This is a genomic window from Mycoplasmoides pirum ATCC 25960 (assembly GCF_000685905.1).
Lineage (GTDB): Bacteria > Bacillota_I > Bacilli_A > Mycoplasmatales > Mycoplasmoidaceae > Mycoplasmoides > Mycoplasmoides pirum.
Map to the genome: position 1 here is coordinate 461,370 of NZ_JMKZ01000001.1, position 115,343 is coordinate 576,712.

The following is a 115,343-nucleotide window of genomic DNA, read 5'->3' on the forward strand; positions in this document are numbered from 1 at the left end:
TAAATGTTTAGCTAAATCATTAAATTTATGTTTAAAAAACGATTTAATTATTTTAGGAAATTTAAAGTCAAGATTAAGAACAATTAGCTTATATGCTTTAGCACAAAAGTATAATTACCTAGTTTGTGGAACTAGCAATTATGATGAGTGAATTACTGGTTATTTTACAAAATATGGTGATTCAGCTTGCGATCTTGCACCTTTACGAAATTGTTTAAAATCTGATGTATATGAATTAGCTGATTACTATAAAGTACCTAAAATAATTGTTAATCGCCAACCATCCGCAAGTTTATTACCTAACCAAACGGATGAAAAAGATTTAGGTTTTAAATATAAAGAACTTGATAAACATTTACTTAATAAAGAAAAATTATCAAGTCAACAAGAAAAACGTTTAAATAATTTAATTATTATGTCAGAACATAAAAGAAAACTACCAATTGCTCCAAAAAGTAAACGGAAATTATTAAAATAGTTTATTTAAATAATCAAAATTTAAATTTGTTTTTTATATTAATAACACTTATTATTATCGTAATATATAATAAAATTCATTTTTGTTAAAATTAGAAAAATTATTTTTTGATTTATCAAATTGTAAAAAAGTTATATTTTGAATAACAAAAGCTAATGAATATTTATTTTTAAGATTAATATTAAATTTTGAAATGTCATTTATTTTAGCAATAATATAATATTTGTTGTATGTATTAATAAATTTCAATTCATTGTTGGATAAATAAAAATTATTTGATTTTTTGTTAATAGATGATTTTACGTCTATAAAATAACTTGATTTATTTTTATTTGTATATATTTCAAAATCATATTCTTTAAAAAATTCATTATTTTCATTTAGTCAAAAATAATTTTTTATAAGAATATTTTTATTAAGTTCTATTAAAATTTTTTGTTCCACAATATTTCTTAAATTTATATCATTTAATATATTATTAAAAATTTTTTCTCCATATTTTCCAATTTCATTTATTTGATATTTTAATTTGTTAAATTTTTTAAATTTTTTAACAAGATTAAATATTGATAAATTATCAATATTGTTTTTGATATAAAATATAACTTTATTAGAATTTTCTAAACTTGTTTCAGCTTCAAATCGAAAGTTAAATTTTAAATTTGATGTATTAAAATTATTTCAGTAATTTATTGATTGAATATGAAAAAAATGTTTTTTTGTTCTAGTTCATAAGACATTAATTCTATTTTCATTAAATTCAAAATTATTTATATTTTTTTTAGGTTTATCATTAACATTTGAAAAATATATAAAATCACATCCTATACCTTGCAATGAATCAATTGTTCCAGATTTAATTGAGTTTAAAAAAAATCGAATTAATTTTTCTTTTTTAAAAAAATTTAATTTAATTTTATTGTTAATTTGATCAATTATTTTATTTTCTTCAATAGATACTAATTTTTCATTATCATTAGATAAAATTTTCAATATTTTACTAATAGAATTAGCTTGATTTCTATACAAAGATACAAAAGCAACATTTTTGGATAAATATTCAATTGATTTTTCATTTAATTCATCATAATTAGCATGTTTTATCATAATATCTAGATTATCAATAATTAAATTTATTCCAATTGATATTTCTTTATAATTTATATTCTTAAAAATATTGTTATTGTCGTAGTCATATGCAATTTGAATAAATGAAGATTCATTGCATGTTAAATATTTTTGTATTTCATTAGAAATTAAGCAAGTTTTTTCTTCTACAGATGAAGAAAAAATAAGAGTTTTATTATAAAAATATTTATTGATCATATCAAATATCCTTTTAGGACATCTAAAATGTTCTAACAAATATAAACCCTTATATTTGTTTTGATTTATTTTAGATATAAAATTTGTTTTTAAATTAATCATTTTTAAAATTGAATTGTCTATTAAATCAATATTATTATTATTAAATTTGAAAACATTTAATTTTTCTGAAACAATATCTAAAAAATAATTAAATTCATTTTTAGATAATTTTTCTTTTATTTTGTTTATTTTTTCAATAAAAAATTTATTGTTTTTGTTATCAATAATAGGTACTAATTGTTTTTCATCTCCAATTACTATAATTTTTTTTGTTAATGCAAGCAAATATAAAAAATATTTAGAATTAACTTGGCCTGATTCATCTACAAAAATATAATCAAATTCATTAATAAAATAACCAATTTTTTTAATATTTTTTGAATTATATTTTTGAATATTAGAACATAAAATAGGTTTTAAAATATTTATTTTTTTTGTTTCAATAAAAATTCATTCATGAATGTGCTGCAATAAAAAAATATTTTCATGTCTAATTTTTTTATCGATTATTTTTTGAATTAAATTAAAATTAATTTTAACAATATTTAAAATATTCATTAATTTAATTTTTTCATTTTTTAAATTTTCAATATCATAAATTTTTATATCAAATTTTGGTAAATTTGTATAATTCATATTCATTTCTTTTATTTCTTCTTCATTTGAATATTTTTTAATGAGATCTACTAGTGATTTAATTAAGTTAATGTATGTTTTTATTTGTTTTTCTATTAAATTTTCCACTTGTTCAAAATTGGATATATTTTTTAACCAAATTTTTTTTAATATTTTTTTATTAGAATTGACTAATATTTGAAATTTATTTAAATTTGACTTATTTATATTTGATATGTTTAGTTCCAATTCTTTTATCAATTGATTTGAAAAAAAACCTAATTTATCTTTAAAAATATCTTTTATTTTGTTTGTTCAAATTATTAAATATTCTTTTATTTTTTTATAATAATTAATTTTTTTTATTTTTTTATTTGATATTTTTTGTATTTGTTCATTAATTTCTTGCGTAACTTTTTTTATTGATAAAATAATAGAAGAATATTCAAATAAATTATCTGATAATTTTGAATTTTCTTTTTCAATCAAAGTTTTTATAATAGCATTAATATTTTTTATTAAAGAAATATTTTCTTTTATTTTTTTTAAAATTTTAAATGGGATATTATCTCAATTTATTTTTTCTTTAAAATAATTATTTGCACTCAAACAATAATTATTTTTTATTTTGAAAATTTCATTATTAATTAAATTATTTTGTGATTCTCATTGATCTTTTCAAGATTGTCCTTTTCCGCTCATTGTAAATGAAATATACGAGAAAAAATTGTTTATATTTAAATTTTCGTGATTTATTCAATTATCTAAATTTGAAAAATTAATTTTACATGTTTCAGGTATATTTTCAACAGAAATTTGAGTAAGACCGCTTACAAGAATTTTTGGACATTTATATAAATTTTTTAAAAAATAGTTAAATTGATAACTATCAATATCAAAATTATTGTTTAATGAATTAAGAAAATTATCAAAAATAATATTAGAAAACAAATAATTTAATAAAGTTGATTTCCCTGTACCAGCAGCACCATTTATAGAAATAAAGTTGTTTTTATCATCTTTACAAAAATTTAATAAGGCATCTAATGTTTTTAATTGACTTTTTTCTAATCCATCAGTTTTCGAATAAGATGATGCAAAATAATTAATACCATATTTGCTATTTATTAGTTCTTTAAAATATTCATCTTCTATTGTGTCGTAATTAAAAATTATTTGTGAATCATTATAAAAAGATAGTTTTTTTTCTATTTTTTCTATATTCTTTTCATTTTTTATAATATTTTCATTGAAATAATTGAAAATATTTATATCATATGAACAATTATTTTCAAATTCTGCAAATTCTGCAGTGATGTTTTGATTATTATTCAAATTATTTTCATCAAAATTAGAATTAAAAAGAAAATCATTTATAAATTCTCAAATTCTTTTTTTTGAATAATCAGAATAATTCATAATGTTATAATTTTGGTTTCTAAAAACTAATTTTTATTATTTTTATATCAGAATTAATTTAAAAAATGATATAAAATTTAAAGTATTTTTTTTATTTTGCTTGGAAGCATATTTGTTACAGTGGTTATCAAATTATTATTTTTTAAAACAATGGCATATAAATTTTTAGTTTCAGGAATTTTATAATATTCATAACCATCTTTTTGATATGTAGGTTTTAAACCAGACAATTTTTCATTAATAATTACATCTATTTCTAAATCATTAAAATTTATATCTAGTTTCAATCTTTCCTTGATTCTTAATCTTGCATGATTTGAAACAACAAATTTCGATTTAGAATAATAACTCATATTTTTATTTTGAATTTTTAAAGAAATTAATAATAGCATTGCTAATTGTTCTCATAGCAATATCATTAATTGTGTATCAAGGAATAATCAAATTTGCTGTCGCTTTTTGTTTTTCAACATATTCACGATACATAGGTCTAACGTATTCACGTCATTGTTTTAAAACACTTTCAATTGAACGACCCCGTTGTAAAGTATCTCGTTCTATTCTTCTAGCTAATCTTTCATCATTTGGAGTATCAACATATATTTTTAAATATGCCATTTTTTCAATTTCTTTATTTAGATAAGATGTTAATCCTTCCAAAATAATAACATTGACATTTTTTATAATTGTTGTTTTTTTGCCACGAGTATATTTTACATAGTCATATGTAGGAACATTAATAGGTTTATTATTTAGTAGATCTTTAAGATGTTTAATAAGTAAATTTCAATCAAAAGAATCAGGATGATCAAAATTAATTTTTTTACGTTGATTTATAGATTTGTCTGAAAAAGGTAAATAATAATTATCTTGGCAAATAATTTTAGTTTTTAAATTTTTAGGTAAATTTTTGTAAATTGAATTAGCAATAGTTGTTTTACCAGAACCACTACCACCACTTACACATATCAAAATAGATTTTTTGTTTATATCCATATATTCAAAACATAAAGCATTTTAAACTTTATACTTAGTATATTATACATACTTGTTTTTATCGATACATTTTTTATTTTCTTTATTTCAAATATAATAACTAAAATTTAATATTTTTTAACAACAAAATTAGTTAATAAAAATTGACTTTTTTTTTTTTTTTTAGAATAGCCTTTTAAATTGTAGATTATGAATCATATGAATAGTCAAAATAATTATTCTATTAAAAATATTTTAGGTTTACAAAAGCGTGAAAATAATGAGTTTTATACTCCCAAAGAAACTGTAGAAAATATTGTTAATTTAGTTATTAAAAAATTAAAAAATAAAGTTGTTTGGTGTCCTTTTGATACACAAGATAGTAATTTTGTTAAGGTACTAAAAGAAAAAAATATAAGTGTAATCAACACACACATAAACATTAAAAATGGTGATTTTTATAAAAATAAAACTATTCCAAAAAAATGAGATTTAATTTTGTCAAATCCACCTTTTTCTAAAAAAAGAGAATTAATTGAAAGATGTTTAAGTTTTAATAAAGATTTTTGTTTGCTTTATGGTGCAACAATTTTTTCTCAATCTATGGGAAATACCTTGAATAAATGTGATTTTTGATTTATTCAGCGAGATGTAAGATTTACAACAGACATAGAGGGAAAAATTAAAAAATTTCAATGTGCTTGGGTTGCTAACAAAAATTTTTTTAAAAATGTTAAATAATTTGAGATTTTATATTATGAAAAAACCGACAATAAAAACAATTTCTATTTTTAATTTAATAAATAGTAAAGATGATTATAATCCAAATAGTTGATATCAGCGAAATGAAGCGTGAAAAAATAAAAATAAACAATCTTTAATCAATTCTATAATTAATGATTTTTATATTCCGCCAATATTAGTTGCTTCTAAACAAATTGTCGATGGAAAACAAAGATTTTTAGCATTAAAAGATTTTATTGACGGAAAATTTTCCATTCCATTAGAAAATATAAATAATCAAGATTTTAAAAATGAATTAGATAAAGAATTATCAAATGAAGAATTATTAAAATTTAAAAAAAATACAATTTCATATTCCGAAATGCCACCAAAAATTAGGAGAAAGTGAATTGAAGATAAAGAAATATTTATTGTGGATTTGGGTTCGGTTAATGAGGATGATATTATTGACTTATTTAAAAGAATAAATAAAAACTCAATAAAATTAAACGCTTATGAAGAATTAATGTCATCAATTCCAAAAAAAATTAATGATATGTTAAAGCAAATAATTAAAAATTCTAAAATAAATGAATTATCAAATAGTAAAACTCTAAAGGAAAGATTTGGTGCAGAATATTTAATTTCTAGATGTATAACAATTTTAAATATGCCTGCAACAAAAAAAGATGTTCGAAAACAAATAAAAGATGTTATTAATAAATATCCATTAAATAAAATTGAAGAAGAAATTAAAAAATGTTCTGAAACAATAGATTTGATGTATTCTTTGTTGGATAACGATACATTAGGTAGAAATGCATTTAAAACAAATTTTGAAACAATTTTTTGTTCATTATATGAAAACTTAAAATCTAAAAACTGTTTTATAAAAAATAAATATGAAATAAAAAGTAAAATAAATTTAATAATTGATGAATTACGTAATGATCAAATGGGCGGTGGAACTAAATATGATAGTATTGAATTTGTTAAATCGAGAATCAAAAAAATTGATAAAATTTTAAATGATTATTTAGTAGATAATAAACGTACATTTAATTATGATGTTAGATTAGAAATTTGAAAAAAATCAGACAAAAAATGTAATATATGTAAACGAAATATTTTAAATTTTAATGAATGCGAAATTGATCATATTATCCCATTTGCTAAAGGTGGAAAAACTGAATTACACAATATGCAAATTCTTTGCATATTGTGTAATAGAAAAAAATCTTTAAATTAGTTTACCTAAAAAAATAGTTTTGTTATTGAATTTATTTAATTTTATAATAATGAGGTAGTTTAATGCGTCGGTAGCTCAGTGGATAGAGCACACGCCTTCTAAGCGTGCGGTCGCGGGTTCGACTCCCTCTCGACGCGCCATTTTAAAATAAAAAAGCTTTCATTTTTTACATGAAAGCTTTTTTATTTTAGACTAAAAATTAAAATGTGACATTGCAAAAATGAATATAATGAAGCAAATTTGTAAGTATTTGTAAAATTTATTTTTTATTGTTTGTTATATTTTTATTTAATTTGTAGTTTATACAACACATAGCAAAAAACACATTTGTGCAAATGAATATGTTTTTTGTTTAATTTATTAAAAATTTTAAAATTAAAATTTTGACTAAATAGTTTTTTGCATATTTTATATGTATATAGGACAATTTTTAAGTTAAATGATAATTTAGTACACAAAATTATTTTGTTAATCTAAAAATTTAAAATAAATAGACAAAAAAGTTTATGTTGTGCATGCACGCAATACAAAATAAATAAAAAATACGTTTGACAAAAATCTTATTTAGAATTAAAAACTTCACTAACAATAACTATTGAAGATGTTAATAAATATTTGAATTTTGACTAAAGTCAAAAAAGTTCATTAATTAATTTTTATTTAAAAAACATTTAAAACTAATTTAAAAATAAAAAAATTTTTTATTTGACATTTTATGTGCTAACATTTATTAGTAAAATTTAACTAAACATTTTTTGTTTATATATAAAGATTAAAATTTTTACTTAGTGCAAAAATTTATTAAAAAATTTTTAATTTGTTAAATTTTTACACGGAAAATATAAAAAATAAAAATTATATTAATTTTAAATATAAATAAATTTATTATTATTATTATTTATGATAATTTATATTTTATTAATAATTAAAAAAACGCATTGGTAGCTCAGTGGATAGAGCACACGCTTAGAAAGCGTGTGCGGTAGCGGGTTCAACTCTCTCTCTCTCTCTCTCGACGTGCCATTTAATTTATTATTTGCGTTCTTTAAAACACTATAAAACCTATATATATTTGTTTTTTCTTACATGTTATCACATATGAAAATTTTGGATATTTGTGAATTTTTTTAACACTATAAAGACAAATTTATGTGCTACAATTTAAACATTGGTTAAAAACCGTTTCATATGCATGTGAAATATGTGAAATTTACATTATTAATATTCAGAGATTTGTATGCTTTGATATTAATTTAATTTGTTTGGAAATTTATGTGGACAATTAATAATGATAAACAATAAAAAAATCAAAAAAGAAAATATAGAAGTTAATAGAATTTATAACAAAAATTGTTTAGACATTATAAATAGTATGATTAAACAAAATTTTATAGTGGATGCAATAATAACAGATCCGCCATATAATGTTTCAAAAAAAAATAATTTTAAAACAATCGGTAGATTGGGTGTTGATTTCGGAAAATGAGATAAGAATTTTAATCAAACGTTATGATTAAATAACATTGGAAAAATATTAAAACCAGGTGGATCTATTATTATTTTTAATGACTGAAAAAATTTAGGAATAATTTCACAAGAACTTGTAAAAGAAAATTTTGAAATTAAGGATTTATTAAGATGAATTAAACCGAATCCAATGCCAAGAAACGTTGATAGAAGATATGTTCCTGATTATGAATTTGCATTATGAGCTATTAAGAAAAAAGGTTCTTGAACTTTTAATAAAAAATTAGATAAATTTTATTTAAAACCCGAATTTATTTGCCCATCTGTTTCTAGTAAAAAAAGAATTCATCCTACTGAAAAACCATTAATTTTAATGGAGGAAATTATAAAAATTCATACAAATGAAGGCGATATTGTTTTCGATCCTTTTTCTGGGTCTGGATCTACGTTAGTGGCAGCAAATAAATTAAATAGATTTTATATTGGTAGTGAAATATTAAAATCATATTACAATAAATCAATAAAAAGAATAAAAGAATCATATATTAAACCTACTTTTAACCATTTAGGTAATAAGTTTAGAATGATTGAGGACTTAATTAGAAATTTTCCAAAAAATAATGTTGATTATTTTGTTGATGTATTTGCTGGTAGTGGTGTTGTATCTTTAAATTATCAAACTCCAAAAAAAATATTTTTAAATGATAAAGATAAATGATTAACAGCGATATTAAATTATTTAATGAATACAGATGTAAACCTTGTTATTCAAAAAACAGAAAACATTATAAAACAATATAAATTACCCGTTGATAAATTAAATGACAAATATACTTCTCAATACAATAAATTAAAAAAAGATTTTAATCGCAATAAGAATGTGGAAAAATTACTTGTTTTAATACTTTTTGGTTTTAATCAACAAATTAGATTCAATTCAAAAGATGAATGAAATATTCCTGCAGGAAAATTTCGATGAAGCTTGTATCAAAAAAATAAACTTATTGAATTTTGCGAAAAAGCAAAAGAAAAAAATTATTCAATTCATTCTAAAGAATTTGATATTTTTGTATATGAAATATTAAAAGAAATAGATAAGAAAAAAACACTTTTTTATTTTGATCCCCCATATCTAATTTCAGATGCAACATATAATAATTCTTGAACAGAATTAGAAGAGCAAAAATTAATTGATATATTAAATTTTTTAACAAAAAATGGTTATAGGTGATGTTTATCAAATCTTCTTTATTCTAAAGGAAAAGAAAATACAAAACTAAATAATTTTATTTCTATTAATAAAAAAAATATAAAAGTCGACATCATAAAAAATATTTCATATAAAAATTCTAATTATCAAAGAAAAAAAAATTTTTTGATTGATCAAGAAATTTTAATAAGAGGAAATTATGAATAAATTTGACAATTGAAATAGATTTGGAGATACTTCTTTTAGAATATCTAATCAAGTCAATTTTTATACGCAAATATTTACTTACATATTAGAAAAACTAAAAGCAAAAAATTCAAAAAATTATAAATTATATATTTCTGATGTTTTAGAATATGTAATTCAAGAACAAATTGTTTTTTATAAAATAGAAAATAAAGATTTTACAAGAAAAAATAGAAGTCATTTATTAGTAAGGCAATTAAAAGAATTTAATTTAATCTTAATTAAAAATGATAATTCAATACAATTAACTAATTTTGGAACACAAATTGGAAAAATATTAGAAGATAATAAAATAGCTTCAAATTTAATTCCAATTATTTGATTTTTTCTAATGCTACATAAAGATTCGAAAAGATCTAATATATTTAAAGGATTTGTTAAAAATTGTTTAGAAATAGGGTATAGTGATAAATTGTTAATTTCTTTTATTACTTCTAAAAATAAATTTGATATTAATTCAAAATTAGAAAAAAATAAATTGAGCAAAGAAGACATAGCAAAAATTTTGAAAGAAAAAGATATACAAGTTGTTTGTAAAAGAAAAAAACCTTTAAAAATTTCTAAAATTTTACCTCAATTAATTAATGCAATTTTAGAGAAAAATTTTTTATTAATAAACAATTTATTAGATGATGTTGGTTCTAAATTAAAAAATTTTTTAAAAAAAATGTATAAATTGTGAAATAATGAATTTACTAATAAAAAAATAACAGATAACCAAATACAAAAATACATTTTATCAAGAAAAGAAAATTTATTAAATGATATTTTAAATTTAGTAGATTATCAAACAGTTTACAAAGATTATAAAGATATAAATATAAGATGATTAGTCGATACCTTATTTTTAATTAAATTAAATGATAAATATGTTTTGAATAATAAGTACATTAATATATATAAAAATCTAATTGAATTAGATCCTAATGATTTTGATAAATTTTATTCTTTTTTAACAAACTTAAAATTACCTACTAATTTTTATGAAAAGTTACCTTATAACCGAAATGAAGTAATTAAAATGCTAGAACTTGTTAATGATAATAAATGAAATGAACTTAAAAAAAATTTTAATTTAACTAATATATCTAATTCAACTATTTTTGAATACTTAATAAATTTATCATTTTCTATATCTTATAACAATAATGCTTCTATTTTTAAGGAATGGTGTAATACTAAATTGGATAATAATTTAAAACCCATAATTCACGCATCTAGTGGCAGCCCAGATGGAATAATTATAGATAATTCTTATTTTTCTACTGTTGAATCTACTTTAATAAATGATTTAGAAAAACTAATAAAACAAGAACGAATTCCCATTAAAAGGCATGTATACAATATTTATAAAAATAAAAAACATTTTAATTTATTAAAATTTAATAATAATCCAACTGTAGTTTTTGTTGTAAAAGAAAAATTAACTCCTCAATTAATTTATCAGTTTGTGTCTGAACATAATAGTCAATACCATATTGATTTAACTAAAATAAGTATAATCACTTTATCAACTTTTGAAGTATTAACATTTTTGAAAGATAAAAATTTACAAGATTTACTTGTCAAGATGAAGGATGAATTACCTATGAAATCAATATCAATAGATGCACCTGATGATAATAAAAAACAATTAGATGATTTTTTTAATCTATATATGAATAAATTGATGAAAAAATAATAAATTTTAATGCAAAACAAATAAAATTTAAAATTTTACTTTTTTTAAAGAATTATGCATTTTTAAGGTATAAATAATTAAAAAATTTTTAATTAGTTTGTTTTTGATAACTTGTAATATTATTAATATTAGTAAAGAAAACATTTTATTAATTTTTTTAATAAAATTTAAATGTTTTTTATTGTTGTCACTTGTTTTTAAAGACAATTTAATATCAATATAAAAATCAGAAAATTTTTTTATAATTAAATTGTTATAAGTTACATTTTTTATTGAAATTAGAAAGATTTCAACAAAGTATGATTAAAAACAAAGTAATTAAAAAAATTGCTATTTTAACCTCAGGCGGTGATTGCCCAGGAATGAATACAGCAATTTATTCTTTAGTAGAACAATCTTTATACTTCGGTTATAAACCTTATTTAGTTTATGAAGGATATAAAGGTTTGGTTGAAGATAATATTAAGTTAGCAAATCTAAGTGAAACGAAAAAGAATTCAATTTTAGGCGGAACATTCATATATTCAGCACGTTTACCTGAATTTAAAGAATTAAATGTTCGACAAAAAGCAGCTAACAATTTAATTAAAAGAGGTATTGATACATTATTTGTTATTGGTGGAGATGGTAGTTATCAAGGTGCTAGATTATTATCTAAACTAAAAATTAATTGTATAGGTTTACCAGGAACTATTGATAATGATATTAGTTCTACAGATTTTACAATTGGTTTTTATACAGCATTAGATTCAATTGATCAAGCTCTTATAAAAAACAATCATACAGCAATCTCGCATGATCGTGTAACAATTCTTGAGGCAATGGGTCGTTATTGTGCTGATTTAAGTTTTTATAGTGGAATTGCAAATAATGCTGATTTAATAATCACACACGAAAATCCAATGAGCGCTGAAACTATTGCTAAAAAAGTAAAAGAAGCATATAAAAAAGATAAAAATCGTCGTACTTATCTAATAGTTGTTAGTGAACGTTTATATGGAACAAATAAATATCAATCATTAGAAGAGATTGGACAAACTATTTTAAAAGAAACTAATAAAATTGTTAATATTAATCGTTTGGGTTATTTACAACGTGGCGGTAATCCAAATGCAATGGATCGAATTTTAGCGATGCAACTAGGTCATTATGCTGTTAATTTAATTCATAAAAATAAAAAGAATCGCGTTGTTGGAATTAAAGATAATAAAATTGTTGATTATGATTTTGATTATGCTTTAAGTATGAAAAATCAAAATCGTAAAAAAGAAATTTTGCAATTTAATTTAATTAAAGAAGAGGTTTAATGAATATGAATCACTTGAAACGAACTAAAATAGTTGCAACTTGCGGACCATCATTAACTCAAAAAATATGAACATTAGGTGATTTAAAAGATCCTAAAAACAAAGAATTAGTTAAAAAAGCATATGAAAACATTGAAAATGTAATCCGCAATGGAGTTACAACAATTCGTTTAAACTTTAGTCATGGTTCTCAAGAAGAACAATTAATAAGAATTCAAATTGTTCGCGAAGTTTCTAAAAAATTACAAATACCTGTTTCAATTATGTTAGATACTCAAGGACCAGAAATACGTGTTGGTAAAATTGTTGATGAAGGATGTAAAATTAATGCTAAAGATTTAGTTGAAATTTATACATCAAAAGTTATTGTTGGATCTAAAAATAAATTTTATGCAAGTGATTCAACTGGCAAATATAACATGATTAATGATCTTAAAGTTGGATCTACAATTTTAGTTGATGATGGCAAATTGAATTTAACAGTTAAAAAATTAGATAAAAAACTAAACATTATTACATGTGAAGCTAAAAATACTCACACAATTACTTCTCGTAAACGAATTAATTTACCTAATGCTCATTATTCAATTCCTTTTTTATCTCAAAAAGATGAAAATGATATTTTGTTTGGAATTAAAAACAATGTTGATTATTTAGCATTATCTTTTGTTAATACTGTTAAAGATATTAAACAAGTTAAAGAAATCTTAAAAAAGAATAATGCTGAACACATTAAGATAATTTCTAAAATTGAATCAACTCATGCAATCAATAATTTAGATGCAATTATTGATGCTTCAGATGCAATTATGGTTGCTCGTGGTGATTTATCTTTAGAAATTCCTTATTATGTTGTTCCATATTGACAACGTTATATTATTAAAGCTTGTCGTGATAAAAATAAACAAGTTATTGTTGCGACACAAATGTTAGATTCTTTAGAAAAAAATATTCATCCAACAAGAGCTGAAGTTACAGATGTATATTTTGCTGTTGATCGTGGAACTGATGCAACTATGTTATCTGGTGAAACTGCTAATGGTTTATATCCATTAGTTGCAGTTGAAGTTATGAATTTAATTGATAAACAATCTGAAATTTCATTTGATTATGAAAGAGCAATTAATTATTATTTTCCTAAAACTAAATTATCAAAAACTAAATTTGGTAAATTGGTTTTAGATGTTGCTAAAAAAGTTTGTCCTAAACGTAATGTAAGCAATGCTGATTTTAAATATGATTTTATTGTTCATTTCACAAACGATTTAAATGAAATTAAAACTTTATCAAATATTCGTCCAGCTGCAGGTGTTATTATTATTACTGACAATGATCAAATTTACACTGGTCATGGAATTGATTATGGTATTTTTACATATAAAGTAGAAAACTTGAAAAATGCTAAAAAAGATTGAAAAGAAGTAAGTCTAGCAGCTATAAATAAATATAAAAAATTTGGTATAATTAAGTCTAAATTACCTAATTTAGTTTTGGTAAATAACAAAATTGTTAATTTGAAAGGATAATCATAAATGATTAAGCCGTTACATGATAATGTTTTAATAGAGCCTTTAAATGATGAAATTGTTTCTAAAAAAGGAATTATTTTAACTACAAATTCAGAAGAAAACACTAATACAACAAAAGGTGTTGTTGTTGCATTAGGCGATGGTCAAATTTATAAAAGTGATTCAAAATGTAATTTTGAAATTCAAGTTGGAGATGTTGTATTTTTTAAAGAATATAGTGGAACTAATATTGTTAGTGAAGATGGTAAAAATCTTAAAATTTTAAGTTACGAAGATATCGTTGCTGTTCAAAAATAAGATTTGCAAGGAGAAATACTTATTATGTCAAAAGAACTAACATTTTCAAAAGCTGCAAGAAATCGTCTAAATTTAGGTTTAAATAAATTAGCAGATGCAGTAAGAATTACTGCAGGTCCAAAAGGTCGAAATGCTTTAATTGAAAAAAAATATGGTGCGCCTTTAATTGCTAATGATGGTGTAACTATTGCTAAAGAAATTGAATTAGCTGATCCAATTGAAAACATGGGCGCTAAATTGATTGCTGAAGCAGCTATTAGTACAAATGATATTGCTGGTGACGGAACAACTACTGCAACAATTTTGACACAAGAAATGGTAAATAAAGCAATTGATGCTATTAATGGTGGTGCTAATCCAGTAAATATTCGTCGTGGTATTGAAGAAGCTTCTCAAGTTATTATTCAAAATTTAGCTAAAGTTTCAAAATCAATTACTACTTCAGATGAAATTGCTCAAGTTGGTGCAATTTCATCAGGTTCTAAACAAATTGGTGAATTGATTGCTAAAGCAATGCAAATTGTTGGTAAAAAAGGTGTTATTACAATTGATGACGCTAAAACTTTAACAACAACTTTAGATACAACTGAAGGTTTAGAATTTAAAGGTGGTTATGGTTCACCTTATATGGTTACTGATCATGAAAAAATGGTTGCTGTACTAGAAGAACCTAGAATATTAGTTAGTGCTAACAAAATTAACAATATTAAGGAATTAATTCCATTACTTGAGTCTTGCATGGAATCAAATATTTCTTTAGTTATTGTTGCTAATGAATTTAGTGATGAAGTTGTTACAACATTAGCTGTTAATAAATTACGTGGAACATTAAATGTTATTACAATTAAATGTAATGAATATGGCGAACGCCAAAAAGCTGTATTAGAAGATTTAGCGATTACAGTTGGTGCAAATCTAATTGATTCAGCGTTAGGTTTAGAATTAAAAAATGTAACAATTGATGATTTAGGTACAGCAGGTAAAATAACTGTAGGAAAAGAAAAAACAACAGTTATTGACGGTAAAGGTAATCAAGAAAAAATTCATAATCACGTTAAGACATTAGAAGGTAAATTAAATGCACTTAATGATGATAAGTATAATGCTGAAATTTTACGTGAAAGAATTGCTTCAATGTCTCAAGGAGTTGCGGTAATCCGTGTTGGTGGTGCAACTGAAATTGCTCAAAAAGAATTGAAATTAAGAATTGAAGATGCACTAAATTCAACTAAAGCTGCTGTTGAAGAAGGTATTGTATCAGGTGGTGGTATTGCTTTAATTAATAGTATTTCATCAATTGCTTATTTAACTTCAAGTGACCGTGAAGTTGCAATTGGTTATGATATTGTTCGTGAAGCGTTGAAAGCTCCTGCTCGTCAAATTATTGAAAATGCTGGATTTAATAGTTCTAAAACAATTAACTATATTTTAAATCAAGGTGTTGGTATTGGATTTAATGCCGAAACTGGTGAATATGTTGATATGATTCGTAGTGGAATTATTGATCCAACTAAAGTTACAAAAACAGCATTAGAAAAAGCTGCTAGTGTAGCAGGATTAATGATTACTACTGAAGTTGCAATCAATGATATTAAAGAAAAAGATAGTAACAAAAACAACATTTTTGGTGAATAAATTTTATTAAGGATATAAATCAATGCAAATCAATGTATCAAGTAAAACTGTTGTAAAAAAAATTATTGCAAAAGCTGCTAAAAATGAATATGGTGTTAATTTAAAATTAGATTTACCAGGTCAAGTTGAATTTAAAGTTGCTTTACCTTTTAGTAGCGATACTTTTTTTACAAAATTTCGTCAATATTTAAGTCGTCAATATGATACTAATGAAATTGATGTTGATAGTTTTATTAACGTAATTGGTGATGATAAAGCTGAACAAGTTGTGCATTTAATTGTTAATGCAGTTGAATTTGTTGAAGCAACACCTTATTCTAAAAAAACTAAAAAAGTTGAAAAACCTAAATTTGTTTTAAAAGTTAATAAAAAATTTGAAAAAACAATTTCTAGTGCTACAAATATTGCCAAAGCAATGACATTAGTAAGAGAATTACAAGATACACCTTCAGATGTTTTATATCCTGAAACGTTTGTTGCAAGATTTCAAAAAGAATTTAAAGGTATTCCTAACATTAAAATTAGTGTTTTAAACAAAAAACAAATTATTGCTAAAAAAATGGGAATGCTTTTAGGAGTTAATAAAGGTTCAGTTCGTGAAGCTCGTTTGCTAGTTGTTGAATATTTAAATAACCCTAAATCTAAAAATCGTTTTGCATATGTTGGTAAAGGAATTACATATGATTCAGGAGGAATGAATTTAAAACCTGGATCTCATATGCGAACTATGAAATATGATATGTCAGGTGCAGCTATTGTAACTGCAACAGTTTTAGCTTTAGCAAAAAACAAAGTTAAAACAAATGTAATAGCTGTTGCTCCTTTAACTGAAAACTTACCAAGCCCAACTGCACAACGCCCTGATGATGTGGTTATTGCATATAATGGAATGAGTGTAGAAATTGATAATACTGATGCTGAAGGTCGTTTGGTGTTAGGTGATGCAATTTCTTATGCAGCTAAAGATTTAAAAGCAACAAGAATTTTTGACGTTGCAACTTTAACCGGTGCAATGCTTTATTCATTAGGAAATACATACAGCGGTGTTTGAGCAACTAATGATAAACATTGAAAACAAATTTATTCTGCTAGTCAATATGCTGGTGAACCAATTTGACGTTTACCATTACACGAAGATTATTTAAGAACATTAGATTCAGCTGTTGCTGATATTGTTAATTGTGCTTCTAAACCAGGTGCTGGTTCAAGTAGTGCTGCAATGTTTTTAACACAATTTAGAGAAAATGTAGATTTAGTTCATATTGATATTGCAGGAACAGCGGATATTAATGGATTAGGACAAGCAGTAATTTTAAGAACTTTATACTGACAAGCTGTAAATCAAGATGAATAATAACAATAATCTTGAAACAGAATTAGTTGTTGTTTCCAAAAAGTTTGATGAAAATTCTTTAACTAGTCAAGTCGATAATAAAGATTATAAGATTGTTAAAGACGTTTATAATTATCAAAGTAAATCTAAATTAGATGAATTACCGTTATGAGCAAAAATTTTAATTGCTTGTGTTTTAATTTTAATTGCGATTGGTGCTATTGTTGGCGGCGCTTTTGCAATTAATGCTGTAAGTAATCTTGTTCCACAAGAACCAGTTAATAAAATTTTTGAAACAATTGTTGTTATTTAAAAATATTTTTTATAAATGTAAATTTTAATTTACATTTATATTTATTATTTATGTATAGTGATCAATAATAATGTCAAATAAAATTGATTTTGCTTCTTTACCAATTAACCCAATTCAATCATTTTCTGATAAGATTTTTGCCAATCTAGAAAGAGCTATTGATGAAGTTATTGATTATGAATTTAGTCAATCAAAAATTAATCAAAAAGAAATTGATAATTTAACTAATCAAATAAATAAATCACAAAAAGAAATAATAGATCAAAAAAAATTATTAAAAATTAATGCTAAAAAAATAGCAAATGTTTTTATTATCATTAGTTTTGTTTTATTAATAGGTTTAGCTTTTATTCCGATTTTTAATAAAAACAAAAAAATAATTAAAGAATTTAATCAATTTAAACAACTAAAAGAAAACGAAATTTTAAAAGATAGAAATTTGCGTTTTAATTTAATGTTATCTGGTTTTTCTGCAACAAGTATTCACGAATTAATTATTAATGTATTTCAAAAATTTGATATTCAGATTTCTGAATATTTTGATTCACAAGAAGTTTTAAATCTTTTAAAAAATTCTTTTAATGTTTTAGATATTTATTCAGGAATTAAAGGAATTTTAAAAAATTCACCTTTTTATGATTTAATGCTTCGTGAACATAATATAAGAAATGTTGCTACATCTAATTCAATGAGTTTTCCATATACAACTATTGAATATGATAGTGAAAATCGTCCTCACACAGTAATTAGATATGAAACGTTAACTGCAATTCATAATGAACCAACACCATTTTTAGATGAAACTAATTTATTAATTTATAAAACTAATTTTTTACCTGATTTTTCATTTAATGTGACAAAAGGTAAATCTAATAAAAGTGTAATGTTAGAAAATAGTACATTTTTAAAATATTTCAACATTGAAATTGATCCAAATCAACAATTATACTTAAATCAATTTTTTACAATTAAATCACAAGAAGATTTTGTTAATTGATATCAACACGAATCATCAAATATTTACGAATTTACTAAATACTTAGATTCCTTATATATTTTCGGTAATAATGAATCATTAAATTTTATGAATATTTTAAATCGTCTAGTAACTAATGCGCAAATTTTACAAAATGATAAAAATTTTGAATTAACCGATGCAATAAATTTAGTTAAAAAAATTATTTATGCATATTGTTCTAAAATTGTAAAAATGCTTCAAATTCCTTTGCTAGTTCCTGGAATTTCTCGTGAATGATATAAAAAAGATAAAACATATTTAATTGCTAATAATTCAAATTTATCAATTCCAAGTTTAACTCAAAACGAAAATGTTGATTTTAATATTCTTTTGTTGCCGATGCTTGCAAACAACTTAATTTCTTTTAATAAATTTTCAGAATTCCTTAAAAGAAAACCTTGATTAGAAATTATTAATTACCAAAAGATATTTTTGGATATTTTTAAAGCTAATTTAAAAATTAAATCATATTTTTCAGAAACAAAAGTTGATTTAGTAACAGTTTATGGGATGGAAGTGGGGATGAAAACAATTCCTGTAACTTATGAAAAATTTCATCCCATTGATGAAGATAAATATGCTATTTTTATAAATCATCCAACAAATACAAACAATATTATTTTAGTTAGTTCTAAAATTAAAAATAATTTATTTGATGGTGTATATGAAAACAAAGAATTTGCTAATAAAATGTTACAAAACTACATTTGAACAAATAATCCATCATCACTTGAAAATTCAAAAAATAAAGAAAAATTAATTGAATATGTTCAAGAAATTAACCAGTTAAATGAAAAAATGCAATTAGATTTAATTTTTAAAATTGATAATAAAGGAATTAGTATTTTAATTAATAATCTAGATAATTTAAATGAAGTTATTGAACAAAAAATTATTAGGATTTTAACTAATATAAAAAATGATAATTTTGTAATATAATATTAGGAATAAAATTTTTAATTAAATACTGATTTAATTATAAAAATATTAGGAGAAGTTTAATGGTAATTAATCCAAGTAAAGAAAATAATACTCCACAAGGATTTAATCCTAATGTTGATAATACAACCGTTTTTGCTAAACCTACTAGTTCACAAAAAAATGGTTATTTAATTCTTTTATTTTTATCTTGAATAACTATTATTCCCGGAATAGCTTGATTAATTATTAGAATTAAACGTAAAAATGAATGAATTGATTTACAAATGAAGATTAATAATGCATCAAGTTCAATTGATATAAGCTTAACTAGAAGAAGTGAAACATTGAAAAAATTACTTGATCAAGCAAAAGGATATTTAAAACACGAACGTGAAACTTTAGAAAAAATTACAAGTATGCGTTCAAACAAAACTCCTAATGGAATTATTGATGCAGATAAAGCTTTAAATGATTTATCAAGAAATATTCAAATAGCAATTGAAAATTATCCAGATTTAAAAGCTAATTCAATTATAGGCGAACTTATGAGTAGTTCGCAATATATTGAATCTGAAATTGCTGCTTCACGTAGATTATATAATCAATATGTTCAACGTTTTAATGCTGACATATTAATGTTTCCAAATGTTTGTTATGCAGCAAAACAAAAAATGAGCACATTGCCATTATTTATTGCAAGCGAAACTCAAAAACAAGATATAGACATGAGTTCTTTAAGTGATTTTTAATTTTGTATAAATGAAATTAGTTAGTACTCTTGATTAATAAATATTATTTATAGAAATTAAATCAACATAAAATATGTTGATTTTTTCTTTTTTGTCATTTCTAGTTCATTTAATATCATTAATCTTAAAAGATGAATTTTTATTTATTAGTACTTGATTATCTGTGTTTGCTACTCCCATAAATTTAAAATTACCTAAATAGACTGCTCCAATAATATCTTTTGGAATATTTATTACAAACAAAACTTGTTCTTTTAATGGCAAAACTTTTTTATTATCTATTCAATTTGAACCATCACAATATCTTAATGCTTCTACACGATCTAATGAAGTTGATATAAATCCATAAGAAGTAATAATTTTGCCAATACATTCTGAATAATCATATCTATCATTAATAAGTTTAATATATGGTTTTAATTGTTCTCAAAATTCAATTTCTTGATATTCAACACCATGATATACTTTGTAATTTTCATATGGTCATCTTGCATATAAATTATTTAAAGCAGAAACAACATATTGATAATCAGAACCACGAATCTCCAAAGGATTGTTTAATCCTCCAAAATTTAAATTTACTTTTTGATTAGGAGGAATTTTATTTTTATGTAAATATTCATTTCAATAATAACCTCTTTGATTAGCATACATAAAAATTGCTTGTTGTTCTGAATAACAATAATAATTTTTTAATTTTCCATTTTCATCGTAATTTCAATCAGCTATTGTTAAATTATTGTATCATTCATGAAAATTAGATTGAAGATTGTAGTCAATAATACCTTCCTCTCTCTCTCTCTCTCTCATTTAATATAATTTTCATCTATATCATATTCTGAACAAGAAATAATTCCTATTGCAAATGTTGTTATTATTCAAAGAATACTAAATATAAAAACTAAGTTTAAAAATATTCTTTTTTTCATAATCTTAAATCTCTATTTAAATACATGCTTGAATGTATACCTATGCAATTATAAATAATTTAATATTTATAAACCTAGTAAAACTAATTACTAGAAATAACAAAACAATAATATTTTTTTACAACAGCAATTTATATAAATAAATTTCAATAGTTTTACACAACAAAACATTAATTTAAAAAACTTTATTTTTTTAACAATCTACGAAAAAATTAATTTTTAAAAATTTAGTTTAATTATTTATCAAATAACCATTAAAAAAATTTTTTTAAATAAAATAAACAATTTTATTTTTTTTATTGTATGATATTAAGTGTCATAAAGTGGGAGTAAATGGTACAAAATGTTTTTAGGCACATTCGAACATTCCTTAGATGCGAAAAACAGAATAAGTCTTCCAAGTCGTTTACGATCCAAAATTTCATCTGCTGTTGTGGTTAGCAAAGGTTTTGATGGATGTTTGGAAGTAAGAACTCCTGAAGACTTTGAAAATTATGCCCAATCATTAAACAAATTATCAAACACCCACAAAGACAGTCGTATTATTGTTAGACAAATTTTTGCTAACTCTACAGACATTGAATTAGATGCTTCAAATCGTATTTTGATTCCAGCTAATTTGTTAAAAGAAGCTAATCTTAAAAAAGACATAGTTATCATTGGTGCTGGTAAAAAAATGGAAATTTGAGATAAACAAGCATATGAAAAATTCAAATCTGAAAGCGACGAAAAATTTGAAGAAGTAGCTGAACGTTTAAATAATTTTGAAAATGAACAATAATATTCATAAACCTGTCTTATTAGATGAAGTTATTAATTATTTAAATATTCAACCTAATGGAATATATTGCGATTTTACAATAGGATATGGCGGACACACTTCTCAAATTTTAAAAAAGTTGAAAGAAGGTAAACTAATTGGTTTTGATCAAGATCCCCAAGCAATTGATTGATGCGCAAATCATTTAAATGACAATAAAATAGTTTTGATTAATGATAATTTTGTTAATTTCAAAAAACACTTAAATGATTTAAGCATTAAAAAAATACAAGGCGCTTTATTAGATCTTGGTGTATCTAGCTTGCAATTTGATTTAGCTGATCGAGGTTTTAGTTATCAAAATAACGGACCTTTGGATATGAGAATGAATCAATCTAAAGGCTTAACTGCTGAAGAATATATTCGCAAAAATAATTTGCAACATTTGATAAATGTTTTTAAAAAATATGGTGAAATAAAAAATCCTGTTCATATTTCAAAATTAATCAAAGAATATGTTGATCACAATAAAAATGTTTCGACTTGAGAAATTGAAAATTTAATAAAACAAAATTTACCAATTAAATTGTTGCATCAAAAAAAACATCCAGCTAGATTATATTTTCAAGCTTTACGCATTGCGGTTAATGATGAATTAAATGTTTTAAAAATTTTTTTAAATGAAATTCCTAAATTTATAGATATTAATGGAATACTTGCAATTATTACATTTCATTCATTAGAAGAAAAAATCGTTTTAAAAAAAATTAATGAATTGTGTACGCCACCTATTTTGCCTGGTGTCCCTATTAACAATAGTGAGTTAGTAGAATTTAATAAAGTTACAAAATCTCCAATTAAACCTTCTGAAATAGAAATTAAAAATAACCATCGTTCAAGATCTGCAAAATTATTCATCATTAAAAGGACTAAAATATGTACAATTTAAAAACAGTTTGTGTTGGAATATCAATTGACATAAATGAAATTAAATTAATTGTTAGTGATAATGCTAATAATAACTTTAATTTATTATATAGTACTTCGATTGATAACAAGTCGCTTTATGATGAAAAACAAATTTTAGATATTAAAAAACTTAAACATGCTATATATGAATTAATTAATGATGCTCAAAAATATACTGAACTTAAAATAGAAAAAGTTTTGATATCTTTTGATGATGGTATAGTTAAAGAGTTTAATATTAATCAAATTAAAACTGATTTTTTTACATATAAAAGTCCTCAAAAAGTTTTTGAAAGAATTAATAATGCAATCAATGTTTGAAATAAAAATATTAATTCTGAAATTTTATGATGAGAAGTATATAGTTGAATTGATGAACAAACTAAACAAAAAATTCAAACAAATGAAATTGTAATCGGTTCTAGATATTTAGCAAAAATTAATGTTTATACAACTAATAATTTGTTAGTTAATCAATTTATCAATTTAATAAATGATTTAAATATCAAAGTTCTTAATACAACAATATGTTCATTAAATGCATCTGTTATCACAAATAATGAAGAATCAATTGTTTTAGAAATTTATAACGATTACAGTCAATTGTTATATTTGAAAAATGGTATTTTAGAAAATAAAAAACACTTTAGTTTTAGTAACAATGAATTTTACAAATATGTTGCAAATCAAATTGATACTAATTTAATTGATTCGCATAAAATTAAAAATTTGTTAAATGATAATTTAAATACTTTTTTTGAAAATAATATTAATTTAGCTTTCTCTATTGGGGATAATTTTTTAGATTCAAATTATGTTAAATCAACAATTTTAACGAATTTAGTTAATAATTATGCATCTGAAATTATTCAAATTCTTGAAAAAGAAATATCTTTTAAAAAGATTAATAAATTTTTAATTTTATGTAAATCAAAACCATTAGTAAATAGTTTAATAGATAAACTTTATAAAATTACAAATCCGCCAAATCAAATAATTTATTCTAATAATAATTTATTGTTGCTTGATAACAAATATTATTCATTAGCTTTAGGTATTATTCAATTCTATAGAAAACATAGTATTTATAAAATTGATAATTCGTGCGTTCAACCTTATTATTCAAATACATATGATAAAAAAATTGAAATTAAATTAGCTACTATGGCTATCAACAATAATATAACCAAAACAGTTCAAAAAATTATCAAATAAAAGAGGATCTAAAAATGAAAAAATATAATCAAATGCAAGAAGTTTTATCAAATTTTGATTTTGAGCAAACTGAAAAAATTAAAGTTAATTTATCAAAATCTTTCGATAGTTGTTTAAAAACTGACGAATTATTTCAAGATAATACAAAAACTATTGAACAAAATTTAAATACTAAAGATTTAAGTTTAGAAAGCAATTTAAATTCTAATGAAATAAAAACACAATTTTTTACAAAAGAAGAAATCACTAATGAATCACGTGAATTTTTTGATGTTAATTTAGATATTAAAAAACCATCAATTAAAGTTATAGGAATAGGTGGTGCTGGAAATAATATTGTTGATTATATTTCAAATAATAATATCCTTTCTTCAAATGTAACTTTTTATCAATTAAATACAGATTCTCAACATCTACAACATTTAAAATCTAAAACTAATAAAGTATTAATTGAATCTAAAATTACAAAAGGAATGGGATCAGGTGGTGACCCGGAATGTGGTCGATTAGCAACTGAAGATTTTGAATCTGAGATACGTAATATTTTATCAGGTGCTGATGTTTGTATTTTAATTGCAGGATTAGGAAAAGGAACAGGCACAGGCGGTAGTCCTGTAATTGGAAAAATTGCTAAATCAATGGATATTTTGACATTGGCTTTTGCAACTATGCCAAGTCTTGGGGAAGGAAAAACTGCACTAAATAAAGCATTATTAGGTTTAAAAGAATTAAAAGAATCAGTTGATGCAATTACAACAATTAGTAATGAAAAAGCTTTATTTAATTCAGAATCAAATAATAGTATTTTTGATGCTTATAAAAAATCAAATTTAGAAATAGGAAATGCTATTAAATCAATTACAGATATTATTTTATTACCTTCATATCAAAATATTGATTTAGCTGATGTAAAAAATTTCTTTTCAAGTAAAAATAGTGTTAATTATTTTTTAGCAATTAGAGAACGTTTCACTTCTAATGAGGTTAAAGATATTAATCGCATTATTAATCGTAAATTAAATGAATTAGCTTTTGAACAAAGCATATTAAATGCAAAATCAACTTTAATTTTATTTTATGCGAATAAAGAAGTAGGAACGCAATTGTACACAAATACTACATCAATTTTAAAAGAATTATCAATGAACAAAGATTTAAACATAGTTTATGGAATTGTTGAAACTGATAATCCAATGATTGGATTTGATATTATCGCTCTTAATAATGAACCAACTGTACTAACAACAAATATTTCACCATTAACTCAAAAAATAGATGTTGGTATTTTTGACAATAAAATTACAACTAATAAAATTCAAAACACTAATAATTTATTAAGTCGAAAATTCAATCGAATAAATGAAAAATCATCATTAAATTCTTCTTGAAGCAAAACTGCAAATAAATTAGAAGATGATTTCAATGATTTAATTGAGACAAAGAAATTAACAACTGATCAAATGTCTAAAATTTTAAATCGTTCCATGGAAACTTATTTTGATAAAAAATCTAATAATTTAATGGATGATTTTACTGAATATGATGATCTAAATTTATTTAAAAGTTAAGTAGAACTATTAAAAAATAGGTTGTGATATATAGTATAATTATTTAGATATATTTTATCCAAACTATGAAACATTATTGGTTCAGAATATCATTTGTCTATTTAAAATTCTAAATTATGTTTTTAAAAATAACATTTAACGCGGTTTATTAAAATGTCTAATAAAAAAGATTATTATGAAGTTCTTGGTGTTGATCGTGAAGCTGATGAACGTGAAATAAAAAAAGCATTTAGAAAATTAGCTCAAAAATACCACCCTGATCGTAATAAAACTCCAGAAGCTGAAGAAAAATTTAAAGAAATCAATGAAGCTTACGAAGTTTTAAATGATCCAACAAAACGTTCAAATTATGATAAATACGGACATGATGGTATAGACGGCGATCCTGGTGGATTTGATGCAACTGAAGCATTTTCATCTTTTTTTGAAACTATTAGAAATGATACAACTTTTTTTGAAAGTGATTTTGATACAAGTAAAAAGAAAAAAAAGAAAAAAGGTTTTTCTGCTGTAGAAGATGATTTAGATGAATATATTAGACAACAAGAAGAATTAGAAAAAAGCGAAAGAAGAAAAGCTAAAGAAGAAAAAAAAGCAGCTAAAAAAGCAGCTAAAGAAGCTAAACGAAAAGAAAAACTTGCTAAAAAAGGAATTGTTGAAGAAAACATTGATGATGTTCTTGATTTTTCAGTTGATTCAAAACCAAACGATGAGTCAAATGATAATTCAATAAATAAAACAAGTAATAACGATAATTTAGATTTTGGAAATCCATTTGCTGATGAACCAGAACAAAAAGTTGAAACAAATTCAGTTGATAAAGAACCAACTGAAGAATTTTGAACTAAATTTGTTGGCAACCCTGATTATGGATATTATGATTCTAATAATGATTGACAATGAAGTGGATATTTTGATGAAAACCAAAATTGATTCCCAGAACCTAATGAGGAACAAAAATTAGCAGAACAAAAAGCTAAAGAAGAAGCTGAACGTAAAGCTAAAGAAGAGCAAGAAGCTAAAGAAGAAGCTGAACGTAAGGCTAAAGAAGCTGCTGAACGTAAGGCTAAAGAAGAGCAAGAAGCTAAAGAAGCTGCTGAACGTAAGGCTAAAGAAGAACAAGAAGCTAAAGAAGCTGCTGAACGTAAGGCTAAAGAAGAACAAGAAGTTAAAGAAACAACAGAAGTTAAAAAAGAACAAGAATCCAAAGAAGATAGTTCATCAACTTCAATGTTTAATTTCACTTCAAGTAAAACATTTGATTTGTCATTTTTAAATAAAAAGAAAAATAATTCAAATAATTCAGAAGAAAAAAATGTTGAAGAATTAGTAAATCCTGATAATTCTAATTCAATATCAACAGACGACTCTAACAAAACATTTGATTTATCATTCTTAAATAAGAAAAAAATAGAAGATGATAATAAATCAAATGAAAATAAAGTAGAAGAACCGACTAATAAAACTAATGATAGTGCAATTAATAATAAAGATGCTAAAGAAGATTTACCATTCAAAATTAAGAGTGTAGATGAATTAAGTAAACAAGAATCACAATCTAATGAGTTTCCAACTACAATTGTTGAAGAATCATTTGATTTTGAAAATTTTGATTCTTCATCGTTTAATAACATGAAAGAAGCAGAACCTATTCCAACATCTATGATTAATATGGATATAGGTACTTATACAACTACAGTAATAAATGAAGAAAATTTATTAACTAAAATTAAAAGTGAATTTAATTTTGATAAAAAAGAATTTGATTTACCAGATATTGATTTAGCAGCCTTGAATGCCAAAGCGACCGAAAAATCTAATGGTCCTATTTCTTTATTCCAAATTAACAAGCGCAAAGAATTAAATATTGAATATCATATAAAATTAGATCAAATTTTGTTATTTAATAATAGTGTAAAACATATTAATTACTATCGTGAAATACCTTGTAATATATGTGATGGTTCAGGTGGAGATCCTGAAATAAAAGATTCAGTTTATCGTTGTTTTGATTGTAAACAATTACCTAATTTAATGTGAAATTGTGCTACATGTAATGGATATGGTCGTTTAATTGCAAAACCATGTTCTCAATGTAAGGGTAAAACATATTGCAAAGAATTAATCAATTTAGATCTAAGTTTACCAATAACTAATAAATTAAAATTCGAAAATGTTTATCCCGGATTTGGTCATATCCATAACGCCTTGATTAAAGGTGATTTAAAAATAATTTATGAAATTGTTGAAAGTAAATTCTTTAAAACACAAAACAATGATGTTGTTACAGTGGCTTTAATAGATCCTTTAGTTTCAGCTGTTGGTGGTTATATTTTAATACCTACATTAAATGATATAGTTAAATTAAAAATTAAAAGTGGCTTAATGAATAATGATGTAATTTTAGTCAATGGTTATGGATTGCCAGAACATATAAATATGGACACTAACAAAAAAGAAAATGCCGGCGATTTAATCATTAAAGTTAAATATGCAAATGTAACTAAGTTGGATAAAGAAACTAAATTAGTTGATATTTCGTTGCATCAAAATGAAAATGTTAATAAATATATTAAATCATTAGCATCAGAATTGCAAATTGTTTGGGAATCTGAAAATAAACATAAACGTGATTTTAATAATTTAAATAAAATTAAATTTGATGAATTGCCTTCTTCACGAGCAATTGTTATTGAAAATGATTTAATTTTTGAAAAAGAAGAAGATGATATGGATGATTTGAAAGACATTAAAGTTAAAAAAAATAAAAAGTAGAAATGATTAGGAGTTAATTATGATGAACAAAGAACAAGAACAACAAGAACAAATTGAAACTACAGAAGTTGAAAAAAAAGATGAACTTTCTGAAATTTTAACACCGAGTTTTGAAACAAAGATCGAAGAATTTAAAGAATTTTTTGAAAATAATTCAAGTTCAAAAATTAAATCTATTTCAAATAAAATTGACAATTTAATTAATGAATTAGTAGAAATTCACAAAATTAAACTTGAAGAAGTATCTACCAATAGTTCAAAAACAAATGATGAAATTTTAAAAAAAGTTAAAGATTTAGAAGAAAAAGCTAGTAAAGAAATTTCAGAAAAAATTGCTGAAATGGATGCGAGAAAATCTCAAGAAATAGAAGATGCTAAAAAATTTGCTATGGAAAAAGCAGCAGCAGGTGCAATTAATGTAGTTGATGTTTTAGAAATAGCAATAAATTTAGCCATTAAAGATCCCGCGGTTAAAAATTATGTTTCAGGTTTTAAAATGGCCTTAGATCAATTTATTAAATGATTAGAACAATTAAATATTAAACAAATGGTTATTAACCCAGGCGAACCATTTAATGAACAAAAAATGAGTGCTATTGAGCAAGTTAAATCTAACTTAGCAAAAAATGCTGTTGTTGAAGTTAAAAAATCAGGTTATGTTATGCATGACAAAGTCATTAGACATGCTGCTGTATCTGTAAGTGATGGTTCTTTAGCTCCAGCAAATGCAAATACACAGCAACAAGTTCAAAACAAAACACAACAAGTAAAATTACAACAACAAATTAATCAAAATCAACAACAAATGAGCATGCAAAACAAAACACAGCAAATTAATCAACAACATCATCAGCAACATATTCAACATCAACAACAAAAACAAATTAATCAAAATCAACAACAAGTTCAAAACAAAACACAACAAATTAATCATCAAAATAATAAGTAAAAAATTGTTTTTAGTGACTAATAAGTATTACAATTAAATCAACTATTAACAATTTAAAAGTTTTAAAACAATATGTCAAATAACTCTAAGAAAATAAAAATTGAAATTGAAATTGATGAAGAAGTAAAAAAATCTTTAGAAGAAAGTTTAAATAAAATTATTAAACTAAATCAATTACCAGAAAACACAAGTGTTGAACAATTTATAGTATTAGTTTTAAAGAACTATATACAAAGTTCTAAAGCAATGGAAAACATGAGTGGAGATTTCATTAATGAACTAAAAGAAAAATTAGAAGGAATTTTTAATCCAGAAGATATTGGTAGTGAAGATTTTTACAAAAAAATGATGAACAATTTTAAAGATTTTTTAAATCCTGATGCTAAAAAATCTGATAAAAAAAATGATGATGATAAAAAAACAGATAATGATAAGAAAAAATCGTAGTTAACAAGGAAGATTAACAATTATGGAAAATAAATCAAAAAACAATGTTAAAGCTAAACCATTAAAAAAGCAAATTAGAATTGCTGCAATGGTGGCAACAGGAATTGAAGATATGGAATTAATTGTTCCTGTTGATATTTGACGTCGTAGTCATTTTGTTGTTGATTTGATTTCGATTGAGAAAAAAAATAGCGTTTTATTACAAAGAGGTGTCTCAATTAAATGTACACAAACTATTGATAAGACTAATCTAAAGCAATATAATGCAATTTTTTTACCCGGCGGAAAAGGTTATGAAAAATTTTTGTTAGAACCAAAATTGATAGAACATCTAAACAAATTTAATGAAACAAAAAAATGACTATTAGGAATTTGTTCTTCACCGATTGTTTTTTCAGAATTAAAACTTTTAGGTTCAGCAAAAGTTGCTTGTTTTCCAGAAGATGCTAAAAAAATTAAAGATAATTATTCAAAAGAACCAATTGTTGTAAGTCAAAATTTTATTACTGCTATGTCAGCAGGTCATGTTTTTGATTTTGCATTACAAGTTGTGCAAACTTTAGCTTCAAAATCTGATGCAACTGAAGTAGCAAAAAGTATATACTACAATAAAAAAGGAAAATAATTTTTTATGTTTTCAATTAGATGAAAAGATACAAAATCTTCACCATCAGTAAAAGAATACTTTGAATCTAAATTGTCTAAAATTTATCGATTTAAAAATGTTGATAAAGAATCTATAAAAGCTGAAATAGTTTATTACTCTAGAGAAAATGAATTTTCTGTTCGTTTAAATGTTAATATAATCAAATCTCATACAATTAGATCTGAGCACAAAGCTCCAGATGTTTTAACAGCGATTAATAAAGTAGTTGATCATTGTTTGGATCAAATTCGTCGAATTAAAACTAAAAAAGATGTTAAAAGAAAATAAATTTTAATTTTTCGCAAAAAATCAAATGTTGTTTTTTACAATTTTTTTATTTTTTGGGAATTGTGTTTTTAATTTATAATTTTTAAGCATATGATAAAAAAACACACTTTAAAAACAAAATTTTTATTAACAAAAATTAAAGAATTTTTTTTAACTAACAACACTAAAAAAATAATTTTAATCAAAATTATTATTTTTTTAATTTCATTATGTTTAATTTTAGGAATAATTTTTGGGTTAAGAAATCGTTTTTATTTGTTTGTTAATAAAGGAATAATTGAAAATACAGGTTTTATTAATATTAATGTAATAACTAATTCCGGAATCGGTTTTGGACAATTGCAAGATTCAGTAGCTTTAGTATATTTTTTACAAAGTTTTATAATGGTATTAGTTTTTATAGGTTTTATATTTAATAAAAAAATTGATATTTTAATTCCCTTAGCAATGATTATTGCAGGTTCCTTAGGTAATATTTTAGATCGAGCAACATCTTATTTAATTCCATACTCAAATTCTGTATCTAATGTTGTTTTGGATTATTTTCAATTTTGATTTGGTGGTGCAATTTTTAATTTTGCAGATTCATCTATTATTTGTGGTTTTATAGCTTTATTTATTACTTTAATTATTAGAACAATAATTGAATGAAAAAAAGAACATAAAGAACATAAAAAAATAAATGAAGCAAAAAAAGAAACATTTGAAGATAAAATAAAAAAATAATTAATTTATGGAAAATTCTTATAAATTTGAAGTATTAGCTAATGAAAAAAGATTAGATGTTTTTTTATCAAAACATTTAAATTTATCACGTACTAAGGTCTCATTTTTAATACTTAATTCATGTGTTAAAATAAATAATAAAATAATCTTAAAAAATAATATTCCATTAAAAGTTAATGATTTAGTAGAAGCAAAATTTAATTCAAATATTTTTCAATCAACAACTAATGAATTAAAACCTTATAATTTAAAATTAGATGTTGTTTATGAAGATGAAGATTTAATTATTATCAACAAACCAAAAAATTTAATTACGCATCCAACTACCCACAACAACGAAACTACTTTAGTTAATGCACTTATAAATCATTTAAATAAATTTAGTAGTAAAAAAGAAAATAATCATATTTATATGGTTCATCGTTTGGATAAAAACACAACAGGCTTAATTATTGCAGCTAAAAATTTTAAAGCATTGTCAAATCTTCAAGAACAAATAAAATCAAGAGAAATGAAAAGATTTTATTTAGCTATAGTAAATTATCCATTTAATGAATTAATGGGAACAATAGATGCTCCAATTGGCAGAATAAATGGTAGTGATTCAATAAAATTTACAGTTATTAACGCAAAAAATCCTAAAAAATCAATTACAAAATTTTATGTTTTAGATCAAACAAATCGTTATGCTTTAATTAAGTGTGAATTATTAACAGGAAGAACTCATCAAATTAGAGTTCACATGAGTTTCATAGAACATTGAATTTTAAATGATCCTTTATATGGAATAAAAGGTCAAAATTTAAATAATGAATATAATCAATATTTACATGCATATCAATTAGAATTTATTCATCCTACTTTAAATAAAAAGTTGTTTTTTGAATGTAATTTAGATCAAGAATTTAATAAAAAACTAAAAGAATTAAATTTAAGTATTGATAAATCAATAAATGATATAGAATATATAGAATAATTAAAAAGAAATTATTATGAAAAAATACAAATTATTTTTTGATTGTTGTTTTAACAAATTAAATCTAATATTATTGGATAAATTAAATAAGGTAATTAATTTTTTTTCAATTCCTACAAATAATAATTTAACTGATATATCTATTGAATATTTAAATGAATTTTTAAACAATAATCATATTAAAGCTCATCAAATTGAAAAATTTTATTTAACAATCGGGCCCGGAAGTTTTACGGGTGTTAGAATAGGATGTATAATTGGAAAAACTTGATGTACATTAAATGAAAATTGTAAATTATATGTAATAAATTCTTTAAGATTACAAGTTCCACATGAAAATGGAATTAGCGTTATTGACGCACGCGGTGATAAAGAATATTATGCTTTATATAAAAATAACATTGGAAAAGTTGAATTGATTACAAATGAAAAGTTTGAAATCATTTGCAAAGATAATCCAGATTTACCTTTATATAAAAACTATGAAAATGTAGATATTGTTGAGTGTTTAATTAATAACTTAAATAATTTTCAAGAAATTAGTAATGTTTCAGAATTAGAACCAATTTATATTAAAGATCCTTGTTAATTAAAATCGTAAAATTCAATCTTAATATTTTGAATTTTATTATCAACAACTTCAAATGTTGCATAAGTGGGTAATAATTCAGCATTTCTAGGCAATTCTAGTGAACCAGGATTAATTGTTACAATGCCATCAACACTATCAATATCTTGAATATGTGAATGGCCATAAATCATAGCATCAACATTATGCTTTTTTGCAATATCAACCAAATTTTGTTTTCATTTTTTTAAATTAAATCTTGCTGCTTGATGACCGTGAAACAAAATAAATTTAACATTTTCTAATTTAAATAACTCAATTTCATTGCCGATATAATCATTATTACCAGCAACTCAAAAATCAGCATATTTATTCATAATTTCTTCTTCAGTGCAATGATCACCGCAATGAAGAACAATATTAGGTTTTATTTTGTTAATTAATTCAATTCAACGTTGATTGCGACCGTGAGTATCTGAAATACATAAAACTTTAATCATTTTTTAACACTTCATTTTTTAATTTATTTTGAATTTCAATTGCAACATTTTTGGGAATAATCTGCATTAATTCTTCTATTGTTGCATTTTTAATATTAGTTATATTACCAAAAATAGATAATAATTTTTCTTTTCTTATTTTACCTAAATTTTTAATGTTGTCTAATATTGAAGAAATTGCTGATTTTTGATTTGTTTTTCTAAAATAAGTTATGGCAAATTTATGAACTTCTTCTTGCATATTAAATAAATAAAAATAGAGATTTGATTTTTTATCTAAATGAATTTTTGTATTATTTGATAATTGTATATAATCTGTTTTATGTTTATTATCTTTTACTAAACCTATAAGATTTATTTTGTCAGCAATGAACAATTCTTTTAAAGCTTTTAATGCTGCATTAATTTGAATTTTTCCACCATCAACTACAATCAAATCAGGAAATTTTTTCTTTTCTTTCAAAAGTCTTAAAAATCTTCGGTAAATAATTTCATACATGTATTCATAATCACTTTTAGCTTTAAGATTTTGAATTTTGTATTTGCGATATTCTTTTTTGTTAGGAATTCCATTTTCATATACAACCATAGCAGCAACTTTATCAACGTTAAAAATATTTGAATTATCAAAAATTTCAATTCTATTTAATTCTTTAATATTAAGTTTTTCAGCTAACTCTTGGTTTGCTAATATATTTCTATTTTCTTTTAGAATTAAAGAATTTAACTTAAAATTAAGTTCTAAATTAGCATTTTTTATAGCAGTTTCTAATATTTCTTGTATTTTTCCTTTTCCTGGATTAAAAATTGTTATATTTAAATTCTTTTTTAGTAAATTTATTGTTTGTTGATTTAGTGACACATATAATTTTGATGGCTTTAGATTAACAGAATAATATTGGTATAAATAACTAGCAACTTCATCATCAATATCACCTACATATTTGGATATTAACAAATTTTTGTTTAACAATTTGCCATTTAAATAAGAAAAAATAATAATTGAAATATAATTTTCTTTAATTGCGAATCCAACAACATCAATATTATTTTTTGAATTTAAATTAATAATTTGATTTTCTGAAAATAATTTAATAGCTTTTTGTAAATCTAAATAATTATTAGCTTGTTCAAAATCCAATCTTTTAACAGCATCTAATTCTTTTTTCTTTAATTCATTAATTATTTCATTATTACCTTTAGTAAAGAAATTATCAATTTTAGCTTTAACTAAATCATATTTTTCTTTTGTATCTTCATTCAAACATGCACCCATACACATATTCAAATCATAATAAAAACATTTTTTATTTTTAACTGAATTACATTTGCGCAAAGGAAAAAGTTTTAATAATAAATTATATATTTCATATGCTTTCATGTTTGAATTAGCAAATGGACCATAATATTTTCCTTTTTTAGGATCATAATTATGAACATATAAAAATCTTGGTTTAGATTCATTAGTTACTAAAAAATATGGATATCCATTATTATTTTTTAATAAAATATTATATTTAGGTTTGTATTTTTTTATTAAATTGGATTCTAAAATTAAAGCTTCATTTTCATTTTTTACAACAATAAAATCAACATCACTTATTTCTTGAACTAATTTAGCTGTTTTATTATCATTTGGTCTTAAAAAATATTGATGAGTTCTTTTGAAAATATTTTTTGCTTTGCCTACATATATAATTTCATTATATTTGTTTTTTCAAATATAACATCCAAATGTTTTTGGAGCATTTTTTAATTTATTTTTTAATGTGTCATTCATTTTGCTATAACTTAATTAATATACTTATATAATTAAAATGTACAAATTAATTTTTAATATATAAAATGATTATTAATATATTTATATATTAAAAAACAAAATTTCTTTAAAAATAACAATGAAATTATCCAAAAGACAAAATAAATTATTAAAAATAATTGTAGATGAATATACTGCAACAGCTACACCTGTTAGTAGTAAGAATTTAATTAAAAAATATTTTAAAGATTTATCTAGTGCAACAATACGCAATGAAATGTATTTTTTAGAAAAAATGAATTTAGTTGAAAAAATGCATACTTCATCAGGAAGAATGCCTTCTCTTGAAGGATATAGATATTATGAAGAAAATTTGTTAGAAACTACAGATGACTTTGATATTAGACATCGCTTACGAAAAATTTTAAATTCTCGTTCTAAATCAATTGATGAAGTAATCGAAATGTCTGTTAATTTTATAAATGAAATAACAAAACTTCCTTCTATTGTAACTCATATAAAAAGTGATGATAGATTATGTAGAATTGATTTAATTAGATTGAATAGTAATTTAGCCCTTGTTTTAGTAGTTTCTTCATCAGGAAATATTGTTAAAAAAACTATTAAGTTTAATGATCAAAAACAATATGATGATGTTGCTACATGTGTAAAAGTTTTTAATGATCGTTTAATAGATACTAAATTTTCTGAAATTGAATCAAAATTAGATAGTTTGCGCAAAATTATTAAAAAAATGGTAATTGAATACGAATATATTATTCAAGAAATTGTTAATAAAATATTTGATTTTAATACAAGATGTACAAGTGATATATATGGAACTAAAAATTTAATTAAAAATGGTGAATTTTTAGATCGTGACAAATTAATAAAAATTATTGATTTGCTTGAAAATACTTCGATATGAGAACAGATTGCTTATAATCATCAAAATACCGGAAAAACAACTATAACTTTTGGGGATCAAATAGGATTCGAAGGCGTTTCGGTTGCATCAACAGTTTTTAATGATTCAGAAGGCGCAAAACATCAAATTTCAGTTGTCGGACCTACAAGAATGGATTATGCTAAAGTTAAAGGTTTATTAAATATTTTTAAAGAAGAAATAGAAAAAATAGGTTCTATAAACAATGAAAAAAATAAAAATTAATATAAAGCCATTAGCTACTCATGTTAAAAAAGTAAAGAAAAATTTAGTTAATTATGAGTTAAATTTCAAAAAAAAATATAAAGTTTTTAAAAACCAATCTATTTTTACAAACTTATTAGCATTAATTTGTTTTTTTTGAATAGTGAGAAATCAAAACATTTTAGAAACATTAATTAACAATAAACAAATTAAAAAAGCACCTATTAATGAATCGACAGAATTGATTTCAATATTTAATGAAATTATTAATTTTAGTCAGGAAATAGCTTCTAAAAATTTTGATAAAAAGTATTATTTTGAAAATGAAATGATGTTTCAAAATAAATCAAAAGAATATACAAATCAATTAATTAATATTTATATTAACAATTCAATAAACAACACATTAGAAATTGAAGCTATTGAAAAATGTTTAAATAATTTAATAAATTTTAATTTCATTGATTTATTTACAACAAAATTAGAAGTGTTGAATCAAAATGATGATACTAATAAATATGATGATTTAATACTTCTAATTGAAAAACAAATGAAATATTTAAATGATTCTTATATTGTTTTCAAAAATGCTAATTCACCAAATTTTAATTTTGTTTTTAAAGTAATTTTAACTTTTAGAAAAAAAATATATTAATGATAAATTATGAATAATGAATATCCAATTTTAAATACAATAAATAATTATGATGATTTTTTAAAAATCGATAATAAAAATTTAGATAAATTAGCTTCTGAAATTCGTAATTTTATTATTCAATTAAGCAAAGAAAAAAGTATACATCTTAGTAGCAATTTAGGAATTATTGAAACTACACTTGCATTAAGTAAAGAATTTAATTTAAATAAAGATTTTTTATTTTATGATACAGGACATCAATCATATATACATAAAATAATTACAGGTCGTAAAAATTTAATTTATACAATTCGAGATACTGATGGTTTATCAGGAATGCAAAATATGAATGAATCAAAATATGATTATTATTCTGGTGGACATTCTGGTAATTCATTATCAATTTGTGCTGGATTTTTAGAAGCAATTAAATATGAACAAAATTGCTTAAAATTAAAATGAGAAAATGTATTAAATGATTTGATTTGTTTTGAAAATAATCCAAAAAAAGTTAAGAAAATTAATCGAATAAAAAAACAATTTAAAATTAATGAAAAATATGTTGTTCCAGTAATTGGAGATAGTGCTATTGCCAATGGGGTTGCTTTAGAAGCACTAAATGATATTAGTTTTAGAAATATTAAACCTATAATAGTTTTAAATGATAAAGGAATGTCTATTTCAAAAGCTGTTGGTTCTATTCCATTAATGATTTCAAAAATTAAGACAAATAAATTATTAAGTTTTATAGAAAAATTTTTATATTTAGTTCTTTGAAATACTAATTTTGGAAAAAAAATATATAAATTCATTTATAAAATTTTTCACGGTATAGGTAAAAGACTATCTGGAAGTAATTTATTTACATCATTAGGTTATCAATATATAGGTCCAATTAATGGTCATAACATTAAAGAAATATTAATTGCAGCAAAAAAAGCTAAATGGTATCAAAAGTTTCAACCTGTAATATTACATATAAAAACAGAAAAAGGAAAAGGTTTAGATAATTACACAAAAGATAAAATAGGTGTTAATCATTCTTCAAGTGTTAATGAATCAACTGCTAAATTAACAGGATTATATCTTAGTGAACATTTATCTGCATGAGTAGCTTCAGATAAAAAAATAAACATTATTAATCCTGCAATGACATATAATTCTGGATTTTTAAATTTTACAAAAAGTAATTCAGATAATTATTTTGATGTAGGAATTTCAGAAGAGCATGCAATTAGTATGGCTAGTGGTATGGCAATAAGAGGTCTAAAACCTATTGTAGTAATTTATTCTTCTTTCTTGCAAAGATCATACGATCAATTATTACATGATTTTTCTCGTTTAAATTTACCACTATTACTTTTAATAGATCGAGCAGAAATTTCTGGTGGAGATGGAGATTCTCATCATGGAATTTTTGATATAGGATTTTTAAAATCATTTCCTAATACAATTATTACTGCTCCATCAAATATTATTGAAGCAAAATTATTAATAGATCATGCTATTACCAATAACAAAAATAAAATTTTTGCTATTAGATATCCTAAAAAGTTACCCTACCTTAATTTAGATGAAGCTCAAATAAATGAAATTAAAAATGCTATAGAAAATTTAGAATGATTAGTTTATAAAAACAACAAAAAAAATAAAAATGTTGTTATAACATATGGAAATTGAGTAAATATTTTTAAAAATCAAATTAAAGAATTAAATTTAAATGTAGACATAATAAACGCGATAAATATTAATAATTATGATTTTAGACAAATTGAAAAAATATTTAATTCATATAAAAATATTTGCATTTTTGAAGAAACATATAAAAATCTTGGTTTAGCTAATGATTTTTTACAATATAGACAAAAATCTAAAAATAATTTATTAATTAGAAACTTTACAAAGTTTCCTGGTGGTGGAAATAATAAAGATATTTATTTAAGAAATAATATGGATGTTAAGCAAGTTTTACAAGAATTAATTGAAATATCATAAATATTTATTTTTTATTTTTATAGAAAGAAATAATTTGATTATGTAATTTATAAAATGCTTTATCAATGTTTTGCAATGCTATTTTTCTTATTTCTTTAATATCATAATATTTGCTATATTTTTTTATTTCTCTTCCGGGTTCACATTTATCAGCAACATAAAGAATTTTTACTATTTTTGATATTTTGTGAAAATTAGGTTCAGTGTGATTGTAAACAGCATTTAAAATATTTTTGTTTTTAAACATATAAAAGTATTTCATAAAATAGTAAGCTACATATGGATGTAATGTTTCAATTGAAGTAAATTTTTTTATATTTAATAAATTTGAATAATACAATAGTTCTTTTTTTCTAAATTCCTTTGCTAAATCATGAAAAATTCCGGCAATATATGCTTCTTTTGGGTTTTCATAATTATTTTTTATAGCTAATTTTTTTGCATATTTAGCTGTTCTTTTGCAATGCTCTCAACGAGATATAGATAAAAAAGATTTTACCCTTTCCTGAGTATACAAACAATTATTATTAATGTAATCAACAACTTTATTATTAATAAATTTATTGTTAATTTTTTTTCTCAACTCGGTTGATGAAATATTTTTATTTACATTTCCTATAAGTTTCATATTAAATTTTTTAATATTATTTTTATTTAATTTGTAGTTGTATCTAGAAACATAAATAATATTTACTAATTTCGAAATTTTTTTAGCATCTTTCCAATTATGAAAATTATTAACTTGATCACCACCAATTAATAAAAAAAGATTTTGATTTGAATATTTGGTTAAAAAATGTTTAATTAAATTAATAGTATATAAATTTTTATTATTTATATCTCATTTTGAAATTTTATATTTTTGATTTTTAGGAATAGCAAGTTTAAGCATTTTAATTCTATGCATGCTAGGTGATGAATTAATATTTTTAAGAATGCTTGAATAAGTGGGAACAAAGAATAATAAATCTGCATTAAGTTTTTTTAAACTTAATTTTGCACTTTCAATATGACCCGAATGAATAGGATCAAAACTTCCGCCAAAAATAATAATTTTTTTCATTTTATAATTTTTCATTTTCAAAAAGTATTGGTTTTGAAAGCTTTTTGTCTAAATATAAAATGATTTTTGATACATTTTTCAAAACAATAAATCCTAAATTATTTAAAACTAATAAATTGTAATTAAAATTTAAATCATACGTATACTCAACTAAATTCTGTTTATCAAAATTAATTTTTTCATTATTTTTATTGTTTAAATTAACTACATGAATTTTAAGATTATCGTTAAAATAAGTAATAATATTTGAAGAATTTTTATTATTTTGATTTATAAAAATTTTTAAACTAAATAAATTTTCAAATTTTAAAAATCTATTATTTCTTAATTGAAATATTTTATTTTTTCATTTGCTTTTCTCATTGCAAAATTTTTTTAATTGATCATTGTCCATAATAATTTGAAAACTATTATCATCAACAAAGCCTGGCAAATCAATGAAATTACCTTTTTTAAATAATTTGATTTGTTTGATATCTTGAGTTGTATTTCTATAATAACTTGTTGTTAAATTATTAATATTTTCAATTTTTTCTCTTTTTATAATTCAATTGATTAATGAAGATTTGCCAGCATTAGTTGGTCCACAAAATACAACTTTAATATTTTTTGAAAACAATTTTAAAAAAGTTGATTGAATAACAGAATAATTTAAATTTAAATGAGCAGAACAAATTATTAATTGATTTAATGAAATATCTATATTATTTATTTGTAAAAATTTATATAATTTATTTTTAATTTTATCCAAATTTTTAATGTTTATTAAAGAATCAATTTTAGAAATAATTAAATAAAAATATTTAGATTTTTTATATATTTCTTTTACTTTACTAACATTGAAAAATATTTGATTAGGAGAGCATACAAAAAAAACTGCTTTATTAGAAAAATCAAAATTATTTAATACTATCTTTACATGATTTTCAAGAAAATCATTATTTACTATAGACTCTTTATTGTAATATTTTAATTTAAAACACCTTTGACAAAATTTTGCTTTTTCAATAACTGGTGTGTAACCTATTTTATTAACATCACTTGTTAATATAGCACCACACCCTTCACATTTTTTATTTTGATTTATTTTTTTAATTTGATTACAAGATTTCATTTGCACTATTAATAAATTCTTCGTTAATTGGAGTAATATTTAAAAAATTATTTTGTTCTAGTTTTGAATAAATCATGCTCTCTAAAATACTTTGTAATTTACGATTTCCTGTATTCAAATCATAAACTACTTCCATTAAAGGATGAACTAGTATAGATTTACAACCTAAACGATTTGCTACAAAAATATCAGTTATTAATTGATCTCCCAAAAAAATAACATTTTCAGATAAAATACGATTTTTTTTCATGTGTTTTTTTATTTTATGAGTTAATGGTTTTTTTGCATTTCAAATATATCCATTAATAATATTTGATTTTTTTAGTGTATCACAAAATTCTACTACTCTTTTTTTTGAATTATTTGAAATAATTCAAACTTGTATTCCATGATTTTTAACTTTGTTTAAAAAACTTATAACTCGATTATTTGGTTTTCTACTAAAATGTGGAACTAATGTATTATCTAAATCACAAAATAAAACATTAATATCTTGATTAATTAATGCAAATAAGTTTAATTTGTCAAAATTTTCTAAATAAATGCTTGGTCTAAAGTAATTTAAAAAACTATTTTTGTTTTTCATATTTTATTTGAAAATTGGATTTGGTAAATAAATAAAAGTTGTTGTTTCATCAATTGGATTACTCATTCTTGAATCAAAATCCATAAGAGGTATATCAAAAATAGGAATTGAAATAATTTCACCATTATTTTTATAACAAAAAAAACTTCTTTGGTTGTTATTAATTAAAATTGTTGTTATCAGTTTATATGGTTTTGATTTAATTTGACTTAACAACGGTTTGCCCATAGTTGCTCTACTAAGGGAAATTAAATTTTTAAGATTAACTCTTTTGATCCCTTTTTCTGCTAATAATATAACTTGATATTCATTACTGTTATCAATGACTGAACAAGATACTAAATAATCTTCATTACGAAGTTTTATTCCTCTAACACCCATTCCTTTTAATCCAATTATTGATACTTCATCAACATTAAATCTCAAAGCATTTCCCATTTGTGAATATAATACAATTTCTTGTTTTTCTGAATCAACAACTTTAGCATCAACTAAAATATCTTTTTCTTTTAAATTCATACAAACACTAGGACGAATGGATTTAAAACTAAAAACATCTCTAAAATAAAAACGTTTAATCATTCCAGATTTTGAAACAAGAACAATTGATGTGTTATCATTTTCGTAATCATGATTATTTTTCATCAATTTCGCAAAAACAATTTTTTCATTATCCCTTAATGTTAATATACTGTTAATGTGAATTCCAGTTTCTCGAATTTTAGCTTCTTTAATTTTGTAAATAGGTAAAGCAACAAAATTACCATAACTAGTTATTAATAACAAACGATCTAAACTTTTAGCTTGTTCAGAATAAATTAAAGCATCATTTTCTTTTAATTTGAAACTTGTTAAATTTTCAAGAGTTATATTTTTTTGAGATGTTTGTTTTAAATAACCATCTTTGGTTACAAAAATATAAATTTCTTTATTTTCAACAACATCAGTTGCTTCGATTACTATTTTTTCAACCATTTCTTCAATTTGAGTTTTACGTGGTTGATTAAATAATTTCTTATAATTTCTTAAAATTGTTTTTAAATGATCTTTACGATATTTTTCATCGTTTAAAATAAGACTAAGTTCTTTTATTTTTTCTTTAAGATTTTGTGCTTCTTCTTGTAAACTTAAAACATCTGTATTACTTAAACGATATAAACGTAATTGAACTATTGCTTCAGCTTGATTATTTGTAAATTCAAATTTATTTATTAGTTTAGTAATAGCATCACTTCTATCTTCTGATTTTCTAATCAATTCAATAATCTTATCAATAATTGATGTTGCTTTAATTAAACCATTTATTATTTCTAAACGATTTTTATTTTTATTCAAGTCAAATTCACTACTTTTAACAATAATTTCTAAAGCATGATCTAAATAACTATCTAAATATCTGAATAAATTCATTTGAATTGGTTTTCTTTTATCTATAGCAACATTGTTAATATTGTAATTAATTTGAAGTTGAGTATTTTTAAATAAATATCTTTTTATTGCTTCGGCATTTTTTTCATCTCCTTTATATTCTAGAACTATTCTAATGCCAGATTTGTCAGATTCATCTCGAACTTCAGTTAAATATGCTATTTCTTCATTATCGATTATTTCTTCAATGTTTTTAATAATCGAAGATTTATTAGTTTCATATGGAATTTCAGTAATAATTAATCTTTTTTTATTGTGTTCAATTTCATCAATAATTTTAGCTCTTAAAATAAATTTTCCTTTTCCGGTTTCAAAAGCTTCTCTAATACCATTATCATCATGAATAATTCCGCCAGTTGGAAAATCAGGGCCCGGAATTACTTTCATTAAAGAATCAAGTCTACAATTTGGCGAATCAATACGCATAATAATTCCATCTATAATTTCATTTAAATTAAAAGGCGGAATATTAGTTGCATATCCAGCTGCAATCCCTGTTGAACCATTGATTAATAAGTTAGGTAATAAACTAGGCAAAATAGTTGGCTCTTGTTCTGTATCATCAAAATTTAAAACAAATTTAACAGTTTGTTTTTCGATATTTGATAACATATTAATTCCATAATAAGAAAATTTAGCTTCTGTATAACGCATTGCTGCAGCACTGTCGCCATCAATTGAACCATTATTACCTTGCATATCAATTAGTGGAATATTGTTTTTTCAAGATTGTGTCATCCGTACTAAAGCTTCATAAATTGAAGAATCACCATGAGGATGATATTTACCAATTACTTCCCCAACAGTTGTTGCGGATTTTTTATAAGCTTTTTCGGGTGTTAAACCTATTTTATACATTGCATATAAAATTCTTCTTTGTACTGGTTTTAATCCATCACGAATGTCAGGTAAAGCACGATCTTGGATAATATATTTTGCATATTTACCAAAACTATCTGACATGATTTCGTCAAGTTCTTTTTTACAAACTTTAGTATCAACTATTTTTTTATAACTCATAATTACTCATCCATTACAAAATCAACATTTTCATTAATTCATTCTTTTCGCATACCTGTATTTTCGCCCATTAAAACAGTTACTCGTCTTTCTGCTTGCGCAGCATTTTCTAAAGAAATTTGAATTAATTGTCTAGACTCTGGATTCATAGTTGTAGATCATAATTGATCAGCATTCATTTCTCCAAGTCCTTTGTATCTTTGGATCGTATATTTATTGTATTCTTTTTTTAATTCATCTAATTCAATATCATTTCAAGCATAACTAAATTTTTTGTTTGCTGAATTAGTTATTTTATACAAAGGTGGCATTGCTAAATAAACCATTCCTTGTTCAATTAGAGCGCGCATGTATCGATAAAAAAAAGTTAATAATAAAATTTGAATGTGAGCACCATCTGTATCAGCATCAGTCATAATAATCACTTTGTGATATTTCAAATTTTTAATATTAAAATTTTCACCTATTCCAGCACCTAAACAAGAAATAATAGATAAAATTTCTTCATTTTTTAATAATTCAGATAGTTTTGTTTTTTCAACATTAATAACCTTACCACGCAATGGTAAAATTGCTTGACAACGACGATCACGCCCCATTTTAGCAGTACCACCAGCAGAATCACCTTCAACTAAAAAAATTTCAGCTTCTTTTGGATCTTTAGTTTGTGCTGCAGTTAACTTACCAAATAAAACTCTTTCTGATTTAGCATTTTTTAATTGCTTTACACCTTCTCTAGCTTTTTTAGCTGCTAATCTAGCATCTCTTGTAGTAATGATTTTATTTATTATTTTTGATGCATCTTCTTTATTTTCTTCTAAAAAGAAATAAAGATTTTCATTAACGATTTTTTGAACAACAGTTTTAGCTTCTTGTGTAAATAACTTATTTTTAGTTTGACCTTCATATAAAATTAAATCTTCAGGAACCTTTACAGATACAATTGCAGTTAAACCTTCACGAATATCTGAACCTTCAAAATTTTTGTCTTTTTCTTTTAAGAATTTATATTTGAATGCGTAATCATTAATTGTTTCAGTTAAACCTATTTTAAAACCTAATTCATGACTTCCGCCTTCAATTGTTTTAATTGAATTAGCAAAAGATAAAATTAGTTCATTTTCTTCAGAAGTAAATTGTAAAGCTACTTCTACATCAATATTATTTTTATTACCTTTGAAGTAAGCAATTTTAGATATTTGTTTTTTAGATTCATTTATAAAAGAAATGTATTCTTTGATTCCATTAATTGCGTGAAAATTTTGACTATTAGATGGATTAATTTGATCTTCGTAATTAATTTTTAATCCTTTAAACAAAAAAGACGTTTCTTTTAATCTTTCTTTAATAATTGATGAATTAAAAGAAATTGTTTTAAAAATAGTTGGATCTGGTTTAAAATGAACAGTTGTTCCTGTGCGATTCGTTGTTCCTATTTGTGTTGATGGTTTATCAATTTTTCCGCCATTTTTATAACGTGATTCAAATATTTTTCCTTCACGTTGTACTTTAACAACTAATCAAGTACAAAGAGCATTAACAACAGAAGCTCCTACTCCATGCAATCCGCCAGAAATTTTATAAGAACTTCCATCAAATTTTCCTCCTGCGTGTAAAACTGTATAAACTGTATCAATTGTTGATAAACCTGTAGAACTATTTTTACCAGTTGGTATTCCTCTTCCATTATCTTTAATTGAAATTGAATTATCTTTATGCAAAGTTACAGAAATTTCACTAGCAGAACCATTCAATACTTCATCAATAGAATTATCAAAAATTTCTCAAATAAGATGATGTAAACCACGAATATCAGTTGAACCAATATACATTCCTGGTCGTTTTCTAACTGCATCTAATCCTTTTAAAACCTTGATACTACTATCATTATATTGCATATTTAAATATTGAACTTTCTATCAAAAAAATAAAACAAACTTTTTAGATACACTAAAAAGTTATATTTATTTTATTAAAATGAATTTTATTTTGTTTTTTTCTTAGAAGATTTTGTATTTTTTTTAGAAGTAACTTTTTTAGTTTTTGTCGTTACTTTGCTACTTTTAGAATTATTTGGTAAACCAAGAACACTTGCTGAATATGATTTAGCCACTAAAAATTTAACTCTTTTACGAGCAGGAATTTTTAGTGTTTTTTTAGTTAATGGATTAATTCCGTTTCTTGCTTTAGAATGAACAACTTTAAATTTACCAATATTGAAAAAACGAACAAGCTGATTTTTTGTTAATTCTCTTTTAATAATTTCTTGAATTGAACTAATAACTTCTTTGACTTGACTTTTAGTAAGTTTTGTTGATTCACTAATTTCTTCTATCATTTGACTTTGAGTTAATAATTTTTTATTTTTTAATGAACTCATCTAAAATCTAAGCCTCTATAAAATTTGTGTATTATATGTGTATATAATATCATTTAATATATATTGTTAAATCCATTATATATTTAAAATGTAAAAATTAAAAAAAATTAATTTATTTTTTATTTGAAATAAAAAATGTGTTGTTGCTGTTTATTGCAATAACACATTTAAAGTTACTTATTTAAATATTAATTTTATTTAATGTTTTTTTTGTTAAAGAAATGACTTTCTTCTCTAAAGTGAACAGGCAAATCAGAATTCATATTAATTTGAATTGTTGATGCAAGCATCATTGGATTTAATACTTTTCCATTATTGTCTTCTAATTTCATATTTTCATCATCAATCAAAATCTTTAATGGTTCGTATTCATCAAGTAATTCTTTTTTAGACTTAATTAAATAATTTTCGTAAGTTCTTCTACCTCAAGTGTATCAATTTATTATTCCAATAATTACTAAAAATACTAAAGCAGATGTAGCAACAACTGGAATGAATCATTTTTCAATTGCAATATTGAAATTAGTTTTTAAAGTTTTTGATGAATTAACAGTAGAAAATTTATTTACGTTACTTAAATCATGTGATGTTATTTTTGAAGAAATAGGTGACAATGTAGTTGTATTAGAAACAGTAGGGAATGTAATTTGAATATCAATATTACCTAAAACATTGTATCCATTGATTTTAATTATATGATCTAATTTTTCATATTTTTTGTCTATTCCCAACAAATTAAATAACATTTCATTTGTTAATTTGTTAGTCTCGGGATTATTAAGCATTTCATTTAATTCAGTTGGAGATTTTTTAAGTAACGGTGATGAATAATCAATATTCAATTTAATATCTTCTGGATTAACATTTACAAATTTGCTAACATTAAAATTCAATAGATTAGTAGTTTGAATAACTTCTTGTTTTTCACTGTTGTTAGTATCAACATTAATTTTTTTGTTCTGATTAACAACCAAATTAAAAGTACCTATATTATCATTAGCATCAGTTTTAATTTCAAAACTATTGTCACGATTTAATTCACTTGCTTTTTGTAATTCTTTGTAATAACTAGGTATTTCTAAAAATGCATCATAATTATTTTCGTAATTATTTTTAGCATAAATAGATGCAAATTCATTACTTCATTCTGGAGTTTGAACTAATTTTAAATAATCAGCATATCTAATATGAACAGGAGCAATATTTGTGTATAAACTTTCATCATCCACATCAGCACTAGTGTTAGTTGGATCAAATGATCAACTTACTACTCCATCAACATATGAGTTGTAACTATAAAACAAATTGAATTTATTTGTGTAGCTATTATAGATTAAATCACTAATTTTACTGCTGTTTGCATTTAAGAAATTATATGTGTATTTATATTGATAATTATTTAAATTGTTGATATTGTAATATTTTATATCACTTTTGTTATCACCTAAAGTTATGATACCATTAGCATTTTCTTTGTTTGCTTGTGTAACAGTTATCATTTGACTAAAGGATGCTTTGTCTGTTCCACCACTCGCTTGACCAAAATTAGTTACATTTGAAGTGTTATAAAATCATAATCGAATACTATGATCATTAATATCTTCATATTGAACATATAATTTTTTAGCTTGATTATCATTTGACATACATTTTATTGCAAACGTCATATCAAAAGTTGGACCACCAGGAACAGCTTTTCCATCTTTCAATAAGATTAAGTTACTACCAACAATTTTGTTGTTTTTGTATAAATTAACACCAATATACAACTTATCATTAATAGAAATACAATCAACTAATTTAATATTATCAAAAGGAATACCTTGTTGATTTTTTTCTATAAGAATACTACTTGTTGCTTTAGTTTCAATAGATGTAATAAGTAAATCTAACTTATCAATATTTGATTTAGCAACTGAGATACTTATAATTACAGGATTTCTTTCGCCATTGTTATCTAAATCAAAATTTGCTGCTACATGATATGCATTTATTGGAACATCATATTCACTTTTTGATTTTTCAATAATAGTTTGAGTTTTAGAGTCTATTTTAAAGAAAAAAGCTTTTGATTTATTTCAACTTGAAATTACAATTCCTTTAGACACATCATTTGAATCAATTGGAGACATTTGATCATAATCTGAATCTAAATAAATTTCTTGTATTCGATTAAAATTTTCATCATATACTGTTAATACACTTGCAGAAATTAAAGAATTTTCATTACTTGATACATAAATTACTTTATTGTTTAATCTAATAATATTTTTTCCAATTACTAAAGTTTTTCCATTTGTATCATTTACTTTGGGAAGAACAACTGAATTATTAGTTGTACTTTCATTTAAAATTGATTTTGTTTGTTCATTAGTTCTATTATTTAAATCAAATCCATATGATTTATTACCTGCATATGAACTGATCCCTACTATTGAAATAATTGAAAAGAAAGATAATCCTGTTGTTGCTAAAAACTTAGATAATCTATTCCACTTTACTTTCTTCATAATTACTAAGCTCCAATAAATCTTATAATTAACTAGATTCAGTTTCTGTTTAGGAAACACAATTCAATTTTAAAACAAATGAAGCTTAATATTCAAGCATAAAATGCGCTTTTTTTTCTATTAAATTTTATTTAATAAATTTTTCAATTATTAGACTTAATTTTCACTTAAAATTAATAATAATTATTACTTAATTATTATTGTTAATCTATTTGTAAATAATGAATATATATTAAATCAAATCTATATATAATATATGTGTCATAAACATTAAAAAATAGTACAAGTGTATGCAAAAACTAAAAATATTAAAGTTATAAAAATAATCTATTAGTGTTAATAAATGTAAGTAAATATTGATTTTATTTTATAATATGTAGCAATTAATCAATGTATACAAGTCTTGTGTAAATTCAGTTTGTTATAAAAATTTAAAAAAACAAAAAAATAATTTGGTATTAAATGGTTATTTAGAAAATGAAAGATAAAAATAAAGATTTTATAAAAAATATAGGCTTACCTGAAGATTTTAGTCTAACTAGAGAAGCAAATTTAAAAAATAAAAGCAAATGAGAAGTTTTTTTAGATGGTTATAAAAATCACTATAAAACTGATTTTTCTTGACATGAATACATAAAAAAATGCAAACTTTATTATGGCGAATTTAATATTAAAAGTTTTATTGAATCTTATGGTCCAGAATGTGAAGCAGATTTTAAAAAGTTTCGTGGTGAAGTTTTAGAAAAAAAAGGAATAATCAAAAAATCTCCATATGAAAATGGAATTATTAATGGTGTAGAATTTGATGAAAAAATTCTTGAATTAATGGTTAATGGCGATAATTTAAGAACAAGAATGTTGATAAGTTTTTTAAACCCACAAACACGTGAAGAAAAAAAACGTTTAAAAAAATCATGAAAAAAAGCTAAAAAACAAAAACAAACTAAATCAGAATGGATGAAGACATATGTAGGTATTCCATTTAAACCTAATGAATTAGATCCATTAGATACAAAATATACTCGTGATGAAATTTTCGAAATGATTCGTGATGCTAAAAAACGCTTAAATGAATTAAAATTTCAAAGAAATAATCTAAATACTAGAAAAATGAATCTAGATATTGAAACCCCAAGTAAATCTGTTAGTGTTTCAAATATAAGCGAATTAGAGCAATTAAATAAAGGAATTAATGATCTTAGTGTTTTCCAACCGACAATAAAATTTGATGCACTAACATCAAACAATACAAAAGATATTCGAGAAGAATTCGATATTTCTTTACCAAGTAAAAATTCAAAAACATCAATTTTTAAAAATTTTGAAGATGAAGATGAATCACCAATTATTATTCAAAAAGCAACTGAACCAATAAATATTGATGATAAAAATATTGATAAATCAATTGATGAAAATTTAGAAATTGTTAAAGTTACTCATGAATTAAAAGATAATGAATCAGTTATTAAAATTGATGAAGAAACAAATAAGAATAATTTACTTAATAATGTAGAAAATATTGATGATATTTTAACTATTGAAAAATCTTTTAGCGAACAATTGCAATCTGTTAAAGAAGATAATGCTAAAATAACTCAAGAATTACAAAAAGTAAATCAAATTAAATTAGAAGAAGAAAAAAAATATGAAATGCTTCGTAAACAACGTGAAGAATTAACACGCAAAATATTAGAAAATGAAAATCTATTAAAATAGATTTTTAAAATTTGTGAAAGGGGGTGATGATATGCCTAAAATTAAAGTAGTTAATAATGATCTTGAAGGTGCATTACGTAAATTTAAGAGAATAGCAAGTGAAACAAAAAGAGCTGCTATGCGTCATGAATATCACTTACGCCCCGGACTAAGAAAAAGAGAAAAACAAAAACTAGTTCAAAAAAGAATTCAAAAAAAACAACGAAGAAATCATAATTAAAAAGTTATTTAATCATATTCAACTTTGAATATGATTTTTTTTTTTTTTTGTATAAACTAACAATTTAAATTTTTGTAATTTCTTCATTTTTTACTCACTTTATTATATTAGAGGAGCGAAAAATGGAAATTCTTTATCAAGAAAAAGAAAATGAATGTGGCATTTGTGTTATTGGGATGTTAGCAAATGAAATTAATGAACTTAATTTAGATCGAAGTGATATTTTAAAACATGCAAAGTTATCAACCGAAGGAATAACCTTATTAGATTTAGAAGAATTAGGTATTAAATTTGGATTACAAATTGAAAGTTATGAATGTGAATTTTCGGAGTTAAAAGAATTAAATAACAATGAATGATATATTGCTTTAATTAAAAAATATAACGGTTTTCATTATGTTGTTTTTCAGCCAAATAAAAAAGGATTCCATATTTTCGATTCAGACAAAGGTAAATATTTTTTAGAACCAAAAGAATTTCAAGCACAATTTGCTAATTTAATTTGTACAGTTCAATCTTCAAAATTTAATTTTAATAAATTGTTAAAAAATAAAAATATTAATTGAACATATTTTTTATCTTTAAAAGCAATTGGAATATGTTTAGTTTTAGAATTAATTTTAATTTCAATAGGTATTTTATTAACACAATTTTTAAAAATTTTAATTGAAAATACAATTGGTTTTGGGACTACATATAATTTGCTAATTATTATTGTTCCTTTCGTTATTATAAAAGTTATTGAACAAATAACTGAATATTTAGTAAATTTAATAAAATCTAACAATGAAAAAGAAGGTTATAAAAGTTTATGAAACCATTTATTAACTTTTTTAAACAAACATCCATTTAAATTTTATGAACAAAATTTTTTTGGAACAATTTTTGAAATTGATATACATATCAAAAATATAATTAATTTTTTTACAATAAAAATTCCTAGTTATATAAATTCCATCATTTTAGGAATAATAACTTTCAGTATTTTAGCAAGTACAAATATATTTTTTATTTTAATAAGTTTTATTCAAATAATTGTTGGTTCGATAATAATAACAATTAAATATTTTTTGCATAAACATCAATATCGAAAATCAATTATGTTTTTGCAAAATCAAAATAACTATTTATCTAAATTAAATAATTTATTAATAAATGAAAATATTTATTTTGATTACGAACATATTGCAAAATTATTGAAAAATAATTTATCTATAAATGCTAAACATAACCAAAATATTTTTTTAGATGTAACAACTATTGATAACATATTAGAATTTACAAAATTTATTTTTTGAATTTTGATACTTGCAATAGGGATAAATTTAATTGTTGAAAACAATTCAATTAACATCAGTGAATTAATGTACATTTTAAGCATTCAAGCTTTATTAGTAAATAATATTGATAATTTAATAAGTTTTAGTTTTACATTTTCATTATTTAAATCTTCTTCAAAGAAAATAAACGGTTATTTTGATATTGATAATGAAAATTTTGTAACAAAAGAAATTAATGAAATATTAAATATAAGTTTTAAAAATATAAAAATTGAAGATGGATCAAAATTAATTTTAGAAAATTGAAACGCTTACTTAAAAAATTTTAGTGTGTTGGTAGGAAAAAACGGATCAGGAAAATCATCATTACTTAAAGCATTAACTTCAAAATTAAAATTGTCTGATGGTGAGATAAAAATTAATAATATTCAAATTGATAAAATTGATAAAAACTGATTAATAAAAAATGTAATTTATATAGATGGAAATAAATGTTCTAATAATTTATTTTCAATTGAATATTTAATAAATTTTATAAATTTAAATGAATTAAACATAGAAACAAAAAAAATTATTAATGAAATTAATCTTTTCGAAACAAATCCTATTTACTATAGTAATGGTCAAATACAAGTCATAAAATTGTTATTTTTGCAAAACATAAAAAATAAAATAATTTTATTAGATGAACCATTGTCTGCAGTCAATAATTCTATTAAATTAAAAGTTTTTAACAATTTAATTAAATCGTTAATTAAAAATAATTTTGTAGTTCTAGTTGAACATGATTTAAATCTTATTAATGAAGCTAATGAAATAATAGAGGTAAAAAATAATGAAATTTAAAATATTTAGTTTAATTTTATTAATCAGTTTTTGCTTAATTACATTAATTATCTTAATATTTAATACACAAATTAAAATACATGCAATTTGTCAATTATATGTTAATAATAAAGAAACTATTTTAGTTTTGAATAACGATAAAATTATTAACGATATTAAAACTTTTAATTATTTTATTTTAATTGACAAAAATACTAAAAATAATATGAAATTTTACCCCAAGAAAAATTCTTTTATAAACAATGAAAATTTAATTTTATTACAATATAATCCAGAATATGAGCACAAAAATGGATGATATGAAGTTTTGCTTTTCATCAAATCTGAAACAATAGCAAAACATTATTTAGGTTTTTAATAATGATTAATAAAGTAATAAGTAAAAATATTCATATACCTAACATAAATGTTCAAATGTTATCATCAATAATAGATGAAACAATAAGTAAAATGTTTAAAATTAGACTAAATTTTTTTTATGAAGTTATCTTTTTATCCCCTAAACAAATGTTAAATTTAAATCAAAAAACTAGAAAACGCAATTATGTTGCCGATGTTATAACTATTTCTTTTTATGAAAACAAAATTAATAATAAAATAATTGAATCTAAAATATTAACTCCTATTTTAGGAGAAATTTATTTATGTCCTAACAAAATAAAAAATAATGCTAAAAAATATAATGTAACTTTTTTAAGTGAATTTTCTAGAATGTTTATTCATGGTATTTTACATTTATTAGATTTTGATCATGAAAAATCTGTTGCAGTTGAATATTTAACTTTAGAAATTCAAGATAAAATAAATAAAAAAGTTTTAAAAAAATATAAACAACATGAAAAAAATTAATTCAAATAAAAAATTTTCCAAACTTAATAAATCAAAATTTACACATGCTTTTCAAGGATTGGCATTTGCTATAAAAGAAGAAATTTCATTAGTCGTTCATATAATTATTGCAGTGATTGTTTTAATAATTTCAAGTATTTTACATGCTAAAATGCAATGAAGTGATTGAGCGATTATTGTTTTAGTAATAGGAATTGTAATAGCAATGGAATTAATCAATACAGCTATTGAAAATTTGGTAGATTTAGTTGCATTTAAATTTAATATAAACTCAAAAAAAATTAAAGATATTTCAGCTGCTGCAACTTTAATAATGTCAATAACAGCAATTGTTATTGGTTTATTAATTTTAATACCTAAAATAGCAGAATATTTTCAAGTTCCCACTAATTAAACAATGAAAAATTTTTATATTGCAATTATAGGTTGCGCAAATACAGGTAAATCAACTTTAATTAATCGATTATCTAATCAAAAAATATCTATTGTGTCTTCAATTCCCCAAACTACAAGAAATGCAATTCCATGCATAATAAAAAACGAGAATGCAAATTGATTGATTTACGATACACCTGGAATATTAAAAGCAAAAAACAAATTGGATTTATTTTTAATCAATGAATCTTTAAATCAAATTAAAAATTCTAATGTTATTATTTTTTTAGTAGATAGTTCAAAAAAATATAATGATGAAATTAAAACAATTTCTCAATGATTAAATAAGTTTGAAACTTCAAATAAAAAAACAATTTTAATTTTTTCTAAAATAGATTTAATAGATGAAAATGAAAGTAAATTTATAGAATTAAAAAATGAAGTTTTAAGCAAAATAAACAAAGTTGATAAAATTTTTTTAATGAATAATAAATCTGATGATTTAAATTTATTAATTGATGAAATAAATAATTCTGCTTCTTTAGATGAAAATATAAATATTCAAAATCATATTGATGAAAAATTACAAGATAATTTGTTAATTGTTGAATTAATAAGAGAACAAATAATTAAAAATACTTTCCAAGAAGTGCCGCACTCTTGTGCAGTAATAATTGATAATAAAAAATATGACGCAGTAAAAAATATTTTTCATATTTATTGTTCTATTGTTGTTGAAAAAGAAAGTCAAAAAGCAATAATTATTGGAAAAAATGCATCAAAAATTAAAAAAATTGGAATAGAAGCAAGGAAAGAAATTGAAAATATTTATGATTGCAAAATAAATTTAAAATTATTTTGCAAAGTTGAAAAAGATTGAAGAAATAATAATTATCTAATTAAAGATTTTGGCTACAAAAAATGGCAGAAATAATTACACAAGGATTCATAATTAATATTTTAGATTATCAAGTATTTGATCAAATAGTTGTTGTTTTATTAAACAATGGGCAAAAACACTCATTATTGTCTTTGGGTTCAAGAAAAATTAATTCTAAAAATGCAAGACATTTGTTAGTTGGAAACTATAATGATATTGAATTTTTTGGTTCAAGAATTAATGATAAAATGGGGAGATTAAAAAAAACTATAACAATTCAAGCTGTACCGTGAGAAATTTATGATTATAAAAGTTTTTGACTTTTAAATGAATATATTAATTCCATTGATAAAACAAATAAAAATTTGTTTAATTTTTATAAAGAAACTATTGAAATAATTAAAAAAAATAAATATAAAGATTTAGCCATTGTTATTTATATACTAGTGTTCATTGTTAAAAATAATGGTTTATTAATGAATTTGTGTAAATGTGCAATATGTGAATCAAAAAACATTTATGGTATTGAAACAATTAACTATTCTTGAATATGCAAAAAAGATTATTTATTAAATAATAATAATAATAATTTTGTTTTTACAAATAAAAAAATTGTAGGTATTTTGATTAAATTATTTTCAAATCAAAAAATTGATAGTAATTTATCAAAATATGACGTTTTAACAACCATTAAAATTTTAGTTGATGCAATTTATAAAATTGTTGGAATATCTTTTAAAACTTTAAGTAGTATTAATTAAATATATTAAAATATTTTATATTTTACACACGGATTATCAAAATGATAAATAATCAAGAAACAATAGTTAATTATTTAAAAAAATATGGTTTTGTTTACCAAAATTCTGAAATTTACAATGGATTATCTAATGCTTGAGATTATGGTCCATTAGGTTCTTTATTAAAAAACAATATAAAACAAGAATTACTAAATTATTTTATATTTTCAGAACCTAATATGACAATATTAGATAGTTCAATTTTATTGAATTCAGATGTTTGAAAAGCATCGGGACATTTGGATAATTTTTCAGATCCTTTAATAGATTGTAAAAATTGTAAAAATCGTTTTAGAGCAGATAAATTATTAGAAGAAAAAGGTATTAAAATATCAGAAAATATTGAAAATAATGTAATTGATGAATTAATTTTAAAGAATAAAATTAACTGTTTGAAATGTAATAAAAATGAATGAACAAAAGTCAGAAAATTTAATTTAATGTTTAAAACTTTTAAAGGTGTAACTGAAGATAATTTAAATACTTTATATTTGCGACCAGAAACTGCTCAAGGTATTTTTATAAATTTTAAAAATATTTTAAGAACTCAAAGAATGCAACTTCCTTTCGGGGTAGGGCAAATAGGTAAAGCATTTAGAAATGAAATAACTCCAGGAAATTTTATTTTTAGAACACGCGAGTTTGAACAAATGGAAATAGAATATTTTACTAATCAAAAAAATGCAATAAATGATTTTGAAATTTTTAAAAATAAAATATTCGAATTTTTAACAAATAACTTAAACATAGATAAAGATAACTTAAAAATTGTAGAACACAAAAAAGATGAATTGGCTCATTATTCAAAAAAAACAATAGATTTTGAATTTAATTTTCCTCATGGATTTGGTGAGTTATGAGGATTAGCTCACAGGGGCACTTATGATTTAGGTGCTCATGAAAAATTTTCTAAAAAAAATCTTAAATATTTTGATTCTCATGAAAATAAGGAATTTTTACCAGATGTCATTGAACCTTCTGTAGGAATTGAAAGATTATTTTACGCAATAATATGTAATTCCTATGTTGTAGAAAAAATTAATGATAATGATGAACGTGAATTATTAAGAATTCCAAATAAATTAGCACCATATAAAGTTGCTATTTTACCCTTAACGAATAAATTAAATGATTATGCTAAAAAAATATATTTAGATTTGTTAAAATCAGGAATTTATTGTGTTTTTGATACAAGCGGTAGTATTGGTAAAAGATATAGAAGAATGGATGCAATTGGTACTCCATATTGTATAACAATTGATTTTGAAACAATTGAAAATAATTTAGCAACAATTAGATATCGTGACACTATGAAACAAGATAAAATTTCATTAACAAACCTTTATGAACAATTAAAGAAAATTATTGATTAATATGTTTGAAAAAAGAAACAACGAAATCATTGAATTAAAAAAGAAAATTGATATTGTTCAAGTTATTGGACAATATTTAACTTTAAATAAAAAAGGTAATAATTATTGAGCAATTTGTCCTTTCCATTCGGACACTAAACCTTCATTATCTATCTCATCTTCCAAACAATTATTTAACTGTTTTTCGTGTAATACAAAAGGTGATGTTTTTAATTTTATTCAATTTTATAAAAATATTTCATATTCAAAAGCTATTATAGATGTTTGTGATTCATTAAATATCAAAAATGACATCCTTAATGAATTTAAAAATAAAAACATTTATGATCAAGAAAAAGAAAAGTATTATCAAATTAATTCTTTAGCTTCAAATTTTTTTAAATTGAGTTTATCAAATATTAATGCAAATGAAGCTAATCAATATTTAAAATCAAGAAAAATAACAAAAAATTTATTAGATTATTTTGATGTTGGATGTGCATTAAATAAAAATGATGATTTGTTAAATGCATTGCTTGAAATAAGCAATGAAAATTTATCTATAAACATGACGGATTTAAAAAATGTAGGATTAGCTGTAAAAAGTAAAGAAAAAACTAATTTTTTTATAAATAGAATTATTTTCCCTATTCATGATGAATATGACAATATTGTTGCTTTTTCGGGGAGAGCATTTTTAAATAATAGCGATGTTGCTAAATACAAAAATACTGAAACAACAAAAATATTTAAAAAAGATCAAGTTTTATATAACTATAATCGTGTTAAAAAAAATAACGATTACAAATATTTATTTTTATGTGAAGGTTTTATGGATGTTATCGCTTTGCATTCTATTGATATTTCCAATGCCGTTGCTTTAATGGGATTAAATTTAAGCGATTATCACATTGAATTATTAAAAAAATTAAAAAATATTGAAGAAATTGTCATATCTTTAGATAACGATCAACCTGGAAAAGATGCAACAATAGTTTGTGCACAAAAATTATTAAGTAACAATTTTAAAGTTTCAATTTTTATATATCCTGATAACAACGATAGCAAAGATTTAGATGAATTAATTAACAAAAGTGATTTTAAACTAACTGATATAATTAATGCAAAAAAAGATTATTTTGAATATTTAATTTTAGAAACTAAAAAAAAATTAAATCAAAATTTATCAATTAATGATTTAACTAATTCTGTAGAAAAAATACTTATTGAAATTAAAACATATGCAAATCAAATAACGTGAAATAAATATATTGATTTAATATCAAAAACATTTGATTTATCAGCAAATGATTTACAAGCTAAATTCAATCAAATTAAAATTAAAAATAACTTTCAAAAAACTTTTGATAATGAAAATTATGTTACTTCTAAAAGAAATATTAACGAAAATATTTTATTAACAAGAATAAAGGAAGATTGCATAAAATATAAAGAAAAAATTATTAATCTTGAAGTTAATTTAATAACAACATTTTTTTTACATAAAAAAGCATTAATTGAATTCAATAATTTAATTTTTATTAAAAATACACATCTTTTTTTTCAAACAATTTGCCTAAAATTAAGTAATTTGTATACATTTAAAAATAAAATTACATATGATGAATTTTTGAAAATACTTGAAGAAATTGAAAAAAATGAAACTCAAAAAGATTATTTAATTTTTAAAGAACGTTTACTAAAAGAAATAAATTATGAAAAAATATTTGCAAATTTCGGTTTCAACAATATTAAAAAAACTATTATAGATTTACACACTGCTATAAATTTATACAGTATATCTTATAGATACTTAGTTAATTTTTATGAAAATAAAAATGATTCAAATTCATATAATGAACATATAGATTCATTAAACAAAATTAATAAAAAAAACAAAGAATTTTATGAAAAAATCATGAAATTTAACAAATAGATATTGTTAAATTATGTTAAAATAATAATCTTAATAAATATTAAAAACTAATTCTTTAAAAAATAGATAAATCAATAAAACATGGCAAAAAAACAAACTAAAAAAAATATTGTAGCGAAAAAAAATGTTAATTCAAACAAAAAAACAATAAAAAGTAAAAACATTAATGGATTATCAAAAACAAAACAAATAAAACAAAAACAAACAAAAAAAATAGAACCAAATATAGATCAACAACATAATGTTGTTAATTCTGAGCCAAAACAAATAATTAGTAGATTTAATTCTAAAACTAAATCTATTTTGCCAAGTACAATAAATGATAGAAAAGAACTTTTAACTATTGTGCCTCGCAAAGAAATTCTTATAAATCGTATTTCAAAAAAACAAAATCTAAAACCTGTATCTAATAAAATAAACAAAGATAAAGAAATCATTGTTGAAAAAAAACGTCGCGGAAGAAAACCAAAACATGCGCCAAATAATGAACGAAATGAAATTATCTTTACAGATATTTTAGAAGTAAATTCAAAAAATAGAAATTATGATGGTGAAGTAAAAAATATAATTAAACAACTTCAGACGAAAGCAAAACAAAAAAGACGTAAACAACCTTATATGTCTAATGAAGAAATAATAAAAAATATTAAATCTCATGAATTTACAGAAGAAGAAAAAACATACATTTTAGATAAATTAAGAGATTCAGGAATTAAATTAGATGATAATGTAGAAGAATATTTAAGTGATTTTAGCCAAAATCAAGATTTAAGTGAAATTGATGATAATATTGAAGAATTAACAATTAAGGGTACTAGTACTAAAGATAAAGTTGAAGATAATGTTAGATCTTTTTTAGCAACATTAGGTTCTTCAAAAATGTTAACTTTTGAAGAAGAAATTAGAATTGCAAAATTACTTGGTAGTAATGATGAAGAAACAAGAAGATATGCTATAAATCAATTTGTTACTTCAAATTTAAGATTGGTTACTTCAATTGCTAAAAAATATTTAAATCGTGGTTTAGATTTTATTGATTTAATTCAAGAAGGATCAATAGGATTAATTAAAGCAATTAGTAAGTTTAATTACAAATTAGGTAATAAATTTTCTACATATGCAACATGATGAATTCGTCAAGCTATAACACGGGCTATATCAGATCAAGCAAGAACTATAAGAATTCCAGTTCATATGGTTGAAACTATAAATAAATTAACAAAAGTTGAAAGAAATTTAACTCAAACATTAGGTAGAGAACCTACAATAGAAGAATTAGCTGAAGAAATGGGTGGACAAGTAAATGGTTTTACACCTAGAAAAATAATTGAAATTCGAAAATTAAATATTGATCCAGTTTCATTAGATAAACCAGTGGGTCATGATGAAGAATCACAATTTATAGATTTTGTTAAAGATAAAGATATAGATAGACCAGACCAATATACTAATAAAAAATTAGTTGTTGAGCATATAAATGAATTATTCAACAATACATTATCTAAAAAAGAAGAACAAATCATTAGAATGAGATATGGTTTAGCGCCTTTCAAAGGTCCAATGACTTTAGAAGAAGTAGGAAATAAATTTAAAGTAACAAGAGAAAGAATAAGACAAATTGAGGCTAAAGCCTTAAGAAAATTAAAGCATCCTTCAAAAAACACAAAATTAAAATCTTTTTTAGACAATGAGCAAAAAGATTAATTTTATTTGTGAACTAATTCCAAAAATTGAGCATAATTTAATAATAGATGTTGGATGTGACCATGGATACTTATCAATAAAATTAATTGAAAATAAACAGTCAAAATTAGTTATCAACATTGATAATAAAAAAGAACCATTAAACAATGCAATTCAAAATGTAATTAGACATAATTATCAAACTCAAATTATTAATATTCTTAATGATGGATTAAAAAATTTAAATCAAAAAATAAATTTTTGTATCCCTAATCCAAATTACATTGTTATTGCTGGAATTGGTACTAATGCAATAATAAAAATACTACAAAATGATAATTTTAGCATTAAAGAAACGAATTTTATTTTGCAATCTGAAGGAAACATTAATCAATTAAAAAATTATTTAAAAACAAATAATTTCGAAATTAAAAATGAAATAAATAAAATTATTAAAGAACGAAATTTTAATTTTATTTTAATGAAAAAATTATAATTAATTAAATTTTAAAAGAATATTTATTAAAAATATTTATGTCAAGTGAATTAGCTATTTTTATATTAATTTTTGTTTCAATAATTTTTGGTTATTTAATTGGATCAATTATGACATCAGATATTATTGGTCATATTATCAAAAATAGCGCAAGATTGCATTGAAGCAAAAATCCTGGAACAACTAATTCAATAAGAGTTTATGGCAAAAAGATAGGAATTATTGTAGGTGTAGGTGATATTGCCAAAAGCTTTATTGCTTTTCTAATTTGTTGAAGTATCTTCGAATACGGTTTAAAACAATTTATAAATGAAGACATGAATAAAAAAGTATTTTATTTTGTTTACTTATCAAATTTCTTTGCTATTATCGGGCATTGTTGACCAATATTTTTTAAATTTAAGGGTGGGAAAGCAGCAGCACCTACAGCTGGGTTTTTAATATCAATTTCCTTTTGGTGATTATTAATAATAACAATTGTTTGAGTTTTAGTTTTAGTTAAAACTAAATATGTTTCATTAGCTTCACTAATTTGCGCATCATTATTGCCAATAATAAATTTAATAAATTATATTGATTACTTAAATTTCTTTTCATTTGGTCAAGAATTTTGAATAGAAAAATCAGCAAATGATGTTAACATAGGTGGATATTTAACTTATAGTAATTATTGACATGTAATACTTTTTTTAGAAATAAATAATATATTAATAGCAATTATTATGTTTTGAAAACATCGTGAAAATATTGTTAGATTAATTAATAAAAATGAAAATAAAATCGGACAAAATAAAAAAACAAATGAAAAAAAAGAAAACTAATCGTGAAATTATTTCAAATGTAAAAGATGTATTAGATAATATTAGGTTTTATATTCAAAAAGATGGCGGAGATCTTAAATTTGTTAGTTACAAAAATGGAGTTGTAACAATTGAACTTTTAGGAGCGTGCGTTGGTTGTGCATTAATAGATATAACTTATAAAGAAGGTGTTGAAAATATTTTAAAGGATGAAGTTAAAGAAATTAAAAAATTAATAATAATAGATCCTAGCAATAAAAAATAAATTTATTTCTTTTTTCGTTCTTTGTATGATTTAACAAAAAATATACTAACCATTGTAATTAAACTTATAGCCAAAAAAGTAGTAAATGATATTGCAGCAATATTAGTTGGGGTTAAACCAGAATTAATATCATTTACGGTTAAAACAGTAAATACCATTCCAAAAAAATTAATCAAACCTATTATTATTGCAACCATAAAAGCAATAACCATAGTTCTTCGCTCTATATCTTTTTTATTAATTGAATCTTGCTGCTTTAATTTGGCTATCAAAATATTTATAGAACTTTTTAAATTATTAGTTTCATCAATTTTTTTAACAATATTTTTAATTTCAGACAAACCATAAAATTCATCATATCAATCAAAAGATAAGTTTTCTAAAATTCTTATTTTTTCTTTATAAAAATTTGAATTTTTCTTAATTTCTATTTTATTAAAATCATATTCAATATCATTACGCATTCAAATTCTTGATTGAACATAAATCTCTGCTCAAAAATAATTTGAAAATAAAGGAACTGGTTCATTTTTAATGATTAATATTGAAGGAGATGATGTTAAATAAGTAATATAATTATTGTTTATTTCACAATGTGAATTTGTTATTTGATTTTTTAATGTATCGGATATGCTTTCACTATTTTTAATTTTTTCTATAACTCTTAATAATTGTTTATATTCTATAAAAAAAGATGTATTTGGATTTATTCCAAATAATTCTGGTGAAGTAATCAATAAATAATATAACTTCATATTAGAAGATTCTAATATTGTTTTTTTTGGTGAAACAAATGGATCTGAATCATTAATTTGAATTGTATTTATAGGTATAGTTGATCCAAAAGATTCATATTCATTATTGGTTTGATGTTCATAGATTGTATCTATAACATCTTGAAATTTTTTAATTTTTTTATACTTAGATTTAACATTTGTTTTATTGGATTTAAAATAATTTTGTTTTAAAAATTTAGCTAATTCAAAAAAATCAGTTTCTGGTTTTTGATTAGGATCTTCTTTTATTAAAGAAGGGCGATCCAAAATACTTAATATTAATTCTGGTTTTTCACTTGTAAAATATATTTTCAATTCTTCATACAATGATAAAGTAATCATTGTTGTTATAAGTATAGAAAAAAACAAATTATCACTTATTGATTTTTTCTGTTCTAAAGATAAATTTTCTTTAAAATCAAAGTATTTTTTATTTATTAATTTTGTTCAATTGTTTTTTAAATCATCAGTTGTGATATTTTTGAAATTCCAATTTGATTGTTGATTTTTATTATTTTTATTTAGTTTATTTAGTTGATTTTTATTATTAGAAAAAGTATATTCTTCTACAATTTCTAAAATGTTATTTAATGAAATAGGATATAGTTGTTTTGAAATATAATGTCTTATTAAATTTGACAAATAAATATTATCAACTATTAATGTTTCTGAAATTGAATTATTTTCAATAATTTTTTCATCTATTGATTGCAAAGAAAAACCACCAGATAAAATTTTATTTTCATCATCTAAATAAAATGAAAGTCTAATTTTTTTAATATATGAACTTAAATATGAATTTGAATTAGTTTCGATAATAAAATTGAATCTTCTTTCAGATAAATTATCAGAAACAATTTCTATATCTTTATCGCGCTCTACATTTTTAATATACATAGGTTCATTAAATTTATCATAACCTTGAATTTTAAATATATCGCATTCATAACTACCAGTTTTTGAAATTATTTTTTTTAATGCTAAATTTAGCATTAAATTAACTTTTTCTAATTTGGTTAAATTATCAAGTTCTATAAATTTTTTTAATTCATCATCATCTAATGTTTTTGTAATTTTTGGTAATATTTTATTTATAAGTTTTTTGTTAGATATTTGATTTAAACTATCAAAAAATTTTATATTAACATTATCTATATAAAAAGGAAAAAGATTTTCTATTTCAAATGATACTATTTTTTTGTTGTTGTTCATATTTTTTACCTATTCCAAAAAAAAAAAAAAAAATTATTTTTTTCTTCTTGTGTTATTTTTAAAAATGCTAAAAATTGCCAATATTATTATTCCCAATAAAACAAATGCAAAAATAGAACCTATGGTTATTATTGAAATATTAATTGGATCTTTCAAACTTTCAGATATTGTGGAATTCGAAACCGTTAATATCGAAAAAACAGTTGTGAAAAAATCTAAAACACCAAATATTGTTGCAACAAGAACACCTACTGATAAATAATTTCGTTCTTTATTTTTTCCGAATCGTTGATCATCTCGATTTAATTTTTTTATTAACAATGAAATTGAATCTTTTAAATTTAATTTTTGTTCCATTGTTTGAACAATTGATTTAATTGGTAGACCATAAAAATTATCATAAGAATCAATTTGTAAGTTATTCATTTCATAAATTAAATTTCTTAGTTTTCAAGGTTCTTTATTTTTTACTTTATCTAAAAGTTTATCAATTGTTACTGATTTTCATATTCTAGATTGAATATATGTTGTTGCTCATAAATAATTATTAGATAAATTAAAATTAGGATCTTGTAAAAAATCAATATCATAACTAGTTTTATCGTTTATTGGATTATTGTTTTTAATTATTAATGATGATAATGATGAATTTATAAATGTAATATAATCATAATTTTTTTCACAAATAATATCTTTAACTTGAATTTTTAAATTTTCATCTATTTCAGAATCATTAAAATTAATTGATGATGCTAGTTTTATAACCTCATTAAATGAAGAAAAATTTGTATTAGTTATCTCCATACCAAAAAGGTTGGAATACATAGTTAATAAAAAAAATAATTTTAATTCATCATTATTTAAAAAAATATCTGAATTTTCATTAATAAAAGGAATATCAGAATTTCGAATTATTTCATATGAAGGTATAGAATGTCACAATGAGTGATCTTCAAATTTAGAATAATCTAAAATAGCTTCAAATAACTCATTTGCAGTTTCCACTTCATCAATATTTATTTCAGGAAAATATGAATGCTTATTTTTTAAAAAAACTATCATGTTCATTAAATCTCTATCAGAATTACTATTTTCTTTAATGTTGTTAATTTCATTATAAGCATTAAATTTTTTTAATAATATTTCTGGTTTTGGATTTGTAAAATAACTCTTTATTTCATCATAAATAACAAGTATTATGGCTTGAAAAATAAAAATAGAATTAAATAAATCATCTTTGTAAAATTTACTATCTATGTTGTATGTTAAATCATTAAGAAATTTTTTACTAATGTAATCTTTCCAATTGTTTTTTAATTTTGATTCATATGATAATTTCGAATTGTTTTTAATAAATTTTAAATCTTCAAATAATTCTAACAAACCACCTATAGAAATTTTTTTAAATTCATTTTCTAAAAAATAACGATAAAGATTATTTAAAAATATTTTTTCTGATAATGTTTCTTTACTATTTGTTAATTCAGAATTTATTCCTTGATTTAATGAAAAAGCCCCTGATACAATTTTATTTTTGTCATCAATACAGAAAAAAATTTGAATTTGATCAACATATGAAAACAAATAAGAGTTAGGATTAATGTTTATTTGAAACATATAGCGTTTTTGTGATGATTTATCACCTAATATTTTTAAATCAGAATAATCTTTTTCTTCTGTTACATAAATAGGTACACCTCATTCGTTTCTTTGTTCAAATACAAATGCAGGATTATCTTTATCGCCCAATAAAGAATTAATTTTTACTACTATTTTATTTAATAAATTTTGGAATGTTTCATGATGACTTATTTTTTCAATATTTAAAAGTTCATCTATGTTAATTTTTTTTTGGTCTTTTTTTAAATCAGAAATTAATCGTTTATAAAAAAGATTATTCTTATATTTATAAGAATTTAAATCAAAAAAAATTTGATTTAAATTACTAATGTAAAAAGAATAAGTATTTCTAATTTTAAGTTCATTTAAAAAAGCAACATGTTTCATATTTATTGTGCCCTTAAACTTAAGTAAATTAACCAAATTATTTTACTATAATAAACATATTTAAATTTATAATTTAATACAATAATTAAATTATTAAATAAAATTAATGATTTTTACATATGCTTGGTGAAAACAGTGCCTAAAATATCCATAATTTATCATATTTACAAAAATGTTAAAAATTTAAAAACTTCATTAAATTCTATACTTCAACTTGATAATTTAGATGATTTAGAATTGATATTAATAAATGATAACGCTTCAGAAGATGTTATTGAAATTGTTAACAATTCTAAGATATTAAATTTAAAAAATATTAAGTATGTACATTTATCACAAAATTTAGGACATTCTTATTGCTATAACTTAGCTATAGATTTATGTAAAACAGATTATTTATTTTTTTGTGGATCTGAAACCAAATTACAAAATGATTTTATAAATAAAGTTGTTAAAAATATTGATTCTAATAAAGATACTGATATTTTAATATTTAGAAATAATTACGAAAGATACTTTTCAATTCAATCATCACTTGAAGAAAAAGAAATTGAAGTTTTTACTCAACTAAAACCAGAATTAGTTTATGAAATGGAATGAAATTTATCTAATAAAGTATTTCATAAAGATTTTCTAATAAAAAATAAAATTAAATTTATAGAGTTTCATTCATATTTAGCTTTATTTATATTAACTACTTTGTCCAAATTTAAAAAAATTGTTTATGTTAATGAAAGCATAGCTAAATTTACTATTGATTTAAAACCATCGCATAATTTGTATGATTATTTATTCCAAACACAAGAATTTTATTCAGTAGAAAAAAAATTAAATACATCAAATTTAAAAATCAAAAAAGCTTTAGAATTTTGAACTACTAAAATTTGTTTATATGATTTTATTAATTATGTAATAAATTCTGATATGAATGATAAAGAAAAAGAATTAGCTATAATTGCTGCATATAAATTAAATTTAAAACTTTATAATAATTTTTTTACAAATGAATATTTTAAATTGATAAAAGAAAAAAAATGAAAAGAATATTTTACTATGTTCAAACCAAAGCTAGTTTGAATTCAAAAAGAATTTAATACAAAATAATATGAAAATTAGAACGGAAATTGATAATCAAAGGATTTTGTATCCATTAGCAAAAATTTGAATCCGTTCATTAACTAGAACGATTGATAGTATTTTAACTATTAGTATTTGTGTTGGAATTTATTTTTTAATAAATATAAGCAATGAAATAAGTTATGGTGAAAAGATATTAATAATTTTTTGTCTTTCTTTTTTTGTTTTTTTCATTTATTATATTCTTATTGTTTTTTTTACTAAAGGCTCAACATTATTTAGGTGAATATTCAAAATAAAATTAATTGAGTTAATAAATAGAAAAAAGTATTTTTGACACCTAATTGTTCATGATTTATTTATTTGAATTTTTTACATATTAATTATGTTAATATTCTCAATAATAACAGCGTGCCAACCGATTGATAAACAACAAGTTTTTTTTAGTTCTTTATTTTCCACAAATGAAAATTCAAATTACATAGTTATAATTTTTAGAGTTTTATTGTCTATTGTAGGAATAATTTCTATAATTTTTTTTATTTATAATTGCGTAAATAATGGAAAACGCTCTATACAAGATTTAATGAGTTGAACAGCAATGATAAGTTTAAATAAAGGAACACCTGAGTCTCCAGTTAAAAATAGTGCACCATCAGAATGAAAAATTAAAGACAATAATTTGAATTTACCTGGAAATATTTATTTTAAAAAATAAAAAATTATGAATTTTGAAAATTGAAATTTAAACGATCAACAAAAAAAGATTATTTTTTCACCCAAAGACAAAAGCAGTTTAATAATTTCTGGTGCTGGCACGGGTAAAACTAAAGTATTAGTATATAGAATAATTTATTTAATAAATAAATATAGCGTCAATCCAAATAAAATTTTAGCTATAACATTTAGCAATAAGGCAAAAAATGAAATGCAAATTAGAATTCAAAAAGAATTAAATAATCAAATAGAATTACCATGAATTACAACATTTCATTCTTTGTGCTACAAAATTTTAAAAAATGAAATAAGTGTTTTAGAATATTCTAATAATTTTTCAATAATAGATGATGAAGATAAAAAATCCATATTTAATTATATTTATCAATCAAATGGATTAAGTAGAGAAACTTTAAAAATAGATAAAGCAATAAAATATATCGAATCTAGTAAATCTAAAAATATTAATATGAATGAATTTTTAGATAATTACAAAACATTTTATAACTTTTCATACGATCAATGTGAATTATTAAAATTTGTTTTTAAAAAATATAACGAATATTTGAAAGAACAAAATTACTTAGATTTTTCTGATTTATTAAATTTTACGTATAAAATTTTCAAAAACGATCCACAAATTCTTCATAAATGATCAAATAAATTTGATTATATTTTAATTGATGAATTTCAAGATACAGATGATATACAATACTATATAATATCTAAATTGGCCAAAAAAAATAATATATTTGCTGTTGGTGATCCGGATCAATCAATATATGGTTGAAGAGGTGCAAAACCTGAAAATATGGAAATTTTTAAAGATGATTTTCCTGAATCAGTAACATATTATCTTGAACAAAATTATCGCTCAACTCAAGAAATATTAAATGTTGCAAATGATGTAATATTAAATAATAAAGGCAAATTTACAAAAAAATTATATTCACTAAATAAAAAAGGTACCAAACCTCAATATTTTGAAGCCGCAAGTAGAGATTTAGAATCTACTTGAATTGTAAAAAAAATTAAGCAATTAATTAATGATAATCAAAGTTTAAAATATAATGAAATATCTATTTTGTATCGTTCTAATTTTTTAACTAGAAACATCGAACAATTTTTAATTGAAAATAAAATTCCGTATTTTATTTATGGTGGAACACGTTTTTATCAAAGAATGGAAATAAAAGATTTAATTGCTTATTTAAAAGTGATTAACAGTAATGATTCTTTATCAATTGCTAGAATACTAAATGTGCCATCTAGAAAAATTTCTGACAATTCAATTTTAAAACTTAGAGAATATTCTGAAAAACATAACATCACATTATATGATAGCTTAAAAGAAATCAATAACATAGATGGAATATTTAAACCCGCAATTAAGGGAATAATAAATTTTTGCGATATTATTGATTCTATTAGAGAAAAAATAAGAAATAAAAAAATTAAGATATCTGAAATTTTGAATTTAATTCTTAGTGAAACAAATTACGAAAAATTATACACTGATCCAAATGATAATGATAGATTAGAAAATATAAAAGAATTGTTAAACTCAATAAAAAATTATGAATTAAATAATCCTGAAGCTAACTTAAATGATTATTTAGAAAGTATTCAATTGTATACAACAAATGATGAAGAAAACAAAACTAATTCTGTACAATTAATGACAGTGCACTCTGCAAAGGGATTAGAATTTAAATGTGTTTTTATTTTAGGATTGGTTGAAAATATTTTTCCATCAATTAGATTGAGTAATAATGAATCAGTTACTGAGCACAAAATTCAAGAAGAAAGAAGAATCATGTATGTTGCTTTAACTAGAGCAAAAGATCAATTATTTTTATCTTCTTGAAACGGATTAGATTTTAATAATAATACACAAATTCCTTCTAGATTCATTAATGAAATTAATTTAGATAACATTGATGTTGTAAATTCATTTAATTTGAAAAAAATTTCTAACCTTGAAGATAATGATTGATTTAATTCAAAAGAAAAAAATAATTATCAAAATAAATATTATGATTATATTCCAGAATATATGCTTTATGAAGAAATACAACACAATAAATTTGGAAAAGGTATTGTTGTAAATATTAAAGAAAAAACTATAGTTGTTGCTTTTGGTTCAAAAATTGGTACGAAAGAATTAGTAAAAAATCACACATCTATTATTAGAAAGTCCGAATAAAATGAAAAATTATAAGTTAACCAATTTAGAATTAGAAAAAAATAATTTAATTAGAAAAGAAAAATATAAATTAAGAAATGAATTAAATCAAGAAGAATACAAGGCTTTAAACAATTCTATATACAAAAATTTTTTTAATTTCTTAAAGTGTAAAAATATTAAACATGTTTCAGCATATTGATCTACTGGAAATGAAGCAGACACAATTGAAATAATAACAGAATTATTTAATCAAAATATAGAAGTAAGTTTACCTCAAGTTGTTGGCAAAAAAAGAATGATTTTTAGACAAATTAAATCTTTAAATTTTGATTATGAATATTTTAAGAATATTAAACAACCAAATAAAGAAAATTTAAAAATAAAATCTAGTGTTATTGATTTAATTTTAGTTCCTTTACTTTCATACAATGATGATTATTACAGATTAGGTTATGGATTAGGTTATTATGATCGTTTTTTAAATAAAAATAGTAAAAATAATAAGCTTATAAAAATAGGTTTAGCATATCAATTTCAAAAAAACAATAGTTTTTTTATAAATAAATATGATAAAAAATTAGATTTCATCATAAATGAAAATGGGGTAATTTAATGAAAATTTTATTTTTTGGAGATATATTCGGCAAACCAGGTCGAGATGCAATAAAAAAAAATATATTTCAAATTAAAGAAGAACATAAAATTGATTTTACTATTGCAAATGCTGAAAATTGCACACATGGAAAAGGTTTAAGTTTAGATCATTATAATTACTTAGTGAAATTGGGAATTGATTTTTTTACTATGGGAAATCACACTTGAGCTAAAAATGATATTCGTGAAGTTTTAAAACAAAAAAATATAGTTAGACCTGCAAATTTAAATAATAAATTTGACTACTATAATGATGGTGTAGGGACCAAAACTATAATTATAAAAAATAAAAAAATAAGAATAACTAATATTTTAGGTGTAAGTGTTGCTGGAATGAATGATATTGTAACTAATTCATTTTATTGTTTAGATAACATTATCAAAAATGAAGAAAATAATCACCAAATTCATATTGTTGATTTACATGCAGAAACAACTAGTGAAAAAAATGCTTTTGGTGTTTATTTTGATGGAAAAGTTAGTGCAATTTTAGGAACACATACACATGTACCAACAAATGATTTAAGAATCTCTCCAAAAGGAACCATTTATATAACAGATGTTGGGATGTGCGGCCCGGGTTTCGGGAGTGTAATAGGTGCTAAAGCCGAAATGCCAATTAACAAATTTTTAAATCCTAAAAATAAATTTAAACTTGAAGTTTCAAATTTTGGTTGACAATTAAATGCTGTAGTTATGGAATTTGATGACTTAACAAATAAACCTATTTCATGCAAACAAATAAGAATAATAAATGATGATAAAGATTATTTAAATTGAGAATATCAAAAAAATAATAATTAATTTATTTTGTGTGCAATGAACCAATCTTTACATATTCTTCATATATTTCATCTAAAGAATGGCGATATTGAGCAAAATTAATTACATCAATGTCTTGATTAATAAAAAGTTTTAATATTAAAGATGCATTTTCGGCATTTAAATTTTCAATTATGTATTCTTTATTCAAATTATTTCAAATATAATTAATTTTATTATTTAAGAAAATGTTTTCTGCTTTTAATAAATCTTTATTAGCTACTTTAATTAAATATTTGTTATTAGAATTAATATATTTTTTTTGTATGTCTTCAATTTTGCCAGATAAAACAATTTTACCACCATCTAAAATAGTCAAACTATCAGCATAATTATTAACTTCACTTAGAATGTGAGTTGATACAAAAAAACTACTTCCTTCTTTTTGCAATTCTTTTAACAAATCAAAAAATTCTGTTCTAGCTCTAGGATCTAAATTAGCGGTAGGTTCATCCATAATAAGAAGTTTCGGATCAGTTAATAATGCTTGAATTAAAATTACTTTTTTCTTTTGGCCTGATGAAAATTTTTCTGGATTTTCATTTTTTAAACCTGTCATATGCATTTTATCTAACAATTTATTAATTTTACTTTCTGCTTCTAATTTGGACAAACCCATAATTCTTCCCAAAGACAAAAGGTATTCAAAAGTAGTAAAGTGTTTTGGAAATTTTGTGTATTCAGGAATATATCCAATTTTTGATTTAGATTCAGGTTTGATGTTAGAAATTCCATCAATTAAAATAGTTCCTTCTCTTTTGGTATAAGCACCAATTATACATTTAATAGTTGTTGTTTTACCAGCGCCATTCCCACCTATAAAAGCATGAAATTCACCAGGATAAACATTGAATGTTACATCTAAAATTGCCGGCTTCTTTTTTTTGCCAAATTTTTTGGTTAAATTTTTTACAGATAATATTGGTTGCATGATGTTATCTTATATCCTCGTGATAATAAATAAAACCAATTCCCACAAATAATGAAAATGAAATAACAATCATTAAAATAACAATAATTGTTGGGTCAACGATTGGCACAGTATTAACAACATAACTATATTTTATTTGACTTTGACTAAGTGGTATTAAACCTAATGAAGTTTTATAATTGTTATTTTTTGTATCATTAGTTAGTAAATTAGTTAAATAAATAACAGAATATTGATTTGTAAATATAATTTGCAAAGATGTTCCAATTAATTCATTACGTTATTTTATTTCATCATTTTGATTAGTTTGAGTTACAACACTTTTTAATTTTGGATATCAACCAAATGTTTTTTCAAAATAGGAATCCAATAAATTTCAATTATCATTTTGGGTCAAAAAAGTATTATTTATTTGATTAAATTTATTATTAGCAACAACATCTTTAATAAATTGTTGATCTAATGTTGAATTTGAAATATTACTTAATTCATCCAAACCATAAAATAAGTTAACTTGATTAGAAAAAACATTTTCTGCTATTTCTTCATTGTTTGCATTTAAATTTTTGTTATAGTTAGCTTCAAAATTTTCTTTAAACACTAACATATTATCTTTTGTTAGCAATGAGTTAAATTCTTGTGAAATTTTGGATAAATTATTTAAAACATCATCTGTATTTGTTATTTGATTTATAGTATTAGTTATTGAATTTACAACATTTGAATTATTATTAAATAAATTTAAAGTTGAATTATTTATGTTAACTAAAGCATTTGTGACTTTTGTTGAATCTTTAACATAAAATTTATCATTCGGCACAACAGAAGTTGTTTCATTATTATTTGGATTACTTAAATATGTATATTTTGGGGAAGTAGAAAAAAATAAACTAAAAGAACTAGTTGGTTCTGGTAAAAACATTATTTGTTGAGATAAGCTATTGTTTATAAGATTATTAGATTCTAAATTTAAATTTGGTATTCCTGTGTAGATATATGGATATTCATCAATATTAATTTTGTCAATAAAATTTCAAGTTGTGTTGTTGGGAGAAATTGATATATTACCATTATGATATGGCGCTAATCCACCTAAATTGTACAATGATCCAATCATGTTACCAAAATTCAAATAAAATGAATTACTATAAAATGTTTCTTTGTTTGCTTCATGATATTTTTGTTTGACATCTTCAAATTTAGTTTGACCAAATGTTGATGTAACTTGAAAAACTATATTTTTATTTTCAATTTTTCTAGTTTTAACATTTTGTTGAATTAAATTAATACCTTGATTTGATAAAACTTTTGAAGGAGTATCAAAAAATAGCGCTGATAATGGTGTTAAAAAATTAAATAAAATTGCAATTAAAATAATAATCATATTTGTTGCATTTTTACTATGTTTTAATGAAATTAATACCGATAATGAACCGAAAAATAAACCTATAACAAATGAACCAGTAAACAACCCTCCTACTAAATCTCCAACAAGATTAGGATCCATTTTAGGTATTAAATATGTCAAAACACCTAATAGCGAAGCTGCTAATGAATAAATTAATAATATCGTTAATAATAAACTAAATTTTGCGATTACAAAATTAATTCTACTGATGGGTTTTGAAATAATAATCAATTCCATTCCAGTGTCAATTCCATCTCTAAATAAATTCAAGGAAACTGATGATCCAAATACTGCTACTAGAGGCATAACAAAAGAACTAACTTGTACTATTGGATTATTTCAGTAATCAGCAGGTGAAGAATTTAAAATTGCTGGAATAATCAACAATATCAAAGATAATATTAAAATATAAGCAATAAAAATCATTCAATTTGCAAAATTTTTAATTACTACTTTTGATAAAAAACAATAATATGCAAAATAAACATTTAAATTTTTTTTAAATTTAATTTTATTAAAAACTTTGTTCATCAATTTTAAATTACTTTCTTAAAACAATATTTAAATTTTCAAAAATTATTTTTTATTACAATATTATGAATAAATTAGTAAAAAATAAAAAAAGAGCAAGAATTTAATTCTCGCCCTTTAATTCTAACATTTTTTATTAATAAATATCGTAATATGGATCTCTAGAATTTTGGCTCATTGGTGGTGGAAGGTATCCTGCAATTCTTTGTCCATGTAATGGTCTTTCATAACGATTATATTTATTATCCACTAAATATGTTTGACGAATAGGGGAAGGGATTAATGGAGGACGATTACCAACAACATAAACATTTTTAGCATTTTTACGTTTTACATACATAGAAATTACAAATGCTAACAAAATAATTAAAGCAATTCCACCAAAAACAGATCCGATTATAATTATTGTTGAATTATCATTAGTTTTTTGGCTAATAGCAGAATCAGTAACTCCATTATTACTAGAACCACTATAAGAATAAATTTTTGAAGATGTTTCTAATGTGAATGTTGGTTTTTCATACGAAGTAGGAACTCTATCAAACAATGAATTTAAAGGATTTACTAATTGTAACTTGTCAATTCCTGCTTTTTCAAAATAACCTAATTGTGAAAAATATTGAGAAAATAAATTGGTAAAGTTTGAAAATAAATAACCTTGTAATAAATTCACAAATTGGTTTTGAAGTTCTGAATAAGGATTTAAACTAAGATTTTTTGGATTAACAAATAAAAATTCTTTAAAAAATGAACTTACTTCATATAATTGAAATTCAATATCAGCTTTAAACTTAGTGATTACATTAGTAACATTTGATGTTGAAATATACTCAATATCTTCTTGAACACTAGAATTATTAAATTTTATTGTAAATGGCAAAGATTGAATTAGAGTTTGACCAGTTTTTGAATTTGTTAACACAGCATTTATAGAAGGAGAACTAGGATTAATTATACTTGACCCTAAATTTAAACTAATACTTCCCGCTTTAACATCATTACTAAATTCTAATGCTTGAGCTAAACTTGATAAAGGCGCAACTTTTGGAACATTAAAACTAATTGAATTTTGTGTTGATTCTCCAAAAGTAATTGAATTCGCAGATAATAATACTTTAGGAGATAAACTACTTAATATTTTTAACAATTCGTTAGATATAGATGAATCTACAGAATTTGAACCACTTTCAGAAAATTTCAATGGTATGTTTGAAGTATTGTTTATATCCAATTTAAGATTAACAATTTCACTTGAGTTAAAATCTAACTCTTTTAATCAAGAATTTTGATCATATGATAAATCGATTTTTAATGGTCAATCAGAAAGTTTATTTTTTAAATTAGTAAACTTTGAAAGATCTATATAAAACTTTTTAGAGCTAACATCATATTTTACATCTGAATAATTATAAACTTTTCCAGTTGTCTCAAATTTCATTAAATAATAACTACCATCACGATTGTTACTACTATTTGTAATCATATTTGAATCAGCAACATAATACAATCATGGAACAGGATTTGGTTGTTTTCTATATTCTCTACCTAAACAAATTGCATTACTTACTTCAACAACTTTATAAAAAATACCTGAAGCATTGTCATAAGGATTGTCAATTTTGTATTTTTGAGCAACACTTGAAACTAATTGTTGAAGTTTTGGATCCATTCTTGAATCATTGACATTATAAACATTAGAAATTATTCAAGGATTAGGAGTTTGAGAACCTAAATAATTATTTATAGCATTACTATAACTTAAAAGTTCATCACTATTTTGAAAATCTTCAGCAAACATGTATGTTGATGGATATTTTGAATTCATAATAATCGCATCATTCATCGAATTTGCCTTGCCATAACTTATAGGTAAACCTTTGTTAACCAAGTCATGAACTCATTGTAAATAATCATATAATTTCATTGTAAACTGATCTTCAACTAAAACTTCACAATTTAATGAAGAAAGTGAAATTTGAAAATTTATTCCTTGAGATGCACTAAAATGAAGTTTTCATTTATTGTTACCAAGATCTTCATCTCTTTGATTAATTGTAGTACTTGAAATATTTGAAGATGTTGAAACTGATTCTAATAATACTTGACCTTCGGCAGGATAAGTTATAGTACCATTTGATAAATTATGAAAATCTTTATTTTTAAAAAATGAACTACCCATTTGTTTAAAATTTATATATATGTCTTTATATTTGTTTATGTCAAAAACCTTATCAGCTAATACTAGATTAACTAATGAATCCATGATACTAAAACTATAATGATATCCTTCTTCTCAAACATATTTATCATTATTTTTTAAATCTAAAAATTGATATAAATTACCTGGTGCTAAATTTGCTGCATTAGGTAAATTAAGATGCATATTAAAATATGATACTTCGCCAATTTTTTTGTATAAGCCCAAATTAGCTGATGTATTTTCAGTTTGAACTATTCTATTTCTATCAAATGAAATATTAAAACTACTTGGATTTGAAACTGAAGGAATAGGGGAAGTACCTATAATTTTAAATTGATAATTATAATCATTTTGCAAAGTTGCTTTAGGTAGATATAAAGAAGGGTTATCTAACTTACGTGTTGACGAACTATTGTTTAACAATTGATTGTTAACTACAACACTATTAGAATTTTTATTATTTGAATTTAAAACAGGAAAAACAATCGCACTGGTTAAAATAGCAATTCCTGCAAATATAAAGGAAAACTTTTTTAAAGAAATTTTCTTTTTATTTAAAAAATTAATCATATTTTAATATCTCTCGCTCTTGTTTTTTCTCTATTTTTAAAATATTAATTTTAAAACACTAAACTATTATACTTAAAAAAACCAATTCTACTAATACATATATTTATGTGCTTTAAAGCATTTTAAGTATTATATATAAAAAAATAAAAATTTAACTAAAATATTTTTTACTAAAAATATTTGTTAGTAATACAATTATTTTTTAAAGAATACATCAATAAAACAAAATTAATAAAAACGTTAGAAAAATTTAAATTTATAAATCTAAAAAAAAAAAAAAAACAGAATCTATCTGTTTTTTTACTTATATAAATAACTAATCTGAAATCTAAATTATTTAAAAATACGTTTATAAACATCTTTGTATTGTTTAACGAAAACAATATTTAAATTTTTGATAATTTCTTTTGGAACTTCACTTAAGTATCTTTCATCTTTTTCAGGCATAAAAATAGTTCTAACACCACCACGGTATGCTGAAATAGTTTTTTCTTTTACACCACCAATGATTAATACTTTACCACGTAAAGTAATTTCACCTGTCATTGCAATTGTAGGGTCAACTTTTTTGCCAGTTAATGCTGAAATAATTGCAGTTGTTAGTGCAATTCCAGCACTTGGACCATCTTTAGGAATTCCGCCTGATGGAACATGAATATGAATATCTATTGTTTTGAATATTTCAGGATCAATACCAAAATCTTTTGCATTTGATTTAACATATCCTAAAGCCACAGATGCAGATTCGCGCATTGTTTCTTTTAAATTACCAGTAATTACAATATCACCTTTGCCAGAAGAATATGTAACTTCAATTGGTAACAAATCACCACCAGTTGATGTATAAGCCATACCATTAACAATTCCAGGAATTGTATCTTCATCACGGATTGTGTAATCAAATATTTCTTTTTTCAGGTAAGTTTTAACAGCTTTAACATCAATTACTTGTGATTTAATATTTTTCTTTTGACTAGCAACTAAAAACTTACGAATAATTTCTTGAATTTTTCGTTCTAAACCACGAACACCTGCTTCACGAGTGAAATGTTTGATAATATAACTTAACGCTTCGTCATTAAAAGAAATCTCTTTAGATGTCAATTCAGCTGATTCTAAAGTTTTGGGAATTAAATAATTTTTTGCTATTGCTAATTTTTCTTGTTCTGTATATGATGTTAATTCAATAATTTCTAAACGATCATATAAAGCTTCTGGAATCGCATCGGCATAATTAGCAGTTGCCACAAACATTACTTTTGATAAATCATAATCTTCTTCAATGTAATTATCATTAAATTTGTTATTTAATTCTGGATCTAAAACTTCTAATAAAGCACTAGCTGGGTCCCCGTGCATTCTATCAACTCCTGTTTTATCGATTTCATCTAATAAAAATAACGGATTAACAACACCAGCTTTTTTCATGCCTTTAATAATTCTTCCAGGCATTGAACCTATATAAGTTTTGCGATGACCACGAATTTCAGATTCATCATGAACACCACCTAATGACATTTTTACAAAATTTTTGTTTAAAGCTTCAGCGATTGATTTAGCTAAGCTAGATTTTCCTACACCAGGAGGGCCAACTAAGCACATAATAGGTCCTTTAATCTTTTTAGTTCTAGTTTGAACAGCTAAATACTCAATAATTCTTTCTTTAACAGATTGAAGACCGTAGTGATTTTTGTCTAAAATTTTTGCAACTTTTTTAATATCAACATTATCTTTGCTTTCTTGTCATCAAGGTAAATCTAATAATCATTCTACATAAGTTCTAATTATTGAATTCTCTTGAGAATTCATAGATGATTCATATCTATTTAATTCACTAATAACTTTTTCTTTAATGTATTTAGGATAAGGATTAGCATTAACACGATCTCTTAATTCTGACACATCATCTTCTTTTGATGAAATATCACCTAATTCTTCTTTAATAGCTTTTAAACGTTCTCGTAAATAAAATTCTCTTTGTTGTTTTGATAAATTTTCATTTATTTTTTTACTTATTTTTCGATCAATTTGATTTAAATCATCGTTTTTTTCAGAATTTTTACTTGTTGAAGAAATTTCTTCCCCCATAAAGCTAATAATTAAATCAAATCTTTTTAAAACATTTAATTCTTCTAATAATTGTTGTCTTTTTTTTAAATTTATAGGTAAAACATTAGATATTAAATCAGATAACTTATTTGCATCTCCAGAAATTTGATTTAATTCATATCCATTTTTATTACTTATAGTAGATGATTCTTCACGAGTGATATTTTTCATCATCGAGTCATCAAATTGTGAAAAAATCTTTTCAATTCTTTTAGGAATTTCTCGATCGTTAATATTACTAGAATTTAAAATTTGATATTCTACTATAACATCTTTGTTTTTGCTGTAATCATATTTTGTAATTAATTTAACACGTTCTAATCCACGCAATTCAACTAAAGAAGATAAGATTTTTTTACCATCTTCAGAGAATGTATCATTTGTTTTAAGAACTTCACATAAAGTTCCTACCATATTTATATCTTTTGCTGTTGGATCATCAATATCAATATCATTTTGAGTAACAACAATAATGTGTTTTTGTTTATTTTTATTAGCAAGTTTAATAGCTTCTAAAGATTTTTTTCTTCCAACATCTATAGATTTTTTTGTATGCGGAAAAATAACAATTCCTCTTGAAACCAAAATGGGCGCTTTTTTCATTAGTACATTCTCCTTATATTATTAAATATGTTCAAGCATAAGTTTTATAAACTTAACAAAGAATAAAATTACAACAAACTACATATAATTCTAACATATATTAGCACTTTATGTATATGAGTGCTAATTATTTTTCATTTAACTGAATTAAGTAATCAATTAATTTATCACCTATTATTATGGTTTCAATTAAATCTTTTTGATCATTTAATTGTTTTAAAGTATTTTGTTTAATTGTTTCATCACTAATTTTATATTCGTCTATTAATTCATTAAATTTCTTTTCATAATCCGATTCATTACATTGAATGTTTTCTTTAATAGCAATCTTTTCTACAAGTAGTGAATATTTAACATTAGTTTCTGCTTCTTTTTTAATTTGTTCATCAAATTTTTCTTCGGTCATATTTTGCATCGCTAATATATCTTTAAGTTCCATTTTGTATTGTTTTAATTGTGATAAATATTGATTTTTAATTCTTCTAATTTGATCATTAACCAATTTTTGAGGAATATATGAAAACTTAGATTTTTCAATCAAATATTCACGAATTTTAGAGCTATTTTGATTTTTATTTGCAATAACTGAATTTTTTTCTAATTGTTTCTTGATATTAGTTTTTAACTCGTCAACAGTTTTAGCTTTTATTTCTAAATTCTCTTGACTCATTTTTTGAACATAATCATCAGTTAATTCGGGATAATTAATTGATTTAATATCTTTTATTGTAACTTCAAATTCTACTGGTTTTCCTTTTAAATCTTCTGCATGATACTCATTAGGAAATTTTAAATTTAATGTTTTGGTTTCATTTTTTTTCATTCCAATTAAACTATCTTCAAATCCAGGAATAAAAGATTTAGATCCTATTTCAAGTTCATAATTTTTAGCTGTTGCAGATTCTAGTTCTTTACCATCTACTTTGCCTTTAAAATCAATTATTGCGATATCATGGTCACTAACTACTTCAATAGATTTGGATACAATTTCAGCATCTTTTTTCATTAATAAACTAATTTGATGTTTTATGTCTGCTTCAGTAATTTCTTGAGGTTTTTTTACATTATCAATTTTTTTATAATCAGCAATTTCAATATCAGGCATTAAATCAAAATTAAATTTAAATTCAATATTTTCATTATTAATGTCTTTTATTTCAACTTCAGGATTTGCATCAATGACATTAGAATCATTAACAACAACATCTTCTTCTAAAATTTTTTCAAAAATTAAATTTAAAACTTTATTTGCTGCTTTATCAAATATAACTGCATGATTTATATATTCTTTTGCTTTATCTTTAGGAATTTTTCCTTTTCTAAAACCAGGTATTGAAATATTTTTAATCGCTGAATTTGTAGCTTTATCAATTTCTTCAATTCATAATTTGCTATCAATTTTAATGTGTAAACTTAATAAGTTATTTTCTTTTTTTGAATCGATTATTTTGTACATATTAATTTTCCTGATTAAAATAATTAAAAAATATAATAAATTGTTATGTTTAAATAGTTGTAAAATATTTTAATATTTTATTTTGCATTTATAGCATGTAATATTAAATCATTAATTTCATTGTTTTTTGTTTTTTTATCTTCATTAATGTTGTTAAAAGAATTTAACACATAATTTGCAATACTTTTGCCTAACAACTTAGAATTAATATTACTTGGTGGTAAATTAGGGAAATAAAAACTTAAAATTTGATCAACAACAGTATTTGCCATTTCTTCTAAGGAAGGATCTTTAAATAGTAATTTCGAAATTTCTTCATATACCTTATCATAATATGATTTAAGTGTTTTATTTATAATTTCTTTTCCTAAAATAATTTTACTTGAAATATTAGTATTGTGATTTAAAAAATCTAGCTTAATATTAGAAAAGTCAGTAATTTCATTAATTAAAAATAAAACATTAAATTTTAAATCATTACTAAAATCTTTGCTTGTGAAAATAAATCTAAAATAATCAAAATCTTCTCGTTCAAAAAAACCTTCTGGTTTTGTTGTGAAGTAATCAAAAATATGAAGATTTTTAGGAAAATTATTTAAAGCCAAATTAATTAATTCAGATGCGCCAAATTCTTGAATTTTGTCATTACGTTTTTCATAAGCTTGATTTCTAATTAATTTAATCATTGTTAAAAAATATTTTTCTACATTTGTTGGAATGTAAGGGGCATCTAATTCTTCATTTAATAAGTCTATAGCTTTTTCATAACGATTTGATTTAAATTGATCAATAACATTATTTAGTATTGATAAATAGTAATCATAATTCATTATTGAATCAACATTTTCGTTTTTTTTGAAATGATTTAACAAAGAAATAGGAGTAGTAAAGTTAACATTTTTGATTTTGTTTACTTTTGAATTATTTACATTTTTTTTCATTACTTTTTACCAGACCATTAGCTACAATATAAAAATCACTTGTTTCAAATCCATTATTAATGAAATATTTTTTAATTTGATTAACTAATTTTTTTTCAAAAGGAATTGTAAAAAAGGATTGTTTTTTATTAGTAAAACAATAAACGTGTTCGTGTTCATCATGTCGAAGATTAAAAAAAGGTTTAAAACTATTAACATCCAAAAAAGCATTAATAATTTTACAACTAACCAACGAATGCAAAACATTGTAAACACTTGCTATATTTGGTTTTTTATTATTCGCAATTGTTAAATGATCAATAATATCATCAATTGTATGCCAATTATTATGTTTTAAAAGACATTTAATAACTTCAATTCTTTGAGTTGTTAATCTTAAATTAGCTTCTTTAACTTTTTTTAAATAAAAATCAAGTGACTGCATTTTTCCCATATTATTAATTTTAAATTATAAATTTTTTAAAATTAAATCAATTTCATTTTTGTATGGTGGTAAATCATTAATATATGGAGTTTCTAAAATAAAAGGTAATTTATTAAAATGAATATTTTTAATTAATCCTATTAATGTTTTTAATCCTATAGTTCCTTTATTTATGTTTGCGTGGCGATCTTTATGTGAATTTAATCCATTAATTGAATCATTTAAATGAACAACTTTTAATAAATCAAATTTAAGATGTTTTTTATATTCATTCAAAACAATATCCAAATTAGATAAATCATATCCCGCATCATTAACATGACAAGTATCAAAACAAATTCCAATTCGTTCTTTTTGCTCTATATTTTTAATAATATTTTTTAATTCAAAAAAATCACGTCCGATTTCATTACCTTTACCAGCCATTGTTTCAAGACAAATAATAATATCTTTAGTTTTATTTAAAACCTTATTGAGATTTTTTGATAAATTATTGATTGCTATAGCAGGAGTAGTTTTAATTGAACTTCCAGGATGTAAAACAATATATTTTGCACCTATTGCTCTTGAACGAATTAATTCTTTAGTTAAAAAATCTACACCGAAATTTTGTTTAGATGGATCTACTGATGCGAGATTAATAATATATGGAGCATGGATTATTACATTAGTTAACTTAATATTATTTTCACTCATTAATTTGTGAGCTTCTTGAATTTTTAATTTATCAATGTCAACTCTTAAAGAAGATTGTGGCGGACCTGTATATATCATAAATGCATTAGCGTTGTAACTTAATGCTTCATTTACACTCCCAAGTAAGAAATCGGGACTTTTCATACTCACATGTGAGCCTATTGTAATGGAATTATTTTTCATAAATTAAAAATCTATAAATTTTTTAGCTTGAACACCTTTGCTATAGTGATGTTTTTCTGCTTCAGTTTTTGTTAATACATCACAAATAGCAGCAATTTTTTTATGCATTGTATGTCCGCTTATAAAAACATACTTGTTTTTACTTATTTTTTTCAAAAAATTACAAAAAAAGTTTATAGTTACAATTTTATTTGAAATTAAATCAATAAATTCATCTAAAAAAATATATTTGTATTTAGAATAATTTTTATTTAAAAAATTAATTGCATTTTTTGCATCATTAATAATTTTTTCGCGTTCTTTTAAATTTTTTGTTCAAATAAATGATTTAGTAGTTTGAAATAAATGAACTTTAACATTTAATTTATTTAAAATATCATCTTCACTACTTTTTATATTTTTAAAAAAACGAATATATAATATTGGTTTTTTTGAAGCTATTGCCCTTAAACATAAACCATTTAAAGTTGATGTTTTTCCTTGACCAATACCATAATATGCATATACCACAAAAAATAACTATCCGATTTTTACTTCAATAACACTAACTTTAGTTTTATTTTTACCAAATTTTGTATATTTTACTATACCTGGTGATAAAGCAAACAAAGTATCATCTTTTCCTTGACCAACATTTTTTCCAGGTCAAATTACATTCCCTCTTTGGCGATAAATAATTTGTCCTGATTTAGCTAATTGTCCATCAGCTAATTTTGCACCTAAAAATTTCGGATTAGAATCTCTGCCATTCTTGGTAGAACCTACACCTTTTTTTGAAGCAAAAAACTGTAAATCAACATTAAATCATATTTTTTTATTATTAATGATATCCATAATTAAATCCTATTCTTAACTATAAATCAATTTTTTGTGATTGACTTGAAATTGTTATATATTGTGGATAAATTTTTGCTATAGATGAAATTTGGGTTTGAATAACTTGCATAGCAACTAAATTTTCGAAATCACTATTTTGTAATTCACAAAAAAACAATTCTTTGTCAGGGTTAGACACAATTTTAATATTTTTTGGATCAAATCAATTTATTCCACCTAAAACAATTCCACTTATTGCAGCACAAACAATATCTTCACCTTTCGGCTTAAACAAAGCATGTCCCTCAATTTTCATGCCGCCAGCATAAAAAGTAATCAAAAGCATTTTACTACCCTTTTATTGATAAAACTTTTAATTTTGTATATGGTTGACGGTGACCATATTTTTTCAAATGATGTTTTTGACTAATATGCTTAATGACATTTATTTTTTTTTGTTTACCTTGTTTTTCGATAATACAAACAACTTCTGCATTATCAAGATAAGGTTTACCAAATTTATTATCAATAGCTAAAACTTGATTAATTTTAACTTGAGTTCCAACATCTCCATTAATTTTTTCAACAAAAATTACATCATTTTCACGAACTAAATATTGTTTCGAACCACTTAAAATTATTGCAAACATTATTCCTCCAGAATAGACTCGTTTGTTAAGGCAAAACAAGTTTGTTTTTTTAAAGCCTTATTTTCAATACGGTTGAATCTGCTTTAATTTAGCAAAAACAAATTTATTATATTAATTACAAAAATTAATATAAATTATGTATGAATTTTAACATAAAAAATAAAAAATTATTAAATTAGTAATCTCTATAATAAATAAATTATTAATGTGTAAAAAAATTATTTGTTTTTAATTAAATTTTCAAAAGCTTTAATTAAATCATTAATTGATTTTAAAGACATCATTAATTCATCTGACAAACTAACTTTAAAATAATTTTCCAAATCAACTATGATTGAAAAAGTATCTAATGAATCTAAACCTAATGTTTTAAAATCTTTATCTAAAATATCATCAGTAATTTCAATTTTTAATTGTTTTTGTGCGACAATTTCTTTTAATTGTGTTAATACTTCCATAAATCCGCTTTTTAATATTAATATAAAACTATTAATAAAAAATTAATAGTAAGAACTAATTATACATTTTTTGATAATTCTACAATAATTTGATCTCAATATCTTTTTGGAAGATTTTTTGAATATGAATAATCATTTTCGAAATATCAAACTACATTAATTAAAATATTTTTTTCTAAAATGTTAATTTTGTAATCTATTTCTGTAGTTAGTTTAGTTGTCTTTTTTTTGAAAAAAGAATGCTGATAAATAGCATTAATAATTCAAGATCTTAAATTTTTAAACAAAACATCTTGTTTAATATTAAATTGTTGACTATTATCATTAAAATCATTTAACAAATAACGATAGGAAATTAAATTGTCTCATTCCGGATTTGAATATAAATAATCATGAATATTTGCATACATATACAAATATAATTCTGATTCATCAAAGGGATATTTAAGATTTTTAAGTTCAGTTGAAGATTCAGGATATTCTTCATTTTTATCTAAATTATTATCATTTTCGTTATTGCTGCCATTATTTAAATTATTAGAATTGTCAAATTTATTATCATCTTTAATGTTATTGGAAAATATGATTGTTGTAACTGAAAGTATTAGTGTTGTCGTAAACATTAATCCAGTACAAAATCACAAAATAATTTTTTTGATTTTTTTATTCATTAATTCAATTTATTAAAATTATTTAAAGATAAAATTTGATGATAATTAAATGTAAAAAAATCTAAAAAATTTAAGTTGTTTAAAGGTGTTAAGTAATTAAAATAATTAGTTGCAATGATTTTATAATAAGCATTTTCAGTTTGAATTTTAAAGTTCAATTCATAATATCCATTACCACCGTTAGGTAACAAAAAATTATGACCTAATAAAACATCTTTAACTAATTCTTTTTTAGTTTCATCATAACTTACTTTAAATGGCAATTTAATTGATAAAGTTTCATTTTGTTTTAAACTATAATTTTTATTTTCAGAATAATTTAGTGATTTATATCCATTTTCATTAGACACATGATAGTAAAAATTTATATTTAAATTTGAAACAATCATTGGAATTGATGAAGTAATGTTTAAAAGTTCATTAATCATTTGACTTTTAATTAATTTCAAATAATTTTGTGTATTTCAGGAAAATTTAAAAGTTTTACCTAATTCATCTGATGTAGATGGGAAAACATCATACAAACTAGTACTTCCAAAATTTGAAGAAAAACTAAAAAATGTATCTAAATTAACATTTGTTGTAACTATAGAATCATATAAGTTATCTAAAAAATATTTTAAGGCTGTGCTATCAAAATCATTTTTAATTTCTGACAAAATAGTTTGATTGCAAGCAAAATTTATTTTAATTGGAACTAATAAATTATTTAAATTATCATTTATGTAAGACAAACTATTTTTCGGAACCTGAACTGAAATTTTATAAATTTTTCATTCATCCATATTAGATTCCACTTCTATTGGAATTATTGGAATATCAATTTTATTGAATTCAGGAATTGAAAAAGATGCTAATATTAGGTTTTTTGGCAAAGCACTTTTACATCTAATTGATACCTTAATATCAAAATTTATATAACTATTTGTTGTACTTATATTAGTTGAATATAATTTCGCTTCAAAATATACATTAGAATTAAAATCGTTAGGAGTTAATGTTCATCAATTTTCTTTAATATTATTTTCATAGTATGAATATGTATCTATCATAAAACTAACTCACAAAAATTTTTAGTAGCTTTGTTGAGTAATTGATAAAATCAAGATTTACTATAAAAAAAATCATTAAAATTTTTATTTTCAAAATAATAACTTTCTATAACTTTTCTTTCAATTTCCTTTAAATTTTCTAATGCGTTATTTATTAATTTCATAAAAGCATCAATATTTTTATTTTTTAAATTTTCTATATTAAAATCAGATCTAAAATGCAAAAGAATATCTTTAGAATCCATAAAAATATTTTTATTTTCTAATTTAAACTTATAATTAAAATATTTTTTTAAAATAGCACTTGCAATAAGTCTATATTGGGAAATTGTTAATTTGTTTTTGTTTTTAATAGCAACTATTTGATTATCCATATCTTAATATCCTCCACAATACATTAAGTGAGTAATAAAACAAAAAATTACAAAATATTTGTATTTCTTCATAATTTATAAATGTTTTACACTAATTAATTTAGTACTGCAAGGTACTAAATTTTTTATCTTTTTTGGACTCAAAAAATTAAAAAATTTTTAAAAATTAGAAATTTTTGTAAAAACTAAAAATTTTAATCACTTAATTAATATAAGAAAACAAAATAAATTTTTTTTATATATGAAAATATGTTTAAAGGAGATAATATGTTATCAGCTATAAATGCAAAAATTATATATGCAGGCAAAAAAAGAATTAATGTAGAAATAAATTCTTATTATTATTGAATTAATGTAAGTGAATTTAATAAATTTGAAGTTTCATCTAAACCAAAAAAAATATTTTGTAAACAAATTAGTCAAATAGTTAACAACGAAATTAAAACAGAAATATATGGATTTCAAACCATTAAAGAAATTGATTGATTTCAATCATTATTAAGTTGTCAAGGAATTGGTCCTAAAACGGCTATGAAAATTATGAAACATAATCCAGATAATATTAAAAATTTAATTATTAATAAAAATATAAATGAATTATCTCAATGCGAAGGCATAAATTCTAATATCGCTTCATCACTAATTCATCATAATTGAAAATCATGAGAATTAAGTTTGGGAGATAAACAAAATAATGAAAAAACAAAAAAAATCAAATTAAATGAATCTGAATTGGAAGAAATAATTTCTACGTTGGTAGTTTTGGGATATGAAAAAAATGATATTAATAAAACTTTAAATGAAATAGAGTTAACAGAAAATTATGATGTGTCAGATATAATTGCATTATTAATTAAAACTATGGCAGATAATCAAAATGACAAACAATTATCGGCCTAAAAATTTTAAAGAATTTGTTGGAAAAGATAGTTTAAAAACACAATTAAAAACTTTTATTGAAGCAGCAAAAATTAAAAAACAATCATTGCCGCATATTTTATTTTATGGTCCACCCGGAGTGGGTAAAACAACTTTAGCAAACATCATAGCAAATTCTTTAAATTCAAAATTAAAAATAATACAAGCAACAAATATAGAAAAAATAAGTGAATTATTAAACATTTTTTCTTTGATTAACAAAAATGACATTATTTTTATTGATGAAATTCATGCATTAGATCAAAAATTAATAGAATTTTTGTTTCCAATTATGGAAGATTTTAGTGTTGATGTTGTTATAGGAAAAGAATTTAATTCAAAAATAACTAGAATGAAAATTCCAGAATTTACACTTATAGGAGCCACAACTTATTATGGAAAAATTATTAATCCTTTTGAGGAAAGATTCGGAATTGTAATCAATATAGATTATTATTCATTAAATGAAATCAAAGAACTTATTAAAAATATTAATAATAATCTCAAATTAAATTTGACAGATAAAGAAATAGAAATAATATCAAATAATTGTAAATTCACACCTAGATTAGCTATCAGACTAATTAAACAAATTTATGACTATCGAATAATTCATCCTAAAATTTCAATTTTTAAAATCTTAAAAGAATTAAATATTAATGATTTAGGGATAACTAATCAAGATATTCAATATTTGCAAACTTTAAAAAATAATGGCACTTTAGGTTTGAAATCACTAAGTTTAATAAACAATTTAGATTCACAAACAATTGAAACAAAAATTGAACCTCCTTTAATAAAATTAAACTTAATTGAAAAAACAATTAAAGGTAGAAAAATTAGTAATATTGGATTAAAATATTTAGAGAAAATAAATAATAATTAATTCAATGGTAATGAGAATTTATTTAGAGTATTCATTTAATTAGTTAGTTATTAATAGCCACTTAAATTTCAAAGTGGTTTTTTACTTTATTTATAAAAGAATCTTATATGAAAATTTATATTAAAAACTTACTTAATAAAAATAAAGAACCATTTCAAATATCTAAAAGCATTTTAAAGAATTCTATTCTTTTTATTACTTTTTCATTTTTAAATGTTTTCTTACCTATATTTATATGTTTAATATCTGCAAACATTGATGACAAAGGTGCTTATGCAACAATGGGGATCGGATATGTAACATCATTTCTATTAGCTTATTCACAAATAGGTTTTACATTTGTAATTTTTTCTACATTTTATATTGCTAAAAATAAAAACAATAATTCTTTAACATTTTCCAATGACATAATATATGATGAATTATTTATTGCATTTATTTATGGTCTAATCATTGTTCCATTGTTTATTGGTCCAGCTTATGTTTACACAAAATATGCTAACGCACATATCAATACTGGCGATTCATTAATTCCTGCATATAATTTTATATATAGTTCTAGTGGATTTGTTTTTTTAACAACAATTGCATCAACATTAATAATGAATATCCATTACAAATTAGGAACAAAATGATCATTGTTTTATTTAGTAACAATGTTTTTTTTATTATTTTTTTTTAGTTCTATTTTGTCGCTCTTAACTTCCTTAAAATATTTAGGATTAGGTTTAGGATTAACAATAGGAATATTTTTAACCATTGTCATAACAACAATTCATAGTTATATTAAAACAGATACTTTTAAAAGAATAAAAATTAAATTGAGCAAAAATAATTTACGAAATTTGTTAAGTTTTACATGAAGACCAATTGTTATAACATTATCAATTCAAATTTTTAAAGGTGCAGCATTGTTATTTTTGAATTATAAAATTCCAACAGATTTATACAATGCTGTTCCATTAGATTTTCAAATGTCAAGAATTATTTGATATAACTTTATGTATTTAATTCCTTTTTTCATTTTAGGATTAGCGGACTCAACATATTTTTATTTTGCAATTTTTCCGGAAATGAAACAAAATCCAAATGTTCAAAAAAGTATAGGTTTTTTATTTGCGATTGCAACAATAATAACAATATTAATAATTGTTATAGGAATGTTTTTAATTAATCCTTTAGCAAACGAATATGTTAAAAATCAAAATTTTTCATATGATACTAAAATAATTCAGGATAATTTAGTTTCAATAAGCGAAGAAAAAATAATTAATTTTATAAATAATTCCAATTCATTAACTTCGGATGAAAAAAATCAATTAATAAATATTTTAAATACTAATATTGGAAACACTAATCAAACAATTAATGATTTTATTTCTCAAATAGTAGCAAAAAATATTTTACTTCCGAAATATATTCAATTTAGTGCTATTGATATAACAAATATGATGATTTTTCCAAATTCATTTGCTTATTTCTATTTAGGAACATATTGTGTTCTTTATCCTTTAGGACAATTTTTGAACGCTTCAAGACTTTCTATAACTGATGAAAAGCATCCAGCAATTTTAATGATTATTGTTCAAGCATTAGCTATTTTATTTATTGTTTTATTTGGAATTGATTATCAAGAAACACAAAAATTTTTCTTAATGCAAGCATGATCATTCCCGTTGTCAATTATAGGTGTTATTGCGTTTATATATATGGGTGGGATGTATTTCCTAAAACTAAGAGAAAATAAATTCAAAAAATAAGATATTTAATTTTTTAAATTCTTAGCAACAAATAATAAATTTTTTCCTATCTTTTCATTAATGTTTTTAGCAATTTCATCAATAGAAACATTTTTATTTTTTGTTTTTAATTCTAAATTGTTATTTATTTCACTTCAAGAAGAAATATCTTCATTAGAATCAAACAAATTAATAGGTAATTTTATTTCGTTAACAAATTTTAAATTTGATACGCCAATAGAAATCATTCTAATTATATTTTCATTAAATAATTGTTTGAACAAATCTATAGACTTTTTAATTAAATCTTCTTTCTGCAGAATAAATTTTTCAAAAGTTTTTGATTTAGTTTTATAATTTCATTTATTATCCTTTAAACCCAATGTTAAAGTAGTTCCCGTCATATTCTGTATTTTCATTTTTTTATATAACTCTTCACAAATATTAATAATTTCATTTATTAATTCATCTGTATTATCAGAATTATCAAAAAAAGTTTTACTTATACTTATGCTTTTACTAATAAATGATTTTGAATCAATAACTTTATCGCCATAACCTCAAGCATTTTGAATAAATTCTTGTGTTTTTTTACCAAAAATTGGTTTTAAAAAATCTATATTTTTAAAATTTGCCAAGTCGCCAATAGTTTTAATATTAAGTTTATTTAATTTTTCTTTTGATGAAAAACCTATTCATAACATTTTTTCAATAGGTAAAGGTCAAATTTTTTCTTTAACGTCTTTTTGCAATAATAGCGATATACCTTTTGGTTTTTTCATATCTGTGGCCATTTTAGCCAAAAATTTATTATCACTTATTCCAATTGAAGCACTTAAATTTAATTTATAAGATATTAAATTTTGTACTTCTTCAGCATATTTAATTGCTTCATCAAAATTGGAAACATTATTTGATACATCAACAAAACATTCATCTATTGAAAAATCTTCAATTTTAAATGAAATATTATTTGTTATAAAATTTTTAAATTCTGCAGAATATTTTTCATATGCCGGCATATTAACATTAACTATTTTTATATTTGGAAATTTTTCAATAGCTTTGAAAATTGGCATAGCTGAATAAATTCCATGTTTTCTTGCTAAATAATTAGCACATGAAACTACTGATTTGCGATGTCTACCAGCAACGATTAATGGTTTATTTTTTAAAGTAGGATTAAGAATTTCTTCTACGCTAGCAAAAAAAGCATCTAAATCAATGTGAAAAATAATTTGATTCATAGTATATAAAAAGTATAATTTAAAAAAGGCGCATTTAATTATTTTTAAAAATGAATTTACAAAAAAGTATTTCTTTATTTAAAGAAAAATTATTAAGAGATATTCAAAAGGTTAATTTCAATGTTTTAAAAGAAAATTGAAATAAAATTTTTGAACGCGAAAAACACACAAGAATGATTTTTGATGAAGATGAGGTTGTGCCAATATTAGAATCAGAATGATATGGTGATGATGTCTTTTTAAAAAATGAATTAGAAAAAGATATTAATTATATGTGTAATCGATTTAATAATGATAAAAAAAATAGTGATGATAGAAATTTTTCATTATTAATTGATTATTATTATTGATTATTAGAAGCATTAGCAACAACTTTAAATATTAGTTTTAAATCATATTTAAATTTATTTAAAAATATGAATCAATAAACTAATTATTCAATTTCTTTATAACCTTCTTGTTTAAATTTAATATTTGGATCTAAATCTCGGTTTCTTGCATTTTTAGATTTAAAATATAAAGTAATTGGAGTATTATAAAATCCAAAACTTTCTCTAATTTTTTTTTCTATATATCTTGAATAAGAAAAATGCAAAAATTTAGGATTATTACAAAATAAAACAAATGTAGGAACTTGACTTTTTGCTTGTGTAACATATGTAATTTTCAATCGATCACCATTAAAAATAGGCGCTTGGTTTGAAATTTGCGCATTAAGAATAACATCATTTAAAAGTGAAGTAGATATTTTTTTATTTAATTGTTCTTTAATTGTATTTATTGCCGCAAAAATAGTATTAATTCTTTGTTTTTTTTGTGCACTAATAAAAACAATAGGTGCTCACGATAAATATTTAAATCTAGATTTGATAATTTTAGAAAACTCATTCATTGTGTGTTCATTTTTTTCAACAGCATCTCATTTATTCACAACTATTATTGTTGGTATTAAAGAATCAAATGCTAATCCACCTATAACTTCGTCTTGCTCACTTATTTCTTTCGTTGCATCTATCATTAATAAAATAAATTGACTTCTATTGATAGCAGATTCAGTTTTTAATAATGAATATTTTTCTATTTTGGAATTTATTTTTCCTTTTCTTCTAATTCCTGCAGTATCAATTACTTTATAAAGTTTATTATTAAATTTGAAAACTTCATCTATTGCATCACGTGTTGTGCCGGCAACTTCTGACACTAATGCTCTTTCAGAATTTAATAATGCATTTAACAATGAAGATTTCCCAACATTTGGTTTGCCAATTATTGAAAAAATTGCTTCATATTGATCATCTATATTTTTTGTTTTAAAATCCTTACCTATTTCAATAATTTTGTCTAATAAATCTCCAATACCAATTCCGTGTTCAGCAGATATTAACATTGGAGCACCAAATCCAAAACTATAAAATTGTGAATAATCAATTTTTGAAGAATTTGTATTTTCTATTTTATTTAAAACAAACAAAACAAGTTTATTTTTGATTTTCTTAATTAATTTAGATGCATAAATATCATCATTGTTTATTCCATCTTTATATGAACACATAAACAAAATTATATTTGCCTCAATTAAGGCTGCATTAATTTGTTCTTCAATATTTTTTTGAAAAGAATTTTTAGTATTAACTAGTCCACCTGTATCAATAATTTTGAATTTTTTAGTTAATCACTCTACTTCACCAAAAATTCGATCTCTTGTGACACCTGGTGTGTCATCAGTAATGGCTATTTTTTGCTTTATCAAACGATTAAATAAAGTAGATTTACCAACATTCGGTCTTCCAACAATAGCTACAGTTAACATGATTATTAAATCCTTTGTTGATAAAGTTCAATAATTTTATTTATCACTTCATCAATTGTTAAATTAGAAGTATCAATACAAATCGCGTCATCAGCTTGAACAAGAGGATCTATTTCACGATTTAAATCACGTAAATCACGATTTTCAATTTCATTTTTTATTAAATCTAATTTTGATGTATCAAGGTTGTATTCTTTAATTCTTCGTAGCGCTCTAATTTTAGAATCAGCTATTAAAAAAATTTTTAATTGAGCATTAGGTAATATAACAGTGCCAACATCCCGACCATCCATAACAACTGAATTATTTTTTGCAAATTCTTTTTGTGCATTTACAGCAATTTTGCGAATTTCTTTATTGGTTGCAATATTACTCGCTAAATTGCCTATATTTTCATTATTTATTAACTCACTAATATTTTTTTGATTAACAAAAACTTCATTTTGATTTATCAATATTTCAAAAGAGTTTGACTTATTAATAAATTCATCAATGGTTAAATTAAATTTCTTTATTATATAAGCATAAGTACGATAATATTTACCTGTTGATATATAAACAAAATTCAATTTTGTTGCTAATAATTTAGCGATGGTAGATTTTCCTGAACCAGCTGGTCCATCAATAGCTATTTGAAACATAATAATATTATATAGGTGAATGAACAATAATTAAAGTAATAAGTAAAACAACAAAAATACCAAGAACAGCCCAAATTACAAAAGAAAACGATTTATACTTAAAACTTTTATTTTTTATTAAGGAAATGGCCTCAACTTTTTTTAATTTTAAATTATCTGAATTATTTTTGACTTTATCTATTACACTAATAAAACGTTCAAAAGTTTCAAATGAATTACTATCAAAATGCAAATTGTCTTGTTGAACTTCTCCATATAATTTATTGCAATTATTAATTTTCATTATTCCACGATCATGATTTAATCAACCTTGCTCAAATTCAGAAGTCATTCCAATATTTTTACTTGACAATAGTAGTAAATTAGCTTGTTCTCTAATTCTCATTAATTCATTGAAGTTTAAGTCATTTAAAAAATTTTGAATTATTGAAGTGTTTTTATTTGAATTAGAATCAATTAATAAAAAATCATATAATTCTATATTTATGGGTTTATAAAAACTTAAAATTTTTGGATTTAAATTATCTAGAGATTTTTTAAATTTATTAACTTTTTCAGTAGATTCATTCAAAATGGATGTAATACTATTTTGATTCTTAATTTTTTCTCTATATGCTCGATATTTTTCAATACGTGACATTTTAAACAAAGCACCTAAATAACTTTAAAATTAATGTAATTAATTATGCTAAATTAAACTTAAAATACAATACAAATTATAAATATTTATGAAATATTTAATTTAAATATTTTTAAAGAATTAATTTAAGTTTAAAAAATTAATTATTTAACAACTTATCTATATAGAAAAATTTAAAAAATAATTTAAAAAATATTGTAAAATTGTATAGGTTAAATTTTGCCTATATTTGATGGTGCCTTAGCCAAGCGGTAAGGCATGAAGCTGCAACCTTCATATGCGTCAGTTCGATTCTGACAGGCACCTCCAGTGTGCTGCGTAAGGTTACGTAAGATTATACATAGGTTCAATTCCTATGCAGCACTCCAAATTATTGGTTTCGGGAAGTAGCTTAGCTTGGTAGAGCACTTGGTTTGGGACCAAGGGGTCGCAGGTTCAAATCCTGTCTTCCCGACCATTATTGGCTGGGTACCTCAGTTGGTTAGAGGGCTCGGTTCATACCCGAGTTGTCGTGAGTTCGAATCTCACCCCAGCCACCAATATTTAGGATCTATAGCTCAATGGTTAGAGCCACCGACTCATAATCGGTTGGTTACAGGTTCGAGTCCTGTTAGATCCACCAATTTAAATTAATTTAACTTTAAAATTTAATAACAGATTTTTATAATCTGTTAGTTTTATGGAGATTTACCCAAGTGGCTGAAGGGTTCGGTCTTGAAAACCGAGAGGTGTCTAACGGCACGCGGGGGTTCGAATCCCTCAATCTCCGCCATTTTAAATTTAAATTGAGAAGTTATAATAGACTTCTCAAATTATCGCGGGATAGAGCAGTCCGGTCAGCTCGTCAGGCTCATAATCTGAAGGTCGGTGGTTCAAATCCATCTCCCGCAACCAATGGTTCTGTGGTGTAATGCTAACATATCTCCCTGTCACGGAGGGGTCGCGGGTTGGATTCCCGTCAGAACCGCCATTTGGTCTTGTAGCTCAGTCGGTAGAGCAACGGTCTGAAGAACCGTGTGTCGGCAGTTCGATTCTGCCCGAGACCACCATTATTAAATTTAAAAAGACATATGCATAACATATGTCTTTTTTTTATTTATTAATTAAATTTTTCATAATAAATTAATGTAAAAAAAGTGTATTTTTTGAAAACTTTTAAAGTTCTTGTTTTTGATTAAAAGAATTCATAATTATTTCGAGGTGAAAAAAATGAAAAATTATGAAAAAACAATAACTAGTTTTAATTTGCCATGCAATTGAGATAAATATGATTTGGCATATGAATATAGTAAAAATTCCATTAAAAAACTTTATAATGGACATTATGAAAAAAATCAATTAAAAACAGTAATATTTGATTATTTTTTAAATTGTAAACATAAAATTGATTTTAACTTTATAACTTCTCAATTACTAGAAGATACAAAAAATTATTTTATTTTATCCAAAAAATTCAAAAAAATAGATGAAATTAATAATTTGAAAAACATTGAACATAAATTAACTTTTTATTTTGAAACAATAACTAATGCATTATTACTAGCTAGAAATAAAGATGATTACATAATAGAAATTCAATTTAATTTAATAGAATGATTTTTGTATGCTATATGATTTATGAATAGTCCAAAAAATAGCATAAAACTTTTTGAAAAAATTTTATCTGAATCTTTTAGATATCCAAATGTTGATTTTCAAAAACAACATGAAGTATGTTGCAAAACAGCTCAAAAATCATACATTGAACAACAAAATCCCGAAAATTTATTAGTATTATTAGAAAATATTTATAAGCATTTTATTTTTAATATAAAAATACTAAATAAATGAGAAAAACAAATATTGTCAAAAACAAAAAATAATTTTTACATTGTTGGTTTGAAAAACAAAATATATGAATGAATCTTAATTCATTATTTATTGCCACTATATGTAATTGTTCATGGTTATAAAGAAAAAGATACTAAATTTAAATTAATATCAGAAAAATTATATTACTACAATATTGATAATCAAATTTTAATAGATGTAATTAATTTAATGATAAATACTCAAAATATAGTAAATGAATTAAATGATAAAAAAATACAAAAATTATATGAAACAGTAAGAAATGAATGTGAAAAAATTATTTGCAAAAATCTTTTATTTAAAAAACGAAGTTAATAAAAATATTTTAGTTTTATAATTTTTGTATGAATACATATTTATAATTTTTTGTCTTTTATGGAATCATTAATTTGTAATTTCATAAGAAATTTTTAAATTAAAAAAAAAAAAAAAAAATGTCAATTTTCAATTTTAATAAATTTGAATTGCAAAAATCTATAAAAAATTATATAAAAAATAAAAATATATTTATCAAATGAAATAAACTACTTTTAATAGAAAGTGGTTTATTAATTTAAATAGAGAATTAATTGCTATTCTTTTAATTTATTAACTTTAACAAGTTTATCAAATTTGTTTTCTAAATTATTAATTCTTATGTTTAATCGTTTAATGTCTTGTTTAATTCCAACAGTGTCACCTTTAATTTAACAATAACATCAAACAAATCATCTAATGTGCGTTTAGATTTCTTAACATCCATTTTAAAAATATCTTTAATTTTAAATGAATAGCAGTTTTACAATCACTACAATTACACTTATAAGTTGCAGTTGTAATTTGTTTAATTAATTTTTGTTTACTTAATTTTTTTTAGACATATTATTTTTGTCACGTATAGTTTAATAAAACAAAAACAAGAAAATGAAATTCCACAATAAGATAGAACATCACTTTTATCTTATAATAGTGTAAATATATTGTAAATTGAAAAAATCACTCTTATTACATGTAGTTTATTAATTTAAGTAGAAAAAATTAATTATTGTTTTCTTTTTTATTTTCTTTTTTTGCTTTTTTAGCTACTTTTTGCGTTCTAGACAAATATTTTGATTTATGACGATAAATTAATCCAGTAATTACAAATACAACAAAGATGATTGCGATAGGAATTGTAACTGACATTATTATTGTTAATTGAGAATCATTATTAACTTTATCTACTACTGGTTGATTAGGAATTACCGATGCTGGAATGACAAATGAATAAGTTTTATCTTGAATTTGTGAATTTAAAATTTGTGAATAATCAATAATATTTTGATAATCATTATTAGATCAATTAATATTGTTGTTTTTAAATTCACTTTGAATAAATTTTAAAAGTGCATTTGAAAAACTTTGCTGAGCTAGTTTGTCTGTGAAAAATCATAAATCTTTGAATTCAATACCATTGTTAAAATCAAATTTAATATCAATACCAGTATCAGTAAATGTGATTTTGTATGGGAAAATCATTGTTTGAGTTTGTTGGTTTGTAAATTCCATATCAACTTTTAATGAACCGATTTTGTAATTGATTCCTTTTAAATTAAAATTGGATGTTGAATCATTATTATTGAATTCTTGAATAGAAACTGATGGAGGAATTGTTAAATCACTTATAGGGTTGAATGTAAAAGTAATTGAGTTTTTGTTTGCGGTGTAACTAACATTAGAATTAGTTTTTAAATTGCTTGAAGTTAATGAATTAACTAGTTCAATAAATGATTTAGCTAAATTGTTATTTAAAATTCCAATTTCTGGGGTTGTTGTACCAAGGGTTAATAATTGTTCAGTACCAAATCCAACAGAATATGGATTATTAATTTCTAAACTAATTGCAACATTATTTTCTAAACCATTTTTAACAATATCTGTTCAATTATGAGAATAAATATCAAATTCAAGTTGAGAAGCTAAACCTAATTGGTTAATAGTGTCTTGGGATTTGTTATTAATAAGTATTTTGTTATTTTTAATAATTAAATCACTATTTACATTATATTGTTTAACAGGCGCTTCAAATTGAACTAAATATTTGCTTGTAGCTTGTCCTTCAATATCATTTACATAATAAACATATTCAAATGGATTAGGATCACGACGTTTATCACCTAAAATATTAGCATTTACAACTTCCATTATCGCTCAAAATCTACCTGATAATGGATCGGGATTTAAATCTAATTGATAATCATTAGCTATTTTTAAAACTCTTTCTTTCAAAACAATATCTGTCCCATTTAAAACACTATTCATTGGGCTTGTTAAACCAAAAATTAATTCTGGTAAACCAAGTGAAGTTAAATAAGTGTTAAATGAAGTTTGAGCAACTAATGGGTCTAATGATTTGTAATAATAATTAGCAAAGTTTTGTTTAGGGTCACGGAAAATGATACCACGGGCTTTGCGAGAACTTGTTAGTTGAACTCCTAAATAATTAGGATTAAAATCATTGCGATATTTATACAAATAAGTTAATTTGTTATTTTGAGTTTGTAAAATTGATTTATTAGTTGATTGATTAACTAATTTAATATCACTTAATGATAAATTATTTTGATTGTTAAAATCTTGGTTTTATTGTTTTGAAAACTAAGATTTGTTAATTCAATTTTAGATTGATTTTCATTGCGCAATAATTCACTTTGAGCTTCATCATTTTTAATAGTTTCAAAAGAATAAGTGCTTGCATCATAAATTTTAGTTCTGGATGTAGAAATATCTAAAGTTCCATCAATTTTATAGTTATTGCTTAATTCATTTAAATTAGCATTTAAAAAATTTGTTTGATTGGCTAATGTATTAAAATTAGTTACTTTGTAATCATAACCATCAATAAGCTTAAAATTTTTGTTTGTTAAATTGTTAGCATTTAATAAAATTTGACTAATGTTTGTTTGATTAGAAGCTTTTGTTAAATTTTGATTGTGTAAATTAAAATTTGTTTTGTTTTCGGTAAATCGAGAAATAGAAAACGAAGTTATTAAAATGCTTGTAGTTACTAATGTTGTCATTAGTCCTATTTTTCATTTTCTTTTCTCTTGATTTATATATTTATTTTTCATTTTGGCTCTCATTTGTCAGTAAAGAACAATTAAAAATAGAAATCATGTAACTTTTCAATAAAGTGATTTTATTTTAGCACATATAAATTGCATGCATGAAATTTGGTTGGAAAATTACAAATATAAAAGAAAAAACCAAGAATCTTGTAACTCTTGGTTTGTTCTAATTAAGTTTAGAAGTAATTATATGAAAAATATAAACTCCTACAACCTAACCTATAAAATATACATTGCATTATTATTATTATTGCTAATTTATTTAATTAAAAAATATTTAGTTAAAAGCTAAGGTTGCAAGCAAGGAATTAACTCTACTTATAAATAAATTAAGAGAGCGGGTATGCTGCTTTCTTTTTTTATCTTATTAGAATCAATTAAATGAAAAAAAACCACTTTCATTAAAAGTGGTTTATTAATTTAAGTAAAGAATTAATTGTTATTCATTTAATTTATTAACTTTAACAAGTTTATCAAATCTATTTTCCAAATTATCAAATCTATTTTCCAAATTATCAATTCTTGTGTCTAATCGTTTAATATCGTCTTTGATTTCAACAACAACATCAAACAAATCATCCAATGTGCGTTTAGATTTCTTAACATCCATTTTAAAGTTATCCTTAATTAAATGAATAGCAATTTTACAACCACTACAATTACACTTATTAGTTGCAGTTGTAATTTGTTTAATTAATTCTTGTTTACTTAATTTTTCTTTTTTTACAGACATTTTGTCTCCTGTGTAGCTACACACCATATAAAGAAAAATTAATCCCCACTATCAAGTAAAAGGATCAATTTAACTTGATAGTAATGACAAATATATTATATATTAAACAAAAACCAAAAAAATATAAATAAAAAACCACCTTGAGAAAAAAAGGTGGTTAATAAGAATGTTTTTATTTGTTTTTAATCGATTAGTTTATTTTTCAATTATTGTTTCTATCAATCAATAAACCCAATTCGGGTCTACCAAACTGATTATAGAATTTAAATTCAAATTTATAATTTCTTTTATTAATTTGGTTTAATTTAATTAATAAAACCATAATTCGGTTGTATTCAAAAAGTATTCTATTTTTATTTAAAATTTCTTTTGTTTCATATTTACTAATTTTTCTATTGTAAATAATATTTATTATTTGATTGTTTAAAAATGGTTTTTTAATAGATAAATTTACATTGCCTTCTCTTACATGATCAAGAAATTTTAAATTATCAAAAGTTAATGTTTTTATTAAATTATTAGCAAAAGCTTCATGTCCAATTCATTCTAAATTTTTTGGAAGAGTAAGATTAGTTAACTTATTATTTTTAAAGGCGTTCTTTTCTATTGTATTAATAGAATTATTTAAATCAAGATAATCAATTTTATTATTGGCAAATGCTGATTCGCCTATTTTTTGGATTGTATAAGAATTAAAAACAACTGTTTCTAATTTATTACCCTCAAAGGCGTTGTTACCAATTTCTGAGATATTTCCTAGAAATTTAATTTCTTTTAAATTATTTCCTTGGAAAGCATTATCACCAATTCGTTCAACTATTTGCGGCAATACTATTTTTTCTAGTCCACAATTTTTAAAAGCATTTGGAGCTATTTCTTTAATTGGATAAGATTCTTTTAAAGAACTAAATTTTCAACTATCGCCTTTTAATTTGATATTTTTACCTTTTAATCTTTTAACATTGAAAAGATTAAGTTCTTTTTTAGTTCCTTTGTAACCTACAATAGTTCCACAACTAAGTCTTGAATTTCAAGTAAACATAATTCCATCATCTGTAATATATGTTTCACCTACTATACCGTTTGGATAAATAACTCATGGATTTATAAATGTTTGTTCTATTAATTCTTTTCGTCCGTGAGTATCAGTTATTTCATAACTAACATTAAATCCATCTGAAGCACGTAGAACATTAGCTCCGCCAACCATTTCTATAGAACCTTTGAAACTGATTACATAACCATTTATGCCTTTTATATTTCTGCTTTTGTTAGAAATAAATTCTTTATAAATTCTTTCATAATCAGTGTAGCTATTAATAGAATTTTCTTTATCACGAATTGTTTGAATAGCTTTTGCATAAATATTACTAAAACCAATTACTTGTCCAAATTTGAAACTTTGTGAACAAGATTGATTATTATTAGTAATTGTTAAAATTGCATTTGCATTATTCAAATAAGGTGCATCCGTGTTTAAAAGTATAAAATTTGAAGTGCAACCATCTACCATAGAAATTTTAACTTTTTGTCCATTATTCAATTTTACTGAATATTTGCTTATTTCTTTTGGCAAATTATATCCTATAACTTGAATTTGGTAATGAGCAACTCTAGATACCACATTAATAGTTTCTATGCTCATTTCACTTTTTGCAGAAATTGTTGAATTTCTACTAATTTGTTGAACGGCAGAACCATTATTTGCTTGATTGCTATTAACAACACCACAAGCAACTGACGAAATAATCGACAAAGATGCTAAGGCAATAGCACTATATATGTACATATATAGATTCATTTTTCTTTTTTTCATAATTATCTTTATTACTATTCCTTTATTTTCTTATATCTCAAAAAGTTTATATATTATTATCTTTATATCAAGAATAAAATTATACATCTATTATATATAAAGTAAATATGAATTTTAGATACCACATGAAAACAACCAATAGAATGCAATAGTTAAACAAAAAATAATAAGTAAAAGGTTTCTTTTATATTCAACACATCCTAATTTAATGGCGACTACAAATCAAACTCCTATTGATCGTCCTGAAAGCGACACAAGTTTAAATTATGGCAAGCGCGCTACTAAAAAGATTACTATTGATAAAGACGAACCTATAACTACTTATGTTTGAAATGCTACAAACATTAATGACGTATTTTATAATCTGGCTGCACCAAATAACCTCAATCCAAAGTTTGAAAACTTACAACCATTTGGTTAAGTGTAAAACTATAACTTTGATGCAAACATTAAAGATTGTCTTAACTTAAATGGAACAACAAATAAATTAATACCACGTGAATTGTCTTCAAAGATATATCAATTAAAAAATATTGATAAAGGATAATTCTTCTAAAACAGTTTAAACGTTAATCTAAAAAACAATCACCCAATATAATGCAAGGTGATTTTTTTATATCAGCTATTAAATAAAAAAGTACTTAACAATGTCGGGTGCTAGACCTAGTGACTAGTCAAAGGGTGCACTATGATTAATTGATGTTATTAATTTAATTAAATCAATTTTAATCATAAATAAACTAATTTGTGATTTTCATTAAAAATTTTAAAACTATCATATCGAATTTCTAAATATTTTATTTTATTCTAATATAGATTAATTTAATTTTTAATATGTATGCACGTAATGTGTATGTTTGTTAAAATTTTTCAGCTGCTAATTTAATTTTTTCATCATAATCATGTATTGCTGCGGATGGTTCTTTTTGAAAATAATCTACTTTAGTTCCAGCTATCAATAATGGTTCAACAACTTCTGCTCCAACAAATTCTCATGTGCCTTTTAACATCTCAGTGTGATTTCCTCATGGATATCAACCGAATGGAGCTCCTTGTGTAGTTAACAATTGAACTTTTAAATGGGGAAGCAAACCTTTTGCTTCTCCTTTTTTTGTATATTTATACGAAAAAGTTTTATCAGCTACCAATATATGATCTAAATAATTTTTTAATGTTGCAGGATAATTAAAATTAGTCATCGGTGAAGCAATAATAACTTTATTTACTTCTTTCAATTGATTTATATATTTATCAGAATCTTCTTGATTAAAAAAAGTTCCAAAATTATTAACATTCAAATTTTTGTTAGACATCATTTCATTATTTAAATCCAATTCAATTATTTCATCATTTGGATTTTTTTGTTTGTAATATTTCAAAAAACTATTTAATAAACTAATTGAAAATGATTTTGATTCTTGAATCATTGAAGATTTTATAACTAAAACTTTATTCATAACAACACCTATAATTTAGAGCTATAAGTAAATTATAAATATAAAATATCTTTTTAATGTTTTATTGCTTATATAAAACTAATAAATGTTTTTTATTGATTTTGACTCTATTATTGAATTCATTAAATTAAAATAATCTACAGGACGTTCTATAAACAATAAATGACCAGTTCTTAATAATTGAACATATGTTAAATCATTAATATCATTTTTTAATTTTTTAATTGTTAATTTAACAGGCAAAATCTTATCTTTTTCACCTAAAATTAAAAATGTTTTAACTTTTAAATTTTTATAATTTTTCACTATAAATCTTAATTCTTTAAAAGTTGTCATTTGTTTGTTTAGTAAATCAAAAGATTTTACATGTTCAGAATAATATTTAATTTCTTTTTCTAATAATTCTTTACCATTAATAGAATTATCATATGGGCTTTTTTTATCAAAATATAAACATTTGCTAAAGCGATATAAAGATTTTTCAATTTTTTTAGGTTTAATTTTAAATGTTGTTTTAAATCTAGTTCCTTTTAATATAGATGTTAAATTCATAGGTGAAATAATAATTAATTTATCTACAATATCTTTTTCTAACAAATTTGTAGCGGCAGCCGAAACAGCTGCGCCCATAGAATGACCCATTAAAATAATTCTTTTTAAATTTAATTTATTAATAAAATCAGTTAAATGTTTTGCATAATAAGAAACTTTTAACATTTCATTTTTATATGGCAAAGTTCCATGACCTGGTAAAACAATCGCAAAATAGTCATTATCTGACAATTGATCACTATATGAATTGTAATAATCGAAAAAAGTAGCATAACCATGACAAAAAACAATAGTTTGCTTATTAACATTTTTAGCTGGACGATAATAATACTCAAATGATCCATCAATAATATGTTGATAATTTTGCATAAATTAAATTCCTTAAATTGTAGTTTTTAGATAAAAATAAAAATATGAAACATTTTTGCTTTTAATACAAGTTTCATATTTTATAAAAATTTTTAATTAATTATTTAACGTATTTTTTGATGTATGTTTTTAATATTTTTATTGATTCTTGAAGCTTTTTCTTTTCTTTTGCATTCAATTCAATTTCAAGAACACCTTTAACACCATCACGAGTAAGAATTGAAGGAACACCCGTAAATACATCTGATGCACCATATTCGCCATTTAAATAAGTTGAAACAGGCAAAACTTCATTACTATCATCTAAAATAGAACGCAAAATGCCCGCAACACAATTACCAATTCCATAAAAAGTTGCACCTTTTCGATTGATAATTTCATAAGCTTTTCTTCTTACAGGTTCTTCTAATAATTTTTCATAATTACTATCATTAATTTTATGAATTTTTTCTAATTTTTTTAACGGAATTCCTTCAATTTTAATTTGTGAATATGCAACTACAGATGAATCACCATGTTCGCCTAAAACATAAGCTTGAACTGCTTTTGGTGATATTCCCGCTTTAGTACCTATAAAATGTCTTAAGCGAGCAGTGTCTAAAGTTGTTCCTGAACCAATTACACGGTTTTTTGACAAACCTGAATATTTTCAAAAAGCATAAGTCATAACATCTAATGGATTTGAAACAATAATAGCAATGCCTTTAAATCCTGATGCTTTCACTTCTTTAGCTATATCGCGCATAATAGCAACATTGCCTTCAACAAGTTGCAATCTTGTTTCTCCTGGTTTTTGTGGTCGACCAGCACTAACAATAACAAAATCAGCATTTTTTAAGTCGCTATATTTTGCAGAATAAATATTAAAAGATCTTTGGTTAGTTCATGCTGCGTCTTCAAAATCTAAAACATTGCCATCACGAACTTTTGTATTGACATCAATAATTCCATAATTACCTACTAAACCTTGGTTAATTGCTGAATACAAAAACGAGTTTCCTACAGCTCCAGCACCAATTGATATAACGTTAATTTTTTTCATATATTTTCTCCTTTACTTATTATTTCAATGAATATGTTGAAATTAAATATTCTTTATTATTTATTTTTCAATGATTAATATTAAAAAATGGTTTTCATTTTTCATTAAATATTACAAATTCATTATCTTTATTTCAATAACCTGATTTAGGTAGAAAGAAAGTTAATGGAAAAATTGTAAACAAAATAATTCAATAAACAACAATACTTGCTATAGTTCCTGAAGTTTCTGATAATTTCATTTGTGCTAAAGCAAGATTAGGATTACTTATTAATTTATTATATTCTTCTAAAGCAGCATTGTAATTTAAATTGTTGTTTAACAATTTTTGATGAATTTCTCCTCCAATTGCTACAAAATTACCAGCGAAATTATTAAAAGGATTTACAAATGAAGTTAAAGAACTCATAAATATTTCTCCAATTGTATATCCAAAATAACCTATTCCTCAAATTAACCCTGCAACAATTCCCATATATTTGGCATTTGTTTTTATTAACTGTTGCGGAATTGTCAATAATGCAGGTTGAACACTTCACAAGAAAAACCCACTAAAGAAAATGAATATTAACATAAACGCTAATGCTGCTGAATTATCATATCCACCTAAGTAACCACATAACAAAGAAATTAACATACAAACATATCCCATAGCAAACATAAATCTTATATAAAATTTACGTTCAAAAATTGTTTTGGAAAATGATCCCAAAGAAAACAAACCCACAAAAAAACCACTTACAAATAAACAAATAAAAGCAGGCCAAACTCAATAATACTGAGATGAATTAATATTTTTAACATTAGGATTTAAAGCATTATCTATTGCTAAGGCTCTAAAATTAGCTGGAGATTGTTCAACAAAAGTTCTTATTGTTGAAGAACTAATAAAAACAACTGATATTAATCAAATAATAAACATACTTCCAAGAATTAAAGTGTCTTTTTCTTTAAAAACACTACCAAATGTTAATTGATCTGAATTTTTTTGAAGTTTTTTATTTAAATCTTTTGGAACAATTTCAATTCCGTACATTAAATACAATATCAAAATGATAAACACTAAAACAACAAAACTTGACAAAATTCCAGTTCAAATACTTGGATTCCCATTAACAGCAGCAAAAGCACTAGGAATAACAAAGAAAATATTAGCTATTAAAGCGCCACCATTAAAACCAAATTGATTGACAGTCATAAATTTTGCTTTATCACTACTGTCCATTTTTGCAATAATTGAATTAGTGTAGGTAATTAATGTAGTACCACCAATTGCTAAAAATATTCTAAATATTACAAATAAAGTCATTCCAGCAGCTGCAACACCTTCACTAGAAATTGGTGCATTACCTGCTATAGATAAAGCATTTCAATCAGCATTTTGACATACAATCAAAAACGGAAAGGATAATACCATTAAAGAAAGAACTGTAATTACAGCATATTTATGACCAACTTTAGCAATTAATCAACCAGCTAATATAGAACCACCAGCTCTTCCTAAAGTTATTGTTCAATTTAATGAACCAGAAACCAAAGGATTAGGAGCATATTTAAAAAATGCTGCACCTCATCCTGTTGATAATTCATTATTATCCGCATTTATTGAACCTTGAAAATTTGAAATTGAATATCACTGAACAACAAATAAAAAATAACCAACAATAATTAGTCCTCAAAGAGTTACTAATTTAATGCGAGAAAAACCAGAATTAGTTATTTGATTTTTTTTATTAATTTTTACACTGTCAGAAAAATATTGTTGGTTTGTATTTGGTAAATTCATAATTTGTTAAATTTTGATTACCTCTATATCCAAACTAATATTTGCATAAAATGCAAATATTCTCCTATATTATATAAAAATTAATATATTGGAGTATTGTAAATATTGAAACTAAAATTCAAAAAAACAAAAATTTTGGTTTGAATAAAGAAACAAAGTTATTCAACTAATGAATTTTTATAATCTAAAAGTTTTGTTTTAATAGATTCTAAAATTGTTTCTTTCATTAACAATCATTCATATTCTTTTATTCTAAAAATGTTGTAATCGCGAGATTCTAAAAAGAATTGAAAATCACATTCTTCAGATTTACTTTTAGCTGTCATAGTTGTGGATCATCTATCAGCCAAAATTCCAATAATACAGCGATTAGAATTTTGATCCATTATCCCAATATCAACTGTTTTATCACCTACAGGTAAATTTGCTGTGATATAAAAATTTTGATCAATATTTAAATTCATTAAAGTTTCATATATTTCACTCATAAATTTATTATTGAATTGTGGTACTTGATTTTTCTTTTTAAATATCGATAGTTCTTCTGCTTCCATATCATTAAAAACATCTAAATATCTAATTCAATTAATAAAAATTGAAGCATCGCTACTTAAATTTTTTTGTTGTAATATATCTGATGCTTTAAATGATTTAAATACAATCATTTTATTTTTGGCTCTTGTGATAGCAACATTTAAACGATTGCGACCACCATCACGGTTTAATGCTCCGAAATTAGCACGTAAAATTCCCTCTTCATTTGGAGCAAATGAAACAGATAATAACACTAAATCTGCTTCTGAACCTTGAACACTTTCTAAATTTGTAATAACAATATTTTTATTTAATTTTTCTTTAATTATTGTGTCAACATTGTCGCCATTAATAATCATATCTTCAATTAAATTGGCCTGTTGCAAATTGAAAGCGATTACTAAAATTGAATCAAACTTTTTATGATTTAAACGTATTGCTCGTATTATTTCATTAGCTTCTTCAATATTTGATCTATTTTCTCAAATGCCATTAACATCAACAACTTCTAAACTTTTATTTTTTCATAAACCATTTAATGAAGCGATATGCAAATTGCTATTGTAAATGTTAATGTTTGAAAATTCAATTAAACGTTTAGATACAGATCGGTAATGATTTCTTAAATGGAATTTATTTCATCGGGCATTTTCGGCTCGTTCCAATAATGAAACAAGTGATTCATTTTCATCTATTTCTTCATTATCATCCAAAGTTAATGGTTCTGTACTATATGGATCTGATTTTTCTTTAATTTCTTTTGTACTAGTTTCATCGAATCTAGTCATAAAAAAACTTGTAGGTTTTAATTGATTAGAATCTCCAGCAATCGTGTTATATGTACAACGGTATACTAAAGGATAACCACGTTCTAAGAACATTTGACTTGCTTCATCAAATATTCCATAATCAAATTCGTTTCTATTTAAAGGAATAAATTCTGCTACAACATCAGGATTCATAACTCAAATAGGAAAAATCATACGCAATTGATGATAATATTTTCTTACAAATAAAGAAATAGATGGTTTATGTGAACGTGATGCATCTTTAAACATTGCTAACATTTTGGATTGTTGTTGTGAATCTAAAGTTTTTAATTTTTCTTGCAATGAAGTTATATAACTTGCAAAAATTAAAGCATCATTATCTTTTGTGAAATATGCTTCATTTCTTTTGAAAAATGTAATTGACTCTTGAAATAATCTTGTTTTTAAAATTTGAAATAACGGATTTTCAGAAAAAAGTGATAATCATCAATTTTCTTGAATTATTGTTTTTCATTCTAAAGTAGATAATTCAAATTCTTGTAATTTGTTATAACTAATTCAATTTAAATTTTTAATTCTTGAAAAACTATTTAAAAATTCTCTTAAATCTGGTGCAAATTTTTTATAGCGGTGTTTTTCACTTCTATTTGAAAAGCGATGAAATCTTAATTTTTTAATATTAACATTAATACCTTTTTCAAGTCTGTAATATATGTATTTTGCTAAAAGTGTATTACTTTCATTTGCGCTTTTTAATATGTCATCTCTTGTTTCATTTAAAGATGATTGCAATACAATTTTTATAATATTTGGAAAATTATCTAGTAATTCTTTGTGTTCATTACATAACTTATTAAAATGAACATATTCATTTCAAATATTTCTTATAAAACTATCAAAATTTGAAACATCAAAAATATATTCATTTATTTCAAATCATTGTTGTAATTTTTTAGCAATATCATTAACAATAGAATTAGATAAATAATTTGCTAAACTTAATCACAATTGGTTGTTAGCGCTTCCGTCAGGTAACATCAAATAATTTGAAATTCGAATTTTTTCAACAATTTCACTTCTAATTAAATTGTCACTTATATATTCAATATAATTTTCATTATAAGGATCTCTACAATTTGCAAAATCTATTTCACTATTAATTAAATTTGCAAAATGTGAATAAAATGTATTAAATTCTTTGATTTTGTCGTTTAATGTTGTATTTAAAGCAAATGAAGTGAAATTATCATTTCGATATCATTGACCTAATTTTTCTTCAATATTTAAAATATATTGATAAAAATTATCTTTACTATCAAAATCATATGTATACAAAATTAATGGATTTAGTTTACCAGCACGATTAATTAATACATCCAATGCAGCTTTTTTTTCAGAAACTAGCATTGCATTTTTTTGTTCATAAATGATATTTGCAATTAAATTTGTAATAACTTCAGATTTCCCTGTTCCAGGGGCACCAATTATAACTGTATTTTGATTTAATGAAGATGAAATTGCATATTTTTGATAAATATTTATTGGTCGATGAACTTGTAATAATATTTTATTGCCAGATACAATTTCATTTTCATAATAATCAATTGACTTTTGTTCAGTTGTTTGTTCAAATGGATCAACTTCATTTTTTTCTAAAATATCACTTAAATCTTGTTTTAATTTTCCGCCTGTTAATTCTGCATTAATACAAATAAATCCAGGTGTTACAGATAATTTTTGAAAAATAGTAGTAGAAGCATTTTCAACTTGTTCAATTGGTTCTTGAGTTATTTGTTCCAAATCTTTGATAATTTCTTCTAAATTACTTCTGCCAGTGAATTCTTTTAGTGCAATATTACTATTATATTCACGCATTAAAAAAACATATAAACGTTCATTTAAAGTTAAAGTCTTATCTTTTTTGACTAAATAAGTTTTTGATCCCTCAGTTTTGAAATCAATAGGGATATTTATTAAGGGAGCTTTAATTTCGGATTTATTAATTGCTGTAATTCCTTCTAAAAAAGAATTACAGGCATATAATGTTCAAATCCCTCTTTCTAAATAACTATTGTTAGAAGAACGACTTAATTTTGTAAATAATTTTCTAGTTTTTATATCATATTCACGTAATTCAGAAATAATTTTATCCAAATCTAAACTACTAAAATTTTTTTGGATTTGTTTTAATTTAAAATCACTAAAAATATTAGCATTATTAGAATTTAAAATTTCAACAAATTTTTCATAATCGTTTGCTGTTGACAATTCTTTAAAAATTTTTTTTAAATCAATTGAATTGCCTATTAAAACTCGATCAATTTCATCATTAAAAAATTTTATCAACTGATCTTTTTCAACAAATGATGATAAATCTATAAAATCTGATGATTTTTTAAGTTTAATTGCTGTATCAGTTTTTTTAACAACAATCATATTACTTAATTTGTAATCTAAACTTTTCGCCATATTAAAACTAACCAAATAATTTACATTAGAACAAATTATATATAAACTTTTTAATACTATATAAAACAAATTGTTTTTTTATTTTACTAATTGAATTTTATAATTTACAAAGTTTTTTATTTATACATAACAAAGTGAAAAAAATATGAAAAATAAATATTTCAAATTTATTAATTTAAGTATTAAAAAAATTCAAGAAGGAGAGAGAGAGAGAGAGACGAGCTAGATTTACTATAATTTGAAGTTTATTATTAATAGTTTGTTCTGTAACATCTATTTTTCTTACATCATGTTCTGAAAATATAATACTTGAAGACACATATCAATCATATTTCGAAAATCATCAAAATCCATTACAAGAAATTTCGATCGAAAATAAATCTAATGAATATATTGATAGAAATGCTAATAATAATTTTCAAAAAGATGCAGAAGAAAAATCAAAAGATAATAATAATGTACTAATTTACAACATAAATTGATTTGCAGTTTTACATAAATATGGAGCAATTTCACATTTATTAAAAGTTTTAGAGATTAACCCAAAAAAAGAAATTTATATTATTGATAAATATGAAAATATAAATCAAAATTTATTACAACCAATTTTAAGCAATAAAGAAAAATATCCAAATGTAATTTTTAAACATTTAAATCCCATTTTTCCGGCAGATCAAACTTGAAATAATTTTAGATTCGATGAAATGAAATCTTTATTTTTTGATATTGTTAATAAAAATAAAAAAATAGATTTATATCTAGACGACTATAGCTTGTTAAAACCATTATCAATATATATAGACAAATACAATGAATTTAAAAATAAAAATCTTTCCGAAAAAGATATTGTCTATATAAATCATACTATTTTTAACAATTATGGTTATCTATCGAAATCAAGAAGTATTAATTTAATAGCTGACGGAACAGCGTCATGAAATTTTTTTGAACAAAAAGTTTTAGATTTTTTAGTAAATGAAAAAGTTGGATTTGACAATGTAACCAAAACTTTTCCTTTATTAAATCAAATTAGAAATGATCTAAAAGATAATGATAATTTTAATAAGTTTTCTTTAAGTTTATATAAGAATGCCGGAGGTTTAATAATATTTTCATTAATATCTTCATTTGGAATAATTGAAGGTAGAATTCAAGAATCAAAATATTTTTTAGCTGGCACTAACACAATACTAGACTTTAATGATTTTTCAAAAAAAGAATATAATCCTGAATTAATTTCAAATACAAAAAATGGATTTTTTGATCCATATTTTTCTATAGATGCAGATATTATTAATTTGTATAAAAATTTCTCAATAGAATCAAAAAATTTATTTTTAAAAATATTTAACATTCCCTTAGAAACTAAAGACATATTAAAAAACAAAAAAAGTATAGTTTATTCAGGAAGATTAATTGAATCAGAAGAAATACTTGAAAATGAATGTAAAATAATCTTAAATTTATATAAATTGCATCAAAATAACAAAACATTAGATTTGCAAATAATTTATAAAGCTCATCCAAGGGAATCAGAAAATTATAAAAATCTTATAAAAGACAAATTAACAAATTTAGATAATAGTTTTGATTCAAACAAATGTCTTGTGTTTTTAAATAAAAATATTCCTATGGAATATTACTTATTAGAAGGTTTTCTTTTTTCAGATGAAACTTTAAATAGCGAAATTCATTATTATGCTGGTTATTCAACATTAGTATATTTTATGAATGCTGCAAATTTAGATAATAATATTTCAAAAATAATAGTAAATAATAATGATTTTAATCTAATTAAAAAATGAAATGGTTATCCATCAAGAGTTTTTCCAAAAGATAAACTGGCAACATTAGATTCTTTATTAATAATTAGATAAATTTGTTATATGTTATAATAATTTTCAAATTGAAAAATTAATTATGTTTTTAAGGAAAAATAAATGAAAAAAAATAAATTAAATCTTGCATTAAATATAATCGCCTTATTTTTAATGCTTTTTGGTGCTGCATGCTTAATTATTAATTTTGTAGTTTGTCAATATGCATGAATTATTTCAGCAATATTTCTTCCAATCGGAATAAGTTTAATTTCTTACACATTTATTAAAAATAAATTATTTGTTAATAAAACAAAACGTCAATACCTTTAATATCTAGATAATATGAAATAATCAATAATTATATGAATTAATTATTGATTATTTTTAATATATACATATACTCTTTAATTTGACTATATCAAATTCATTTTAATTGTTTATTAATTCAAATACATACATAATTAATTAAATATTTATACTTTTTATTTTATTCAAAATTTCGTCTATAACCTTTTCTTTGCTTAAGGATCATTGAGCTTCAGAAATACGATAAAAATTATAACCTTCAGTTTCTTCTAAAAATTTTTGACGTTCTCAATCTTTTAATTCATTTCCTGAATGGTATTTTTGACCATCGACTTCAATACATAAAAGAATTTCTT

101 protein-coding genes and 9 tRNA genes (2 of these 110 cut by a window edge) are annotated in these 115,343 nt (G+C 22.5%); 64 read left to right on the forward strand and 46 right to left on the reverse strand.

What is annotated here, in order from left to right:
- Positions 1-478, forward strand: the 3' portion of a protein-coding gene (gene nadE, locus T397_RS0102015; RefSeq protein ID WP_027124010.1) for an NAD(+) synthase. Its footprint begins 263 nt before the window's first position; the window shows 478 of its 741 coding nt (coding positions 264-741); its start codon lies beyond the left edge, outside the window; the stop codon is at positions 476-478.
- Between the two features lie 54 nt (positions 479-532).
- On the opposite strand, the gene T397_RS0102020 is transcribed toward nadE, so the two are convergent.
- The 3 genes from T397_RS0102020 to udk form a co-directional block, all read right to left on the reverse strand.
- Positions 533-3,880, reverse strand: coding sequence for an AAA domain-containing protein (locus tag T397_RS0102020; protein ID WP_027124011.1), 3,348 nt, complete (start codon positions 3,878-3,880; stop codon positions 533-535).
- Between the two features lie 77 nt (positions 3,881-3,957).
- Positions 3,958-4,272, reverse strand: a complete 315-nt coding sequence (locus tag T397_RS0102025) for a hypothetical protein (protein WP_027124012.1) — start codon at positions 4,270-4,272, stop codon at positions 3,958-3,960.
- On the reverse strand, positions 4,238-4,876 hold the full coding sequence (udk, locus tag T397_RS0102030) for a uridine kinase (RefSeq protein WP_036448637.1): 639 nt from the start codon (positions 4,874-4,876) through the stop codon (positions 4,238-4,240). Before udk ends, T397_RS0102025 begins: the two co-directional genes overlap by 35 nt.
- A 189-nt stretch (positions 4,877-5,065) precedes the next feature.
- Between udk and T397_RS04225 the strand changes: the two genes are divergently transcribed.
- The 13 genes from T397_RS04225 (at position 5,066) to T397_RS0102100 (ending at position 20,533) form a co-directional block, all read left to right on the forward strand.
- Positions 5,066-5,596, forward strand: coding sequence for a DNA methyltransferase family protein (locus tag T397_RS04225; RefSeq protein WP_155947926.1), 531 nt, complete (start codon positions 5,066-5,068; stop codon positions 5,594-5,596).
- 16 nt (positions 5,597-5,612) lie between these two features.
- Entirely contained in the window at positions 5,613-6,827 is a 1,215-nt protein-coding gene (locus tag T397_RS0102040; protein WP_202898790.1) for a GmrSD restriction endonuclease domain-containing protein, read from the forward strand.
- Positions 6,828-6,891: 64 nt separating this feature from the next.
- Positions 6,892-6,967: transfer RNA gene (locus tag T397_RS0102045), tRNA-Arg, on the forward strand.
- A gap of 1,148 nt (positions 6,968-8,115) precedes the next feature.
- Entirely contained in the window at positions 8,116-9,711 is a 1,596-nt protein-coding gene (locus T397_RS04300; RefSeq protein ID WP_081794293.1) for a DNA methyltransferase, read from the forward strand.
- On the forward strand, positions 9,704-11,431 hold the full coding sequence (locus tag T397_RS0102055; RefSeq protein ID WP_027124015.1) for a hypothetical protein: 1,728 nt from the start codon (positions 9,704-9,706) through the stop codon (positions 11,429-11,431). Before T397_RS04300 ends, T397_RS0102055 begins: the two co-directional genes overlap by 8 nt.
- Positions 11,432-11,730: 299 nt before the next feature.
- A complete protein-coding gene (locus T397_RS0102065) occupies positions 11,731-12,738 on the forward strand; it encodes an ATP-dependent 6-phosphofructokinase (protein WP_036448638.1) in 1,008 nt (335 codons plus the stop codon).
- On the forward strand, positions 12,738-14,264 hold the full coding sequence (gene pyk / locus T397_RS0102070; protein ID WP_027124018.1) for a pyruvate kinase: 1,527 nt from the start codon (positions 12,738-12,740) through the stop codon (positions 14,262-14,264). Before T397_RS0102065 ends, pyk begins: the two co-directional genes overlap by 1 nt.
- A 6-nt stretch (positions 14,265-14,270) precedes the next feature.
- On the forward strand, positions 14,271-14,564 hold the full coding sequence (locus tag T397_RS0102075) for a co-chaperone GroES (protein ID WP_036448639.1): 294 nt from the start codon (positions 14,271-14,273) through the stop codon (positions 14,562-14,564).
- Between the two features lie 24 nt (positions 14,565-14,588).
- Positions 14,589-16,199, forward strand: a complete 1,611-nt coding sequence (groL, locus tag T397_RS0102080; protein ID WP_027124020.1) for a chaperonin GroEL — start codon at positions 14,589-14,591, stop codon at positions 16,197-16,199.
- Between the two features lie 22 nt (positions 16,200-16,221).
- Entirely contained in the window at positions 16,222-17,553 is a 1,332-nt protein-coding gene (locus T397_RS0102085) for a leucyl aminopeptidase (protein WP_027124021.1), read from the forward strand.
- A complete protein-coding gene (locus tag T397_RS04230) occupies positions 17,546-17,845 on the forward strand; it encodes a hypothetical protein (protein ID WP_052663075.1) in 300 nt (99 codons plus the stop codon). Before T397_RS0102085 ends, T397_RS04230 begins: the two co-directional genes overlap by 8 nt.
- 70 nt (positions 17,846-17,915) lie before the next feature.
- On the forward strand, positions 17,916-19,802 hold the full coding sequence (locus T397_RS0102095; RefSeq protein ID WP_027124022.1) for a hypothetical protein: 1,887 nt from the start codon (positions 17,916-17,918) through the stop codon (positions 19,800-19,802).
- A 62-nt stretch (positions 19,803-19,864) separates the two neighbouring features.
- Positions 19,865-20,533 (forward strand): LemA family protein, encoded by a 669-nt coding sequence (locus T397_RS0102100; RefSeq protein WP_027124023.1) that lies wholly within the window; start codon positions 19,865-19,867, stop codon positions 20,531-20,533.
- A 33-nt stretch (positions 20,534-20,566) separates the two neighbouring features.
- On the opposite strand, the gene T397_RS0102105 is transcribed toward T397_RS0102100, so the two are convergent.
- Positions 20,567-21,343: an ADP-ribosyltransferase gene (locus tag T397_RS0102105; RefSeq protein ID WP_027124024.1), complete on the reverse strand. Its 777-nt coding sequence runs from the start codon at positions 21,341-21,343 to the stop codon at positions 20,567-20,569.
- A gap of 462 nt (positions 21,344-21,805) precedes the next feature.
- On the opposite strand from T397_RS0102105, the gene mraZ reads away from it, so the two are divergent.
- From mraZ to tsaB, 12 genes are all read left to right on the forward strand, one after another.
- Positions 21,806-22,243: a division/cell wall cluster transcriptional repressor MraZ gene (gene mraZ / locus T397_RS0102110; RefSeq protein WP_027124025.1), complete on the forward strand. Its 438-nt coding sequence runs from the start codon at positions 21,806-21,808 to the stop codon at positions 22,241-22,243.
- Complete coding sequence (gene rsmH, locus T397_RS0102115; protein ID WP_027124026.1) at positions 22,233-23,171, forward strand: 16S rRNA (cytosine(1402)-N(4))-methyltransferase RsmH; 939 nt, start codon at positions 22,233-22,235, stop codon at positions 23,169-23,171. The genes mraZ and rsmH overlap by 11 nt, the downstream gene beginning before the upstream one ends.
- Positions 23,159-24,406 carry an MPN316 family protein gene (locus T397_RS0102120; RefSeq protein WP_027124027.1) on the forward strand — a complete coding sequence of 416 codons (1,248 nt, stop codon included), beginning with the start codon at positions 23,159-23,161 and terminating at the stop codon, positions 24,404-24,406. The genes rsmH and T397_RS0102120 overlap by 13 nt, the downstream gene beginning before the upstream one ends.
- Positions 24,407-24,420: 14 nt before the next feature.
- The gene (locus T397_RS04235; protein ID WP_052663076.1) at positions 24,421-25,974 is read left to right on the forward strand and encodes a cell division protein FtsZ; all 1,554 of its coding nucleotides are present in this window, start codon (positions 24,421-24,423) and stop codon (positions 25,972-25,974) included.
- 153 nt (positions 25,975-26,127) lie between these two features.
- Entirely contained in the window at positions 26,128-28,749 is a 2,622-nt protein-coding gene (gene topJ, locus T397_RS04355; RefSeq protein WP_052663077.1) for a terminal organelle assembly protein TopJ, read from the forward strand.
- 19 nt (positions 28,750-28,768) lie between these two features.
- On the forward strand, positions 28,769-29,698 hold the full coding sequence (gene grpE, locus T397_RS03940) for a nucleotide exchange factor GrpE (protein WP_081794294.1): 930 nt from the start codon (positions 28,769-28,771) through the stop codon (positions 29,696-29,698).
- Between the two features lie 72 nt (positions 29,699-29,770).
- The gene (locus T397_RS0102145) at positions 29,771-30,145 is read left to right on the forward strand and encodes an MPN121 family protein (RefSeq protein WP_027124028.1); all 375 of its coding nucleotides are present in this window, start codon (positions 29,771-29,773) and stop codon (positions 30,143-30,145) included.
- 22 nt (positions 30,146-30,167) lie between these two features.
- Positions 30,168-30,770 (forward strand): DJ-1/PfpI family protein, encoded by a 603-nt coding sequence (locus T397_RS0102150; RefSeq protein ID WP_027124029.1) that lies wholly within the window; start codon positions 30,168-30,170, stop codon positions 30,768-30,770.
- Between the two features lie 6 nt (positions 30,771-30,776).
- On the forward strand, positions 30,777-31,079 hold the full coding sequence (locus T397_RS0102155) for an HPF/RaiA family ribosome-associated protein (protein WP_027124030.1): 303 nt from the start codon (positions 30,777-30,779) through the stop codon (positions 31,077-31,079).
- Positions 31,080-31,169: 90 nt separating this feature from the next.
- The gene (locus T397_RS0102165) at positions 31,170-31,805 is read left to right on the forward strand and encodes a signal peptidase II (protein ID WP_027124031.1); all 636 of its coding nucleotides are present in this window, start codon (positions 31,170-31,172) and stop codon (positions 31,803-31,805) included.
- 7 nt (positions 31,806-31,812) lie between these two features.
- Positions 31,813-32,781, forward strand: a complete 969-nt coding sequence (locus T397_RS0102170; RefSeq protein WP_027124032.1) for an RluA family pseudouridine synthase — start codon at positions 31,813-31,815, stop codon at positions 32,779-32,781.
- Positions 32,782-32,797: 16 nt separating this feature from the next.
- Complete coding sequence (gene tsaB, locus T397_RS0102175) at positions 32,798-33,370, forward strand: tRNA (adenosine(37)-N6)-threonylcarbamoyltransferase complex dimerization subunit type 1 TsaB (protein ID WP_036448640.1); 573 nt, start codon at positions 32,798-32,800, stop codon at positions 33,368-33,370.
- Here tsaB and T397_RS0102180 read toward each other — a convergent pair.
- Both T397_RS0102180 and uvrC read right to left on the reverse strand, forming a co-directional pair.
- Entirely contained in the window at positions 33,367-33,849 is a 483-nt protein-coding gene (locus T397_RS0102180; protein WP_027124034.1) for a YfcE family phosphodiesterase, read from the reverse strand. The two genes, tsaB and T397_RS0102180, sit on opposite strands and share 4 nt — an antisense overlap.
- A complete protein-coding gene (gene uvrC / locus T397_RS0102185; RefSeq protein WP_027124035.1) occupies positions 33,842-35,629 on the reverse strand; it encodes an excinuclease ABC subunit UvrC in 1,788 nt (595 codons plus the stop codon). Before uvrC ends, T397_RS0102180 begins: the two co-directional genes overlap by 8 nt.
- Before the next feature lie 118 nt (positions 35,630-35,747).
- Here uvrC and hrcA point away from each other — a divergent pair, with 118 nt between their 5' ends.
- The 3 genes from hrcA to T397_RS0102200 are packed head-to-tail and all read left to right on the forward strand — an operon-like array spanning position 35,748 to position 39,390.
- Positions 35,748-36,779, forward strand: a complete 1,032-nt coding sequence (hrcA, locus tag T397_RS04435; protein ID WP_036448641.1) for a heat-inducible transcriptional repressor HrcA — start codon at positions 35,748-35,750, stop codon at positions 36,777-36,779.
- Positions 36,760-37,413 carry a hypothetical protein gene (locus T397_RS0102195; RefSeq protein ID WP_027124037.1) on the forward strand — a complete coding sequence of 218 codons (654 nt, stop codon included), beginning with the start codon at positions 36,760-36,762 and terminating at the stop codon, positions 37,411-37,413. Before hrcA ends, T397_RS0102195 begins: the two co-directional genes overlap by 20 nt.
- A 9-nt stretch (positions 37,414-37,422) precedes the next feature.
- Positions 37,423-39,390, forward strand: a complete 1,968-nt coding sequence (locus T397_RS0102200) for a 1-deoxy-D-xylulose-5-phosphate synthase (RefSeq protein ID WP_036448658.1) — start codon at positions 37,423-37,425, stop codon at positions 39,388-39,390.
- Positions 39,391-39,394: 4 nt separating this feature from the next.
- On the opposite strand, the gene T397_RS0102205 is transcribed toward T397_RS0102200, so the two are convergent.
- The 7 genes from T397_RS0102205 to T397_RS0102235 form a co-directional block, all read right to left on the reverse strand.
- Complete coding sequence (locus T397_RS0102205) at positions 39,395-40,453, reverse strand: nicotinate-nucleotide adenylyltransferase (RefSeq protein WP_027124039.1); 1,059 nt, start codon at positions 40,451-40,453, stop codon at positions 39,395-39,397.
- Between the two features lies 1 nt (position 40,454).
- Entirely contained in the window at positions 40,455-41,567 is a 1,113-nt protein-coding gene (locus T397_RS0102210; RefSeq protein ID WP_027124040.1) for a GTPase, read from the reverse strand.
- Positions 41,554-42,153 (reverse strand): YqeG family HAD IIIA-type phosphatase, encoded by a 600-nt coding sequence (locus T397_RS0102215; protein ID WP_027124041.1) that lies wholly within the window; start codon positions 42,151-42,153, stop codon positions 41,554-41,556. Before T397_RS0102215 ends, T397_RS0102210 begins: the two co-directional genes overlap by 14 nt.
- A 3-nt stretch (positions 42,154-42,156) precedes the next feature.
- The gene (gene parC, locus T397_RS03945) at positions 42,157-44,601 is read right to left on the reverse strand and encodes a DNA topoisomerase IV subunit A (RefSeq protein ID WP_052663080.1); all 2,445 of its coding nucleotides are present in this window, start codon (positions 44,599-44,601) and stop codon (positions 42,157-42,159) included.
- 2 nt (positions 44,602-44,603) lie between these two features.
- Positions 44,604-46,505, reverse strand: a complete 1,902-nt coding sequence (gene parE, locus T397_RS0102225) for a DNA topoisomerase IV subunit B (protein WP_027124042.1) — start codon at positions 46,503-46,505, stop codon at positions 44,604-44,606.
- Positions 46,506-46,585: 80 nt separating this feature from the next.
- Positions 46,586-46,981, reverse strand: coding sequence for an HU family DNA-binding protein (locus tag T397_RS0102230; RefSeq protein ID WP_027124043.1), 396 nt, complete (start codon positions 46,979-46,981; stop codon positions 46,586-46,588).
- 194 nt (positions 46,982-47,175) lie between these two features.
- Entirely contained in the window at positions 47,176-49,491 is a 2,316-nt protein-coding gene (locus T397_RS0102235) for a hypothetical protein (RefSeq protein ID WP_027124044.1), read from the reverse strand.
- Between the two features lie 477 nt (positions 49,492-49,968).
- Here T397_RS0102235 and T397_RS04245 point away from each other — a divergent pair, with 477 nt between their 5' ends.
- From T397_RS04245 to T397_RS0102305, 14 genes are all read left to right on the forward strand, one after another.
- Complete coding sequence (locus tag T397_RS04245) at positions 49,969-51,207, forward strand: DUF5454 family protein (protein WP_052663081.1); 1,239 nt, start codon at positions 49,969-49,971, stop codon at positions 51,205-51,207.
- 31 nt (positions 51,208-51,238) lie between these two features.
- On the forward strand, positions 51,239-51,427 hold the full coding sequence (gene rpsU, locus T397_RS0102245; RefSeq protein WP_027124045.1) for a 30S ribosomal protein S21: 189 nt from the start codon (positions 51,239-51,241) through the stop codon (positions 51,425-51,427).
- A 122-nt stretch (positions 51,428-51,549) separates the two neighbouring features.
- Positions 51,550-53,553 (forward strand): cysteine peptidase family C39 domain-containing protein, encoded by a 2,004-nt coding sequence (locus tag T397_RS0102250; RefSeq protein ID WP_027124046.1) that lies wholly within the window; start codon positions 51,550-51,552, stop codon positions 53,551-53,553.
- Positions 53,543-53,911: a hypothetical protein gene (locus T397_RS0102255; RefSeq protein WP_027124047.1), complete on the forward strand. Its 369-nt coding sequence runs from the start codon at positions 53,543-53,545 to the stop codon at positions 53,909-53,911. Before T397_RS0102250 ends, T397_RS0102255 begins: the two co-directional genes overlap by 11 nt.
- A 2-nt stretch (positions 53,912-53,913) precedes the next feature.
- On the forward strand, positions 53,914-54,402 hold the full coding sequence (gene ybeY / locus T397_RS0102260) for an rRNA maturation RNase YbeY (RefSeq protein WP_027124048.1): 489 nt from the start codon (positions 53,914-53,916) through the stop codon (positions 54,400-54,402).
- The gene (locus T397_RS0102265; RefSeq protein ID WP_027124049.1) at positions 54,389-54,796 is read left to right on the forward strand and encodes a diacylglycerol kinase; all 408 of its coding nucleotides are present in this window, start codon (positions 54,389-54,391) and stop codon (positions 54,794-54,796) included. Before ybeY ends, T397_RS0102265 begins: the two co-directional genes overlap by 14 nt.
- A gap of 3 nt (positions 54,797-54,799) precedes the next feature.
- Complete coding sequence (gene era / locus T397_RS0102270; RefSeq protein ID WP_027124050.1) at positions 54,800-55,711, forward strand: GTPase Era; 912 nt, start codon at positions 54,800-54,802, stop codon at positions 55,709-55,711.
- Complete coding sequence (locus tag T397_RS0102275; RefSeq protein ID WP_027124051.1) at positions 55,699-56,418, forward strand: hypothetical protein; 720 nt, start codon at positions 55,699-55,701, stop codon at positions 56,416-56,418. Before era ends, T397_RS0102275 begins: the two co-directional genes overlap by 13 nt.
- A gap of 41 nt (positions 56,419-56,459) precedes the next feature.
- Positions 56,460-57,830 carry a glycine--tRNA ligase gene (locus tag T397_RS0102280; RefSeq protein ID WP_027124052.1) on the forward strand — a complete coding sequence of 457 codons (1,371 nt, stop codon included), beginning with the start codon at positions 56,460-56,462 and terminating at the stop codon, positions 57,828-57,830.
- 1 nt (position 57,831) lies between these two features.
- Entirely contained in the window at positions 57,832-59,745 is a 1,914-nt protein-coding gene (dnaG, locus tag T397_RS03955) for a DNA primase (protein ID WP_036448666.1), read from the forward strand.
- An 81-nt stretch (positions 59,746-59,826) separates the two neighbouring features.
- Positions 59,827-61,449, forward strand: a complete 1,623-nt coding sequence (locus T397_RS03960; protein WP_052663082.1) for an RNA polymerase sigma factor — start codon at positions 59,827-59,829, stop codon at positions 61,447-61,449.
- A complete protein-coding gene (locus T397_RS03965) occupies positions 61,433-61,924 on the forward strand; it encodes a tRNA (adenine(22)-N(1))-methyltransferase TrmK (protein WP_036448669.1) in 492 nt (163 codons plus the stop codon). Before T397_RS03960 ends, T397_RS03965 begins: the two co-directional genes overlap by 17 nt.
- A gap of 38 nt (positions 61,925-61,962) precedes the next feature.
- A complete protein-coding gene (gene plsY, locus T397_RS0102300; RefSeq protein WP_027124054.1) occupies positions 61,963-62,745 on the forward strand; it encodes a glycerol-3-phosphate 1-O-acyltransferase PlsY in 783 nt (260 codons plus the stop codon).
- Positions 62,726-62,989, forward strand: a complete 264-nt coding sequence (locus tag T397_RS0102305) for a NifU family protein (protein WP_052663095.1) — start codon at positions 62,726-62,728, stop codon at positions 62,987-62,989. Before plsY ends, T397_RS0102305 begins: the two co-directional genes overlap by 20 nt.
- Positions 62,990-62,991: 2 nt before the next feature.
- Here the strand turns inward: T397_RS0102305 and T397_RS03970 are convergent, their stop codons facing one another.
- Positions 62,992-64,977, reverse strand: coding sequence for an MPN338 family protein (locus T397_RS03970; RefSeq protein WP_052663083.1), 1,986 nt, complete (start codon positions 64,975-64,977; stop codon positions 62,992-62,994).
- 33 nt (positions 64,978-65,010) lie between these two features.
- Positions 65,011-66,984, reverse strand: a complete 1,974-nt coding sequence (locus T397_RS0102315) for an MPN337 family protein (RefSeq protein ID WP_027124056.1) — start codon at positions 66,982-66,984, stop codon at positions 65,011-65,013.
- Positions 66,985-67,119: 135 nt separating this feature from the next.
- On the opposite strand from T397_RS0102315, the gene T397_RS0102320 reads away from it, so the two are divergent.
- The 5 genes from T397_RS0102320 to T397_RS0102340 all read left to right on the forward strand — a co-directional run bounded on the left by T397_RS0102320 (position 67,120) and on the right by T397_RS0102340 (position 72,424).
- Positions 67,120-68,088, forward strand: coding sequence for a glycosyltransferase family 2 protein (locus T397_RS0102320; protein WP_027124057.1), 969 nt, complete (start codon positions 67,120-67,122; stop codon positions 68,086-68,088).
- Positions 68,089-68,446: 358 nt separating this feature from the next.
- A complete protein-coding gene (locus T397_RS04400; protein ID WP_202898791.1) occupies positions 68,447-68,779 on the forward strand; it encodes a hypothetical protein in 333 nt (110 codons plus the stop codon).
- A 6-nt stretch (positions 68,780-68,785) separates the two neighbouring features.
- Positions 68,786-70,984, forward strand: a complete 2,199-nt coding sequence (locus T397_RS03975) for an ATP-dependent helicase (protein ID WP_052663084.1) — start codon at positions 68,786-68,788, stop codon at positions 70,982-70,984.
- 1 nt (position 70,985) lies between these two features.
- Positions 70,986-71,579 carry a 5-formyltetrahydrofolate cyclo-ligase gene (locus tag T397_RS0102335; protein WP_027124059.1) on the forward strand — a complete coding sequence of 198 codons (594 nt, stop codon included), beginning with the start codon at positions 70,986-70,988 and terminating at the stop codon, positions 71,577-71,579.
- Positions 71,579-72,424, forward strand: a complete 846-nt coding sequence (locus T397_RS0102340; RefSeq protein ID WP_027124060.1) for a TIGR00282 family metallophosphoesterase — start codon at positions 71,579-71,581, stop codon at positions 72,422-72,424. The genes T397_RS0102335 and T397_RS0102340 overlap by 1 nt, the downstream gene beginning before the upstream one ends.
- A gap of 1 nt (position 72,425) precedes the next feature.
- On the opposite strand, the gene T397_RS0102345 is transcribed toward T397_RS0102340, so the two are convergent.
- The 17 genes from T397_RS0102345 to T397_RS0102430 all read right to left on the reverse strand — a co-directional run bounded on the left by T397_RS0102345 (position 72,426) and on the right by T397_RS0102430 (position 88,515).
- Positions 72,426-73,373 carry an ABC transporter ATP-binding protein gene (locus tag T397_RS0102345; protein ID WP_027124061.1) on the reverse strand — a complete coding sequence of 316 codons (948 nt, stop codon included), beginning with the start codon at positions 73,371-73,373 and terminating at the stop codon, positions 72,426-72,428.
- A 4-nt stretch (positions 73,374-73,377) separates the two neighbouring features.
- Positions 73,378-73,629, reverse strand: coding sequence for a hypothetical protein (locus T397_RS0102350; protein WP_027124062.1), 252 nt, complete (start codon positions 73,627-73,629; stop codon positions 73,378-73,380).
- A gap of 24 nt (positions 73,630-73,653) precedes the next feature.
- Positions 73,654-75,312, reverse strand: coding sequence for an ABC transporter permease (locus T397_RS0102355; protein ID WP_027124063.1), 1,659 nt, complete (start codon positions 75,310-75,312; stop codon positions 73,654-73,656).
- Between the two features lie 136 nt (positions 75,313-75,448).
- A complete protein-coding gene (locus T397_RS0102360; protein WP_027124064.1) occupies positions 75,449-78,082 on the reverse strand; it encodes a hypothetical protein in 2,634 nt (877 codons plus the stop codon).
- Between the two features lie 333 nt (positions 78,083-78,415).
- The gene (gene lon, locus T397_RS0102370) at positions 78,416-80,794 is read right to left on the reverse strand and encodes an endopeptidase La (RefSeq protein WP_027124066.1); all 2,379 of its coding nucleotides are present in this window, start codon (positions 80,792-80,794) and stop codon (positions 78,416-78,418) included.
- A gap of 127 nt (positions 80,795-80,921) precedes the next feature.
- Complete coding sequence (gene tig, locus T397_RS0102375) at positions 80,922-82,250, reverse strand: trigger factor (protein WP_027124067.1); 1,329 nt, start codon at positions 82,248-82,250, stop codon at positions 80,922-80,924.
- 77 nt (positions 82,251-82,327) lie between these two features.
- A complete protein-coding gene (locus T397_RS0102380; protein WP_027124068.1) occupies positions 82,328-83,191 on the reverse strand; it encodes a DUF3196 family protein in 864 nt (287 codons plus the stop codon).
- Positions 83,172-83,615, reverse strand: a complete 444-nt coding sequence (locus T397_RS0102385; protein ID WP_027124069.1) for a transcriptional repressor — start codon at positions 83,613-83,615, stop codon at positions 83,172-83,174. Before T397_RS0102385 ends, T397_RS0102380 begins: the two co-directional genes overlap by 20 nt.
- Before the next feature lie 24 nt (positions 83,616-83,639).
- Positions 83,640-84,494: a deoxyribonuclease IV gene (locus T397_RS0102390; RefSeq protein WP_036448676.1), complete on the reverse strand. Its 855-nt coding sequence runs from the start codon at positions 84,492-84,494 to the stop codon at positions 83,640-83,642.
- Positions 84,495-84,497: 3 nt separating this feature from the next.
- Complete coding sequence (locus T397_RS0102395; protein WP_027124071.1) at positions 84,498-85,004, reverse strand: cob(I)yrinic acid a,c-diamide adenosyltransferase; 507 nt, start codon at positions 85,002-85,004, stop codon at positions 84,498-84,500.
- Between the two features lie 9 nt (positions 85,005-85,013).
- Positions 85,014-85,328, reverse strand: a complete 315-nt coding sequence (rpmA, locus tag T397_RS0102400; RefSeq protein ID WP_052663085.1) for a 50S ribosomal protein L27 — start codon at positions 85,326-85,328, stop codon at positions 85,014-85,016.
- 19 nt (positions 85,329-85,347) lie between these two features.
- Positions 85,348-85,656 (reverse strand): ribosomal-processing cysteine protease Prp, encoded by a 309-nt coding sequence (locus T397_RS0102405; RefSeq protein WP_027124073.1) that lies wholly within the window; start codon positions 85,654-85,656, stop codon positions 85,348-85,350.
- Positions 85,657-85,660: 4 nt separating this feature from the next.
- Positions 85,661-85,960 carry a 50S ribosomal protein L21 gene (gene rplU, locus T397_RS0102410; protein ID WP_027124074.1) on the reverse strand — a complete coding sequence of 100 codons (300 nt, stop codon included), beginning with the start codon at positions 85,958-85,960 and terminating at the stop codon, positions 85,661-85,663.
- Between the two features lie 218 nt (positions 85,961-86,178).
- A complete protein-coding gene (locus T397_RS0102415; protein WP_027124075.1) occupies positions 86,179-86,418 on the reverse strand; it encodes a phosphopantetheine-binding protein in 240 nt (79 codons plus the stop codon).
- Positions 86,419-86,477: 59 nt separating this feature from the next.
- Positions 86,478-87,089 (reverse strand): DUF5452 domain-containing protein, encoded by a 612-nt coding sequence (locus tag T397_RS0102420; RefSeq protein WP_027124076.1) that lies wholly within the window; start codon positions 87,087-87,089, stop codon positions 86,478-86,480.
- A complete protein-coding gene (locus tag T397_RS0102425; protein WP_027124077.1) occupies positions 87,089-88,141 on the reverse strand; it encodes a DUF5443 family protein in 1,053 nt (350 codons plus the stop codon). Before T397_RS0102425 ends, T397_RS0102420 begins: the two co-directional genes overlap by 1 nt.
- The gene (locus T397_RS0102430; RefSeq protein WP_027124078.1) at positions 88,135-88,515 is read right to left on the reverse strand and encodes an MG284/MPN403 family protein; all 381 of its coding nucleotides are present in this window, start codon (positions 88,513-88,515) and stop codon (positions 88,135-88,137) included. Before T397_RS0102430 ends, T397_RS0102425 begins: the two co-directional genes overlap by 7 nt.
- Before the next feature lie 267 nt (positions 88,516-88,782).
- On the opposite strand from T397_RS0102430, the gene ruvA reads away from it, so the two are divergent.
- The 3 genes from ruvA to T397_RS0102445 all read left to right on the forward strand — a co-directional run bounded on the left by ruvA (position 88,783) and on the right by T397_RS0102445 (position 92,079).
- Positions 88,783-89,415: a Holliday junction branch migration protein RuvA gene (ruvA, locus tag T397_RS0102435; protein ID WP_027124079.1), complete on the forward strand. Its 633-nt coding sequence runs from the start codon at positions 88,783-88,785 to the stop codon at positions 89,413-89,415.
- Positions 89,393-90,319 carry a Holliday junction branch migration DNA helicase RuvB gene (gene ruvB, locus T397_RS0102440; RefSeq protein WP_036448679.1) on the forward strand — a complete coding sequence of 309 codons (927 nt, stop codon included), beginning with the start codon at positions 89,393-89,395 and terminating at the stop codon, positions 90,317-90,319. The genes ruvA and ruvB overlap by 23 nt, the downstream gene beginning before the upstream one ends.
- A gap of 107 nt (positions 90,320-90,426) precedes the next feature.
- Positions 90,427-92,079, forward strand: a complete 1,653-nt coding sequence (locus tag T397_RS0102445; protein WP_027124081.1) for a DUF1542 domain-containing protein — start codon at positions 90,427-90,429, stop codon at positions 92,077-92,079.
- 5 nt (positions 92,080-92,084) lie between these two features.
- Here T397_RS0102445 and T397_RS0102450 read toward each other — a convergent pair whose 3' ends face one another.
- Positions 92,085-93,305 carry a Y-family DNA polymerase gene (locus T397_RS0102450; RefSeq protein ID WP_027124082.1) on the reverse strand — a complete coding sequence of 407 codons (1,221 nt, stop codon included), beginning with the start codon at positions 93,303-93,305 and terminating at the stop codon, positions 92,085-92,087.
- 50 nt (positions 93,306-93,355) lie between these two features.
- Here T397_RS0102450 and T397_RS0102455 point away from each other — a divergent pair, with 50 nt between their 5' ends.
- Entirely contained in the window at positions 93,356-93,733 is a 378-nt protein-coding gene (locus T397_RS0102455) for an MG296/MPN423 family protein (RefSeq protein ID WP_027124083.1), read from the forward strand.
- Between the two features lie 5 nt (positions 93,734-93,738).
- Here T397_RS0102455 and der read toward each other — a convergent pair whose 3' ends face one another.
- From der to T397_RS0102470, 3 genes are read right to left on the reverse strand one after another with little or no spacing between them, the layout of a single operon-like run.
- On the reverse strand, positions 93,739-95,115 hold the full coding sequence (gene der / locus T397_RS0102460; RefSeq protein ID WP_027124084.1) for a ribosome biogenesis GTPase Der: 1,377 nt from the start codon (positions 95,113-95,115) through the stop codon (positions 93,739-93,741).
- A 5-nt stretch (positions 95,116-95,120) separates the two neighbouring features.
- Positions 95,121-95,756, reverse strand: a complete 636-nt coding sequence (gene cmk, locus T397_RS0102465; protein WP_036448684.1) for a (d)CMP kinase — start codon at positions 95,754-95,756, stop codon at positions 95,121-95,123.
- Positions 95,757-95,763: 7 nt separating this feature from the next.
- Complete coding sequence (locus T397_RS0102470; protein WP_027124086.1) at positions 95,764-96,396, reverse strand: hypothetical protein; 633 nt, start codon at positions 96,394-96,396, stop codon at positions 95,764-95,766.
- A gap of 234 nt (positions 96,397-96,630) precedes the next feature.
- On the opposite strand from T397_RS0102470, the gene T397_RS0102475 reads away from it, so the two are divergent.
- The 9 genes from T397_RS0102475 (at position 96,631) to T397_RS0102515 (ending at position 98,562) form a co-directional block, all read left to right on the forward strand.
- A tRNA-Cys gene (locus T397_RS0102475) sits at positions 96,631-96,705 on the forward strand.
- A gap of 71 nt (positions 96,706-96,776) precedes the next feature.
- Positions 96,777-96,853 (forward strand) — tRNA-Pro (locus T397_RS0102480).
- Between the two features lie 5 nt (positions 96,854-96,858).
- Positions 96,859-96,935 (forward strand) — tRNA-Met (locus T397_RS0102485).
- Positions 96,936-96,942: 7 nt separating this feature from the next.
- Positions 96,943-97,018, forward strand: a tRNA-Ile gene (locus tag T397_RS0102490).
- Between the two features lie 59 nt (positions 97,019-97,077).
- Positions 97,078-97,168 (forward strand) — tRNA-Ser (locus T397_RS0102495).
- A 44-nt stretch (positions 97,169-97,212) separates the two neighbouring features.
- A tRNA-Met gene (locus tag T397_RS0102500) sits at positions 97,213-97,290 on the forward strand.
- 2 nt (positions 97,291-97,292) lie between these two features.
- Positions 97,293-97,366 (forward strand) — tRNA-Asp (locus T397_RS0102505).
- 3 nt (positions 97,367-97,369) lie between these two features.
- Positions 97,370-97,445 (forward strand) — tRNA-Phe (locus T397_RS0102510).
- A gap of 160 nt (positions 97,446-97,605) precedes the next feature.
- Complete coding sequence (locus T397_RS0102515; protein ID WP_027124087.1) at positions 97,606-98,562, forward strand: hypothetical protein; 957 nt, start codon at positions 97,606-97,608, stop codon at positions 98,560-98,562.
- A 702-nt stretch (positions 98,563-99,264) separates the two neighbouring features.
- Here T397_RS0102515 and T397_RS0102525 read toward each other — a convergent pair.
- From T397_RS0102525 to T397_RS0102540, 4 genes are all read right to left on the reverse strand, one after another.
- On the reverse strand, positions 99,265-100,740 hold the full coding sequence (locus T397_RS0102525; protein WP_027124088.1) for a hypothetical protein: 1,476 nt from the start codon (positions 100,738-100,740) through the stop codon (positions 99,265-99,267).
- A 71-nt stretch (positions 100,741-100,811) separates the two neighbouring features.
- On the reverse strand, positions 100,812-101,336 hold the full coding sequence (locus T397_RS0102530) for a hypothetical protein (RefSeq protein ID WP_027124089.1): 525 nt from the start codon (positions 101,334-101,336) through the stop codon (positions 100,812-100,814).
- A gap of 436 nt (positions 101,337-101,772) precedes the next feature.
- The gene (locus T397_RS0102535) at positions 101,773-102,066 is read right to left on the reverse strand and encodes a hypothetical protein (RefSeq protein ID WP_027124090.1); all 294 of its coding nucleotides are present in this window, start codon (positions 102,064-102,066) and stop codon (positions 101,773-101,775) included.
- Positions 102,067-102,256: 190 nt separating this feature from the next.
- The gene (locus tag T397_RS0102540; RefSeq protein WP_027124091.1) at positions 102,257-103,882 is read right to left on the reverse strand and encodes a leucine-rich repeat domain-containing protein; all 1,626 of its coding nucleotides are present in this window, start codon (positions 103,880-103,882) and stop codon (positions 102,257-102,259) included.
- A gap of 208 nt (positions 103,883-104,090) precedes the next feature.
- Here T397_RS0102540 and T397_RS0102545 point away from each other — a divergent pair, with 208 nt between their 5' ends.
- Complete coding sequence (locus T397_RS0102545; RefSeq protein ID WP_027124092.1) at positions 104,091-104,303, forward strand: hypothetical protein; 213 nt, start codon at positions 104,091-104,093, stop codon at positions 104,301-104,303.
- Positions 104,304-104,742: 439 nt separating this feature from the next.
- Here T397_RS0102545 and T397_RS0102550 read toward each other — a convergent pair whose 3' ends face one another.
- The 5 genes from T397_RS0102550 to T397_RS0102570 all read right to left on the reverse strand — a co-directional run bounded on the left by T397_RS0102550 (position 104,743) and on the right by T397_RS0102570 (position 112,861).
- Entirely contained in the window at positions 104,743-105,339 is a 597-nt protein-coding gene (locus T397_RS0102550; RefSeq protein ID WP_027124093.1) for an FMN-dependent NADH-azoreductase, read from the reverse strand.
- A 78-nt stretch (positions 105,340-105,417) separates the two neighbouring features.
- Positions 105,418-106,260, reverse strand: a complete 843-nt coding sequence (locus tag T397_RS0102555) for an alpha/beta fold hydrolase (protein WP_027124094.1) — start codon at positions 106,258-106,260, stop codon at positions 105,418-105,420.
- Between the two features lie 100 nt (positions 106,261-106,360).
- Complete coding sequence (locus T397_RS0102560; protein WP_027124095.1) at positions 106,361-107,302, reverse strand: L-lactate dehydrogenase; 942 nt, start codon at positions 107,300-107,302, stop codon at positions 106,361-106,363.
- Positions 107,303-107,321: 19 nt separating this feature from the next.
- A complete protein-coding gene (locus tag T397_RS03980) occupies positions 107,322-109,088 on the reverse strand; it encodes an MFS transporter (protein WP_052663086.1) in 1,767 nt (588 codons plus the stop codon).
- Between the two features lie 158 nt (positions 109,089-109,246).
- On the reverse strand, positions 109,247-112,861 hold the full coding sequence (locus tag T397_RS0102570) for an AAA domain-containing protein (protein WP_027124096.1): 3,615 nt from the start codon (positions 112,859-112,861) through the stop codon (positions 109,247-109,249).
- Positions 112,862-113,565: 704 nt separating this feature from the next.
- Between T397_RS0102570 and T397_RS0102575 the strand changes: the two genes are divergently transcribed.
- Both T397_RS0102575 and T397_RS0102580 read left to right on the forward strand, forming a co-directional pair.
- Positions 113,566-114,738 carry a hypothetical protein gene (locus tag T397_RS0102575; RefSeq protein WP_027124097.1) on the forward strand — a complete coding sequence of 391 codons (1,173 nt, stop codon included), beginning with the start codon at positions 113,566-113,568 and terminating at the stop codon, positions 114,736-114,738.
- Positions 114,739-114,801: 63 nt separating this feature from the next.
- A complete protein-coding gene (locus T397_RS0102580) occupies positions 114,802-115,011 on the forward strand; it encodes a hypothetical protein (RefSeq protein ID WP_027124098.1) in 210 nt (69 codons plus the stop codon).
- A gap of 135 nt (positions 115,012-115,146) precedes the next feature.
- On the opposite strand, the gene T397_RS0102585 is transcribed toward T397_RS0102580, so the two are convergent.
- A protein-coding gene (locus tag T397_RS0102585) for an AAA domain-containing protein (protein WP_027124099.1) crosses the window boundary here: on the reverse strand, positions 115,147-115,343 show its 3' end. 4,114 nt of this gene lie beyond the right edge of the window; 197 of the gene's 4,311 nt are visible here — the last part of the coding sequence; its start codon lies off the right edge, out of view — the gene reads right to left on this strand; the stop codon is at positions 115,147-115,149.